The organism is Pseudomonas sp. PDM31, assembly GCF_019218965.1.
Classification (GTDB): Bacteria; Pseudomonadota; Gammaproteobacteria; order Pseudomonadales; family Pseudomonadaceae; genus Aquipseudomonas.
Window position 1 is genome coordinate 288,358 of the sequence record NZ_JAHUWS010000004.1, and the last position, 115,343, is coordinate 403,700.

At 60.0% G+C, this 115,343-nt stretch carries 92 protein-coding genes and 3 pseudogenes (2 of these 95 only partly in view); 43 read left to right on the top strand and 52 right to left on the bottom strand.

What is annotated here, in order from left to right; all coding sequences use genetic code 11:
* The 6 genes from KW839_RS10125 to ubiE form a co-directional block, all read right to left on the bottom strand.
* A protein-coding gene (locus KW839_RS10125; protein ID WP_056852243.1) for a twin-arginine translocase TatA/TatE family subunit crosses the window boundary here: on the bottom strand, positions 1 to 12 show its start. Its footprint begins 261 nt before the window's first position; only the first 12 of its 273 coding nucleotides appear in the window; the start codon lies at positions 10 to 12; the stop codon falls past the left edge of the window.
* 25 nt (positions 13 to 37) lie between these two features.
* Positions 38 to 370, bottom strand: a complete 333-nt coding sequence (locus KW839_RS10130; protein WP_046816939.1) for a phosphoribosyl-ATP diphosphatase — start codon at positions 368 to 370, stop codon at positions 38 to 40.
* Positions 363 to 764: a phosphoribosyl-AMP cyclohydrolase gene (gene hisI / locus KW839_RS10135; RefSeq protein ID WP_033045332.1), complete on the bottom strand. Its 402-nt coding sequence runs from the start codon at positions 762 to 764 to the stop codon at positions 363 to 365. The genes KW839_RS10130 and hisI overlap by 8 nt, the downstream gene beginning before the upstream one ends.
* Positions 765 to 844: 80 nt before the next feature.
* Positions 845 to 2,449, bottom strand: a complete 1,605-nt coding sequence (gene ubiB, locus KW839_RS10140) for a ubiquinone biosynthesis regulatory protein kinase UbiB (protein WP_060542603.1) — start codon at positions 2,447 to 2,449, stop codon at positions 845 to 847.
* Positions 2,446 to 3,069 (bottom strand): SCP2 domain-containing protein, encoded by a 624-nt coding sequence (locus KW839_RS10145; RefSeq protein WP_218424232.1) that lies wholly within the window; start codon positions 3,067 to 3,069, stop codon positions 2,446 to 2,448. Before KW839_RS10145 ends, ubiB begins: the two co-directional genes overlap by 4 nt.
* Positions 3,069 to 3,839 carry a bifunctional demethylmenaquinone methyltransferase/2-methoxy-6-polyprenyl-1,4-benzoquinol methylase UbiE gene (ubiE, locus tag KW839_RS10150; RefSeq protein ID WP_060542605.1) on the bottom strand — a complete coding sequence of 257 codons (771 nt, stop codon included), beginning with the start codon at positions 3,837 to 3,839 and terminating at the stop codon, positions 3,069 to 3,071. Before ubiE ends, KW839_RS10145 begins: the two co-directional genes overlap by 1 nt.
* A 154-nt stretch (positions 3,840 to 3,993) precedes the next feature.
* Between ubiE and KW839_RS10155 the strand changes: the two genes are divergently transcribed.
* From KW839_RS10155 to KW839_RS10165, 3 genes are all read left to right on the top strand, one after another.
* Positions 3,994 to 4,269: a polyhydroxyalkanoic acid system family protein gene (locus KW839_RS10155; RefSeq protein WP_060542606.1), complete on the top strand. Its 276-nt coding sequence runs from the start codon at positions 3,994 to 3,996 to the stop codon at positions 4,267 to 4,269.
* Positions 4,270 to 4,512: 243 nt separating this feature from the next.
* Entirely contained in the window at positions 4,513 to 4,935 is a 423-nt protein-coding gene (locus KW839_RS10160; RefSeq protein ID WP_060542607.1) for a phasin family protein, read from the top strand.
* A gap of 10 nt (positions 4,936 to 4,945) precedes the next feature.
* The gene (locus tag KW839_RS10165; protein ID WP_060542608.1) at positions 4,946 to 5,734 is read left to right on the top strand and encodes a phasin family protein; all 789 of its coding nucleotides are present in this window, start codon (positions 4,946 to 4,948) and stop codon (positions 5,732 to 5,734) included.
* Positions 5,735 to 5,920: 186 nt separating this feature from the next.
* On the opposite strand, the gene KW839_RS10170 is transcribed toward KW839_RS10165, so the two are convergent.
* From KW839_RS10170 to KW839_RS10215, 10 genes are all read right to left on the bottom strand, one after another.
* A complete protein-coding gene (locus KW839_RS10170) occupies positions 5,921 to 6,541 on the bottom strand; it encodes a TetR/AcrR family transcriptional regulator (RefSeq protein WP_060542609.1) in 621 nt (206 codons plus the stop codon).
* A 27-nt stretch (positions 6,542 to 6,568) separates the two neighbouring features.
* Positions 6,569 to 8,251 carry a class II poly(R)-hydroxyalkanoic acid synthase gene (gene phaC / locus KW839_RS10175; protein ID WP_218424233.1) on the bottom strand — a complete coding sequence of 561 codons (1,683 nt, stop codon included), beginning with the start codon at positions 8,249 to 8,251 and terminating at the stop codon, positions 6,569 to 6,571.
* A gap of 127 nt (positions 8,252 to 8,378) precedes the next feature.
* Positions 8,379 to 9,233 carry a poly(3-hydroxyalkanoate) depolymerase gene (gene phaZ / locus KW839_RS10180; RefSeq protein ID WP_060542611.1) on the bottom strand — a complete coding sequence of 285 codons (855 nt, stop codon included), beginning with the start codon at positions 9,231 to 9,233 and terminating at the stop codon, positions 8,379 to 8,381.
* Positions 9,234 to 9,389: 156 nt separating this feature from the next.
* Complete coding sequence (phaC, locus tag KW839_RS10185; RefSeq protein ID WP_060542612.1) at positions 9,390 to 11,069, bottom strand: class II poly(R)-hydroxyalkanoic acid synthase; 1,680 nt, start codon at positions 11,067 to 11,069, stop codon at positions 9,390 to 9,392.
* A 257-nt stretch (positions 11,070 to 11,326) separates the two neighbouring features.
* Positions 11,327 to 11,704: a gamma-butyrobetaine hydroxylase-like domain-containing protein gene (locus KW839_RS10190; protein WP_060542613.1), complete on the bottom strand. Its 378-nt coding sequence runs from the start codon at positions 11,702 to 11,704 to the stop codon at positions 11,327 to 11,329.
* Between the two features lie 114 nt (positions 11,705 to 11,818).
* A complete protein-coding gene (hslU, locus tag KW839_RS10195) occupies positions 11,819 to 13,156 on the bottom strand; it encodes an HslU--HslV peptidase ATPase subunit (RefSeq protein ID WP_060542614.1) in 1,338 nt (445 codons plus the stop codon).
* A 55-nt stretch (positions 13,157 to 13,211) separates the two neighbouring features.
* The gene (hslV, locus tag KW839_RS10200) at positions 13,212 to 13,742 is read right to left on the bottom strand and encodes an ATP-dependent protease subunit HslV (RefSeq protein ID WP_007975582.1); all 531 of its coding nucleotides are present in this window, start codon (positions 13,740 to 13,742) and stop codon (positions 13,212 to 13,214) included.
* A gap of 382 nt (positions 13,743 to 14,124) precedes the next feature.
* Positions 14,125 to 14,829, bottom strand: a complete 705-nt coding sequence (locus KW839_RS10205) for an SPOR domain-containing protein (protein ID WP_060542615.1) — start codon at positions 14,827 to 14,829, stop codon at positions 14,125 to 14,127.
* 1 nt (position 14,830) lies between these two features.
* Positions 14,831 to 16,567: an arginine--tRNA ligase gene (gene argS, locus KW839_RS10210; RefSeq protein ID WP_218424234.1), complete on the bottom strand. Its 1,737-nt coding sequence runs from the start codon at positions 16,565 to 16,567 to the stop codon at positions 14,831 to 14,833.
* 235 nt (positions 16,568 to 16,802) lie between these two features.
* Entirely contained in the window at positions 16,803 to 19,022 is a 2,220-nt protein-coding gene (locus tag KW839_RS10215) for a primosomal protein N' (protein ID WP_218424235.1), read from the bottom strand.
* A gap of 281 nt (positions 19,023 to 19,303) precedes the next feature.
* On the opposite strand from KW839_RS10215, the gene rpmE reads away from it, so the two are divergent.
* The 3 genes from rpmE (at position 19,304) to KW839_RS10230 (ending at position 21,798) form a co-directional block, all read left to right on the top strand.
* On the top strand, positions 19,304 to 19,522 hold the full coding sequence (rpmE, locus tag KW839_RS10220; protein WP_008047849.1) for a 50S ribosomal protein L31: 219 nt from the start codon (positions 19,304 to 19,306) through the stop codon (positions 19,520 to 19,522).
* 35 nt (positions 19,523 to 19,557) lie between these two features.
* Entirely contained in the window at positions 19,558 to 20,349 is a 792-nt protein-coding gene (locus KW839_RS10225) for a thermonuclease family protein (RefSeq protein WP_218424317.1), read from the top strand.
* 180 nt (positions 20,350 to 20,529) lie between these two features.
* Positions 20,530 to 21,798 carry a malic enzyme-like NAD(P)-binding protein gene (locus KW839_RS10230; protein WP_060542618.1) on the top strand — a complete coding sequence of 423 codons (1,269 nt, stop codon included), beginning with the start codon at positions 20,530 to 20,532 and terminating at the stop codon, positions 21,796 to 21,798.
* A gap of 240 nt (positions 21,799 to 22,038) precedes the next feature.
* Here KW839_RS10230 and KW839_RS10235 read toward each other — a convergent pair whose 3' ends face one another.
* Positions 22,039 to 24,477, bottom strand: coding sequence for a penicillin-binding protein 1A (locus tag KW839_RS10235; protein ID WP_371318067.1), 2,439 nt, complete (start codon positions 24,475 to 24,477; stop codon positions 22,039 to 22,041).
* Positions 24,478 to 24,696: 219 nt separating this feature from the next.
* Between KW839_RS10235 and KW839_RS10240 the strand changes: the two genes are divergently transcribed.
* From KW839_RS10240 to gspM, 23 genes are all read left to right on the top strand, one after another.
* Positions 24,697 to 25,761 (top strand): pilus assembly protein PilM, encoded by a 1,065-nt coding sequence (locus KW839_RS10240; protein WP_218424237.1) that lies wholly within the window; start codon positions 24,697 to 24,699, stop codon positions 25,759 to 25,761.
* Positions 25,762 to 26,328 (top strand): PilN domain-containing protein, encoded by a 567-nt coding sequence (locus tag KW839_RS10245; RefSeq protein WP_218424238.1) that lies wholly within the window; start codon positions 25,762 to 25,764, stop codon positions 26,326 to 26,328.
* Complete coding sequence (locus KW839_RS10250; protein WP_218424239.1) at positions 26,325 to 26,948, top strand: type 4a pilus biogenesis protein PilO; 624 nt, start codon at positions 26,325 to 26,327, stop codon at positions 26,946 to 26,948. Before KW839_RS10245 ends, KW839_RS10250 begins: the two co-directional genes overlap by 4 nt.
* The gene (locus KW839_RS10255; RefSeq protein ID WP_060542623.1) at positions 26,945 to 27,472 is read left to right on the top strand and encodes a pilus assembly protein PilP; all 528 of its coding nucleotides are present in this window, start codon (positions 26,945 to 26,947) and stop codon (positions 27,470 to 27,472) included. Before KW839_RS10250 ends, KW839_RS10255 begins: the two co-directional genes overlap by 4 nt.
* Before the next feature lie 13 nt (positions 27,473 to 27,485).
* Positions 27,486 to 29,558, top strand: a complete 2,073-nt coding sequence (gene pilQ, locus KW839_RS10260; protein WP_218424240.1) for a type IV pilus secretin PilQ — start codon at positions 27,486 to 27,488, stop codon at positions 29,556 to 29,558.
* Positions 29,559 to 29,562: 4 nt separating this feature from the next.
* Positions 29,563 to 30,081 carry a shikimate kinase AroK gene (aroK, locus tag KW839_RS10265; RefSeq protein WP_060542625.1) on the top strand — a complete coding sequence of 173 codons (519 nt, stop codon included), beginning with the start codon at positions 29,563 to 29,565 and terminating at the stop codon, positions 30,079 to 30,081.
* Between the two features lie 150 nt (positions 30,082 to 30,231).
* Entirely contained in the window at positions 30,232 to 31,332 is a 1,101-nt protein-coding gene (gene aroB / locus KW839_RS10270; RefSeq protein ID WP_060542626.1) for a 3-dehydroquinate synthase, read from the top strand.
* A 10-nt stretch (positions 31,333 to 31,342) separates the two neighbouring features.
* Positions 31,343 to 32,935 (top strand): AAA family ATPase, encoded by a 1,593-nt coding sequence (locus KW839_RS10275; protein WP_218424241.1) that lies wholly within the window; start codon positions 31,343 to 31,345, stop codon positions 32,933 to 32,935.
* Between the two features lie 349 nt (positions 32,936 to 33,284).
* Entirely contained in the window at positions 33,285 to 37,730 is a 4,446-nt protein-coding gene (gltB, locus tag KW839_RS10280) for a glutamate synthase large subunit (protein WP_218424242.1), read from the top strand.
* Positions 37,731 to 37,762: 32 nt separating this feature from the next.
* Positions 37,763 to 39,181 (top strand): FAD-dependent oxidoreductase, encoded by a 1,419-nt coding sequence (locus KW839_RS10285; RefSeq protein ID WP_007975602.1) that lies wholly within the window; start codon positions 37,763 to 37,765, stop codon positions 39,179 to 39,181.
* A 255-nt stretch (positions 39,182 to 39,436) separates the two neighbouring features.
* Positions 39,437 to 40,504, top strand: coding sequence for a uroporphyrinogen decarboxylase (gene hemE, locus KW839_RS10290; protein WP_218424243.1), 1,068 nt, complete (start codon positions 39,437 to 39,439; stop codon positions 40,502 to 40,504).
* Positions 40,505 to 40,783: 279 nt separating this feature from the next.
* Entirely contained in the window at positions 40,784 to 42,250 is a 1,467-nt protein-coding gene (gene gbpA, locus KW839_RS10295; RefSeq protein ID WP_218424244.1) for an N-acetylglucosamine-binding protein GbpA, read from the top strand.
* 75 nt (positions 42,251 to 42,325) lie between these two features.
* Positions 42,326 to 42,865: a type II secretion system protein N gene (locus KW839_RS10300; RefSeq protein ID WP_218424245.1), complete on the top strand. Its 540-nt coding sequence runs from the start codon at positions 42,326 to 42,328 to the stop codon at positions 42,863 to 42,865.
* Positions 42,866 to 42,873: 8 nt separating this feature from the next.
* Positions 42,874 to 44,793: a type II secretion system secretin GspD gene (gene gspD, locus KW839_RS10305; RefSeq protein ID WP_060542632.1), complete on the top strand. Its 1,920-nt coding sequence runs from the start codon at positions 42,874 to 42,876 to the stop codon at positions 44,791 to 44,793.
* A gap of 4 nt (positions 44,794 to 44,797) precedes the next feature.
* Positions 44,798 to 46,270 (top strand): type II secretion system ATPase GspE, encoded by a 1,473-nt coding sequence (gene gspE, locus KW839_RS10310; protein ID WP_218424246.1) that lies wholly within the window; start codon positions 44,798 to 44,800, stop codon positions 46,268 to 46,270.
* A 3-nt stretch (positions 46,271 to 46,273) separates the two neighbouring features.
* A complete protein-coding gene (gene gspF, locus KW839_RS10315) occupies positions 46,274 to 47,482 on the top strand; it encodes a type II secretion system inner membrane protein GspF (protein WP_060542634.1) in 1,209 nt (402 codons plus the stop codon).
* A gap of 3 nt (positions 47,483 to 47,485) precedes the next feature.
* Positions 47,486 to 47,944 (top strand): type II secretion system major pseudopilin GspG, encoded by a 459-nt coding sequence (gspG, locus tag KW839_RS10320; RefSeq protein ID WP_060542635.1) that lies wholly within the window; start codon positions 47,486 to 47,488, stop codon positions 47,942 to 47,944.
* Between the two features lie 3 nt (positions 47,945 to 47,947).
* On the top strand, positions 47,948 to 48,415 hold the full coding sequence (gene gspH, locus KW839_RS10325; RefSeq protein WP_218424247.1) for a type II secretion system minor pseudopilin GspH: 468 nt from the start codon (positions 47,948 to 47,950) through the stop codon (positions 48,413 to 48,415).
* A complete protein-coding gene (gspI, locus tag KW839_RS10330; protein WP_218424248.1) occupies positions 48,408 to 48,791 on the top strand; it encodes a type II secretion system minor pseudopilin GspI in 384 nt (127 codons plus the stop codon). Before gspH ends, gspI begins: the two co-directional genes overlap by 8 nt.
* The gene (locus KW839_RS10335; RefSeq protein WP_218424249.1) at positions 48,784 to 49,326 is read left to right on the top strand and encodes a type II secretion system protein GspJ; all 543 of its coding nucleotides are present in this window, start codon (positions 48,784 to 48,786) and stop codon (positions 49,324 to 49,326) included. The genes gspI and KW839_RS10335 overlap by 8 nt, the downstream gene beginning before the upstream one ends.
* A complete protein-coding gene (locus KW839_RS10340) occupies positions 49,323 to 50,174 on the top strand; it encodes a type II secretion system protein GspK (RefSeq protein WP_218424250.1) in 852 nt (283 codons plus the stop codon). The genes KW839_RS10335 and KW839_RS10340 overlap by 4 nt, the downstream gene beginning before the upstream one ends.
* Entirely contained in the window at positions 50,171 to 51,277 is a 1,107-nt protein-coding gene (gspL, locus tag KW839_RS10345) for a type II secretion system protein GspL (protein WP_218424251.1), read from the top strand. Before KW839_RS10340 ends, gspL begins: the two co-directional genes overlap by 4 nt.
* Positions 51,274 to 51,705, top strand: coding sequence for a type II secretion system protein GspM (gspM, locus tag KW839_RS10350; protein ID WP_218424252.1), 432 nt, complete (start codon positions 51,274 to 51,276; stop codon positions 51,703 to 51,705). Before gspL ends, gspM begins: the two co-directional genes overlap by 4 nt.
* On the opposite strand, the gene KW839_RS10355 is transcribed toward gspM, so the two are convergent.
* Complete coding sequence (locus tag KW839_RS10355; RefSeq protein ID WP_256352617.1) at positions 51,698 to 52,921, bottom strand: MFS transporter; 1,224 nt, start codon at positions 52,919 to 52,921, stop codon at positions 51,698 to 51,700. The two genes, gspM and KW839_RS10355, sit on opposite strands and share 8 nt — an antisense overlap.
* Before the next feature lie 164 nt (positions 52,922 to 53,085).
* Between KW839_RS10355 and KW839_RS10360 the strand changes: the two genes are divergently transcribed.
* Together KW839_RS10360 and KW839_RS10365 are read left to right on the top strand one after the other, a co-directional pair.
* Positions 53,086 to 53,988 carry a LysR family transcriptional regulator gene (locus tag KW839_RS10360; RefSeq protein WP_218424253.1) on the top strand — a complete coding sequence of 301 codons (903 nt, stop codon included), beginning with the start codon at positions 53,086 to 53,088 and terminating at the stop codon, positions 53,986 to 53,988.
* Positions 53,989 to 54,498: 510 nt separating this feature from the next.
* A complete protein-coding gene (locus KW839_RS10365) occupies positions 54,499 to 54,762 on the top strand; it encodes a DUF6124 family protein (protein WP_060542644.1) in 264 nt (87 codons plus the stop codon).
* A 310-nt stretch (positions 54,763 to 55,072) separates the two neighbouring features.
* On the opposite strand, the pseudogene KW839_RS10370 reads toward KW839_RS10365, so the two are convergent.
* Both KW839_RS10370 and KW839_RS10375 read right to left on the bottom strand, forming a co-directional pair.
* A pseudogene (locus tag KW839_RS10370) lies at positions 55,073 to 55,198 on the bottom strand (beta-ketoacyl-ACP synthase); the annotation flags it as partial.
* Between the two features lie 86 nt (positions 55,199 to 55,284).
* Complete coding sequence (locus tag KW839_RS10375) at positions 55,285 to 56,181, bottom strand: DMT family transporter (protein WP_218424254.1); 897 nt, start codon at positions 56,179 to 56,181, stop codon at positions 55,285 to 55,287.
* A 175-nt stretch (positions 56,182 to 56,356) separates the two neighbouring features.
* Between KW839_RS10375 and KW839_RS10380 the strand changes: the two genes are divergently transcribed.
* Positions 56,357 to 57,271, top strand: a complete 915-nt coding sequence (locus tag KW839_RS10380) for a LysR family transcriptional regulator (RefSeq protein ID WP_218424255.1) — start codon at positions 56,357 to 56,359, stop codon at positions 57,269 to 57,271.
* 245 nt (positions 57,272 to 57,516) lie between these two features.
* Here the strand turns inward: KW839_RS10380 and KW839_RS10385 are convergent, their stop codons facing one another.
* From KW839_RS10385 to KW839_RS10475, 19 genes are all read right to left on the bottom strand, one after another.
* Complete coding sequence (locus KW839_RS10385; protein WP_218424256.1) at positions 57,517 to 58,743, bottom strand: beta-ketoacyl-ACP synthase; 1,227 nt, start codon at positions 58,741 to 58,743, stop codon at positions 57,517 to 57,519.
* Positions 58,743 to 59,471 (bottom strand): 3-oxoacyl-ACP reductase FabG, encoded by a 729-nt coding sequence (fabG, locus tag KW839_RS10390; protein WP_218424257.1) that lies wholly within the window; start codon positions 59,469 to 59,471, stop codon positions 58,743 to 58,745. The genes KW839_RS10385 and fabG overlap by 1 nt, the downstream gene beginning before the upstream one ends.
* The gene (locus KW839_RS10395; protein ID WP_060542650.1) at positions 59,468 to 59,929 is read right to left on the bottom strand and encodes a hotdog family protein; all 462 of its coding nucleotides are present in this window, start codon (positions 59,927 to 59,929) and stop codon (positions 59,468 to 59,470) included. Before KW839_RS10395 ends, fabG begins: the two co-directional genes overlap by 4 nt.
* Entirely contained in the window at positions 59,926 to 61,122 is a 1,197-nt protein-coding gene (locus KW839_RS10400) for a beta-ketoacyl-[acyl-carrier-protein] synthase family protein (RefSeq protein WP_218424258.1), read from the bottom strand. The genes KW839_RS10395 and KW839_RS10400 overlap by 4 nt, the downstream gene beginning before the upstream one ends.
* Positions 61,119 to 61,655 carry a hypothetical protein gene (locus KW839_RS10405; protein ID WP_218424259.1) on the bottom strand — a complete coding sequence of 179 codons (537 nt, stop codon included), beginning with the start codon at positions 61,653 to 61,655 and terminating at the stop codon, positions 61,119 to 61,121. Before KW839_RS10405 ends, KW839_RS10400 begins: the two co-directional genes overlap by 4 nt.
* On the bottom strand, positions 61,652 to 62,899 hold the full coding sequence (locus KW839_RS10410) for an NAD(P)/FAD-dependent oxidoreductase (RefSeq protein ID WP_060542653.1): 1,248 nt from the start codon (positions 62,897 to 62,899) through the stop codon (positions 61,652 to 61,654). Before KW839_RS10410 ends, KW839_RS10405 begins: the two co-directional genes overlap by 4 nt.
* Positions 62,886 to 64,046: a sodium:proton antiporter gene (locus KW839_RS10415; RefSeq protein WP_218424260.1), complete on the bottom strand. Its 1,161-nt coding sequence runs from the start codon at positions 64,044 to 64,046 to the stop codon at positions 62,886 to 62,888. The genes KW839_RS10410 and KW839_RS10415 overlap by 14 nt, the downstream gene beginning before the upstream one ends.
* Positions 64,043 to 66,382 (bottom strand): MMPL family transporter, encoded by a 2,340-nt coding sequence (locus KW839_RS10420; RefSeq protein ID WP_218424261.1) that lies wholly within the window; start codon positions 66,380 to 66,382, stop codon positions 64,043 to 64,045. The genes KW839_RS10415 and KW839_RS10420 overlap by 4 nt, the downstream gene beginning before the upstream one ends.
* A complete protein-coding gene (locus tag KW839_RS10425) occupies positions 66,366 to 67,070 on the bottom strand; it encodes an outer membrane lipoprotein carrier protein LolA (RefSeq protein WP_218424262.1) in 705 nt (234 codons plus the stop codon). Before KW839_RS10425 ends, KW839_RS10420 begins: the two co-directional genes overlap by 17 nt.
* Entirely contained in the window at positions 67,067 to 67,492 is a 426-nt protein-coding gene (locus KW839_RS10430) for a thioesterase family protein (protein WP_218424263.1), read from the bottom strand. Before KW839_RS10430 ends, KW839_RS10425 begins: the two co-directional genes overlap by 4 nt.
* Positions 67,485 to 69,029: a histidine ammonia-lyase gene (hutH, locus tag KW839_RS10435; protein WP_218424264.1), complete on the bottom strand. Its 1,545-nt coding sequence runs from the start codon at positions 69,027 to 69,029 to the stop codon at positions 67,485 to 67,487. Before hutH ends, KW839_RS10430 begins: the two co-directional genes overlap by 8 nt.
* Positions 69,010 to 69,957 (bottom strand): glycosyl transferase, encoded by a 948-nt coding sequence (locus tag KW839_RS10440; protein WP_218424265.1) that lies wholly within the window; start codon positions 69,955 to 69,957, stop codon positions 69,010 to 69,012. Before KW839_RS10440 ends, hutH begins: the two co-directional genes overlap by 20 nt.
* Entirely contained in the window at positions 69,954 to 70,688 is a 735-nt protein-coding gene (locus tag KW839_RS10445; protein ID WP_218424266.1) for a glycosyltransferase family 2 protein, read from the bottom strand. Before KW839_RS10445 ends, KW839_RS10440 begins: the two co-directional genes overlap by 4 nt.
* Before the next feature lie 149 nt (positions 70,689 to 70,837).
* On the bottom strand, positions 70,838 to 72,520 hold the full coding sequence (locus KW839_RS10450) for an acyl-CoA synthetase family protein (RefSeq protein ID WP_218424267.1): 1,683 nt from the start codon (positions 72,518 to 72,520) through the stop codon (positions 70,838 to 70,840).
* Positions 72,517 to 73,062, bottom strand: a complete 546-nt coding sequence (locus KW839_RS10455; protein WP_218424268.1) for a hypothetical protein — start codon at positions 73,060 to 73,062, stop codon at positions 72,517 to 72,519. Before KW839_RS10455 ends, KW839_RS10450 begins: the two co-directional genes overlap by 4 nt.
* Positions 73,059 to 73,313 carry an acyl carrier protein gene (locus tag KW839_RS10460; RefSeq protein ID WP_060542663.1) on the bottom strand — a complete coding sequence of 85 codons (255 nt, stop codon included), beginning with the start codon at positions 73,311 to 73,313 and terminating at the stop codon, positions 73,059 to 73,061. Before KW839_RS10460 ends, KW839_RS10455 begins: the two co-directional genes overlap by 4 nt.
* Positions 73,314 to 73,322: 9 nt before the next feature.
* Positions 73,323 to 73,598: a phosphopantetheine-binding protein gene (locus tag KW839_RS10465; RefSeq protein ID WP_060542664.1), complete on the bottom strand. Its 276-nt coding sequence runs from the start codon at positions 73,596 to 73,598 to the stop codon at positions 73,323 to 73,325.
* Positions 73,576 to 74,388 carry a 1-acyl-sn-glycerol-3-phosphate acyltransferase gene (locus tag KW839_RS10470; RefSeq protein WP_060542665.1) on the bottom strand — a complete coding sequence of 271 codons (813 nt, stop codon included), beginning with the start codon at positions 74,386 to 74,388 and terminating at the stop codon, positions 73,576 to 73,578. Before KW839_RS10470 ends, KW839_RS10465 begins: the two co-directional genes overlap by 23 nt.
* A complete protein-coding gene (locus tag KW839_RS10475; RefSeq protein WP_060542666.1) occupies positions 74,364 to 75,089 on the bottom strand; it encodes a beta-ketoacyl synthase chain length factor in 726 nt (241 codons plus the stop codon). The genes KW839_RS10470 and KW839_RS10475 overlap by 25 nt, the downstream gene beginning before the upstream one ends.
* A gap of 357 nt (positions 75,090 to 75,446) precedes the next feature.
* On the opposite strand from KW839_RS10475, the gene KW839_RS10480 reads away from it, so the two are divergent.
* Complete coding sequence (locus KW839_RS10480; protein ID WP_060542667.1) at positions 75,447 to 76,217, top strand: ParA family protein; 771 nt, start codon at positions 75,447 to 75,449, stop codon at positions 76,215 to 76,217.
* A gap of 124 nt (positions 76,218 to 76,341) precedes the next feature.
* Here the strand turns inward: KW839_RS10480 and trxC are convergent, their stop codons facing one another.
* From trxC to KW839_RS10500, 4 genes are all read right to left on the bottom strand, one after another.
* Complete coding sequence (gene trxC / locus KW839_RS10485; protein WP_060542668.1) at positions 76,342 to 76,776, bottom strand: thioredoxin TrxC; 435 nt, start codon at positions 76,774 to 76,776, stop codon at positions 76,342 to 76,344.
* Positions 76,777 to 76,849: 73 nt separating this feature from the next.
* On the bottom strand, positions 76,850 to 78,313 hold the full coding sequence (gene selO / locus KW839_RS10490) for a protein adenylyltransferase SelO (RefSeq protein WP_060542669.1): 1,464 nt from the start codon (positions 78,311 to 78,313) through the stop codon (positions 76,850 to 76,852).
* 48 nt (positions 78,314 to 78,361) lie between these two features.
* On the bottom strand, positions 78,362 to 81,730 hold the full coding sequence (gene mscK / locus KW839_RS10495; protein WP_218424269.1) for a mechanosensitive channel MscK: 3,369 nt from the start codon (positions 81,728 to 81,730) through the stop codon (positions 78,362 to 78,364).
* 34 nt (positions 81,731 to 81,764) lie between these two features.
* The gene (locus KW839_RS10500) at positions 81,765 to 83,507 is read right to left on the bottom strand and encodes a potassium/proton antiporter (protein WP_060542671.1); all 1,743 of its coding nucleotides are present in this window, start codon (positions 83,505 to 83,507) and stop codon (positions 81,765 to 81,767) included.
* Between the two features lie 506 nt (positions 83,508 to 84,013).
* Between KW839_RS10500 and KW839_RS10505 the strand changes: the two genes are divergently transcribed.
* From KW839_RS10505 to KW839_RS28115, 4 genes and pseudogenes are all read left to right on the top strand, one after another.
* The gene (locus tag KW839_RS10505; protein WP_053153499.1) at positions 84,014 to 84,244 is read left to right on the top strand and encodes a hypothetical protein; all 231 of its coding nucleotides are present in this window, start codon (positions 84,014 to 84,016) and stop codon (positions 84,242 to 84,244) included.
* Positions 84,241 to 84,543, top strand: a complete 303-nt coding sequence (locus KW839_RS10510) for a cell division protein ZapA (protein ID WP_060542672.1) — start codon at positions 84,241 to 84,243, stop codon at positions 84,541 to 84,543. The genes KW839_RS10505 and KW839_RS10510 overlap by 4 nt, the downstream gene beginning before the upstream one ends.
* Positions 84,544 to 84,688: 145 nt before the next feature.
* A pseudogene (locus tag KW839_RS28110) lies at positions 84,689 to 85,714 on the top strand (cache domain-containing protein); the annotation flags it as partial.
* A 135-nt stretch (positions 85,715 to 85,849) separates the two neighbouring features.
* Positions 85,850 to 86,581, top strand: coding sequence for a methyl-accepting chemotaxis protein (locus tag KW839_RS28115; RefSeq protein WP_371318068.1), 732 nt, complete (start codon positions 85,850 to 85,852; stop codon positions 86,579 to 86,581).
* Positions 86,582 to 86,696: 115 nt separating this feature from the next.
* Here the strand turns inward: KW839_RS28115 and KW839_RS10520 are convergent, their stop codons facing one another.
* Positions 86,697 to 88,499, bottom strand: a complete 1,803-nt coding sequence (locus KW839_RS10520) for an acyl-CoA dehydrogenase (RefSeq protein ID WP_218424270.1) — start codon at positions 88,497 to 88,499, stop codon at positions 86,697 to 86,699.
* Positions 88,500 to 88,752: 253 nt separating this feature from the next.
* Positions 88,753 to 92,703, bottom strand: a complete 3,951-nt coding sequence (gene putA, locus KW839_RS10525) for a trifunctional transcriptional regulator/proline dehydrogenase/L-glutamate gamma-semialdehyde dehydrogenase (RefSeq protein WP_218424271.1) — start codon at positions 92,701 to 92,703, stop codon at positions 88,753 to 88,755.
* 462 nt (positions 92,704 to 93,165) lie between these two features.
* Between putA and putP the strand changes: the two genes are divergently transcribed.
* A complete protein-coding gene (gene putP, locus KW839_RS10530; RefSeq protein ID WP_060542676.1) occupies positions 93,166 to 94,650 on the top strand; it encodes a sodium/proline symporter PutP in 1,485 nt (494 codons plus the stop codon).
* 145 nt (positions 94,651 to 94,795) lie between these two features.
* On the opposite strand, the pseudogene KW839_RS10535 reads toward putP, so the two are convergent.
* Positions 94,796 to 95,117 (bottom strand): annotated as a pseudogene (locus tag KW839_RS10535) (DUF6124 family protein).
* 720 nt (positions 95,118 to 95,837) lie between these two features.
* On the opposite strand from KW839_RS10535, the gene KW839_RS10540 reads away from it, so the two are divergent.
* From KW839_RS10540 to KW839_RS10555, 4 genes are all read left to right on the top strand, one after another.
* Positions 95,838 to 98,441 (top strand): hypothetical protein, encoded by a 2,604-nt coding sequence (locus KW839_RS10540; protein ID WP_218424272.1) that lies wholly within the window; start codon positions 95,838 to 95,840, stop codon positions 98,439 to 98,441.
* Entirely contained in the window at positions 98,438 to 98,959 is a 522-nt protein-coding gene (locus KW839_RS10545; RefSeq protein ID WP_218424273.1) for a hypothetical protein, read from the top strand. Before KW839_RS10540 ends, KW839_RS10545 begins: the two co-directional genes overlap by 4 nt.
* Before the next feature lie 34 nt (positions 98,960 to 98,993).
* Complete coding sequence (locus KW839_RS10550) at positions 98,994 to 100,277, top strand: hypothetical protein (RefSeq protein ID WP_256352599.1); 1,284 nt, start codon at positions 98,994 to 98,996, stop codon at positions 100,275 to 100,277.
* 228 nt (positions 100,278 to 100,505) lie between these two features.
* On the top strand, positions 100,506 to 101,342 hold the full coding sequence (locus KW839_RS10555) for a 23S rRNA (adenine(2030)-N(6))-methyltransferase RlmJ (RefSeq protein ID WP_060542682.1): 837 nt from the start codon (positions 100,506 to 100,508) through the stop codon (positions 101,340 to 101,342).
* 104 nt (positions 101,343 to 101,446) lie between these two features.
* On the opposite strand, the gene msrA is transcribed toward KW839_RS10555, so the two are convergent.
* From msrA to aceE, 6 genes are all read right to left on the bottom strand, one after another.
* Positions 101,447 to 102,094, bottom strand: a complete 648-nt coding sequence (gene msrA / locus KW839_RS10560) for a peptide-methionine (S)-S-oxide reductase MsrA (RefSeq protein ID WP_060542683.1) — start codon at positions 102,092 to 102,094, stop codon at positions 101,447 to 101,449.
* A 182-nt stretch (positions 102,095 to 102,276) separates the two neighbouring features.
* Positions 102,277 to 104,973, bottom strand: a complete 2,697-nt coding sequence (locus KW839_RS10565; protein ID WP_060542684.1) for a bifunctional diguanylate cyclase/phosphodiesterase — start codon at positions 104,971 to 104,973, stop codon at positions 102,277 to 102,279.
* 255 nt (positions 104,974 to 105,228) lie between these two features.
* Positions 105,229 to 106,614 carry an alkaline phosphatase D family protein gene (locus tag KW839_RS10570; protein WP_218424274.1) on the bottom strand — a complete coding sequence of 462 codons (1,386 nt, stop codon included), beginning with the start codon at positions 106,612 to 106,614 and terminating at the stop codon, positions 105,229 to 105,231.
* A gap of 288 nt (positions 106,615 to 106,902) precedes the next feature.
* Positions 106,903 to 108,180 carry a hypothetical protein gene (locus KW839_RS10575; RefSeq protein ID WP_218424275.1) on the bottom strand — a complete coding sequence of 426 codons (1,278 nt, stop codon included), beginning with the start codon at positions 108,178 to 108,180 and terminating at the stop codon, positions 106,903 to 106,905.
* Positions 108,181 to 108,399: 219 nt separating this feature from the next.
* Positions 108,400 to 110,343 (bottom strand): dihydrolipoyllysine-residue acetyltransferase, encoded by a 1,944-nt coding sequence (gene aceF, locus KW839_RS10580; protein WP_218424276.1) that lies wholly within the window; start codon positions 110,341 to 110,343, stop codon positions 108,400 to 108,402.
* Positions 110,344 to 110,354: 11 nt separating this feature from the next.
* A complete protein-coding gene (gene aceE / locus KW839_RS10585) occupies positions 110,355 to 113,000 on the bottom strand; it encodes a pyruvate dehydrogenase (acetyl-transferring), homodimeric type (RefSeq protein WP_060542688.1) in 2,646 nt (881 codons plus the stop codon).
* A 383-nt stretch (positions 113,001 to 113,383) separates the two neighbouring features.
* On the opposite strand from aceE, the gene glnE reads away from it, so the two are divergent.
* A protein-coding gene (gene glnE / locus KW839_RS10590) for a bifunctional [glutamate--ammonia ligase]-adenylyl-L-tyrosine phosphorylase/[glutamate--ammonia-ligase] adenylyltransferase (protein WP_218424277.1) crosses the window boundary here: on the top strand, positions 113,384 to 115,343 show its 5' portion. It continues 980 nt past the right edge of the window; the window shows 1,960 of its 2,940 coding nt (coding positions 1-1,960); the start codon lies at positions 113,384 to 113,386; its stop codon lies off the right edge, out of view.

Below are 115,343 nucleotides of genomic sequence, written 5' to 3' on the forward strand. Positions count from 1 at the left end.
AAAAATGCCCATGCTGCTGCTCCTCTCTAATCGTTATTCAGGCGGACGGGCGCGAGGCTTTCTCGGCGTGTCCGGACAGACCGAAACGACGGTCCAGTTCATCGAGTACAGCCTGTGGATGCTGCCCCAGTTGGGCGAGCATGACCATGCTGTGGAACCATAAGTCGGCAGTCTCGTAGATTACATCGCTGCAGTCACCGCTGACGGCGGCATCCTTGGCTGCAATGATGGTTTCGACCGACTCTTCGCCGACTTTTTCCAGAATCTTGTTCAAGCCCTTGTGGTACAGGCTGGCGACATATGAGCTGTCGGCGGCGGCGCCTTTGCGCTCTTCCAGCACTTGGGCCAGACGGGTCAGCGTGTCACTCATGTTTGTGTCCTGCGCAATAGATGGCGTGCGGATCTTTCAGGACCGGGTCGACAGTCGTCCAGTCGCCGTTTTCGAAAACGCGATAGAAGCAGCTCTGGCGACCGGTATGACAGGCAATGTCACCGATCTGCTCGACCATCAGGATAATCACGTCGGCATCACAGTCCAGGCGCATCTCGTGCAGGGTCTGCACGTGGCCGGACTCTTCACCCTTGCGCCACAGTTTGCCACGCGAGCGTGACCAGTAAATGGCACGGTTCTCGGCTGCGGTCAGTTCCAGTGCTTCACGGTTCATCCAGGCCATCATCAGGACGCGCCCGGTCTTGTGATCCTGGGCAATCGCCGGCACCAGGCCATCTGCGTCCCACTTGATCTCGTCCAGCCAGTTTTTCATTTTCGACTCCGACAGCGAACCCGACATTTCATGAGTCAGGCTCAACGTTGAAACAGTGTGCCAGTGCGCAGCACAACTGGCTATCGGCGTACGACCAGATACAAACCGACAGCCATCATGATGCCCGCCGGCCAGTAGGCCAGATCGTTCAACGGCCCGCCTGCGGCGAGGACCGCGCCACCGGCCAGATGGGCCGTGCCGAGCAGGCGCAGGAACCAGTCGTCGTGGCGACGGTGCCACGGTGGTGGCGGGTCGTAGGCGTGGGGCTGGGACATTCGTTCGAGCAGGTCGCGGGCCATGTTGGCCAAGTGCGGGATCTGTTCGAACTGGCTCTGCACATTGCCCAGTAGAGCTTTGGGGCTGACCCGTTCGCGCATCCAGCGTTCGAGGAACGGTTGCGCGGTGTTCCACAGATCGAGGTCCGGGTACAGCTGGCGGCCCAGGCCTTCGATGTTCAACAGGGTTTTCTGCAAGAGCACCAGCTGCGGTTGCACTTCCATGTTGAAGCGCCGCGCGGTCTGGAACAGGCGCATCAGCACTTGGCCGAAGGAAATATCTTTTAACGGTTTTTCGAAGATCGGTTCGCACACCGTACGGATCGCGGCTTCGAACTCGTTGAGTTTGGTTTCCGCTGGCACCCAGCCCGAATCGATGTGCAGCTGTGCCACGCGGCGATAATCGCGCTTGAAGAAAGCGAACAGGTTACGCGCCAGATAATCCTGGTCCTCCGGCGTGAGGCTGCCAACGATGCCGCAGTCGATCGCAATGTATTGCGGGCTCCACGGGTTCACGGTGCTGACGAAGATGTTGCCGGGATGCATGTCGGCGTGGAAGAAACTGTCGCGAAACACCTGGGTGAAGAAAATCTCCACGCCGCGCTCTGCGAGCATTTTCATGTCGGTGCGCTGGTCGGCCAGGGTGGCCAGATCGGTGACCTGGATGCCGTAGATACGCTCCATCACCAGTACTTTCGGCCGGCACCAGTCCCAATAGACTTGTGGTACGTACAGCAGCGGCGAGCCTTCGAAGTTGCGCTTCAACTGGCTGGCGTTGGCCGCCTCGCGCAGCAGGTCGAGTTCGTCGTAGATGGTTTTTTCGTAGTCCTGAACCACGTCGACCGGATGCAGCAGGCGCGCATCGGCGGAAAGTTTCTCAGCGGCGCGAGCGAGAATGAACAGCCACGCCAGGTCCTGGGCGATCACCGGTTTGAGGCCCGGGCGGATCACCTTGACCACCACTTCTTCGCCGGTTTTCAACTGCGCGGCGTGCACTTGTGCCACCGAGGCCGAGGCCAGCGGTTCGACGTCGAAACGGCTGAACACTTCACTGATTTTCTTGCCGAGCTGTTCTTCGATCAGCTTGACCGACACCTGCGAGTCGAACGGCGGCACGCGGTCCTGCAGCTTCATCAGCTCATCGGCAATATCCTCGGGCAGCAGGTCGCGGCGAGTGGACAGAATCTGCCCGAACTTGATGAAAATCGGCCCCAGGTCCTGCAGTGCCAGGCGCAGGCGCGCGCCACGGCTCAGGTCCAGGGTCTTGCGCGGGAACCAGCGCCACGGCAGCGCATACCGCAACGCCCGTAAAAACCAGGGCAGCGGCAGGGCGAACAGCAGGTCATCGAGACGGTAGCGGATCACAACGCGCTGGATGCGCAACAAACGGCGGACGGCAAGCAGCTTCATGCGTTATCGCTTGGGTCGAGGGATCGGGAAAGGCGCTCGAAGCGCGCCTCAAGTCGTTCCAGATCGAGTTTGATCCGGTCCAGTTCACTGAAGCGGGCCTCGGCTTCGCGCTGACCGACGAGGGTGCGCGATTCTTCGGCCAGGTAATCACCCAGGTTCTGGTTCAGGCTGGCGAACCCTTGCTGATACCAGCGGGCGCGGCTGCGCAGGTGGCCGCCGACCAGTTGCGTGGCGACCGGCCCCAGCCAGCGCGAGAGTTCGTACTCCCAGTCCAGCTCAAGGTCCTGAAGGATCGCCGCCAGTTCCAGCAGCACGCCGCTGTCACCGTCCAGTTCGACTTCCGGGGCGTGCAGCACCGCAGTCTTGTCCTTGCTTATCGCCAGTTTCAACAGGCTTGAGGCCGGTGCACGCAAGGTGCAATCGGCGCCGGTTTCCCACTGGGAGGCGAGCATCAGGCCTTCATCACTGGGCAGGATGAATAGTTGCAGCGCCGGGCTGCGGCAGTCGACGGCTATTACCTTGCCGCTCAAATGCGCCAACCGCGGCAGCGCCGTGCTGTCGAGGCGCAGCACCCGGTTCAGGCCGAGTTCAACGCTGGCGAGCAGGCCGGCGAGCAGCATCAGGGCTTGATGCCGCGGTGCAGGGCAACGATGCCTGCGGTCATGTTGTGATAGGTCACGCGGTCGAAACCGGCCTCGACCATCATCGACTTCAGGGTTTCCTGGTTCGGGTGCATGCGGATCGATTCGGCCAGGTAGCGATAGCTTTCCGAGTCGTTGGTGATCAGCTTGCCCATCAGCGGCATGAAGGCGAACGAGTAAGCGTCGTAGGCCTTGGACATCAGCGCGTTGGTCGGCTTGGAGAACTCCAGAACCAGCAGGCGGCCGCCTGGCTTGAGCACGCGCAGCATCGAGCGCAGGGCGTCTTCCTTGTGGGTCACGTTGCGCAGGCCGAAGGCGATGGTCACGCAGTCGAAATGGTTGTCCGGGAACGGCAGTTTTTCCGCGTCGGCCTGGACGAACTCGACGTTGCCGGCCACACCCAGATCCAGCAGGCGGTCACGACCGACCTTGAGCATGGATTCGTTGATGTCGGCCAGTACGACCTGGCCAGTCGGGCCTACCAGATGCGAGAACTTTTTGGTCAGGTCACCGGTGCCGCCGGCGATGTCGAGCACGCGGTTACCGCTGCGCACGCCGGACAGTTCGATTGCAAAACGCTTCCACAGACGGTGCATGCCGCCCGACAGAAGGTCGTTCATCAAGTCGTACTTGGCGGCTACCGAGTGGAAAACCTCGGCGACTTTTTCCGCTTTCTGGCTTTCCGGAACGTTTTTGAAGCCGAAGTGAGTGGTGGGTTCGGCATCGCTGCCTTTGCGCTGATCAGTCATATCGCTGTCACCAGAAGAGAATGCGCGCCATTCTAATCCCCAAGGCATGCTTTGTCTTGGAATGGCTAAAGGTAAGATAGGCAATCGCCGGGACGATTTGACGCAGCGCGGGTCAAATGTCCTGACCAAGCATTCATAAAGCAGGAGTCATTCAATGGCCCGAATTAGTGTTGAACGTGCCCACGGCCTGGGTAAGGAAGCGGCGCGCGAGAAGGCCGACCAACTGGCACAGAAACTCTCCGATCAGTATGGCCTGGAGCCGCAGTGGTCAGGCGATACCCTGAACCTCAAGCGCTCCGGGGTCAAAGGCGCGGTGCATGTCAGTGAAGATTCGATCAAGGTCGATGTCGAGCTGGGCCTGATGATGTCGGCCATGAGTGGCATGATCAAATCGGAAATCGAAAAGGCGCTGGATAAAGCCCTGGTCTGATTTGCGGCTGTAATGAGATCCCTTGTGGGAGCGGGCTTGCTCGCGAAGGCGGTGTGTCAGTGAGATTTTTATCAACTGACCCACCGCCTTCGCGAGCAAGCCCGCTCCCACATTTGTTTTGGGGTGCCGCCAGAGATTTATGTCGGTTGTTAGGGTGCCGTTTCTAATTTTTCTCCCTACTTTGTGCCAGAGCCCGACACCTATCCGGGCAGTTCCTCAAACCTTTTGCGCGTGAGGTGCACCATGGCCAAAGTTATTCTGAAGAAAAAAATCGACGCATCGACCAGCGCTCTGGGCGACGTCAAATCCTACGCCCGCAAGATCTGGCTGGCAGGGCTGGGTGCCTACGCCAAGGTCGGCCAAGAGGGCGGCGAATACTTTCAAGAGCTGGTCAAGTCCGGTCAAGCTGTTGAAAAGAAAGGCAAAAAAGTAGTCGCTGAGAAAATCGAAGCGGCCAATAGCGAGATCGACGAAGCCAAGAGCGAAGTCAGCACTTTCAAAGGCAAGGTTGAAGTTCAGCTCGACCGCGTCGAGAAGGCCTTTGACACGCGTGTCGCAAGTACCTTGAATCGTATCGGTATTGCGTCTAAACATGACGTTGAGACACTCTCTGCCAAGCTCGATGAGCTGACGGCATTGCTCGAACGCGTCGCGCGTAAATCTTAAGGAGAACGGGATGGCTGTTAAAAAGAACACCGAGAAAGAAGGCAGCTCGTGGATCGGGAAAGTCGAAGACTACTCCCGTAAGATCTGGCTGGCTGGCTTGGGTGTGTACTCGAAGATCGACACTGACGGCAGCAAACTCTTCGATGCATTGGTAAAAGACGGCGAGAAAGCCGAGAAGCTCACCAAAAACGCTGTTGGCAAAAAAGTCGACGCCGCCAAGGATTCCGCTTCTTCCGCCAAGTCGCGTATCAGCGACGTGAAAGATCGTGCCCTGGGCAAATGGGATGAGCTGGAAGGTGCTTTCGACAAGCGTCTGAACAGCGCCATTTCGCGTCTGGGCGTGCCAAGCCGCAATGAAGTCAAGGCTCTGCACAGCAAGGTTGATACCCTGACCAAGCAAATCGAAAAACTGACCGGTGCCAAGGTTGCGCCTGTTGCGGCCAAAACCGCGGCAGCCAAGCCAGCAGCTAAAACCGCTGCCAAGCCACTGACCAAGGCGGCTGCCAAGCCTGCGGCGAAAACTGCCGCTGCCAAACCTGCTGCAGCCAAAGCAGCGGCCAAGCCGGCCGCCGCCAAGCCAGCGGCTAAAACTGCAGCAGCCAAACCTGCAGCCAAACCGGCCGCAAAAAAACCTGCAGTGAAGAAGCCGGCAGCTCCGAAGGCCGCCGCAGCAAAACCAGCAGTGCCTGCCGCCAAGCCGGCAGCACCAGTCAGCGCATCGAACTCCGCTACCGCGCCGACCCCTGCTGTGACCCCGACTGTCGCGCCAGCTCCATCGACGCCAACCAGTCAGTCCTGATTCTTCAGGGCTCAAGAAAACGCCCGGCCTGCGAAGGTCGGGCGTTTTTTTATGCGTCGCATATCCCCTGTAGGAGCGAGCATGCTCGCGATGGTCGTCAACGATAACGCGGGCTTCCTGAATGCCTGCGGCGCCCTCAGGTTTTTCGCGAGCAGGCTCGCTCCTACAGGGACTGCATTGTCAGAGTTATCCGTGCTCGTCGAGATACTGCATCGCCATCTGCTCAGTCGCAGCCTTGAGCGACGGCAAAAGGTGTGGTGCCACCAGCATCATCACTTGATAAACCACCAGTCGCACTTCACCTTCGCGATCGAGAATTCGCTGATAGTCCAGGGAAAACAGCAGCGTCATGGTGGTCTGCTCCACCAGCTGTCCCAGCGCCTGGGTATCGCTGACCACCAGCCCCCGAGCCTGCAATCGCGCGAGCAACGACGCCATGGTGCGCTTGAGTGCATTGAGCAGATTACGAATGCCCTTGGCCAGTTTCGGCAGGCGTCCGGCGAGGTTGGACAGGTCCTGAAACAGAAACCGGTAGTGCGCCAGGCGTTCTACGATCAGGTGCAGGAACAGCCAGTAATCCTCTGGCGCCAGCTCGACATCGGCCGGTGGATCGAGCAGCGGTGAAAGCTCGCTCTGAAAGCGTTCGAACAACGCAAGAATCAGCGGTTCCTTGCCGTGGAAGTGGTAGTACAGGTTGCCCGGGCTGATGCCCATTTCGTTGGCAACTTCCATGGTCGAGACGTTCGGTTCACCCTTCTGGTTGAACAACTGCAAGGCACATTCGAGAATCCGGTCGCGGGTTTTCATCCAGTCTTCTTAATGGTTCGTTTAGCGTCAGCGTACGCGCACGTAAGTACCGGGCGCGGCCTCCATCGGTGGATAATTCTGATTGCCGAGAGCCATGTGGGTTTCTTTCTTCGCGCCGGAGCGCTCCTGAATCCAGAGCAGCCATTGAGTCCACCAGCTGCCATCGACATGCTTGGCGTCGTAGTACCAGGCCCGTGGATCGCTGCTCAGTTTGCCGTTTTCGACGTAGTTGGCCTTCGGGTTGCCCGGCGGATTGAGAATGCTCTGCACATGACCGCTGTTGGACAGGACAAAGCGCCGCTCCCCACCCAGCAGCAGGGCGGAGCGGTACACCGCGTCCCACGGCGTGATGTGATCGTTGATGCCGGCCACGCTGAAGCTGTCGACATTTACCTTTTGCAAGTCGATTGGTGTACCGCAGACTTCCAGCCCGCCGGGGTGAGTCAGCGGGTTGTGCTTGAAGAAGTCCAGCAGGTCGCCATGCAGGGCGGCCGGCAGGCGCGTGTTGTCGTTGTTCCAGTAGAGGATGTCGAACGCTGGCGGCTCCTTGCCCAACAGGTAGTTGTTGACGAAGTAGCTCCAGATCAGATCGTTGGGGCGCATCCAGGCGAAAATCCTGGCCATGTCGCGCCCGTCCAGCACGCCCTTCTGATACGAGCGGCGCTTGGCGGCTTCAAGGGTCTGTTCATCGGCAAAGAGCGCCGCCGGACTGTCCATCTGGCTGTCCAGCAGGCTCACCAGATAGGTTGCGCTGGACACCCGCCGAAGCTGGCGCTTGGCCTGCAGGTGGCCCTGCAACGCGGCAATGGTCAGCCCGCCGGCACAGGCGCCCATCAAGTTGACCTCGCGCGCACCGGTGATCGCCCGGCAGACATTCATGGCTTCTTCCACGGCTGCAACGTAGGTCGACAGCCCCCACTCGCGGTGACGAACATCCGGGTTGCGCCAACTGATCATGAAGGTTTGCAAACCGTTTTTCAGTGCGTACTGGACGAAGCTGTTATGGGGGCTCAGATCGAATATGTAGTATTTGTTGATCTGCGGCGGCACCACCAGCAGCGGTTTGGAATACTGCTTTTCGCTCATCGGCTTGTACTGGATCAACTCCAGCAATTCGTTGCGAAACACCACGGCACCCGTGGTGGTGGCGACGGTCCTGCCGACCTCGAATGCCTGCTTGGTGACTTGCCTGGGCAGGCCGTCGTTGTGCAGAAGATCGTCGATCAGATGGCTGATGCCGCGGACCAGGCTGTTGCCGCCGGAGTTGAAGATCTCCTTGATCGCCAGCGGATTGAGCAGGCTGTTGGACGGCGACACCGCGTCGTTGAGCAAGGTAAAAACGAAGTGAGCCCGGGCGCGATCATCCGTGCTCATGTTGCTCTCGTCGATCCAGGTTTTGGTCTGTTTCTGCCAGCTGAGGTAGGCCTGCAGACTGCGACGGTAAAACGGGTTGAGGCTCCATGCCGGGTCGGCGAAACGAGCGTCATGCGGATTGGTCGGGTGCAGGGTATCCCCCAGCAGCACGCGGCCAAGCTGACCACCGAGTTTCAAGGCATGTCGGGCGCTGTGCAGCGGATTGCGTACGCCGTAGGCGGCAACGCTGCGCAGGGTCGATAACAGATCCCGCCCACTCAGGCCGCTAATCGCACTTTGTGCATTGATAAACACGGCGGGAGTGGGTAGGGAATCCCTCGCTGGTTTCTCGCGCATGAATCAACACTCCTTCGTCTTCAGGCCAAACAAAACACCGAACCAGAACAAACATAGACACTGTAATGGGTTGTTGCGCGGCGCGGCGTCCTGCCAATGCCTTTGCGCAAGCAAAAGCCAGGCCGGTTTAGCCGCCCAATGGCGCCGGATGCGGATGCATTACCGCACGCTGGCGCTCCTCCTCAAGGAATTTCATGATGATCGGCGCCACTGCTTCGGCCCGGGTAATCAGAAACAGGTGTCCGTCGTCGATGATGTGCAACTGGGCGTTGGGAATTCGCCAGGCCAGCAGGCGCATGTTGATCAGCGGAATCAGTGGATCGTCATCCCCTGCCAGCACCAGGGTCGGCTGGTTGATTTTGTGCAGCCAGTGAACGCTGGTCCAGCCGAAGCCGGCAAACAGCTGCCAGTAGTAGCCGAGCTTGCCCGCCGAACGGACCTTTGCCGCGTGATTGGCGGCCAGGGTCGGATCGCGACGGAACGAGCCGCCATAGATCAGCGGTGCAATGCGGATAACGTGGGAGGGCTGGATGTAGCGTCGAGGGCTGGCCATCATCCACAGCACTTTCGGCTTGCCCGGCACCATCACTGCGCCCGCCGCTGTCGCAGCCAGTACCAGTTTCTTGCAGCGCTCGGGATAGTCATAGGCGAACTGCTGGGCGAGAGCGCCGCCCCAGGAAACGCCGATTACATTGACTTGTCCGTAGTCGAGATAATCGAGCATGCGCGCCGTGAGCTTGGCCAGTCCGGGAAAGCGATATGGCCGACTCGGCGTCGATGAACCGCCGACACCGGGGACATCGAAGGCGATGACTTCCAGGTCCGGGTCCAGGGCCGCGATGAACGGAAATACCAGCTCCAGGTTGGCGCCGATGCCGTTGAAAATCAGCAGGGGCGTCAAATGAGGCTTGCCGGGGCGTACCGCGGTGCGGAGCGTCTGGCCATCCAGATCGACGGTACGGAATATAAAGGGTTGCGGCATGCTTCAGGCCTTGTGAGTCGCAGTTTCGAATTCTGCCTCGATCCCCTGTAGGAGCGGGCTTGCCCGCGAAGGCGTCAGGTCAGTCGACATTGATGTTGATGATCCATAGCTTTCGCGAGCAAGCCCGCTCCCACAAAGGGGGGCGGGGTGTGTCTGTTACCGCTCGTGTACGTAAGTGCCCGGTGCAGCTTCGCCTGCCGAATAAGCCTTGTTGCCCAGTTTCAGTGGAGCCTTTTTCAGGTTGCCCGAGCGCTCGCCCAGCCATGCGTGCCAGTGCAGCCACCAGGAGTCGGTGTGTTTGGTCGACTCTTCCTGCCAGTCATCGGCATTGACGGGCATTTCGGTGCTGGTCATGTAGCGCGACTTCGGATTGCCTGGCGGGTTGAGGATGCTCTGGATGTGGCCGCTGCTGGACAGTACGAATTCAACCTTGCCGCCGAACAGTTGTGCCGACTTGTAGCACGAGCGCCACGGGGTGATGTGGTCGCTGGTACCGGCCAGGGAAAACACATCGACCGTGACCTGCTTGAGATCGATCGGCGTGCCGCACACTTCCAGTGCATTAGGTCGAATCAGCGGGTTGTTTTTGAACATTTCGATCAGGTCGCCGTGGAACGCGGCCGGCAAGCGGGTGGTGTCGTTGTTCCAGAACAGGATGTCGAATACCGGAGGCTCGTTACCCAACAGGTAGTTGTTGACCCAGTAGTTCCAGATCAGGTCGTTGGGGCGCATCCAGGCGAAAACTTTCGCCATGTCACGGCCTTCAAGAACGCCGGCCTGGTAGGACTGGCGCTTGGCGGATTCGAGGGTTTGCTCGTCGACAAACAGGGCCACGTCGCTGTCCAGGGTGGTGTCGAGCACACTGACCAGCAGAGTCAGGGAGTTGACCTTCTTTTCACCGAGCGCCGCGTAATGACCCAGCAGCGCGGTACAGGTGATGCCGCCGGAGCAGGCGCCGAGCATGTTGATGTCTTTACTGCCGGTGATTGCGCTAATCACGTCGACCGCTTCCTTGAGCGCCTCGATGTAGGTCGAGAGGCCCCACTCGCGTTGCGCCTTGGTCGGGTTGCGCCAGCTGACGATAAAGGTCTGTACGTTGCTGCGCAGGCAGAAGCGCGCCAGGCTTTTTTCCGGACTCAGGTCGAAAACATAGAACTTGTTGATCTGCGGTGGTACCACCAGCAACGGCCGTTCATGGACCTGCTCGGTGGTCGGTTTGTACTGGATCAACTCCAGTACGTCATTGCGGAACACCACCGCACCTTCGGTCACAGCCAGGGTCTTGCCTACCTCGAATGCGCCCATGTTGACCTGGCTCGGCATGCCGCCGTTGTGTACCAGATCCTTGGCCAGATGCGAAAGGCCGTCGAGCAGGCTTTTGCCGCCGGTTTCGAAGAAGCGTTTGACCGCAGCCGGGTTGGCGGCGGTGTTGGTCGGAGCCATGGCCTCGGTCATGAGGTTGATCACGAAGTGCCCACGACTGACGTCACCGGCAGGCAGGTTGCTTTCATCGATCCACTGGTGGAGCTCCTTGCGCCACGCCAGGTATGTCTGCAGATAACGTTTGTAGAGCGGGTTCTGGCTCCAGGCCGGATCGTTGAAGCGACGGTCATCGCTCGACGGGTTCAGCTGGGATTTGCCCAACAATACGTTCTTGAGCTCCAGGCCGAAATGGGCAACATGCCGGGCGCTGTGAATCGGTTGTTTGATGGCCTGCCTGAGCACCATGCGAGCAGAAGCCAGTAGATCTTTTCCACGTAATCCAACGACTGGATTCAAACCCAGGGTGTTTTCCGAGGCTTGGTATTTCAAGTCATCGTTATTCTTGTCACTCATCTACGACGCTCCATTGTCCTGAGACCAGTACCGGGTCCTGCTGTGTACTCCCACAGCTAATGCCAGGTACTCCCGCCCAGGTGACCGTTAATACTGCATCGCTGCTTTTCAGTTCAGAGATCACTGCAGGGAACTTGCCAGTTCCATTGGTTACCCGAGTTTTATTTTTTTCGCAAGCAGGCCGATCTGTGGCGCTGGAGCCGAGCATTCAAACAGATGAAATTAGAAAATGCCTTCTAAAGAACGACAGGCTCGGATTAGAGCATCAGCTTGACCACGGACTGGTCCGGATCGCGGGTTTTTCCGGCCGCTTTGAGCTCGCCAAGATAATCGTCCCAGAGTGCGTCATAACGTCGCGCCAATTCGTACAGGTATTCCCAGGTGAACAAGCCGCTGTCGTGACCATCGTCGAATGTCAGTTTCAGTGCGTACTGACCGGCCGGTTCTATCTTGGTGAGAGCGACGTTGATTTTGCCGAATTGCAGGATGGGGTTGCCGTGGCCCTGGACCTCGGCGGAAGGCGAGTGCACGCGCAGGAATTCGGCAGGCAGGGTGTACTCCTCGCCGGACGCGTATTTCAGCGACAGGGTTTTCGAGGCTTTGTGCAGTTTGATGTCGGTGGGGAGTTGGGTCATGACCAAATGTCCGTTTGTATGCGTGGCCTGACCTTGTAGGAGCCGGCTTGCTGGCGATGGCGATCTGAGGTGCGCCATCGCCAGCAAGCCGGCTCCTACAAGGAATCACATGACCTACAGGATATAACGGGACAGGTCTTCGTTCTGCGCCAATTCGCCCAGGTGGCTGTTGACGTAGTCGGCGTCGATCTGGATGACCTTGCCGTCATGGCTGCTGGCCAGATCGCCGGCACTGAACGACACCTCTTCGAGCAGGCGCTCGAGCAGGGTGTGCAGGCGGCGGGCACCGATGTTTTCGGTCTTTTCGTTGACCTGCCAGGCGATCTCGGCGATACGCTTGATCCCGCTCGGCTGGAACTCGATGCCCAGGCCTTCGGTTTTCAGCAGAGCGCAATATTGCTCGGTGAGCGATGCGTGCGGCTCGCTGAGGATGCGTTCGAAGTCTTCCGGCGACAGCGCCTTGAGCTCCACGCGAATCGGCAGACGACCTTGCAGTTCGGGCACCAGGTCGCTCGGTTTGCTCAGGTGGAACGCACCGGAAGCGATGAACAGGATGTGGTCGGTCTTGACCATGCCCAGCTTGGTGTTGACGGTGCAGCCTTCGATCAACGGCAGCAGGTCGCGCTGCACACCTTCGCGGGACACGTCGACGCCACCGGAATTGCCGCGTTTGGCGACCTTGTCGATTTCGTCGATGAACACGATGCCGTGCTGCTCGACCGCTTCCAGAGCCTTGGCCTTCAACTCTTCATCGTTGACCAGACGGCTGGCTTCTTCGTCGCGCACCAGTTTCAACGCTTCTTTGACCTTGAGCTTGCGAGCTTTCTTTTTGCCCTTGCCCATATTGGCGAACAGGCTTTGCAGCTGGTTGGTCATTTCTTCCATGCCCGGAGGCGCGGAGATATCGACGCCGGCCATTTCGGCGACTTCGATTTCAATCTCCTTGTCATCCAGCTGACCTTCACGCAGGCGCTTGCGGAACAGCTGGCGGGTGTTGGAGTCGGCAGTCGGGGTGTCGTCGTTGCTGAAACCCATGCGCGGTGGAGGAAGCAGTGCATCGAGGATGCGTTCTTCGGCGGCGTCTTCGGCGCGGTGGCGGACCTTGACGATTTCCTGTTCGCGCAGGAGTTTGATGGCGGCATCGGCGAGGTCACGGATGATCGATTCGACATCGCGGCCAACATAGCCGACTTCGGTGAACTTGGTCGCTTCAACCTTGATGAACGGCGCATTGGCCAGCTTGGCCAGGCGACGGGCGATTTCGGTTTTGCCGACGCCGGTCGGGCCGATCATCAGGATGTTCTTGGGAGTCACTTCAACGCGCAGCTCTTCGGGCAGCTGCATCCGGCGCCAGCGATTGCGCAGGGCAATGGCGACGGCGCGCTTGGCATCGTCCTGGCCGATGATATGGCGATTGAGTTCGTGGACGATTTCGCGGGGAGTCATGGACATAATATTTGGCGGACCTCAAGCAAGAATGAGCCGTGGCGCGATGGCCTGCACGGGCTTACTCGGCGCAGTCCTGCTCCTCAATGGTCTGGGTGTGGTTGGTGAATACACAGATGTCGCCGGCGATGCCGAGGGCGGTTTCGACGATTTCCCGGGCAGACAGGTCGGTTTTTTTCAACAGCGCGCTGGCAGCGGCTTGAGCGTAGGCGCCACCGGAACCCATGGCGATCAGGCCGTCTTCGGGCTCAACCACATCGCCGTTACCGGTGATGATCAGGGACGCATCTTTGTTTGCAACCGCGAGCATGGCTTCCAGGCGGCTCAGGGAGCGGTCGGTGCGCCATTCTTTGGCGAGTTCGACAGCGGCGCGAACCAGATGGCCCTGGTGTTTTTCCAGCTGGCCTTCAAAGCGCTCGAAGAGGGTAAAGGCGTCAGCTGTAGCACCGGCAAAACCGGCGATGACCTGACCGTGATACAGGCGACGAACTTTTTTCGCGTTGCCTTTCATCACGGTGTTGCCAAGGGAAACCTGGCCGTCGCCGCCCATGACGACTTTGCCGTGGCGGCGAACTGAAACGATGGTGGTCAAGGGAAGAGTCTCCACGCAGCGGGGCGAAAATGCCTTATGCCCATTCATATGGGGGTGGTGGAGTGGATTTCAACTGAGAGAAGCGATGGGGGACGAATGGCGTGCACTAATTGTGGCGAGGGGGCTTGCTGTGGTGAGGGGGCTTGCCTGTGGTGAGGGGGCTTGCCTGTGGTGAGGGGGCTTGCCCCCGTTCGGTCGCGCAGCGGCCGCAAAATCAGTATCGCGGGTTTGCCTGAGGCAACGCGGTGTAGGGGTTTTGGGGGCGCTTCGCACCCCAGCGGGGGCAAGCCCCCTCGCCACAGAGGTTTTGGGATGCTTAAGCCCCTCACCACAGGGGGGGGGCTTAAGCCCCATCACCACAGGGTTTGGGGGCGAGCTCTATTCAGCGGTTCTGGCGTTGTTGTAACAACAGATTGCTGAACCCGGCGCCGGCCAGTTGCTTCTGGGCTGTGGTCAGTTGTTCGCGGTTGCTGAACGGACCGACCAGAACGCGATACCAGGTTTCGTCTTTCACGGTGCCGGACTCGACCGCCACAGCCTGGCCGAGCAGGATGATCTGCGCACGAACCTTGTCTGCGTCAGCCTCTTTGCGGAACGAGCCCGCCTGCAGGAAGAACCTGGTCACCGGCGCAGCCTTGACCGGCGGCGCTGGCGGCGGCGTGATACCGGCCAAGGCTGCCTGCGCGCGGGCGGTATCGATCTTCGCCGCTTCCGCCGGGGTGACCGGTGTCGTCGGAATCGCCGGCACTTGTGGCGTCGGCAGGGTTTTTTCCGGCACGGCGTCCGGCGGCACGATGACTTCCGATTCCGGCAGCAAGGTGTAGAAGTCGTACTTCGGCTTCACCGGTTGCGTCGGGCTCGGCGGCGTCTTGTTGGCCTCGGCGATCTTGGCTTTCTGCTGTTGCTCGACCTTTTCGCGTTTGACCGTGTCACTGCCTTTGCCGGGCTCCAGCTTCATCAGGAACACGATGAACGCGCCGACCGTCAGGCCGATGGCCATCCACAGCCAGCCCGGGATCGGCTGCTTTGCTGGAGCTTGGTAACGGCTGGCGCCACGCTTGGGTGCAGGTTTTTTCTTGGCAGCCAACTTACATACGCTCCAGAGTTTCCAGGCCCAAGAGTTCCAGGCCTTGCTTGAGAGTGCGGCCGGTCAACGCGGCGAGGCGCAGGCGGCTCTGCATTTGTGCCGGGGTGTCGGCGGCGAGGATCGGGCAGTTCTCGTAGAAACTGGAGAACAGGCCGGCGACATCGTACAGGTAGGTGCAGAGGGTGTGCGGCGTGCCTTTTTCCGACACATTGTTCAGCACTTCGCCAAACTGCGCGAGTTTCGCTGCCAGTTCATGCTCGTGCGGCGCCTCCAGAACGATCTGGCCTTCGACTTCGCTGAATTCCTTGCCGAGTTTGCGGAATACGCCAGCCACGCGGGTGTAGGCATACAGCAGATACGGCGCGGTATTGCCTTCGAAGTTCAGCATCAGATCGAAGTTGAAGCTGTAGTCGCTGGTGCGGTGCTTGGACAGGTCGGCGTATTTCACCGCACCGATGCCCACGACCTTGGCGATGTTGCGCAGGTCGGCCTCGGCCAGCTCCGGGTTCTTGTCCTTCACCAGGGTGTAGGCGCGCTCCTGGGCTTCGGTCAGCAGGTCGATCAGCTTCACGGTGCCGCCGTCACGGGTCTTGAACGGACGGCCATCGGCGCCGTTCATCGTGCCGAAGCCCATGTGTTCCATTTCCATCGGATGGGTCACGAAGCCGGCCTTGCGCGCCACGGCGAACACTTGCTGGAAGTGCAGGGCCTGACGCTGGTCGACGAAATACAGCGCGCGATCAGCCTTGAGCTTGCCGCTGCGGTAGCGCACGGCGGCCAGGTCGGTGGTGGCGTACAGGTAGCCGCCATCGGCCTTGACGATGATGACAGGCAGCGGGTCGCCATCGGCATTTTTGAATTCGTCGAGGAACACGCATTGGGCGCCGTTACTCTCGACCAGCATGCCGGCGGCCTTGAGGTCATTGACCACGTTGATCAGGTCGTCGTTGTAGGCGCTTTCGCCCATCACGTCGGCCATGGTCAGTTTGACGTTGAGCAGTTCGTAGATCTTCTGGCAGTGGGACAGCGAGATGTCCTTGAACTTGGTCCACAGGGCCAGGCAGTCGGCATCGCCGGCCTGCAGCTTGACCACCAGGCCACGGGCGCGGTCGGCGAACTCTTCGGATTCGTCGAAGCGTTGCTTGGCGGCACGGTAGAAGTTTTCCAGGTCCGACAGTTCGTCGCTGGTGATCGGGTTTTCCTGCAGGTAGGCCATCAGCATGCCGAACTGGGTGCCCCAGTCGCCGACGTGGTTCTGACGGATCACTTCGTCGCCGAGGAATTCCAGGACACGTGCCACGCCGTCGCCGATGATGGTTGAGCGCAAGTGGCCGACGTGCATCTCTTTGGCCAGGTTCGGTGCCGACAGGTCAACCACCGTACGCTGTACCGGAGCGGCCTTGCGCACACCAATGCGCTCGTCGGCCAGGGCCGCGTCCAGGCGCGAAGCCAGGGCCTGGGTGTTCTGGAAGAAGTTCAGGAAGCCAGGACCTGCGATTTCGGTCTTGCTGACGTTTTCGTCTGCCGGCAGCGCGGCGATGATTTTCTCGGCCAGGTCGCGTGGCTTCATGCCCGCAGGCTTGGCCAGCATCATCGCGATGTTGCTGGCGAAGTCGCCGTTCTTCTTGTCACGAGAGTTTTCCACCTGGATCGCCGGCGACAGGCCTTCAGGCAACACACCTTCGTTGACGAGTTGGGTGATGGCTTGTTGGATCAGCTGGCGAATGGTGTCTTTCATGGTCTTCTCTTTCGACCGCTGGCGCGGCGGCGCATCGTGCGCTGGTGGAAAAACTGGGCATTATCCGTTGCGAAGACGGGCTTGCCAACCTTAGCAGGCTGCTTATGGATGTGTGGTGACAAATAGACCGCTTTTGCGAGCAAGCCCGCTCCCACAAGGGTGGTGATATGACGCAGAACATGTGAACGCCGCGGGTCCTGTGGGAGCGGGCTTGCTCGCGAAAGCGATCCGCCAATCAATACAGATCCACGGGATCGACATCCAGAGACCAACGCACCGCCCGTCCGCTCGGCATCTGCTCCAGCACCAGCAACCAACTGGCCAGCAACCGATGCAACGGCGCCCGAGCCGTGGCCTGCAACAATAGTTGCGCCCGATATCGCCCGGCCCGACGTTCCATCGGCGCCGGCACCGGCCCCAGCAGTTCAATTCCGGTCAGGTTCTGTTCGGCCAGCAAGCGTTCGGCTTCGCTGCACGCCTCATCAAGAAATCCTTCCGCCTGCCCCGGTTTATGCGCTTCGGCCCGCAGCAGCGCCAGGTGCGCAAACGGTGGCAAACCCGCCGCACGACGTTCGCTCAAGGCCTGTTCGGCAAAGGCGAAATAGCCTTGCTCGGTCAATTGCACCAGCAACGGATGATCAGCCAGGTGGGTCTGGATGATCACCTTGCCGGGCTCTTCGGCGCGGCCAGCGCGGCCGGCGACCTGGACGATCAACTGCGCCATGCGCTCGCTGGCGCGGAAATCACCGGAGAACAAACCGCCATCAGCGTCGAGGATCGAGACCAGCGTTACCCGTGGAAAGTGGTGTCCTTTGGCAAGCATTTGCGTGCCGATCAGAATGCACGGCTGGCCTTTCTGAATGGTCGCGAACAACTGGTTCATTGCGTCCTTGCGCGACGTGCTGTCGCGGTCTACCCGCAGCACCGGATAGTCCGGGAACAGAATCGCCAGGCGCTCTTCGGCCCGTTCAGTGCCGGCACCTACCGGGCGCAAGTCGACCTTGTTGCATTTAGGGCACTGACGCGGCACGCGTTCGACGTAGCCGCAATGGTGACAACGCAGTTCCCCGTAACGTTGATGCACGGTCATGCGCGCGTCGCAGCGCTGGCATTCGGACATCCAGCCGCAGTCATGACACAGCAGGGTTGGCGCAAAGCCCCGGCGGTTGAGGAAAACCAGTACTTGCTGACCGGCTGCAAGGGTCTGGCCGATGGCCTGTTGCATCGGCCCGGAAATGCCGCTGTCCAGCGGGCGACTTTTTACGTCCAGGCGCAGGAATCGCGGCTGCTTGGCGCCACCGGCACGTTCGTTCAGCCGTAACAGCCCATAGCGACCGGTGTAGGCGTTGTGCAGGCTTTCCAGCGAGGGTGTGGCGGACCCGAGGACAATCGGGATGTTTTCCTGCCGCGCTCTGACCAGTGCAAGGTCACGGGCGTGATAACGCAGGCCTTCCTGCTGCTTATAAGAGCCATCGTGCTCTTCGTCGATGATGATCAGTCCGGGGTTCTTCATTGGCGTGAACAGCGCCGAGCGGGTGCCGATGATGATGTCGGCCTCGCCGTCCCGGGCGGCAAGCCAGGCCTCGAGGCGCTCACGATCATTGACCGCCGAGTGGATCAGGGCGATGCGTGCATTGAAGCGTTGTTCGAAGCGCGCCAGGGTCTGCGGCCCTAGGTTGATTTCCGGGATCAGCACCAAGGCCTGCTTGCCGGCTTCCAGGGTTTCGCGGATCAGTTGCAAATACACTTCGGTCTTGCCGCTGCCGGTGACGCCGGCCAGCAGGAAGGCGTGATAGCTGTCGAAGCCGGCGCGAATCGCTTCATACGCGGCCTGCTGTTCGGGGTTGAGCGGCAGCTCGGGTTGCGCCAGCCAGTGTTCGTGGCGAGCACCAGGGGCGTGCCGGCGAATTTCGACCTGCACCAGATCCTTGGCCAGCAGCAGATCGAGGCTGTCCTTGCTCAGCATCAATTTGCTCAGTAACTGATGGGCGACGCCGTGGGGATGCTGCGCGAGTGTCGCCAGGGCTTCGCGCTGGCGCGGGGCGCGGGCGATGCGCGGGTCATCGAGGCTGGCGCCGGGCGCGGCGGACCAGAAGCGTTCCTGGCGTGCTTCGGCCAGTTCGCCCTGACGCAGTAGCACCGGCAACGCCCAGCTCAGGGTGTCGCCAAGGCTGTGCTGATAATACTGCGAGGTCCACAGGCACAGTTTGAACAGCGCCGGCGGCAGTGGCGGCGTGGCGTCGAGCAGGGCCAGGGCCGGCTTGAGTTTTTCTGCGGGTACTTCACTGGTGTCGGTGACTTCCACCAGGATTCCGATCATTTCCCGTCGACCGAACGGCACTCGCAGGCGCATGCCGGGGTGCAACTGGGCGCGCAGCACCCCGGCCGGCGCGCGATAGTCGAACAGGCGGCGCAGAGGCGATGGCAGGGCGAGGCGCAAAATGGCGTCGGGCACGCGGGGATCTCGATAGGCGGAACAAACAGCAGGGCTATGACCTGTGGGAGCGGGCTTGCTCGCGAAGACGGAGTGTCAGTCAGCATTCAAGTCGTCTGACACACCGCTTTCGCGAGCAAGCCCGCTCCCACAGGGGCGGCGATTTGGTCGGGAGCCTAGCAGACGACCGGTTTGAGGGACAGCTTGCGTGATTGGCATTGTCTGGTAGAATCCGCGGCCTAATTACGTGCGGTATTCAACAATAGTGTTGGGTGGCGGCACGCTAGCCCGAGGAAGACACCATGAAAGCTGATATCCATCCAGAATACCCAGCAGTTGCTGTTACCTGCAGCTGCGGCAACAAGTTCGAAACCCGTTCGACCTTCGGCAAAGCCCTGGCGATCGACGTTTGCAACGAATGCCACCCGTTCTACACCGGTAAGCAGAAGACTCTGGACACTGGCGGCCGCGTTCAGCGCTTCGCCGACCGTTTCGGTGCATTCGGTGCGAAAAAGGCCTAAGGCCGATCAACTTGGGAAGCCGTTACGGTTTTTCCTTGCTGATGAAAAAGGCGTCCCTGGTGGGCGCCTTTTTTATGTCCGCGATTTGGCTATCAACGGCCCAGGCCTTCTGTCCGGCGCCCATCGGCCTGACCTCGGTCGCCGTAGAGCGCGTGATAGACGGCGACACCTTGCGCCTGATCGATGGCCGCAGCGTGCGCTTGATCGGCTTGAATACCCCGGAGCTGGGCAAAAAGGGGCGTAGCGACGAACCCTTCGCCGTGGCCGCGCGCAAACGCCTCGAAGCGCTGGTGGCGGCGAGCGATAGACGGGTCCAATTGTTGCCCGGTAAAGAAAGCAAAGATCACTACGGCCGTACCCTGGCCCATGTCTACGGTGCCGATGGAGCCAACTTCGAAGCGCAAATGCTCGCCGAGGGCCTGGGTTTTCAAGTCGCGGTCGCACCGAATGTCGATCTGGTCGTCTGTCAGCAAGAGGCGGAACGCAGCGCCCGTCAGGCCGGGCTCGGCGTGTGGCGCCAGTCACCTGTGCTGAAAGCGGATCAGATCAACGCTCCCGGCTTTGCCGTGCTCAGCGGTCGTGTGAGCAAGGTTCAACGCAATCGCGGCGGGTTTTGGATCGAGTTGCAGGATTCAGTTGTATTGCACGTTGCCCCCAATTGGCTGGCGCGGTTCGATGAAAAATCTCTGGAAGGGTTGAAAGGCAGGCAAGTCGAGGCTCGCGGCTGGGTGCTGGACCGTTCGCGACGTGGAGGGCGAAAGGAAGGGCAGGCGCGCTGGATGTTGCAATTGACCGACCCGGCGATGCTTCAGGCAACGCAATTATAAAAAATTGTAGACATTTTTTCTTTCGATTGTGAACACTGTATCCCTTGTGTTCCGTGGGTCTTGGGCCAAAGTCGTAGAGCAGGGCGCTTGACAGGGGTGACCGGTCAGTCTTGTGGGGACTTTGCGAGGCGCGTATCCTCGCTGACCAGTCTGTCCCACAGTAAAAAGCGGAATGCCAAAATGTCTGATCTGAAAACTGCCGCTCTCGAATATCATGCCAATCCTCGTCCAGGGAAGCTGAGTGTCGAGCTCACCAAGGCCACTGCTACCGCCCGCGACCTGTCGCTGGCCTACAGCCCGGGCGTAGCCGAACCAGTGCGCGAGATCGCCCGCGATCCTGAACTGGCCTACAAGTACACCGGCAAAGGCAACCTGGTCGCAGTTATTTCCGATGGCACCGCGATTCTCGGCCTGGGTAACCTCGGCCCATTAGCCTCCAAGCCAGTAATGGAAGGCAAAGGCGTACTGTTCAAGCGCTTCGCCGGCATTGATGTTTTCGACATCGAAGTCGACTCCGAAAGCCCTCAAGCCTTCATCGACACCGTCAAGCGCATCTCCATCACCTTCGGCGGCATCAACCTGGAAGACATCAAGGCGCCTGAGTGCTTTGAGATCGAGCGCACCCTGATCGAACAGTGCGACATTCCGGTATTCCACGATGACCAGCACGGCACCGCTATCGTAACCGCCGCAGGCATGATCAACGCCCTGGAAATCGCCGGCAAAACCCTGGCGCAAGCCAAGATCGTTTGCCTGGGCGCCGGCGCCGCCGCTATCTCCTGCATGAAATTGCTGGTGAGCATGGGCGCCAACATCGAAAACATCTACATGGTTGACCGTACCGGCGTGATCCATTCCGGCCGTGACGACCTGAACCAGTACAAGGCCGTGTTCGCTCACGCGACTGACAAGCGCACCCTGGCTGACGCACTGCAAGGCGCGGACGTATTCGTCGGCCTGTCCGGCCCGAATCTGCTGAGCCCTGAGGGCCTGCTGTCGATGGCGGCCAACCCGATCGTGTTCGCGTGCTCCAACCCGGATCCGGAAATCTCCCCGGAACTGGCCCACGCCACGCGTAACGACGTGATCATGGCTACCGGCCGTTCGGACTACCCGAACCAGGTCAACAACGTACTGGGCTTCCCGTTCATCTTCCGTGGTGCCCTGGACGTTCGCGCCAAGCGCATCAACGAAGAAATGAAAGTGGCTGCTGCCAATGCCCTGCGCGAACTGGCCAAGCTGCCAGTGCCTCAGGAAGTGTGCGACGCCTACGGCGGCATCAAGCTGGAATTCGGTCGTGAGTACATCATTCCAAAACCAATGGATGCCCGTCTGATCACCCTGATCTCCGACGCTGTGGCCAAGGCGGCGATCGAAACCGGCGTGGCGACCCTGCCGTATCCGAAGAACTACCCGCTCAAAAGCGTGGATGATGTGTTCAACGGCTAAGTCGTTGTAGCGCTTCAACAAAAAGCCCCGGCTCGTGAGAGTCGGGGCTTTTTTGTGCCTGAAGGTTTTGTGTCGATAGTGACGGCCGCATCGCCAGCAGGCTAGCTCCCACCTTGAAATGCGATCCTCTGTGGGAGCTAGCCTGCTAGCGATAGGGCCAGTCCAGTCAGCACATAACCTCATTGACAATAAAAAGCCCCGACTCTCACGAGCCGGGGCTTTTTGCATTGCGCTACATGATCAGAACAAGTCGATCGGCGCCGCTTCGTCAGCCGGCAGCGGGCTGCCAGGAAGATTGCCGTTGCCCAGTTCGTCGGCTGACGGCGGGGTGTCTTCGGCCTTGAACAGCTCGAAGTAAGCACCTGGCGTGCCTGGAGTGGCCGCACGACCGCTGATCGGGTCTACGCGCAAGCTTAGAATGCCCTCCGGTTCCGGCTGGGTATGTGGCGGCTTGTCTTTGAGGGCTGCACCCATGTAGCTCATCCAGATCGGCAGTGCGACTGTACCGCCGAATTCCTTGCGGCCCAGGCTCTCGGGCTGATCAAAGCCGGTCCACACGGTGGTGACGTAATCGGCGTTATACCCGGAGAACCAGGCGTCCTTGGATTCGTTGGTGGTACCTGTCTTGCCGGCGAGGTCGCTGCGACCCAAGGCCAATGCCCGTCGACCGGTGCCGCGCTTGATCACGTCCTCGAGCATGCTGTTGAGGATGTACGTGGTGCGCCCATCGACGATACGTTCGGCCACCGCCGGTGTTTGTGGCGCTGGCGTAGTGCCCGGGGTTTCGGCCGGGGTCGCATTGACGGTAAAGGCTTCAGCGGCCGGTACGGCGATGCCGTCGCTGATGGTGCCGCCCTGAGGCACGCTTGGCGGGTTGGCGACGAACAGCGTGTCGCCATTGCGGCTTTCGATCTTGTCGATGATGTACGGGGTGATCTTGTAGCCGCCGTTGGCGAAGGTGCTCCAGCCGGTGGCGATTTCCATGGGCGTCAGGGTAGCGGTGCCCAGCGCCAGGGACAGGTTGGGCGGCAGGTCCTGCTTGTTGAAGCCAAAGCGAGTGATGTAGTCGATGGTTTTGCCAACGCCCATCGCCTGCAACAGGCGGATCGATACCAGGTTGCGCGACTTGTACAACGCTTCGCGCAGACGGATCGGGCCGAGGAAGGTGTTGGTGTCGTTCTTCGGACGCCAGACCTTGTCCAGGTACTCGTCGACAAATACGATCGGGGCATCGTTCACCAGGCTGGAGGCGGTATAGCCACTATCCAGCGCAGCGCTGTACACAAACGGCTTGAAGCTCGAACCCGGTTGGCGCTTGGCCTGCATTGCGCGGTTGTAATTGCTCTGCTCGAAGGCGAAGCCGCCGACCAGTGAGCGTATGGCGCCGTTCTGCGGGTCCAGGGAAACCAGCGCGCCCTGGGCTTGCGGGATCTGGCTGAATTTCAGCGAGTTGTCCGCCTGGCGCTGCACGCGAATCAGGTCGCCGACCTGAGCCACATCCGCAGGCTGCTTCGGATTGGGGCCCATGCTGTTGGTGTTAAGGAACGGGCGGGCCCATTTCATGGTGTCCCAGCTGACATGTCCCTCACCGCCACGGGTCAGTACTTGCAGGCCGTTCTTGTCGACCTGAGTGACGATGGCCGGTTCCAGGCTGCTGATGGTGCGTTGCTTGGTCAGTTCGGTGGCCCAGGCTTCACGGGTCTTGCCCGGCAGGCGTGACTCGGGGCCGCGATAGCCGTGGCGCTGGTCATAGGTCATCAAGCCTTCATGGACCGCGGTGTTGGCCAGCTCCTGCAGATCACTCGGTACCGTGGTGGTGACGCGAAAACCTTCGGTATATGCGTCGCTGCCGTACCGGCCGACCATTTCGGCCCGCGCCATTTCGGCGATGTAAGGTGCGTTCACTTCCGGTGTCGGCACGTGATAACTGGCGTTCAATGGTTCGTTGATCGCGGTGGTGTAGTCGGCTTCGCTGATTTTTCCGAGCTTGTACATGCGCCCCAGGATCCAGTCGCGACGCTCCTTGCTGCGCGCCGGATTGGCCAGCGGGTTGAAGCGCGACGGCGCCTTGGGCAGGCCGGCAATCATCGCCATCTGCGCCAGGCTGACGTCGCGGATCGACTTGCCGTAATAGACCTGCGCCGCTGCCTCGATACCGTAGGCACGGTTGCCCAGATAGATCTTGTTGACGTACAGCTCAAGGATTTCGTCCTTGGTCAGCTGTCGTTCGATCTGCAGGGCCAGAAGGATTTCAGTGGTTTTGCGCGAGAAGCTGCGTTCGCTGGTCAGGAAGAAGTTCTTCGCCACCTGCATGGTGATGGTGCTGCCGCCGGACTGGATGTGTCCGCTTTTTACCAGTTGGGTGGCGGCACGCATCAGGCTGCTGGGGTCTACGCCGTAGTGGTTGGCGAAATTGTCGTCTTCAGCACTTAGTAACGCATTAATGAAATTGGGGGGAATGTCGGCGAAACGGATCGGGGTTCGGCGCATTTCGCCAAACTCTGCAATCAACTTGTTATCGCTGCTGTACACCCGCAAAGGGATCTGCAACTGGATGCTTCGCAGCGCCTCCACCGATGGCAAACCGGGGCTAAGGTAGAGAAACGCCCCGCTCAGACCCAAGAGGAGTCCGCAGAAAACCGCGACGATGGACCAACCGAAAAACTTCAGCAGACGAATCAAGGCTTTTGGATATCCAGGGCAAAGAATGAATTGGGCAGCAGGGTTCGGGCAAACAAGGAGAACGTCCCGCGCTCGAGCAAAAAGCGGAAAAAAACGCTGGGCATTATAAGCATTTTTCCGTCGAGAGCGTCATTTGCACTGGTGTCAAGACGGGCGGTTTGAACGCAATGGATATTGCACAGTCCGTAACTCACGGAAAGTCATAGGGAATTTGTAGTGCCAGGACTCTTCAACAAAAAGACCAATACGCTTTTGGGAATCGACATCAGCTCCACCTCGGTCAAGCTTCTGGAGCTCAGCCGCCAGGGGGGGCATTACCGGGTCGAAGCCTACGCGGTGGAGTCACTGCCTGTCGGTGCCGTGATCGAGAAAAACATTGTTGAGGTCGATGCGGTGGCGCAGGCCCTTACGCGTGCGCTGCTCAAGGCCAGAACCAGCCTCAAGAAGGCGGCAGTGGCGGTGGCGGGCTCGGCGGTCATCACCAAAACCATCGAGATGGATGCCGGCCTTGGTGACGACGAGATGGACCGCCAACTGAAGGTCGAGGCAGATCAGTACATTCCCTATCCGCTGGATGAAGTGGCGATCGACTTTGAGGTCCAGGGGCTCTCGGCCCGTAATCCCGGGCGCGTCGACGTACTGCTCGCCGCCTGCCGCAAGGAAAACGTCGAAGTCCGTGAAGCCGCGCTGGCGCTTGCCGGTCTGACCGCCCGTGTGGTCGACGTGGAAGCTTATGCGCTGGAGCGTTCATATGAGTTGCTTTCCCGCCGGCTGGAGGCTGCCCGGGAGCTCGTGACGGTAGCGGTGATGGACATTGGAGCGACGATGACCACCCTGAGCGTGTTGCGCGGCGGGCGGACTATCTACACACGCGAGCAGTTGTTCGGTGGCCGCCAGCTGACGGAAGACATCCAGCGCCGTTATGGCCTGACAATGGAGCAGGCGGGGCTGGCAAAGAAGAATGGCGGGTTGCCGAACGATTACGTCAGCGAGGTGTTGCAGCCGTTCTGTGAGCTGCTGGTACAGCAAGTGTCGCGTTCGCTGCAGCAGTTCTTCGCTTGCGGTCAGTACAACTCGGTCGACCACATTCTGTTGGCGGGTGGGACGGCGTCGGTCCCGGGGCTGGATCAATTGATAGAACAGCGATTGGGCACTGCGACGCAGGTGGCAAACCCGTTTCTGGGCATGTCCCTGTCCGGCAAGGTCAGCAAGGCGGCAATGGTGAGTGACATGCCGGCACTTCTGATTGCCTGCGGGCTGGCCATGCGGAGTTTCGACTGAATGGCGCGGATCAATCTTTTACCCTGGCGCGACGAGCAGCGGGAAGTCCGGCGTAAACAGTTTCTGCTGATTCTTCTGGCCGTGCTGGTGGGTTCGGCAGGGGCGGTTTTGATCGCTAACCAGGTCGTCAGCGCCGACATTGACCGACAAGTCGCGCGCAATGATTACATCGGTGGGCAGATTACCGTGGTCGAGGAACGCATCAAACAGGTCGATGACCTCAGGGATCGCCGCCAGCAACTGCTCGAGCGCATGCGCATCATCCAGGACCTGCAAGTTAACCGACAGATCAGCGGGCGGATATTCGACCAGTTGGCGCGCACCTTGCCCGATGGCGTGTATTTCACTGAAGTGGAAATGACTGGCCGCAACCTGTCCATCACTGGCGTGGCGCAATCGAACAATCGTGTGTCGGACCTGATGCGCAATCTGGAGGCTTCGGACTGGTTCGGCGCGCCGAGCCTTACCGAAGTCAAAACGACCACCGCCGGTCAGATGGGGCAGGCTAACGTTTTTCAACTGAGCGTTCGCCAGACTCAGCCTGCGGCAGCGGAGGACGGGCAATGAGTCCGTCCGAATGGGTCGAAGGACTGCGCAGGATCGACATCAACGACCTGGATACCAGCAACATGGGTTCCTGGCCACCAGTCATCAAGTTCCTGGTGGCCGTCCTGGCCATGATTGTGGTGGTAGCGGCGGGCTACAATTTTTCTACCCGTGAACTTGAGAGCCAACTCAATCTCAAGCATGAGGAGGAGTTCCTGCTAATGGAGCGATTCGCCGCCAAAACCCAAGTGGCAGCGAGTATGGAGCTCTACACGCAGCAACTGAAAGAAATGCAGAGTTCTTTCAATGTGCTGCTGGGGCAACTACCCAGTGACACTGAAGTGCCTGGCCTGCTGGAGGACATCACGCGTACCGGTCTGGGCAGCGGCCTGGAGTTTGAAGAGATCAAACTGCTGCCGGAGATTTCCCAGCCGTTCTACATCGAACTGCCAATCCAGATCACCGTCACCGGCGCCTATCACGACCTGGCCAGGTTCATCAGTGGCGTGAGTGGTTTGCCGCGGATCGTGACCCTGCATGACTTCGACCTGGTGCCGGTCAATCCGGATGCTGGTCCGAAGTTGCGCATGAATATCCTGGCCAGGACTTACCGCTACAACGACCAGGGGCTGCATCAATGAGCCCTGCACGTTGTTTATCGGTCGCGGTGTTGTCGGCTGTGCTCGCCGCTTGTGACGCCGGTAATGACTTCAGTGACGTTGACGCGTACATGAGCGAAATGCGCCAGCGAGCCCCCGGCAAAATTGAACCAACGCCGACATTCCGGTCTTACCCGACATTCACCTACAGCGCGGCGAATCTGCGCAGTCCGTTTTCGCAGCAGGTCAGACTCGATTCGGCAGCTGGTAACCACGGCTCGCGCGCCGTCAGTCCCGACCCCTATCGGGACAAGCAATACCTCGAAGGTTTCAATATCGAGCAGTTTGAAATGGTCGGCACAATCTCCAATGCAACCGGATCTTTTGCGCTGTTGCGCGGGGCTGGTGGCGTGCATCGGCTGAAAGTCGGCGATTACCTGGGGCGTAATGACGGGCGAATAGTCGCGATCAGCGGCTCGCAAGTCGATGTGGTGGAAATTATCCCCGACGGTGAAGGTGCCTGGCTGGAACGCCCCCGGATTCTCCCTTTGAAACAGCACTCATAGTGGAACTCGAAAAATGAACAGGATTTTCACCGCCATCGGCCGTTCGCTATGGATAGCGTTGTTGTCGCCGATGGTCTGCGCATCCAGCCTCACGGCGCTGGACGTCGCCGCACTGCCGGGAGATCGCGTCGAGCTGAAATTGTCGTTCGACCAGCCGCCTCCCACGCCTCGGGGTTACACCACAGACTCGCCGGCACGTATTGCCCTGGACTTGCCCGGTGTCGTCAACCGGCTGACCAGCAAGACCCGCGACCTGGGTAACGGCAATGCCCGCAGCGCTACGGTGGTGGAGGCTGCCGACCGCACGCGGCTGATCATCAATCTGACCCGGCGCGCAGCGTACAGCGCGCGGGTAGAGGGCAACGATCTCTTCGTGGTGGTCGGACCGGCTGCGCAGGGGGCGCAGGCAGGGCAGGTGGCCACTGTAACGCCGGCCCCGCCCCGGGCCAGTCTGTCGGCAGGCAAGGCTATTGGTGGTGTTGATTTCCAGCGTGGCCCCCAAGGTGAGGGCAATGTGCTCATCGACCTGTCGGATCCGTCGATCGTGCCGGAGGTCCAGGAGCGCGGGGGCAAGATCATCCTCAGCTTCGCCAGGACTGGATTGCCCGAGCGATTGCGCGTACGCCTGGACGTGAAAGACTTCGCTACACCGGTGCAGTTCGTCAGCGCCAGCGCGACCGGCGATCGGGCCACCATCAGTATTGAGCCTGGTGGACCGTTCGAGTACTCGACCTATCAGACCGATAACAAACTCACGGTTAGCGTCCGTCCGAAGACCGCCGACGACCTGCGCAAGCGTAATGCCGACCGCAATGCCTACAGCGGGGAAAAGCTCTCGCTGAACTTCCAGGACATCGATGTGCGTTCAGTACTGCAACTGATCGCAGATTTCACCAACCTGAATCTGGTGGCCAGCGATACCGTCCAGGGCGGTATAACCTTGCGCTTGCACAATGTGCCCTGGGATCAGGCGCTGGATCTGGTACTGAAAACCAAAGGTCTGGATAAACGCCAGGTCGGTAATGTCCTGCTGGTTGCACCAGCCGATGAAATCGCCGCCCGCGAGCGGCAAGAACTGGAATCGCAGAGGCAGATCGAAGATCTCGCGCCGCTGCGCCGCGAGTTGTTGCAGGTCAATTACGCCAAGGCAGCCGATATCGCCAAGCTGTTCCAGTCGGTGACCAGCGCCGAAGTGAAAGCCGATGAGCGGGGTTCGATCACCGTTGATGAGCGGACCAACAATATCATTGCCTACCAGACCCAGGATCGGCTCGAGGAGTTGCGCCAGATCGTGGCACAACTGGATATTCCGGTGCGCCAGGTCATGATCGAGGCGCGGATCGTCGAGGCTAATGTCGACTACGACAAAAGCCTGGGCGTGCGCTGGGGTGGCTCGATCCGCAACAGGGGTAACTGGAACGCGTCGGGAATAAAAAATGGCGGCGACGATGCCTCATCGATCCTCGGAACACCAGGCAGCACCAGCACCAATTCACCGTTCGTCGATATGGGGGTTGTAAACAATACATCGGGAATCGGCATTGCCTTCATCACCGACAATGTCTTGCTGGATCTGGAGTTGTCGGCCATGGAGAAGACCGGCAACGGGGAAATCGTCTCACAGCCCAAGGTGGTCACGTCCGACAAGGAGACCGCCAAAATCCTCAAGGGCACCGAAATTCCCTATCAGGAAGCCAGTTCCAGTGGCGCTACCTCGGTGTCGTTCAAGGAGGCATCGCTGTCTCTGGAAGTGACCCCGCAGATCACTCCTGACAATCGGATCATCATGGAGGTCAAAGTCACCAAGGACGAGCCGGACTACCTGAACAAGGTGCAGGATGTACCGCCGATCAAGAAAAACGAAGTGAACGCCAAGGTGCTGGTCACGGATGGCGAGACCATCGTAATTGGCGGCGTTTTCTCAAATACTCAAAGCAAGGTCGTAGATAAGGTGCCATTTCTTGGCGATGTGCCGTATCTTGGCCGCCTTTTCCGGCGTGATGTGGTTTCGGAGAAAAAATCCGAGCTGTTGGTATTCCTCACTCCGCGTATCATGAATAATCAGGCGATTGCTGTGAGTCATTGATTCTGTGCGAAATTTGATTCTTGTTGGACCGATGGGCGCTGGCAAAAGCACCATCGGCCGGTTGCTGGCCAAAGAGCTGCGCCTGCCGTTCAAAGATTCCGATAAGGAAATTGAATTGCGCACGGGCGCCAATATCCCATGGATCTTCGATAAAGAAGGCGAACCGGGCTTTCGGGACCGCGAGCAGGCAATGATTGCCGAGCTGTGCGATTACGATGGCGTGGTGCTGGCGACGGGCGGTGGCGCGGTGATGCGCGAAGCCAATCGCCGGGCGCTGCATGCCGGTGGGCGAGTGGTTTATCTGCACGCGTCTGTTGAGCAGCAGGTCGGTCGCACCTCTCGCGATCGCAACCGGCCCCTGTTACGTACCGCCGACCCGGCCAAGACCCTTCGGGATCTGTTGGCGATCCGCGATCCGCTCTATCGGGAAATTGCCGACCTGGTGGTCGAAACCGATGAGCGACCGCCGCGAATGGTCGTGCTCGACATCCTTGAACGCTTGCAGCATCTGCCGCCCCGTTAAAGCGCCGGACGAAATGCGCTATCCTCGGCGTCCTGCCATGGTCGCTCAAGACTGTGGCGCAAGGCTCCGGAACGGCGTCAGACCAGCAGAGGCCGTGGATATTCGTTAACTCAAGGCAGGACGCCTGATTCATCTTCACTGTGGGGACACATGCAGACACTCAAGGTCGATCTAGGCGAGCGCAGCTACCCGATTCATATTGGCGAAGGTTTGTTGGATCAGCCTGAGCTGCTGGCCCCGCACATTCGCGGACGGCAAGTAGCCATCATCTCCAACGAGACTGTCGCGCCGCTCTATCTCGAGCGTCTGACTCGCAGCCTGGCGCAGTTCTCGGTGATTTCCGTGGTGTTGCCCGACGGCGAGGCCTTCAAGACCTGGGAAACCCTGCAACTGATTTTCGACGGTCTGTTGACCGCCCGGCATGACCGCCGCACCACGGTGATCGCCCTGGGTGGCGGTGTGATCGGCGATATGGCCGGTTTTGCGGCCGCCTGCTATCAGCGCGGTGTCGATTTCATCCAGGTGCCGACCACCCTGCTGTCGCAGGTCGACTCTTCGGTGGGCGGCAAGACCGGGATCAACCATCCGCTGGGCAAGAACATGGTCGGCGCCTTCTATCAGCCGAACGTGGTGCTGATCGATACCGCCAGCCTCAATACCCTTCCGGCCCGCGAACTGTCCGCCGGGCTAGCCGAAGTCATCAAGTATGGGCTGATCTGTGATGAGCCGTTCCTGACCTGGCTTGAAGAAAACGTCGATCGGCTGCGCAATCTGGATCAACAGGCGCTGACCTACGCCATCGAGCGTTCCTGTGCGGCCAAGGCTGCCGTGGTCGGCGCCGACGAGAAAGAGACCGGTGTTCGTGCCACGTTGAACCTGGGGCATACCTTCGGCCACGCGATTGAAACCCACATGGGGTATGGTGTGTGGCTCCATGGGGAAGCGGTGGCTACCGGCACTGTAATGGCGCTGGAAATGTCCGCGCGCCTCGGCTGGATCTCCGAACAGGAGCGCGATCGCGGTATTCGCCTGTTCCAGCGAGCCGGCCTGCCGGTCGTTCCGCCAGAAGAGATGACTGAAGCCGATTTTCTCGAACACATGGCAATAGATAAAAAAGTGATCGACGGTCGTTTGCGCCTGGTGCTGCTGCGCCACATGGGCGAAGCGGTGGTGACCGACGATTATCCGAAAGAGGTTCTACAGGCCACGCTGGGGGCGGATTACCGCGCTCTGGCTCAGCTGAAAGGTTAATAAGAACACAATGACTAGTTTGCATGCCGACGAGGCTTTCCTCGGCCATTACCAGTTGAGTCATGACCCTTTTGCTCCACGGGTGCCTGGCTTCAAATTTTTCCCGGCCCAGCGCAAGCCGGTGTTGGGACAGTTACATCACCTCGCGCGCTATAGCCAGCTGCTGCTGGTGGTCACCGGCCCCCAAGGTAGCGGCAAGACCTTGTTGCGTCAGGCTCTGGTGGCCAGCACCAACAAACAGTCGGTGCAAAGCGTGGTGGTATCCGCCCGGGGTGCCGGCGATGCGGCGGGTGTACTGCGTCAGGTGGCCCAGGCGCTGGACGTCGCTCAGGCCGATGTGGGCGCGATTCTGGCCCAAGTGGTGCAACTCGCCCTCACCGGGCAGGAAGTCTATCTGCTGGTGGACGATGCTGAGCAACTCGACGAGTCCGCGCTTGAGGCTTTGATGGCCCTGGCTGCCGGTGCACCGGAAGGTCGCCCGCACGTATTCCTGTTCGGTGAATCATCGCTGATCGCTCAGCTTGATGCTTTGCACCTTGAGGAAGAGCGCTTCCACGTCATCGAATTGCAACCTTACAGCGAAGAAGAAACACGCGAATACCTGGACCAGCGGCTTGAAGGCGCCGGCCGGGGTATCGAACTTTTTACCGCGGATCAGATCTCTGATATTCACGAAAGCTCCGAAGGCTGGCCTGGCAACATCAATCAGGTCGCCCGTGATGCAATGATCGAAGCCATGATTGCCAGCCGCTCAGCGGTCAAGCGTCCAAGAATGGGGTTCAATATGCCGAAGAAACACGTATTGGCGATTTCCGCCGTCGTCGTGGTCGCGGTAGCTGCCGCCTGGTTGATTCCAGGTCGCAACAAGGCACCGACCACGGGGGCTCCGGCCAACGAGCAAGCGCAACTGCCGTTGGGGGAGGGGCAATCGCAGGCCAATGGTGGTGCTCCCGCCGTTGAATTCGCCGGCAACACCCAGCCAATGCCATTGCCATTGGTCGGCAACTCGCAACCGGTCATGCGCGGTCCATTGGCCGAAGCGGCCGGTGGCATCACCGAGGGCGACGACGGCGTGCCGCTCGAAGGCTCCAGCGAAACACCGCCGACTGTAACCACCACTGCGCCGCCTTCGGGCGTGCCGGCTGGCCCGGCGCCAACACCGGCTGCCAAGCCGACGCCTGCACCTGTTCAGGTGGCTACCGCCAAACCGGCGCCGGTTCCTGCCGCCAAGCCAGCTCCAGCCCCGGCCAAGCCAGCCGTCGCCGCAGCAGCTGCCAAGCCTGCCGAGAAACCGGCTCCTGCGGCCAAGGCTGCGGGTGGCACCTGGTACGCCGGTCAGGCTCCGGGCAATTACGTGGTGCAGATCCTCGGTACCAGCTCCGAATCGGCCGCCCAGAGCTTCGTCAAGGAGCAGGGCGGCGAGTACCGTTATTTCAAGAAAGTCCTCAATGGCAAGCCGCTCTACGTGATCACCTATGGCAGTTTTGCCAATCGTGATGCGGCCGTTTCCGCCATCAAGGCCTTGCCAGCGAAGGTTCAGGCTGGTAAACCTTGGCCTCGCACTGTCGCCAGCGTCCAACAGGAACTGGCAACAACTCGCTGAAGATTCGGCGGCCTTACCCAGGCCGCCTCTCCAAGCACCTCAAAATTTCTACAAGTGCGCGCAACCATTCAGGCTGCGTGCCTTGTGGTGTCTGCGTCACAGTAGTCTTTGAGTCGTAGCGGTCAAAATTAAAAAAGTTTTGACTAGCACAGCGGATCGCTTTAAACCTTTCACAAATGCGACATGAATTTGCGACATTTCGTCGCCAAATTTGTGAGGCCAAGTGTCGGTGTGTACAATGACCTCCCTTTTGCCCCCGCAAAGCTGGCGTACGTTCGGCGCGGATGGTAAGTGGTTGAATTGAAAAGAAATTTGCCTCGAAAAGAGGCAGCCTGGTGAGAAAGTGTCTATGAAAGCAGGTCTGTACCAACCAGATGAATTCAAGGATAACTGCGGTTTCGGCCTGATAGCCCATATGCAGGGCGAGCCCAGTCATACCCTTTTGCAAACGGCCATCGAGGCCCTGACCTGCATGACCCACCGCGGTGGGATTAATGCCGACGGCAAGACCGGTGACGGTTGCGGTCTGCTGATTCAAAAGCCGGACGTGTTCCTGCGAGCGATCGCCCAGGAAACCTTCGGCGTCGAACTGCCCAAGCAATATGCCGTGGGCATGGTCTTCTTCAACCAGGACCCGGTCAAAGCCCAGGCTGCTCGCGAGAACATGAACCGCGAGATCCTGGCCGCCGGCCTGCAGCTCGTCGGTTGGCGCAAAGTGCCGATCGACACCAGCGTCCTCGGCCGCCTGGCCCTTGAGCGCCTGCCGCAGATCGAGCAGGTGTTCATCGGCGGTGAAGGCCTGAGCGATCAGGACATGGCCGTCAAGCTGTTCACTTCCCGTCGTCGCTCGTCCGTGGCCAACGCCGCCGATAGCGACCACTACGTCTGCAGCTTTTCGCACAAGACCATCATTTACAAAGGCCTGATGATGCCGGCGGATTTGACCGCCTTCTATCCAGACCTGAGCGATGAGCGCCTGCAAACTTCGATTTGCGTGTTCCACCAGCGCTTCTCCACCAACACCCTGCCGAAATGGCCGCTGGCTCAACCGTTCCGCTTCCTTGCGCACAACGGCGAGATCAACACCATCACCGGTAACCGCAACTGGGCCGTGGCCCGTCGCACCAAGTTCACCAACGATCTGATGGACCTGGAAGAGCTCGGCCCGCTGGTCAACCGCGTAGGTTCCGACTCTTCGAGCATGGACAACATGCTCGAGCTGATGGTCACCGGTGGAATCGACCTGTTCCGTGGCGTGCGGATGATCATTCCGCCTGCGTGGCAGAACGTCGAAACCATGGACCCGGATCTGCGTGCGTTCTACGAATACAACTCGATGCACATGGAACCGTGGGACGGCCCGGCCGGCGTGGTAATGACCGACGGTCGCTACGCGGTGTGCCTGCTCGACCGTAACGGCCTGCGTCCGGCGCGTTGGGTCACCACCAAGAACGGCTTCATTACCCTGGCCTCGGAAATCGGTGTCTGGAACTACCAGCCTGAAGACGTGATTGCCAAGGGGCGTGTCGGCCCGGGCCAGATCTTTGCCGTGGACACCGAAACCGGTCAGATCCTCGACACCGATGCGATCGACAACCGCTTGAAGTCTCGTCATCCGTACAAGCAATGGCTGCGCAAGAATGCCCTGCGCATCCAGGCAACCATGGAAGACAACGACCACGGTTCGGCGTTCTACGACGTCGATCAGCTCAAGCAATACATGAAGATGTACCAGGTCACGTTCGAAGAGCGCGACCAGGTGCTGCGTCCACTCGGCGAGCAGGGCTACGAAGCCGTGGGCTCGATGGGCGACGATACGCCGATGGCCGTGCTGTCCCAGCGCGTGCGCACGCCGTACGACTATTTCCGCCAGCAATTCGCGCAGGTTACCAACCCGCCGATCGACCCGCTGCGTGAAGCCATCGTCATGTCGCTGGAGATCTGCCTCGGTGCCGAGCGCAACATCTTCCAGGAGTCGCCGGAACACGCTTCGCGCGTGATCCTCAGCTCGCCGGTCATTTCCCCGGCCAAGTGGCGCTCGCTGATGAACCTCGATCGTCCGGGCTTCGAGCGCGCGATCATCGATCTGAACTACGACGAAAGCGTCGGCCTCGAAGCGGCAATCCGCAACGTTGCTGATCAGGCTGAAGAAGCCGTGCGCGCCGGTCGTACCCAGGTCGTGCTGAGTGACCGTCACATTGCCCCGGGCAAGTTGCCGATCCACGCATCCTTGGCTACCGGTGCGGTGCACCACCGCCTGACCGAAAAAGGCCTGCGTTGCGACTCCAACATCCTGGTGGAAACCGCGACCGCTCGCGATCCGCATCACTTCGCCGTGTTGATCGGTTTCGGCGCCTCTGCCGTTTATCCGTTCCTGGCCTACGAAGTGCTGGGCGACCTGATCCGGACCGGTGAAGTACTGGGCGACCTCTACGAGGTGTTCAAGAACTATCGCAAAGGCATCACCAAAGGCTTGCTCAAGATCCTGTCGAAGATGGGCATCTCGACCATCACCTCCTATCGCGGAGCACAACTGTTCGAAGCGATCGGCCTGTCCGAGGAAGTCTGCAATCTGAGCTTCCGTGGTGTGCCAAGCCGTATCAAGGGCGCGCGTTTCGTCGACATCGAAGCCGAGCAGAAAGCCCTGGCCACCGAAGCCTGGAGCCCACGCAAGCCGATCCAGCAAGGCGGCCTGCTGAAATTCGTCCACGGCGGCGAATATCACGCCTACAACCCGGACGTGGTCAACACCCTGCAAGCCGCTGTGCAGCAGGGCGACTACAGCAAGTTCAAGGAATACACGTCGCTGGTGGACAACCGCCCGGTGTCGATGATCCGCGACCTGCTGAAAGTCAAAACCCTCGACACTCCATTGGACATCAGCGAGATCGAACCGCTGGAGTCGGTGCTCAAGCGCTTCGACTCCGCCGGTATCTCCCTGGGCGCCCTGTCGCCGGAAGCTCACGAAGCCCTGGCCGAAGCCATGAACCGCCTCGGTGCGCGTTCCAACTCCGGCGAAGGCGGCGAAGACCCGGCGCGTTACGGCACCATCAAGAGCTCGAAAATCAAACAAGTCGCGACTGGCCGTTTCGGTGTGACTCCGGAATATCTGGTCAACGCTGAAGTGCTGCAGATCAAGGTCGCCCAGGGCGCCAAGCCGGGCGAGGGCGGTCAACTGCCAGGCGGCAAGGTCAACGGTCTGATCGCCAAGCTGCGTTACGCAGTGCCGGGCGTGACCCTGATTTCACCACCGCCGCACCACGACATCTACTCGATCGAAGACTTGTCGCAGCTGATTTTCGACCTCAAACAAGTCAACCCGAAGGCGCTGGTCTCGGTGAAGCTGGTAGCAGAAGCAGGCGTCGGCACCATCGCCGCCGGTGTGGCCAAGGCCTATGCGGACTTGATCACCATCTCCGGCTACGACGGCGGCACCGGCGCATCGCCGCTGACCTCGATCAAATACGCGGGCGCGCCGTGGGAACTCGGCCTGGCCGAAACCCACCAGACCCTGCGCGGTAACGACCTGCGCGGCAAAGTCCGGGTACAGACCGACGGCGGCTTGAAAACCGGCCTCGACGTGATCAAGGCAGCCATCCTCGGCGCTGAAAGCTTCGGCTTCGGCACCGCGCCAATGATCGCCCTGGGCTGCAAATACCTGCGCATCTGCCACCTGAACAACTGCGCCACCGGCGTCGCGACTCAGAACGAGAAGCTGCGCAAGGATCACTACATCGGCACCGTCGACATGGTGGTGAACTTCTTCACCTACGTCGCCGAAGAAACCCGTGAGTGGCTGGCCAAGCTGGGCGTTCGTTCCCTCGAAGAGCTGATCGGCCGTACCGATCTGCTGGAAGTCCTCGAAGGCCAGACCGCCAAGCAACATCACCTGGACCTGACCCCGTTGCTGGGCAGCGATCACGTGCCGGCGGACAAGCCACAGTTCTGCGGCGTGGAACGCAACCCGCCGTTCGACAAAGGCCTGCTGGCCGAGAAAATGGTCGACATGGCCACCTCGGCGATCAACGACAAGAGCGGCGCCGAATTCGCCCTGGATATCTGCAACTGCGACCGTTCCATCGGCGCGCGGATCTCCGGTGATATCGCCCGCAAGCACGGCAACCAAGGGATGGCCAGCGCGCCAATCACCTTCCGCTTCAAGGGCACTGCCGGGCAGAGCTTCGGTGTGTGGAACGCCGGCGGCCTGAACATGTACCTGGAAGGCGATGCCAACGACTACGTCGGCAAGGGCATGACTGGCGGCAAGCTGGTCATCGTTCCGCCGAAAGGCAGCATCTACAAGACCCAGGACAGTGCCATCATCGGCAACACCTGCCTGTACGGCGCTACCGGTGGCAAGCTGTTCGCCGCCGGCACCGCAGGCGAGCGTTTCGCCGTGCGTAACTCCGGTGCCCATACCGTCGTGGAAGGCACTGGCGATCACTGCTGCGAGTACATGACCGGTGGTTTCGTCTGCGTCCTGGGTAAGACCGGTTACAACTTCGGCTCTGGCATGACCGGCGGTTTCGCCTACGTGCTCGACCAGGACAACACCTTCGTTGACCGGGTAAACCACGAACTGGTGGAAATCCAGCGGATCAGCGGCGAGGCTATGGAAGCCTATCGCAGCCACCTGCAAAACGTGCTGAACGAGTACGTCACGGAAACCGACAGCGAGTGGGGTCGTGAACTCGCCGAAAACCTCGATGACTACTTGCGCCGTTTCTGGCTGGTCAAGCCTAAGGCTGCCAACCTGAAATCGTTGCTTTCCAGCACCCGTGCCAACCCGCAGTGATATGCGCCTGAAGAGTTTGATGAGGTTTTAAAATGGCTGAACGTCTGAATAATGACTTCCAGTTCATCGAGGTCGGGCGCAAGGATCCGAAGAAGAAACTGTTGCGTCAACGCAAGAAAGAGTTCGTGGAAATCTACGAACCCTTCAAACCCCAGCAGTCGGCCGACCAGGCCCACCGCTGCCTGGGTTGCGGTAACCCGTATTGCGAATGGAAGTGCCCGGTGCACAACTTCATTCCCAACTGGCTGAAACTGGTGGCCGAGGGCAACATCCTCCAGGCCGCGGAGCTGTCGCACCAGACCAACACCCTGCCGGAAGTGTGTGGCCGGGTGTGCCCGCAGGACCGCCTGTGCGAGGGTGCCTGCACCCTCAACGACGGCTTCGGCGCGGTAACCATCGGTTCGGTGGAGAAGTACATCACCGACACCGCGTTCGCCATGGGCTGGCGCCCGGACATGTCCAAGGTCAAGCCGACCGGCAAGCGTGTCGCGATTATCGGCGCGGGCCCGGCGGGCCTGGGCTGTGCCGACGTGCTGGTGCGCGGTGGCGTAACTCCGGTGGTGTTCGACAAGAACCCGGAAATCGGCGGTCTGCTGACCTTCGGTATCCCCGAGTTCAAGCTGGAAAAGACCGTGCTGAGCAATCGCCGCGAAGTCTTCACCGGCATGGGCATCGAGTTCCGTCTCAATACCGAAGTCGGCAAAGACGTGACCATGGAGCAACTGCTCGAAGAATACGATGCCGTGTTCATGGGCATGGGCACCTACACCTACATGAAGGGCGGTTTTGCCGGTGAGGATCTACCGGGCGTGTACGACGCGCTGGACTTCCTGATCGCCAACGTCAACCGCAACCTGGGCTTCGAAAAGTCGCCGGAAGATTTCGTCGACATGAAAGGCAAGAAGGTCGTGGTCCTGGGCGGCGGCGACACGGCGATGGACTGCAACCGTACTTCGATCCGCCAGGGCGCCAAGTCGGTGACCTGTGCTTATCGTCGTGACGAAGCGAACATGCCCGGCTCGCGCAAAGAGGTGAAGAACGCCAAGGAAGAAGGCGTGAAATTCCTCTACAACCGCCAGCCAATCGCCATCGTTGGTGAAGACAAGGTCGAAGGCGTGAAAGTGGTCGAGACCCGTCTCGGCGAACCGGACGCCCGTGGCCGCCGCAGCCCTGAGCCGATCCCGGGCTCCGAAGAGATCATCCCGGCCGACGCCGTGGTCATCGCTTTCGGTTTCCGTCCAAGTCCGGCGCCGTGGTTTGAGCAGTTCGAAATCCAGACCGACAGCCAGGGCCGCGTTGTGGCTCCGGAACAAGGTCAGTACAAGCACCAGACCAGCAATCCGAAAATCTTCGCCGGTGGCGACATGGTGCGCGGTTCTGACCTGGTGGTGACGGCGATCTTCGAAGGCCGCAATGCCGCCGAAGGGATCCTGGATTACCTGGGCGTCTGATCCCCCGATCCTGACCTGAAATGGTATCAAAATGTGGGAGCGGGCTTGCTCGCGAAGACGGAGTGTCAGTCAGCAGTGATGTTGCCTGACACTCCGCTTTCGCGAGCAAGCCCGCTCCCACATTGGTTTCAGGGTGTTGCCAAACATCGCATTCCCCCGCGACAAATTGACCCGATAGACAAAAGGCTGACCTGCAACCGTGCCTTTTGCGCCCGGCTCTGAGAAAATGCCCGCACTTTTTTTCCGGATGCCGACATGACTGCCCTGAAGAACGACCGTTTCCTGCGCGCCCTGCTCAAGCAACCCGTAGACGTCACTCCTGTGTGGATGATGCGTCAGGCCGGTCGCTACCTGCCTGAATACCGCGCCAGCCGTGCCAAGGCCGGCGACTTCATGAGCCTGTGCATGAACCCGGAGTTCGCTTGCGAAGTCACCATGCAGCCGCTCGACCGCTATCCACAACTGGACGCGGCGATCCTCTTCTCCGACATCCTCACCATCCCCGATGCCATGGGCCAAGGCCTGTACTTCGAAACCGGTGAAGGTCCGCGCTTCAAGAAAGTCGTCAGCACAATGGCCGACATCGAAGCCCTGCCGATCCCTGATCCGCACAAAGACCTCGGCTACGTCATGGACGCGGTCAGCACCATCCGCCGCGAACTGAACGGTCGCGTGCCGCTGATCGGCTTTGCCGGCAGCCCATGGACCCTGGCCACCTACATGGTCGAAGGCGGCTCGTCGAAAGACTACCGCAAGACCAAAACCATGCTCTACGACAACCCGCAAGCCTTGCACCTGTTGCTGGACAAACTCGCGCAGACGGTCACCAGCTACCTCAACGGCCAGATCATGGCCGGCGCGCAAGCGGTGCAGATCTTCGACAGCTGGGGCGGCGCCCTCTCGGCGGCGGCGTACCAGGAATTCTCCCTGGCCTACATGCGCAAGATCGTCAGCGGCCTGATCCGCGAGCATGAAGGTCGCAAGGTGCCGGTGATCCTGTTCACCAAGAGCGGCGGCCTGTGGCTGGAAAGCATCGCTGACTCTGGCGCTGATGCATTGGGCCTGGACTGGACCTGCGACATCGGCAGCGCCCGTGACCGCGTCGGTAGCAAGGTAGCCCTGCAAGGCAACATGGACCCGACCGTGCTCTATGCCAAGCCGGAAGCAATTCGCACTGAGGTTGGCCGCATTCTTGCCAGCTATGGCAAAGGCAGCGGTCATGTGTTCAACCTCGGTCACGGCATTACCCCGGAAGTCGATCCGGAGCACGCAGGTGCCTTCCTGCGCGCTGTGCATGATTTGTCGGCGCAATATCACCAGTAACTAACACGCGACAAAATCTAAAACCTGTCCGGACTAGCGCCGGACAGGTTTTTTTGTGCTGTTTAATTACCGATTAAACAAACTTTCTGAGTTTGCAGGAAATTGATGTCAGACAATTCCATCTGTGGAGTTTTCCAGCTGCTATTGAAGATTAATCCTACATAGAGGTTACCTTAAGCTCCGTAATATTCCCGATGGATTGCTCTAGGCGAAAGCAAAGGGCGATATCGCAAGCACTGGCGCAATTTATGCGCCTTAATTTCGATAAGTTGGGAATTTATGAGCGTTACTTTTGTTAAGAGAGCTACGTTAACTGCGGGCACATCGTCGGTACTGTTGTTGTCGGCAATGTTGGCGTCGCAAAGTGCTTCCGCCCACGGATATCTTGAAGTGCCGCCTTCGCGTGCACTGCTTTGCCAGCAAGGCAAAAACGTTAACTGTGGCGGAGCCCAATACGAGCCGCAAAGTGTCGGTGAAACCTTCAAAGGCTTTCCGGCAGGTATCGGCGGTGCTCCGATGCAGGGGCCAGTCGATGGCAAAATAGCGAGTGGCGGTCACTCGCTGTTCTCCGCCGTGGACGCTCAGTCTGCGAACCGCTGGCACCTCACGGAAATCAAGGATCGCAACATTGATTTCCAATGGCAGTATCCGGCTCCTCACCCGGCCACAAAGCACGAGTACTTCATCAGCCGCAATGGCTGGAACCCGAATGAACCGCTCACGCGGGCCACTTTCGAACCTGCGGCATTCTGCACAGTCGATGGCGGTCATAAGCTTCCGGTAGCCGGCGCTAAACAAAACTGCCAAATCCCGGCTGACAAATCCGGTCAGCACGTGATTCTGGGGATCTGGACCGTGGGTGATACCGACGCGGCGTTTTATAACGTGGCGGACGTGAACATCCTTGCAGAACCTGAGTTGCCGGGTGGCTGGTCGGGGGTAGGCAGCATTGCTTCCTCGGATACGTTGCTGGTCGGGGACAAGGTCAAGGCTCGCGCATTCACCGCCAACGGTGAGAGCCCGCAGTACAGCGTCGAAATCAGTATCGACAACCCTGAGGACGGTTCACCGAACGAATGGTCGTTCAAGCTGGCTGAAAAAATCAACCAGACTCACAAGCTCATCCGCGCCGGCGTTCGTGACGAAAACGGCAATATCGAGCCGATCAAAGGCAATAACAGCCTGTACGCCCAAAAAGAAAGCGGTGTGACCAGTTACATCGTGAAGGCTGACATCCTGCCAGACCCTGGCGCCAGGTTGGCAATCGGGTCGAAGCCAGAAAAATATCAGCTTGAAAAAGGCCAGACCAAAGTCGATTTCGGCGTTGTCTCCACGCGCAAAATGAACATCGAAGTCAACCTGTACGACGAAAACCAGAAATCGGTGGGTTCCCTCAAACAAGAGATTGGCGCGCAGAACTATATTCTTTCGATGGATGTTCGCAGCAATCCCGGCGCACACACCCTGGTATTGACCGGCACCACTCTGGATGGTCGTACGACCCTTCAGGACAGCCAACCCGCAGAACTCGTCGGTGAAGGCGCAGGCGTCGAATACGACTTCGTATTCCCTGAGGGTATCAGCGGCTACACCGCCGGCACCAAAGTGCTGCAGCCGAAGACCAATGAAGTCTTTGAGTGCAAGCCATTCCCTGAGTCGGGCTACTGCAAACAGTACAGCCCCACCGCGAACGGGTACGAACCAGGTGTCGGTGCTCACTGGCACATGGCGTGGAACAAGCTGTAACTCACAGCGCAGGACTTCAGGCGACCTGAACAGGGTCGTCTGAAGACGGTGTTGCTGTGGAGCATCGAGTTAAACATGGCACTTTCGAATTTCATCAGCCAACGCATTCGCGTTCGCCTGGGCCGCCTTTTTTTGTACCTATTGCCAGTGACCTGCGCAGTATTCCTGGTATGGCAAGAGCGCAACTTTCGCGAGCAACTGGCTAAACCACCGCCTGCCATTGCTGCTCCGTCGGCACTGCCGGCACGACAGCCATTGGACGCGACGGCGGTATCCAGCGTATTCGGTCTGTCGACCGGTACCACGCTGCAGCCCAGTGCCGAGCCGCTGACTTTGCAGGGCAGTTTTGTCGTCAGCAATGGTTTGTCCAAGGCATTGCTAAGCAATGCGCAAGGCTCGCGCCTTTATCAAGTGGGTGAGCGCTTGCCCGGTGGCAGTGTTCTTCGCCGCGTGGAGTTCAATCAAGTCGTGTTGTGGAACAAGGGGCGCGAAGAGCTTTTAACGCTTGCACCTTCTACCGCGCGCTTTTTGCAGCGACTCGACCCTTCTGTCGCTGCGCAACCAGTGACCACTGCCGCGCGTTTCCTACGCCCGAGTTCCGGGCAGACAGAGTGATCTAACCCATGAATAGCTACACCGGCGCGCATTCCCTGCGCACCACGCTGCTTTTCCTCGTTTTGGCGACGGCAGTCTTGCCGGGCGTACTTTGCGCCGAGGAAAAACAATGGCAGTTGGCGATGAACAATGCCGAGTTGCGGGACATCGTCGAAGAAATGTCCGGCATTCTCGGTACCACCGTAGTGCTGGACCCCAGAGTCTCCGGACGCATCACGGTCATGTCCCCCAAAGCCCTGGATCGAGAAGGCGTGCGTCGCCTGTTCTATTCGGTTCTCGATGCGCACAATTTCACCGTGATCGACGAAGGTGACCGCGTCCTGATTACCCCTGTCGCTGAAGCCAAGACCAGGGCCGGCAGCGGCACTGCAAAAAATGCCACGGCTTCGCAATATGTCACGCAGGTCATCGAGTTGAGTACCAGCAGCGCATCCGACATTGCCGGGCTGGTGAGACCACTGATATCGGCCAACGGCTATGTGGGTCCATCGGTATCAGCCAACGCTGTGGTCGTCACTGATACGGCCGCCAATGTGAAGCGTGTCGCCAGGGTTGTCGCTCAATTGGATGCCGGCCAGAACAATCTGCATGCGGTCGTTCAACTGCGTCACGCTCAGGCGACAGACATTGCTCCCGTGATGGAGGCCTCGCTGGGCAAGCGCAATACCGAAGCAGTCATACAGGTCCTGGCCGACGGCCGAACCAACCGTTTGATCCTCATCGGTCCGCCAGCCGTTCGCCAACGCCTGACCGATCTGGCCCGCAGGCTTGATACACCTGCCAGCGAGACCCTCGACAATGCGCGGGTGATTCGCCTGCGTCATAGCGATGCAAAGCAGTTGGCCGAGATCCTCGAGTCGATGACCCAAGGCAGAAAGCAGGCAACCACCCTAGGCAATGCCAAGGACACATCGACTGTTTCAAATTTCATGATCAAGGCTGATGAAAGCCAGAACGCGCTGGTGTTGATTGCAGAACCAGCGCAGGTGCGGACCATAGAAAACATCGTCCGACAGCTGGACCAGCCCCGGGCCCAGGTTTTGATCCACGCCGCCATCGTGGAAATCTCCGGAGATATCGCCGAAGCCGTCGGCGTCCAGTGGAACCTCAATACCGGCGATGCGTCAGGCTTTATCAACTTTCCCGGAACCGACATCCCGATTGTCGGTGGGCTGAAATTCGACGAGAAAAAATCGGCACCGGAAGGGGCGATGCTGCGACTGGGCAGCGACCGCTTTGGCGCCTTGATCTCGGCCCTGGCCAGCAATACCCACAGCAACCTGCTGTCGACGCCGAGCCTGCTGACCCTGGACAACCAGGAGGCGGAAATCATCGTCGGCCAGAACGTGCCGTTCAAGACCGGTTCCTACGCCACCAATAGCAACGGCGCGGATAACCCGTTCACCACGGTCGAGCGCAAAGACGTCGGCATCAGCCTGAAGATCAAGCCTTACATCAACGAGGGCTCGACCCTGCGCCTGGAGGTCGAGCAGGAAGTGTCGGATATTGCGCCGTCGGTTTCGGGCATTGATTCCTCTGACTTGATCACCAACAAGCGCGCGCTCAAAAGCACCATTCTCGCCGACGATGGCGAAATCATCGTGATTGGCGGCCTGATCCGCGACAGCGTGCGCACTCAAAAAAGCGGCGTGCCGCTGCTGCGTGACATTCCTTATCTGGGCGCGATGTTCCGCTGGAACCGCGACACCCAGACCAAAAGCAACCTGATGGTGTTCCTGCGCCCCACCATCGTGCGCAGCAAGGAAGACCTTTCCCAGGTCAGTCAGCAGCGCTACAACGCGCTGCGTGACTTGAGCAAGTCGGGGGCGGGGGAAAACAATTCACTGCTGCTGCCGGCAGAAGCGCGGGGGTTGTTCGACCCGGATCCCGACGCACCGACGTTCGACTTGCGCAGCAAGACGCGGTGAAGTCATGAGTGCAATCTGCGAGCAATTGCCCTTTGGGTTCGCCCGACGTTTTGGCGTGCTGCTGGAGCGTGATGGTGATGACCTGCGCCTGGTTCTGCGTAGCGATGCGCCGCTGACGGCGTTGGCCGAAGCGCGCCGGCTGTGTGGCCGTGAGCTGCCGATGCAGATTGTCGCAGCCGATGAATATGCAGCGCGGCTGGCGTCGGCCTATCGCGAGGGGCATAGCGCGGTCGAGCAGGTCGCCCAAGGGCTGGACGACGAGCTGGACCTGCTCAGTCTGGTCGATCAGGTCCCGCAAACCGCTGACCTGCTGGAGCAACAGGGCGACGCGCCGATCATCCGGCTGATCAACGCGCTGCTCGGTGAAGCGGTGCGCGAGCACGCCTCGGACGTGCACCTGGAAACGTTCGAGCAGTATCTCTCGGTACGCATGCGGGTTGATGGGCAGCTGCGCGAAATGCTCAGGCCCCGGCGCGAACTGGCGACACTGTTGGTGTCGCGAATCAAGGTCATGGCGCGCCTGGACATTGCAGAAAAACGCGTGCCCCAGGATGGGCGAATGGCGTTGCGCCTGGCCGGACATGAAGTCGATGTGCGAGTCTCGACGCTGCCCTCGGCCCACGGCGAGCGGGTGGTGCTGCGCCTGCTCGACAAGCAGGCCGGCCGCCTTGATCTGCATCGGTTGGGCATGCCTGACGATACCCTTGCAGTGTTGCGTCAACTGCTGGGAAAACCCCACGGAATCCTCTTGGTGACGGGGCCTACCGGCTCCGGCAAGACCACCAGCCTGTACGCTGCGCTGAGCAGCCTGAATGACCAGACCCGCAACATTCTGACGGTCGAGGACCCTATCGAGTATCACCTGCCGGGTGTTGGTCAGATGCCGGTCAATCCGAAGGTGGACATGACGTTTGCCCGAGGCCTGCGGGCAATTCTGCGCCAGGACCCGGACGTGGTGATGGTCGGCGAAATCCGCGATCGCGAGACGGCCGAGATCGCTGTGCAGGCGTCCCTGACCGGGCACCTGGTGCTCTCGACCCTGCACACCAACAGCGCGGTTGGTGCCGTTACGCGTCTGGTGGACATGGGCGTCGATGCCTACCTGCTGGCCTCGTCACTGGTGGGCATTCTGGCCCAGCGTCTGCTGCGCACATTGTGTTCCCACTGCAAGGTTTCGTACCCGGCGGACGCGGCGGCCTGTCAGCGCCTTGGACTCGATCCGGCCGCGCCGGCGCAGCTGTTCAGGGCGGCGGGATGCGAGCAGTGCCAGCACGGTTATCGCGGGCGTATCGGCATCTACGAATTGATCAGCGTGACACCTGCCGTTGCCGCATTGATTCACCAGGGCGCGAGTGAGCAGGCGCTGGTCGATGCGACGCGTCAGGTCTCGCGCAGTTTGTTTCAGGATGGTCGCCAGCGGGTGCTGGATGGCATGACCAGCCTCGACGAACTGCTGCGCGTGACCCAGGAGAACTAGCCGGTGCCGACGTTCGACTATCGCGCTCACGATGCACAGGGCAAAGGCTGCAAAGGGCGGCTGGAAGCCGACGGGCCGCGCCATGCGCGACAACTGTTGCGTGAACGCGGTTTGTGGCCTCGCACGTTGACCGAGGTCAGAGTCGACGCCAGTACGGGAAGGCAGGCCCGTGGCGGGCGTCTGAGCGCTGCTGACCTGGCGTTGCTGACCTTGCAGTTGTCAACGCTGGTCCAGGCCGGCCTGCCCCTGGAAGAAGCCCTCGATGCAGTGGCGAAGCAGAGTGCCAAGCGCAAGGTCGCGGGCCTGTTGTCAGCCGTCAGGAGCCGGGTGATGGAGGGCCATGCGCTGGCATCGGCACTGGGGCAGTTTCCCAAGGCGTTTCCCGAATTGTTTCGTGCCACCGTCGCCGCCGGTGAGCGGTCGGGGCATCTCGGTCATGTCCTGGAACAGTTGGCGGCTTATACCCAGGCGCGTCAGGCCTCGCGACAGAAGATCCAGATGGCCCTGGTGTACCCGCTGATCCTGATGCTGGCCAGCGTGGCGATCATCGGTTTTCTGCTCGGTTATGTAGTACCGGATGTGGTGAAGATCTTTGTCGACAGTGGCCAGCCGTTGCCTTGGCTGACCCAGGCTTTGATTGGGCTGAGCAACGGGCTGCGCGACCATTTCCTGCTGGTGATGGGGGTGCTGACAACGCTGTTCAGCCTGTGGCGCTGGAGCCTGCGTCAGCCGCCGTGGCGCCTGCGCTGGCATCGATGGGTGCTGAACACGCCTGTCATCGGCGAGGTGTTGCGCGCCATGGAAGCCGCACGTTTTGCCAGCACCCTGGCGATCCTTGGCAAAAGTGCGGTGCCACTGGTGGATGCACTGGAAATTTCCGCCGCTGTCATCGGCAACCTGACCATTCGCGCGCGGATGGTCGATGTTGCCCGTTCGGTTCGAGAAGGTGGAACCCTGACCCGCGGCCTGGAACTGAGCGGCGACATCCCGCCGATGATGCTGCACATGATCGCCAGTGGCGAACGGGCCGGCGAGCTCGATCGCATGCTGGCCCGTGCCGCCGAACAACAGGAAAGCAGTCTTGCCGCGCGCATTGCATTGGTGGTGAGCCTGTTCGAGCCGGCCATGCTGGTGTTGATGGGCGGCGTCGTGCTGCTGATCGTCATGGCCATTCTGCTTCCAATACTCAGCCTCAACCAATTGGTGAATTGACCCATGCAACGTTTCCGCAAACACAACATAGCCCGCGCGCAGCGAGGTTTTACCCTGATTGAAATCATGGTGGTGGTCGTCATCATCGGTGTACTGGGGGCCATCGTGGTGCCGCAGTTCATGAGCCGTCCCGATCAGGCCAAAGTCACTGCCGCCAAAATCGACATCCAGGCCATTTCTACGGCCCTGGAAATGTATCGCCTGGATAACGCTCATTACCCTTCGACACAGCAAGGTCTGGAAGCCTTGGTCAAGCGTCCGTCCGGGGTACCGGTGCCGCGCAACTGGAATCCTCAGGGTTATCTCAAGAGCATGCCGGTCGACCCGTGGAATACGCCCTATCAATACCTCAACCCGGGTGTTCAGTCAGTCGACGGCAGTTACGACCTGTATTCCCTAGGCGCTGATGGCATCACCGGTGGTGAAGGGCATGCGGCCGATATCGGTCTGCGGAGCGACTGATCCATGGTTTACCGCTGCCGGGGATTCACCTTATTGGAGCTGATGATCGTGATCGTCGTTATTGGCGTTTTGCTGGGAATGGTGAGCCTGGCGACGAGTGTGAATCCGGCGCGTCAGGCCCTGCAGGAGGCGAATGCGATGGTGCACGTCATCGGGCAGCTGCGTGAACGCGCAGTGCTTGAGGGCCGGGAGTACGGCTTGCGGTTGAGCGCTGATGGCTACCGGGTGATGCGTCAGGGCGATCGCGGCTGGGAGCCCATGGCGATGTTGTATCGCTGGCCCGAAAACGTGCGACCGCGTTTGTTGCAAGACGGTTATGCATTGAGCCTGGGGGCTGACGAAGGGGCGCCGCAGTTGTTGATCTACAGCAGCGATGAAACCAGCGCCTTCACGCTGACACTCGGTTCCGGAAACCGGACCTGGCTGAGCCTGTCCAGTGACGGCATTGGCGAGGTGGTGATCGATGGCTAGTCGGCGATCCATATCGCGTATGGACGGCTTCACCTTGCTGGAGATCATGGTCGCCCTGGCGATTTTTGCGACGCTGGCGGCCGCTGTGTTGTCGGCCAGCCAATACGTTTTGAAGCAGACCGGCGCCGTTGAACAGCGACTCTTTGCCGCTTGGCTTGCGGACAACCAGTTGAACGAATTACGTGTGCAACCCGGGCTGGCGGTCGGTCAACAACAGATGGTCGTGCTCATGGACCGCAGGGAATGGCTGATCCACCAGTCCATCAGCGCCTCGAACGATCCGCGCCTGCTGAAGATCGACATTCACGTCAGCCATCCGGGCAGCGAGCACCCGCTGCACCGCGCCACTGGCTGGATACCCGCTCGCCATGAATAAGCAGCGCGGGTTCACCTTGCTCGAACTGGTGATCGCCATGGCCATTTTTGCCGTGCTGGGATTGGCCAGTTGGGGATTGTTCGACAGCGTGGTACGGGTGCAACAGGGCACCGCGGCCCACGAGCGAGAGTTCAGAAACCTGCAGCGCGCCTTGGCAGTGATCGAGCGGGACCTGCTGCACGTTACCGAGCAGCCCATGGTGCTCACACCGACATTTTTGCAGTTGCAGCGCAGCAATTGGCGCAACCCCATGGATCAGCCCCGCAGTGAGCGACAAACCCTGATCTATCGCCTCGATGACGGCGCGTTATGGCGTGAAAGCCTGGTGGACGGCACGCCAGTGATGTCGCGGCAAAAACTCCTCGGGGATGTCAGTGGATTGCGCTGGCGTCTGTTCGACAGGCAGTCCGGCTGGGTCAGTGCCTGGCCGGTCGGCCCCGCTGGCAAGGCCCCCCTGGCCGTAGAAATGGAAGTGTCGACCGGACGTTTCGAGGCGATTCGCAGGGTGTTCCTGATGCCGGGGGCACTACCGTGAGTGGGCGCCAACGGGGAATCGCGCTGATCAGCGTATTGCTGATCATGACTCTGGCGTTGCTGATCACCAGCGGCTTGTTGCGCAGTCATCGACTGTCATTGCAAAGCAGCGGGCAACAACTGCAACAGATGCATTTGCATCAACTCGCCACTGGCGTGGAAACCCAAGCGCTGTTGCTGTTGCAGGGCGCGCTGCAGACGCCTGCAAAAACCGTCGACCGCACTCAGGCGTGGGCCCGAATGACTCCCGAGCTGGATCTCGAAGACGAGCAGGTGCGGGTGAGCATCGAAGATCTGGCCGGGCGCTTCAACCTCAACTCGTTATTGCGCTCGGGACAGATTGACCAGGTCACCCTCAATCGTTGGGCGCGTTTGCTTGATCTGCTGGGTTTACCGTCCTTGCAGTTGGACCAGGTCGGGCCATTGCGCGAACTCAGTCAATTGCGCCTGTTGCCGGGAATTGACGCGCAGATGTTGCGGCAGCTGGAACCCTGGGTGTCGATGCTGCCCAACGACGCTGTGTTGAATATCAATACCGCGCCAGCGCTGGTGTTACGCACGCTCGGCGAGGTTGATGCCTCGACCGCGGATGCATTGGTCGAGCAGGGTTCGACGACACCATGGACAAGTGTTCAGGCCTTCACCCTGGACCCGCTGCTATCCACAGCGGACTTGAGCGGCCACGGACTGGGCATCCAGAGCCGCTGGTATCGGATCACCGTGCAAGTGAACCGGGACGGGCGCGGCATGCGCCTGGCCACTGATGTCGAATTCGACCCGGATACCGCTCAACTGAATGTGCTGCAACGACGTTTTCTACCTTCGAGTACCTATGAGATGGCGCAATGACTACCTGGCTTTACCTGACTGCCGAAGGCCTGGACTCGCATTCGAGCGATTGGCCCTGCTGCCTGTGGTCGGAGGCCGGGCAACGTCAGCACCTGCCGTTGACGCAAGCGGCCCCGATGCTCAAGGGGCAACGGGTCGACGTACTGTTGCCCATGGAAATGTGCAGCTGGTTGCGCAGCGATCCTTGGCCGACAAGACGCAGGCCCGAGGCTCAGGCCATTGCTTATGCCGTGGAAGATCAACTGAGCCAAGCGCTGGAAGAGGTGCATTTGAGTATTGGCGCGCGCGATCATGAGGGCTGCTTCCCGGTGATGGTGATCGGCCGGGAGCGGTTGACCGCCGTGCTAGCGTTGCTGGCTGAGGTGGGCATAGAGGTGCGCGCGGTCTTCGTCGATGCCGATCTGCTGCCCGCTGGACAGGCGCTTGGCGTCTGGTGGTTCGGTCGCTGGATGTTGGGCGCAGGGTTGTCGGCACGCATGGCGTTGTCCCAAGAGAGTCTGACGATGCTCACACCGTCACTGCCCGAGGACACCCAGTGGCTGGATGATCGTGAGGACCCGACGAGAACCGATCAATGGCTGAGCGCCCGCCCAGCGCATGCCATCAATTTGCTGCAAGGCAGGTTCGCCTTGCAGCACAGACGTCTGCCCTGGCGTAGCGGTGCGCTGGTGTTGCTGACGCTAATCCTGCTTGCATGGGTGGCCGGTGAAGCGCGCATCGATTTTCTCGCGGGTGAAACCAGCCGTCTGGCGGTTCAGAATGAGCAGCGGTTCAAGACGCTCTATCCGCAGCAGAGCCGCATCGTCGACATGACGGCACAACTCAAGGCGCTGCAAAGCCAGCCGGCAGACCGGCAGAACACGCGAGTCGCAGGGCTGGTCAAGCTGATCGAACAGGTGATTGGTGCTAGCCATGTAGAAGTCCAGCGCATCGAATTTCGTGCAGGCGATGGCTGGAAAATCCAGCTGACCGCCAACAGTTTTGCCGAGCTGGAACAGTTGCGCGAGCGGGGGCGCCAACAGGGCCTTCCCGTCAGTGTCGACAGTGCAAGCAAGGCGCTCGATCGCGTGCGCGCCACCCTCACCGTGGAGGACGGAGCATGAAGCAGGCATGGCAACGCATATCTGCCCGCGAACAACGTTTGCTGCAGGTACTTGGCGGGTTTTTACTCATGGTGTTGGCGTTCACTCTGATCTTTCAGCCGACACGCCAACGTCTGGAAACCGTCGAGCGGCAATATCTGCAACAGATGGGGCTGGCCGCGCAGCTGCAAAGGGCGCAACCGCGCAGCCCAACAGCTGTCGCCACTGATCAGCCGCTCTCGCTGCGCATCAGCGAAAGCGTCACGTTGGCGGGCCTGGAAATACGGCAGATGGAGAGCGAAGGCGAGCTGTTGCGCCTCACGCTTGATGGTGATGCGCAAACCTTGATGAAGTGGATCGATGACGTCGAGCGCGACGCCGTCGCGCTGCAATCGCTGACGCTGGAAAACCGTGAAGGGGTTCTGCAGGCGCAGATGGTGCTCAGGTAGCCGAGCCGTTCTGAGGCAGTAGCGGCAATTTCGCCAGCTTCAACGCGACCAGCAGCGCAATCAGCAGCAGCGTGCCAATGAACAGGCCGATTCCGTTCCAGCCGCCCAGGTGCCAGAACACTCCGCCGGCCGTGCCTGCAATGCTTGACCCGGCGTAGTAGCTGAACAGGTACAGCGATGAAGCCTGCCCCTTGGCCTTCAGGGCCCGGCGGCCGATCCAGCTGCTGGCAACCGAATGGGCGCCGAAGAAGCCGAAGGTGAAGATGAGCATGCCGATGATCACCAGCACCAGCGGCGTGAACATTGTCAGGGCAAGGCCGGCGATCATCAGCACGATGGTGCTCCACAGCACCTTGCGCCGGCCGAGCTTGTCGGCCAAGGCACCGATTTTTGCCGAACTGTAGATGCCCGACAGGTACACGATCGAGAGCAGACCGACAAACACCTGATCCATATGGTACGGCTCGGCCAGCAGGCGATAACCGATGTAGTTGAACAGCGTGACGAACGCGCCCATCAACACAAAGGCTTCGAGAAACAGCAGCGGCAGCCCGGCATCGCGAAAGTGCATGGTGAAGCCGTCGAGCAGGCTGCGCGGGTGCAAGGAGCGCGAGCGGAAGTTGCGCGACTCGGGAAGGATTTTCCAGAACACCGCCGCCGCGATCAACGCCAGGCCACCGATCACCAGCATCGCCGTGTGCCAGCTGACGAAGTCGATCAGTACCCCGGTAATCAGGCGTCCGCTCATCCCGCCAATTGCGTTTCCGGCGATGTACAGACCCATCGCCAGGCCGATGTGGTGCGGGTGAATCTCTTCGCTCAGGTAGGTCATGGCAACCGCCGCCAGGCCGCTCAAGGACAGGCCGATCAGCGCACGCATCAAGAGCACGCCATGCCAGCTCGGCATCATGGCGCTGGCCATGGTGCAGAGTGCGGCGGCGAACAGCGCGGTAACCATCACCGGCTTGCGCCCGACACGGTCGGAGATGGGGCCGGTGATCAGCAAGCCGAAAGCCAGCATGCCGGTGGCTACCGAGAGGATCAGGCTGCTCTGTGCCGCGTTGATGGAATATTCGTGAGACAGCAGCGGCATCATTGGCTGCACGCAATACAGCAGGGCGAAGGTCGCAAAGCCGCCACAGAACAGTGCCAGCACCGTGCGCATGAACGCAGGGGTGCCTTTTTCGATGTAGATTTCCTGCAACTGGGCAGGCATATCGGGCGCTACTTCATGGGTGAGTGGGGCGATAGCGGTTTTCACGTTGGACCTCGGGATGGCGCAGCCGGTCAGGCAATGAAAAAAGCATATAGCTGGCTATTGATTCAATCCAATATATTGTTCGACCTGTTTGAGAGCTTTTACGACCTAATGAGGTTTCCATGGAACTGCGTCACCTGCGCTACTTCATTGCGGTCGCCGAAGAACTGCACTTTGGCCGCGCCGCACAAGTGCTGGGCATTTCCCAGCCGCCGCTAAGCCAGCAGATCCAGGCGCTGGAACAGGAAGTGGGCGCGCGCCTGTTCGAGCGTACCAATCGTCGGGTCGAGCTGAGTGAGGCCGGCCGACTGTTCCTGGAAGAGGCGCGCCTGGCATTGGCGCAGGTCGACAAAGCGGCGGATGTTGCACGGCGGGCGCAACTGGGTGAACTGGGCGAGCTGAAGATCGGCTTCACCTCTTCGGCTCCGTTCAACTCGACCATCCCCCAGGCGATTTTTTCCTTTCGCCAGCGTTTCCCGGCGGTGCACCTGAACCTGCGGGAAATGAGCAGCACCCAGGTGGCCGATGCGTTGGTGGATGAGTCGATCGAGGTCGGGATCATGCGTCCGCTTGGGCTGCCGGATAGCCTCAGTGTGGTCGAGTTGATGCGCGAGCCCTTGGTGGCTGTACTCAGTTCCAAGCATCCGCTGGTGAGTGGCAGTGAAGAGGGTCTATTCCTCTCGGCCCTGGCCCTCGAACCCTTCGTATTTTTCCCCCGCAGCTATGGCAGTGGCCTGTACGCGCAACTGCTCAGCCTGGCTCGCGATGCCGGCTTCAGTCCGCACTTTGCCCAGGAGGCGGGCGAGGCGATGACCATCATCGGCCTGGTCGCCGCAGGCCTCGGCGTATCGGTGTTGCCGGCGTCTTATCAACGCATGCGCATTGATGGTGTGGTCTATCGGCCGTTGCTTGATCCAGCGGCGGTTTCGGCGGTGTGGCTGGTGCAGCGCAAGGATCAGAAGTCGCCGATGGCGCGGGCGTTTGTGGAGTTGTTGACCAGGAAAGTCGAGCCGCTGCAGCCATGACGGCTTCGCCATCAATCGCGGGCAAGCCCGCTCCCACAGTGTTCGGCGAGCGAGCACAATTTTCGCCACACCACAAAACCTGTGGGAGCGGGCTTGCCCGCGAAGGCGTCCGTAAGGATAAAAAAACAGCGAGCGAGGATGCAACAACCCTGTCGGAAGCCTTTACCAACCGCTGTGGGACATTTCCGAAATCCATCGACAAGGCTACGACACCTTGCGGTCTTGCCTACAACAGATCCAGAATCCGCCGGCTTGTGCGCTTTAGGGGCTGTCGGTAGCTTGATCCGCGTCACTGATGGTCAGTGATCGGGTTTAGCAGCCCGTAGTTTCGTGAAGCGTATTAGCGCTCCTGAAAGGCAGGTATTTCCATACCTGCTCTTGACGGCCGCTGTGCGCAGGGCGCCTTCGGGTGCGCCGGTTCACGTAACCCGGTCTGCTAACCTGCGTACAGCTGCCACCCTTTTGATCACAAGCGATTGGGTGTGGCCGCCTTTTTCAGGATGCTGAATCATGAGCGATACGCCAAACCCTGCGCATTCCGATCCGGACGCGCCACACCAGCCCAGCCCCCTTTTCCTCGTCGCCCCCGATATCGATAACCACACACTGTTGGAATACGCCTGTGTGTCACTGGCATCGGCTAATGTCATGGCCAGTGATTTCGCGAGGAGTCTCAACGGGGTGCAGGGCAACACGCTGCTGGGAATTCAGCAGTCGATCATGCTGGGGGAAATGGCGGTGAATCGAGTGCTGGATAATCTAGATCCACACTGATCGGCCCAAAAGATCGTGCCCATTCGCCGAGCGTGGGAACGATCAATAGTTTCCCGTGCGAGGCGTTTGATTTATCTAGAAAGAAGGACTCGCTGTTTTTCACTGATGATCGGTGTGCGAGGTCGTGAGTATTGACCCTTCCGTGTAGCCTGAATTCTGGCTGTGGGACGTTTCCGAAATGAGGTACTCCGGGTTCCGAGTGTGTCTTTTCTTTGCGGGAGGAATTGAAAGGTCGCCGTCCGGATAACACGGGGTATCAGGCAGCCCGCGTTATCGTTGACGTCCATCGCGAGCAGCTCGCTCCTACATGTTACGACCAACGCCGAAAAATCAGTGAAGTATTCACTCCACCAAACGCGAAGTTGTTGTTCATCACGTACTGATTACTCATCTGCCGGAATTCGCCGCGCAGGTAGTCGATCTTGCCGCACATCGGGGCGCAGGTTGGTGCAAATGAACACGTGATGTTCGAAGGCCAGTGAATGATGTGCTGTGTCGTTCGTTAGTGATCAGGACCTCTGTTCAAATTTTGTTGGCAGGGACCGTGGCTTTGGATGGTTCCAGATGAAGAGCGAGTACGCTCGTCAGCACAATGGCCGCTCCTGCGATAACCATGGCAGAAGGGCGTTCGCTTAGAACCAACGAGGCCATCAACAACGCTGTGGGGGGTATCAGGTAGAGTGAAATGGACGCACGGCTCACGTTGCTCTGTGCCAATACGTATGCCCAGGCGAGGTACGCAAGGGCGCTGGGGAAGATGCCCAGAATCAGCACCGCAAGATTGACCGAGGCTGAGGCATTTTGTGCTTCGTTCCACAACCCCGGAGCATAAACAAGCAGCAGTGCCGTACCCGACCAAATGGTGTAACACACCATCGTCAGCCCGTCATACCGATGGGCATGGTGTTTCTGCAAGGCGAAATACAGACTCCAGGACAGTGCCGCCAGCAGAATCAACAGCCCATGCGCGTCCAGTTCACCAAAGCCACGGTCCCCGGTGACTACTACTGCGGCGCCGAGTAGCCCGCATAGCACACAAATCCATTGCCAGCCGTTGACACGATCTTTGAACACGAAATGTGCCAGTAACGTACTGAACAGGGGCGTGGTTTGTGCCAGCACACTGGAGGCCCCGGCGCTAACGCCTTGTTGGCCGTTGTTTAGGGCGATGTGGTGCAGGCTGACGGCAAAGAACCCCAGCACCGCCAGCAGAGGCAGGTCTTTCAGACGAGGCAGGGAAATACGCATCACCCCTGCGACGCCAGCCATGAATGTTGATGCGATGAGAAATCGCATCAGCGCGAGATGACCGGGCTCATAGGCCTCTAGTCCCATGTGGATTCCAATCGGGGAATAGGCCCAGCAAAGGATTACAAAACTCGCCGCCAAAGCGATTTTTATACCCGGTCTTGTTTTCATTAAACCGTAATCCTGGGTGCAATTTTACGCTCAACTAATCCCATAAAAATTCCTGCTTATTGAGAATATGAAAGGGCGACAGCATCACTGCATCGTGTGCCGGCTGAAGTATCAAAAACACCAAGCCGCACTTCAAGTGACTTAAACTGACCCATGCATTCACTCTGGGTGAGCTATGGAATTTTCCCAACTGCGCATGTTCAAGACGGTTCACGACTTCGGGAGCATTGCGCGCGCCGCCGAGTTGCTGCACTGCGTGCCCTCCAATATCACGGCCCGGCTCAAGTCCTTGGAGCGAGAGCTCGGCACACCGCTGTTTTTTCGCGAAGGCCGTGGGCTACGGATCACTCCAGCCGGGGAGGTATTTCTTGATTACGTGACGAAAATTCTGGGTCTGGCTGAGGAAGCCAAGCGCGCGGTAGCGCCTGACAATACGCCTTGCGGTCCTTTGCGCATTGGCGCCATTGAGTCCAGTGCAACCGGACGGCTGCCCCGGTTATTGGCCAAGTACCATGCGCTGTACCCGCAGGTATCGCTGGAGTTGAGCACTGGCACTTGGGCGCAACTGCTGGACGACACTGAGCACCATCGACTTGATGGGGTGATCGTGGCAGTGAACATTGAGCGCCCCGGTCTCAAGCGTGCAGTGGTTTACCGGGAAGATTTAATGCTCATCGCGTCCGAGTCCCATGGGCCATTACGCACAGCAGCGGATCTACAAGGTAAGGAAATTTTCATGTGGCCCCCAGGCTGTCCTTACCGGTTGGCGCTGGAGCAGTGGCTGGTGCGTCATGATCAGGTATTGCCGATCGTGAGCATTGCAAGCTACGGCACCATAGTGGGATGTGTCAGCGCTGGTGTCGGTGTTGCGCTGGTACCTCGCGGTATCTATGAGCAATACCGCCACAGTGCGGGGTGGCTAGGATATGAGTTTCCGGATCTGACGAGTATCGACAACCTTTTCTATTGGCATGAAAACGCAGGAAGACACCCGGCTCGGGAGGCGTTTTTGACGCTACTGCAGACAGAGTTCGAGGAACCAGCGGTGTTGGAAGGAGGCGCTTGTGCATCTCAGGTAGAACCTGATTGATTAGCGCACCTTCACTTGCCCCCTTCAACCCAACCAGGACATAAACGTCCCAGCGTGGCACTCATGGATTTCGTAGCTCAGCGCTGCTGAGCTGACTTGCAGGCGATGGCAGCCCTGAATATTGCGTTGTCCATCGGAGCGCCATCGTCAACAAGCCGGCTCCTACAGATTTGGGTGATGCAACCGATCAGCATGCACCCGCATTCCTGTAGAAACTGCCGCAGGCTGCGATGTTTTGAGTTTGCTTACGACCAACGCCGAAAAATCAGCGAAGTATTCACCCCGCCAAAGGCAAAGTTGTTGTTCATCACATACCGGTTGCACATCTGCCGGAACTCACCGCGCAGGTAGTCGAGCTTGCCGCAGTGCGGGTCGATCTCGTCGAGGTTGAAGGTGTGCACATACAGGTCGCGGTTGAGCATTTCGATGCTGAACCACGACTCCAGCGCGCCGCAGGCGCCGAGGGTGTGGCCGAGGAAGCTCTTCTGCGAGCTGATCGGCATGTGTTCGCCGAACAGGCTGCTGGTGGCCTGGGTCTCGGCGATGTCACCCTGTTCGGTCGCGGTGCCGTGGCCGTTGACGTAGCCGATGTCGGAGGGTGCAAGTCCCGCATCCTCCAGCGCTAGCTCCATGGCCCGACGCATGGTGACCTGCTCCGGCCGGGTGGTGTGCTGGCCGTCGGCGTTGCTGCCGAAGCCGACGATCTCGGCATGGATGCGCGCGCCACGGGCCAGGGCATGTTCCAGTTCTTCGAGCACCAGCATGCCGCCGCCTTCCCCGATTACCAGGCCATCGCGCCCAGTGTCGTAAGGGCGCGGGGTGCGTTGCGGGGTGTCGTTTTTCAGGCTGGTGGCGTAGAGCGCGTCGAAGACCATGGCCTCGGTCGGGCACAGCTCTTCGGCGCCGCCGGCGAGCATCAGCGGCAGGCGGCCGAACTTGATGGCCTCGTAGGCATAGCCGATGCCCTGGCTGCCGCTGGTGCAGGCGCTGGAAGTCGGGATCAGGCGGCCGGTGAGGCCAAAGAAGATGCTGATGTTCGCCGCGGTGGTGTGCGGCATCATCCGTACATATGAGTTGGCGTTCAGACCTTCGGCCACCGAATTGAGCAGCATGTTGCCGAACGCCTTGATCTCGTCGGTGCTGCCGGTCGATGAACCGCAGGCGACACCCATGCGTCCGTCCTTGATCGAGTCGTCGCCGAGCAATCCGGCATCAGCCAGGGCCAGTTCCGCCGCGCCTACCGCCAGCCGCGAAACCCGGCCCATGCTGCGCAGTTGCTTGCGGGTCCAGTGGCTCGGTACCTTGAAATCGTCGATGGGGCCGGCCAGGCGCGTGTTGAGTTCGGTGAAGCGATCCCATTCGTCCATGCGCCGGATGCCGCTGCGGTTGGCCGCGAAGTTGCCGGCGATGGTCTGCCAGTCGCTGCCCAGTGAGGTGATGCCGGCCATGCCGGTGACGACGACGCGCTTCATCAGCACAGGCCTCCATTGACGGCCAGAACCTGCCGGGTGATGTACGACGCTTCCGCCGACATCAGGAAATTCACTGCGCCGGCCACTTCTTCTGGCGTACCCATGCGTTGTGCGGGGATCATTTTCATCAGTTCTTCCACCGGCACGTTGTCGTCGAGCATGGCCGTGTCGATCAAGCCGGGTGCGACACAGTTGACCGTGATTTTGCGCTTGCCCAGTTCAATCGCCAATGCCTTTGCCGCGCCAATCAGGCCGGCCTTCGAGGCGCTGTAGTTGACCTGCCCACGGTTGCCGATCAATCCGGACACCGAGGTAATGCAGACAATCCGCCCGGCGGCACGACGCCGGATCATCGGCATCATCACCGGGTGCAGCACGTTGTAGAAGCCGTCGAGGTTGGTGCGCATCACCACGTCCCAATCATCCTCGCTCAGCGCGGGAAAAGCACCGTCGCGGGTCAGGCCGGCGTTGAGCACCACGCCGTAATAGGCGCCGTGGGTCTCGACGTCGGCTTCGAGAACGGCTTTGCAGCTGGCGCGGTCGGATACATCAAATTGCAGGATACGCGCCCTGCGTCCCAGGGCTTCGATTTCAGACTGTACCGCCACGACGTCCGCCAGGCCGCTGCGGCAATGCAGCACGATGTCATGGCCAGCCTGGGCCAGGCGCAAGGCGATAGCGCGACCAATGCCCCGGCTGGAACCGGTGACCAGTACGGATGGCGTCATGACTGGACTCCTTCGGGTTCATGAAGATATTGAGCCACTTGTGGCGGGCGATAAACATTCAACCGGGCGGTGGCGTGGATGCCCGGCGCGTTGATATGGCATTCGAACACGCCCATGCCGTTGTCGTCTTCCAGTGAGCGCAGGCTATGGAGGGTCAGTTCGGTGCCGGCAGGAAAGCTTTCGACGTTGCATTCGAACTTGCGGCTACCGAGCAGGAAGCCCAGTTCCACGGCATCGCCGCGCTTGCGCGCACGGCAACCGGCGAAGGCGGCCACACTCTGTGCCATCAGCTCGATGCCGACCCAGGCCGGCAGGCTACCGTCGGGTTGGCTGAACAGGCCGCCGGGCCTGACGGTCAGGCGGGTGTGAATCTGCTCATCATCGAATGCGAGGATCTGCTCGATGAGGATCATGTCGCCGGCGTGGGGCAGCAGTTCGGCGAGCGGCCAGTCAATCATGGGGCGTCTCCGATAATCAGGCTGACGTTGTTGCCACCGAAGGCGAAGGAGTTGCTCATCAGGTAGCGCGGTGCAATGGACGCCAGACGCGTGCCCGGGGTCACCCATTGCAGGGGTGGCAGCGCTGGATCGGGCTGGCCGTCCCAGATGTGCGGTGGCAGCGCTTGCTCGCTGTTGCCGTCGCTCAAGCTCAGCCAGCAGAATGCCGCTTCCAGCGCGCCGGCGGCCCCCAGCGTGTGACCGGTCATGGGTTTGCTCGACGAGCAGGGCACACCGGCAGGGAACAGGGTCGCCACTGCCTGGCTTTCCATGGCGTCGTTATGGGCAGTGGCAGTGCCATGGAGGTTCAGATAGGCGATCTGCCCGGGTTGCAGGTTGGCGCGGCCCAGGGCCTTGCGCATCGCTTGAAGGGCGCCACGGCCAGAGGGTTCCGGGGCAGAAATATGGTACGCGTCGGAGCTGGCGCCGCTGCCCAGCAGGGCAATCGAGTGCCCTTCTGCCGGCTGTTTGCTCATCACGAACAGCACCGCCGCCTCGCCAATGTTGATGCCGTTACGGTTGACCGAGAACGGATTGCAGCGCTGTGCGCTAACTGCGTCCAGCGCCGAGAAGCCGTTGAGCGTCAGTTTGCACAGGCTGTCGACGCCGCCGCACAACACCGCGTCGCAGATGCCCAGGTCCAGCAGGCGTTGGGCGCTGATCAAGGCGCGGGCGCTGGAGGTGCAGGCCGTGGAAATCACGTAGGTCGGCCCGCTCAATTGCAGCCAGTCGGCGAGAAAGTTTGCCGGCGCCGCCAGTTCCTGCTGCTGATAATCGTAGGCGGCCGGGAACTGCTGTTCGCGCAGGTATTGGGCCAGCCCCTGGCTGGCTTCCTCGATTCCAGAAGTACTGGTGCCCAGCACGATACCGATGCGGTCGCGGCCGTAGGTCTGGATCGCGCTGTCGATGTCCGGGCGGATTTGCAGCGCCGCTTCCAGCAATAGTTGATTGTTGCGAGTGTGTTGCCAGGGCGGCCCCGGTGGAATCGCCGCCAACTCGCCACGGACCGCAGCGACCGGCAACGAACGCTCCGGCACCCAGCCGGCTTCGTCACGCATGCCGGAGCAATCGCCGGCAAACAGGTTGCGGGCGACTTCGCGTTTGCCCCGGCCAAGGGCGCAGATCACCCCCAGGGCATTCAGGTAGGCGGTCATGGCGTATCACCGCTCAGGGGTGTGATTTCAAATACTGGACCTTTCTGCAACTGCAATTCAAAGCTCGTCGAATGTGAGTAGCGCACGTCCCAGCGATCGGGCAGGGACCGTTGGGCGCCGTGTTGCCAGGCGCCGGGATAATTGATCGCCAACTGATCTCTTGGTGTCAGTGCGAACAGCAGCGCCGCGAACAGCTCTCGGGCCTCTGAATTGGGTGGCAGCAGGCCGTCGGCCTTCCAGGTTTTATCAGTGAGTATCTGGCGTGCCTGGGGAATGCCGAGCAAGTCCATCATCGACCAGCGAATGCCGGCCCCTTCGCTCTGAATCACCAGTACCCAATGCTGACGCTGATCGTCCTGCATGCGCTCGATGTGTAATTGCAGCGGCAATGCCAGGCTCGGTGTTTGCTCGGGCAGCGGCGCCCGGCCGGCGCAGGCGCTCAGCAGTACGAGACACCCGAGCAGCAGATAACGCAGGAGCGACCAGCAACCGATATGGCTTCGCTCGACGCAGTTGTGGCTCAAAAAACTCATGTCCCGTCCCGTGCACAGAGTTCGGAAATGACCTTCAGCCGGCGCCTGGCTTCGCTGACGAACGGGTTGCGTACATCCCAGGCATATCCGGCCAGAATGGAGCTGATCATCCGGCGGATCTCCGGTGAACTGCCTTCATGATAAATCACATCCTGGAAGGTCCCGGCGTACCAACCTTCGACATAGCAACGGAATGTGTCGACGCCGCGCTTGAGCGGTTCGGCAAACTCGCTCTGCCAGTCAACGGACTCGCCTTGCAGCTGGCGGTGCAGCACCGCGGCGGCCATGCTCGCCGAACGCATGGCGATGGTCACCCCGGAGGAAAACACCGGGTCCAGAAATTCTGCTGCGTTGCCCAGCAGAGCGAAGCCTGGGCCATGGAGGGTCTTGACGTTGGCTGAGTAACCGCCGATGGCACGAGCCTCGGTATCCCACTGGGCATTCTTCAGCACGCCGGCCAGGCTCGGCGTTTCGGCGATGAAGCCGCGCAGGCACTCGTCCAGATTGTCGCTGCGGCCGGCGAAGTGCTCTGCTGCGGCGACCACGCCGACCGAGCAGCGCCCGTTGCTGAACGGGATGGTCCAGAACCAAACATCCCGTTGGGTCGGATGGGTGGTAATAAGGATTTTGTTGCGGTCGAAGCCCGGGCTGTCGATACGATCTTCGACATGGGTGAACACGGCCTGGCGTACCGGGAAATTCGACGGTGCCTCGAGGTCGAGCAAGCGCGGCAAAACCCGGCCATAACCGCTGGCATCGAGCATGAAAGCGGCCTGGATGCGGTACTCGCTGCCGTCTTCGCGGCGCACGCCGAGCTGGGGTCCGCACGAGCCCGTATCGACACTGACGATGGTCTCGCCGTAGCGCAACTCCACGCCTTGCAGCGCGGCCTGATCAGCCAGCAACTTGTCGAAGTCTGCGCGCTGCACCTGAAAGGTCGTCGGCTTGCCTTCGCTGAACGTGTCACCGAAATCAAAGGTGCTGTACTGCTCGCCCCAGGCAAACGCGGCGCCGTTTTTCACCTGGAAACCGGCGGCATTGACGGCGTCGAGCATGCCCGCTTCCTCGACGAAATCCAGGCAGTGGGACAACAGGCTTTCGCCGATGGAAAACCGGGGAAAATGCTGACGCTCGATCACCAGTACGTCGTGCCCCTTGCGCTTGAGCAGCGCGGCGGCGATGGCACCGGATGGACCGGCTCCGATGACTACGACCTGGCGATGTTCCATCTCAATGGTTGGCATGGGAGCTCCTTGCGGGAACGGCGGCTTTCGAGGGAAGACGGTGCATGCCGGCCAGGGCGGGCAGCAGCGTCGCGACCAGACCCATCAGCATCAGCGCAAAGTACAGCGCCGGGCTGATGAGTTGCTGTTGTAGCAACAGGTTGAGGAAGACGATCTCGCTCAAACCACGAATGTTCAGCAGGATACTTTCGCGCCAGCGGCTGGCGCCTTTGAACGGCGAGGCGGCCCAGCCGAGGCCGAGCCAGTTGCCCAGCAGTTTGCTGGCAATCGGCAACAGCAGCAGGGCGCTCAGTTGCACCCAGCCGAGGCTGTCCATGGCGCTGTGCACGTTGATCTGCACAATGCCGAAAGTGAGAATCAACGGGATGGCGATGTACGTCTGCAAGCGGCTCATCCACAGGGCTGGCAACGGTAATACCAGCGGTGCTTTCAGCGCGGCCATGATCAGCAGGTAGCCGATGCCGAAGATCAGTGCATTGAGCTTGTAGTGTTCGGCGACCACCAGCAGCGCGAAAAAGCACAGGCTGTAGAGCCACGTCTGGCGCAGACCGAGCAGGCGCAACAGCAGCGGCAGGCACGCACCGGCCAAGGGCAGCAACAGGCTGCTCAGGTTCAGGCTGCCCTGGGCGATGCCAAACAGTGTCCAGCAGGTGAGGTCGATGAGGATTGCGGTTTGCACCAGTCTGCGCGTGGCCGCGGGTGGGTAATCGATGTGGCGCAGGTACAGGTACAACACCGGAATCGCGGTAATGGCGAACAGCAAACCGACGGCCAGCGAGCTGATCCACGGTTGCGCCGGCAACAACCAGATCGCCGTGGCGAGACCGCAGGCGAATGGAATGCAGAAGCTCGGCAGGGCGATTTTCAGGCTCTGGCGATCCAGTTGCAGGTCGATCACATCGCTGAGGATGTAGCCCAGCAGCAGGGCGAAACTCAAGCTGTAGAGGTTTTTCAGCCACACCGGTGCTACCAGCGCGGCGCCGCTCAGTTGCCACTGAGGTTCAACCCAGAAGTACATCAGCAGCGGCAAGCCGATGGTCGCCAGGAGTAACTGGCTGACAATCGGAATCAGGCCAAAGCGACGTCCGACACGGGTGGCCAGGGCAAACAACACCAGGGCCATCGCCCAGAACAACACGACCATCATGCTGCTGGCTCCGTGACTGCAGCGGTATGTACCTGTTGACCGGCCCAGGGTGCGAGCAGGAAGCTGAAGATCAGGCCCAGGCTGACCGATAAGCCGAAGTTGCTCACCGCCGGCGTGCTCGACACTGCCAGCAGACCGAACGACAGCCAGGTGGTCAACGCCGCCAGTAAAGTACCCAGCAGGCTCACGGCAGCGCCGCCGACTTGCTCGCGCATCAGGATCGCGTAGTCGACGCTGATCGCCGTCACCAGCAGCAGGCCGAACAGGCTGAACAGGGTCAATGGTTGCCCCAGCCAGCCGAGGCTGGCGAGGCTGCACAGCGCTGCCAGCAGCGGCAGGAAAACGATGCGCAGCGCCCCGCCGAAGCCGAATGGCAGGATCAAAACCAGCACGATCAGTACACAGGAGGCGAGTTTCAACTCTGCGGCGCTGACTTGGGTAGCGGCGAAGACGAGGTTCAACTCACCCAGCCGATCTACCAGTTCCACGCCAGCTAAATCGTGGGTCTGGGCCCGCAGCAAGTTCGGGTTATTCACACCTTGCAGGCTGACCATCGCCGCCACACCGTCATCGCTGGGGCCCAGCCATAGCGCTCTATAGGGCTCTGCCAGGGGGCCCGCCAGTGCCGCATCGATGTCTTCGCCAGGCAATGCCTGCAATGTTGCCAATTCGGCGCGCAACGCCTCGACCGGTACGCCGATGTCGAGCAGCGGTTGCCAGAACTGCGGCAGCTTGCTCAAGGCTTCGCGCACTTGCTGCTGTTGGTTCTGCGGGCTGACCAACTGGTTGAGGGACAGGTAGCCCTGGAGCTTTTCCAGGTTGCGCAACTGATCCAGGCGTTCGCTCAGGGCGGTCTGGCGTTCGAGCAGTTGCTGCTGATTGGCGGCGCGTACCAGGAAGAACTGGCTGGTGGGTTGATAACCGGTGATCTGCGCGATGGTCCGGGCTTCATCGGTCAATTGCTGCGGCGCGGCGATCCATTGGCGAATGTCGTTTTTGCTTTCGAGTTGCAGCAGGCCAGCGACACAGAAAGCGATCAGCAGCGCCAGCAACACTGGCGTGCTCACCCGTTTGAGCAGCGCTTCGCGACGGCCTAGCAGGTATTCGCTCACCCGCAGCGGCCATTGCGCCGGGCGCAGGTCGGCACCCTTGAGCAGGGCCGGCAGCAGGCACACGGCAGACAAATAGGCGCCGAGCAGGCCGGCGGCAGAGAACACGGCAATCTGGGTGAGTGCCGGGAAGGGCGTCCAGGCCAGGGCCAGATAACCGATGGCGCTGGTAATCAGGCTCAGCGTGAGTCCTGGCAGGGTCAGGCGCAGCGCCGGCCAGCTGTGCCAGGGTTTCAGGCTCCAGCTCTTGGACAGGTAATGCAGCGGGTAATCGACCGCGACGCCGATCAGGCTCGAACCCAGCACCAGCGTCATCACATGCATGTGGCCAAACAGCGCCACGCAGGCCACCGCGCCGAACAGCATGCCCACCAGCACCGGGACGAAGGCCAGCAGTACGCGCCAGCGGCGGAAGGCCAGCAGCAACAGCAAGAGAATTCCCAGCGTGGCGCCGCCACCCACCCAGGTCATTTCCCGGGCGGCCTGGCGTTGGCCGTCGGCCGCATACAGCAAGCCGCTGGCGGCCAGCAGTTGAACGTCGCTTTGCGCCGCTACTTCGCGGCCATGCTCGAGCAGGTCGGCCACTTGCAGTGGCAGGTTCATGTCGAAGGCGTTGCCGATGGTGCGTGCGCGCAGCAGCACCCAGCTTTTACCGTTCGCGTCGGCGATCAAGGCGCCGCTGCCAATGTCCAGTTGCACTGCGCCGTGTTTCGGCTGGCTGTTCTGGATACGCCCGGTCAACCCTAGCCAGTCATCCTGGCTCGATACCAGGCTGAAGCCGTTGAACGGGTCGAACAGCGCCTGCACTCGTTCCTGGATCAATGCGTCGGGATGTTCGGTCAATAGCGCGCGGTCTTCGGCGGACAGCATCGCCAATCGGCCTCGCAGCAACTGGGTGCGCAGTGCTGGCAAGTCGGCTTGCAGGGTCCACTGGACCTTTTCGAACAGGCCGCTGGCCTGCCATTGTTCGCCCAGTTGCTGCGCCATGGCGATGGCTTGTTGGCGATCAGAGTGGCCCACCAGCACCAGCATTTCGCGGTTCAGCGGTTCTTGTATGCGCTGTTCGGCGCGCTGCTCAAGGGCGTCAGGTGCTGTACCGGGCACCAGATCCATCAGATTGGCCGACAGCGGTGCGCCGTCACGCCATTGCCAACCGGCGAGCGCCAGTACTGCCAGCAGCAGGGTCAGGAATAGCCACGGCAGCCTGCGCTCACTCGGCAAAGTCATGTTGCTCCGCTTCGCTCAACGGTTGGGCGCCGGTGCTGTCCTGCATGCGCAACAAGGTGCTGTCGCCCTGGGTTTCGAGTAGTTCGATGCTCTGTACCAGCTCGGCACCGGTGATATTGATCCGGTTGAACACTTGCTTGAGCAGCATCGAGCGCGGCACCAGTGTGAGCTGCCAGGCTCGGGCGTCGCCACTGAGCGAGAGCTCGAAATCGCGCTGCAAGCCAGTGCTGTCCCCTTGCAGCACCGAGAGGAACAGGCGGTTCTGTTCGGCGCCAGCAGCCTTGCCCGGGACCATTTGCCAGCCTGCGGCGTCACGACGGGCAATGCCTTTTTCGTTGATTCGATAATCCTGCTGCAACGGGGTTTTCAGCAGCCACAACAATCCGTGGTTTTTCGCGAGCACGAAAGTGCCGGTGCTGGTCAGCGGCTTGGGCAGGGCGCGCAGGTGTTTTTCCTGGATGAAGTTGCCGTGAATGACCTCGGGTTTGGCCAGTTGAGTACTCAGTTGCTGCAGGTCGAATGCATGGGCCAGCCCTGGAATGCCCAGTAGTACGCAGAGCCCTGTAGGAGCGAGCATGCTCGCGAAAAACCTTAGGGTTGCGCGCAGTGTCAGGTGTCCAGCGTTATCGTTGACGACCATCGCGAGCGTGCTCGCTCCTACAGGGGGGCGGGGGCGCCAGAAAATCATGGCAGGGCCCTCTCTACGGCGTCGGTGAACACCTTGGGCGAAGCCAGTTGCATTTCGCGGCTGGCGATGTCGACGGCCACTTGCACGGAGACGGCGCGGGTCAGGCGTTCGCCGGTGTGCAGGTCGCTGATCAGGTAATTGATCTTCAACCGGTTCTCCCATTCCACCAGATTGGCTCGTACGTTCAGCTTCTGGCCGAACACTGCACCGCGCACGTACCGCAGTTGCAGGTCGATCACCGGCCAGGCGTAACCCGACTCGGACATGGCGTTGTAGTTGTGGCCGATCCTGTCCAGCAGCGCGCAACGGGCGACTTCCAGGTATTTGACGTAATGGCCGTGCCAGACCACGTACATGCTGTCGACGTCGAAGAACGGCACGACAATTTCAGAATCAGTGTGCAGAAATCCCTTGCTACGCATGCAGCCTCCAGTGTTGAGCGGCGATGCGTTGCAGGCACAGGCGCAATTCGCCCTCCAGGGCACGATCTTCAATGACCGGCGCAAAGTCCTTTGCCAGTGCTTCGTGCATTTCTGCCAGCGCCGGTGGCAATGGACGGGCGTCCTCGGCCAAGCCGCGCAGCCAGACACCCTGGTTGGCTGCGAGCAATGTGGCGGCGGCCACTTGTTCGGTCAGTTCCAGCACGCGGATCGCATCGCGAGCGGCGATGGTGCCCATGCTGACCTTGTCCTGGTTGTGGCACTCGGTGGAGCGCGAAAAGACGCTCGCCGGCATGGTGTTTTTCAGCGCTTCGGCGGTCCAGGCGCTGGTGCCGATCTGCACGGCCTTGAAGCCATGGTTGAGCATGGCCCGGTCGGCGCTGGCACCGGAAAGGTTGCTCGGCAGGCCGTGGTTGTAGCGCTCATCCACCAGCAATGCCAGTTGGCGATCGAGCAGGTCGGCGACGTTGGCCACCAGGTTCTTCAGGCTGTCCATGGCGAACGCGATGTGACCGCCGTAGAAGTGCCCGCCGTGCAGCACTCGCTCGGCTTCGGCGTCGATGATCGGGTTGTCGTTGGCGCTGTTGAGTTCGATCTCGATGAACGAGCGCAGCCAGTTCAGGCTGTCGGCCAGCACGCCGAGCACATGGGGTGCGCAACGCAGGGAGTAACGGTCTTGCAGGCGATGCAACGGCGCGGTCGGTGCGTCGATTGCCAGATCTTTGCGCAACCAGGCGGCGACCTGCATTTGCCCGGGGTGCGGCTTGGCGGCGAACAGACGCTCGTCGAAATGTTCCGGGTTGCCTTGCAGGGCCACCACGTTCAGCGCGGTGATCCGGGTCGCCAGTTGCAGCAGGTAGTCGGCGCGGGCATAGGCCAGGCAGGCGAGCCCGGTCATGACGGCAGTGCCATTCATCAATGCCAACGCTTCTTTCGGGCGCAACACCAGCGGTTGCCAGCCGAGTTCGCGATGGACGTCGGCGGCTTGTCGGCGCTCGCCACGGAACAACACTTCGCGTTCGCCGGATAACGTGGCGGCGACGTAGGACAGCGGCGTCAGGTCTCCGCTGGCGCCTACTGAGCCTTCTTCGGGAATCAGCGGCAGGATGTCGTGCTCGAGGAAGGCTTGCAGGCGCTCCAGCAGTTCCACGCGTACCCCGGAAACGCCCTGGCACAGCGACTGCAAACGTGCCGCCAACACCGCGCGGGTGGCTTGGGCGTCGAGCAGTTTGCCCAGTCCGCAGCCGTGGAAGGTGTAAAGATGACGCGGCAGGGCTTCGACATGATGCAGCGGTACCGCGACCACACAGGAGTCGCCGTAGCCGGTGGTCACACCATAGATGACGCCTTCCTTGTCCAGCAGGGAGTCGAGGAACTGCGCGCCCTTGGCGATGCGCTGGCGGAACCCGGGGTCGTCCTGCAACTGCGTTGGTGCCTGGCCGTTGGCCAGGGCCAGCACGTCTTCGATACGCAAAGGTAGTTCGCCGAAGGTTACCGGCTCAAGCGTTGGCGTCGTCATCGGTCTTCCAGAAAGGGTAAAAGTTGAACCATTGGCGTGGCGCTTCGAGGCAATAGTGACCCAGACGCTCGGCATAACGGCAAGCCCACTGATGTATGACCTGCTCGCGGTCGCTACGTTTCCAGGTGATCGCGTCGGCGAAGGGTTCCAGCGTCAGGCGGTAGTCGCCGTCGGGCTTTTTCAGGCACAGCAGCAGGTTGACCGGGCATTTCAGCAGGCCGGCCAGCAGCCACGGGCCCTGGGGGAATCTTGCCGGGTAACCGAGGAAGTCCACCGTCACGCTGCGCCCGCCATGCAATGGCACGCGGTCGCCGGCAATCGCCAGCCACTCGCCGCGCTCCAGGCGTTCGTGGAGCTGCAGCATGATGGCGGGATCAAGTTCGCTGACCTGAATCAAGCGCAGATTGCTCGCCCCGGCCTCGCCCAACAAACGATTGAACTGCTCGGCGTGCTTGGTGTGCACCAGCACGTTCATGGTGACTTTCTCGCCGAGTTCCGCCAGCGCGCGGCAGACTTCCAGGTTGCCCAGGTGCGCGCCCACGAGCATCTGCCCGCGAGTACCACGCAACTGAGTGCGCAGCAGCGCCGGGTCGATGATTTCGATTTGCTCGATGCTCAGCTTGCCGTTCCACACGTCGAGCTTGTCGAGCATGGAATCGGCAAAGGCCATGAACTGTCCGAAGACGCGCCAGTGGGTCGGACGCAATTCGTTGCGGCCGCTCCATTGGGCAAGGCGTTGCTGGTACTGCCAGGCGCTTTGCCGGGCGCTGCGGCCGAACAGGAAAAAATAAAACACGATGCCATACAGCAGCGGGCTCAGCAGGCGACGGCCCAGTACTTTGGCGCCGAATGCGGTGAGCTTCATCAACCAGAAACTGCCGCGCTCTTCACGGTCGGCCCAGTGCGACTTGTCGGCGCTGTTGGTCATGCTCGCCACCTTCGCCAGAGGATCGCCGGCGCGCGCAGCAACATGCCGAAGAACAACCGGGTGTGCATGCTGGAAATCAGCACGTTGTCGTGGAACAGGCGGAAATGCGATACACCATCCAGCGGGTAACGAACCCGGGTTTGCAGCCACAGCATCGGCTGATTGCGCCAGGCCAGGCGCACCAGGATGTCCGAGTCGAAGTCCATGCGCTTGCCGATCCTCGCCGACTCGATCACTGCCAGAACCGGTGGCAACGGATAGACCCGGAAGCCGCACATGGAATCGCGAATCTGCAGGGACAGGGTGTTGATCCAGACCATGACGTGGGTCAGGTATCGGGCATACAACCGGCCCTTTGGCACACTGGCGTCGAATTGCGGGTAGCCACAGATCACCGCCTGCGGATGAGCCCTGGATTGCTGGATAAACCGTTCGACGTCCTGCAGGTCGTGCTGTCCATCGGCATCCACCTGCAGGGCATGGCTGAAACCCAGGCGCGAGGCTTCGCGCAAGCCGGTCATGACCGCGCCACCCTTGCCCTGGTTGGCGGCGAGACGGATCAGGTACACCATGTCCCGCCGCGCCAGTTGGTCGAGAACCCTGGCACAGGCCGGACTGCTGGCATCGTCCACCAGGATGCACGGCAGGTTACGGGCAATCAGCGCATCGACTACCGTGGTGATCGCGGCTTCGTGGTTGTACACCGGAATAATGGCGCAGGGGCTATGCATGGTGGCATACACCTGAAAGAACGGGGTGCCTGCTTCGCGAGCAAGCCCGCTCCCACACTGGATTGCCGCAGGCCCCATGATTCACTTGCCACACCGAACCCCTGTATGAGCGAACATGCTCGCGATTGAGTGTGCAGCACTCACCAAGGCTATGCCTCACTTGAAGCCTCCAGCAAAATCCGCCCACTGGAACAGGTAGCAGTCTCATCGCGATAGGTGAAATACAGTTTGCTGCGAGCCGAATCAAAGCGCAGGTGCAACTGGATTTCATCGCCCGGTCGTATCAGTTGCTGGAATTTCAACACTTCCATCCCGGCGAACTTTCCCCGCAGGGTCATCAATTGCTGGCCGAGACTCAGCGCCCAGTCCACCTGTACCACGCCAGGCAACACCGGCGCGGTGGGGAAGTGGCCGCTGAAGTAGGCAAGGTCCGGCGGCACGGCCAGCTGCAGGCTCCATTCGCCATCGGTTTCGACCTGCGCCAGTACCTGTGGTGCCTTGGGGCGCGGAGCCAGCAGCAAAGACTCGACATCGGCCTGAGCCAGCTTGCCCTGGGCATTCAATGGCATTTGTCGCAGCAGACGCCAGCGTCGTGGCAAGGCCACTGTTTCGCAGTGCTGGCCCAGATGTTGGCGCAGTTGCTCGGTCAATGTGCGTCGACCCTGGTTGCGCAAGGCGTGCAAGCCGGATTCACTCAGCACCAGCAATGCGCCTAGCGAAGCGCGGTTTTCCTGGATGACGCCCAGGCGCGCCTCGGCCACCCACTCATGTTGCATCAGCGCCTGTTCGAGCATGGGCAGCGAGATGCGTTTTTCTTCCAGCTTGACGATCCGGTCCAGCCGCCCGAGCAACTCGAAACGGCCATCAGCGGCAATGCGCACGGCATCGGCGGTGTGTTCGATATGGCCGCTGGGCAGGTACGGTGAGGCGATCAGCAACGCGCCGTCACTGTCCTGGCTGAGCACGACATCCGCGAAAGGCTGCCAGGCGTCATGGCCCTGGCGCCAGGCGATGCCACCGGTTTCCGAACTGCCGAAAATCTCCAACGGCCATTGTCCAAGGCGTTCATGCAGCCGCTGCGCGGCCTCGGTCGGCAGCGCGCCACCGGAAGAAAACACTTGGCGCACGGCGCTCAACGCCGGCCAGTCAAGGTTGTCGCCCATACGCTTGAGCAGTGCCGGGCTGGCGACCCAGGCGAATGCCGGGTGCTCGCGACTGGCGCGCTGCAAGTCTTCCGGGAAAGCCAGTTGCCGACGCAGGAATGGGCGCCCGGCGCACAGCGGCCACAACAGCCGAAACAACAGACCATAGATGTGCTGGGTGGCGACGCTGCCGATGATGCACGCCGGGCCCAGTCCGGTCCCCCACAACTGCTCCAGAGCTTCAATTTCATTGGTCAGTTGGCGCAGGGTTTTCTCAATGCGTTTGGGCTCGCCACTGGAACCGGAGGTGCACAGGCTTAGCCGGCATTGATCCGGATCCAGTGCTGCCGGGGCGAGTGGCGACTGACAGAAGTCGTTCAGATGTGCATCGTCGGGCTGATCGGTCAGCCACAGATCGACATCATTCGACCAGCGCTGGCGCGTTTGCGGTTGCAGATCGGCTGGCAGCAACACATTGACCCCGGCACGCCAGGCACCCAACAGCGCGATCGCCAGGTCGGCGGCGTCTTCCAGGTGCACGGCTATGCGCTGCACGCCTTGGGCCTGCAAGCCAGCGGCCAGTTGCAGCGCCTGTTCGCACAAGCGGGTGTGATCCAGCTCCGGTTCGGTCGTTACGACGCGCGCCGACTGAGTCTTGAACAGCAGCTGCTCAAGTTTTATCCAGGTCATGGGCGGCCTCGTACCCGTTGTCGAATGAGCCATTCAATGGCAAACATCAGGCCTATCAATCCGTAGGAAATCAGGCCGGTGTACAGCATCCACCAGCTCAGCGGCGCCCAAAGCGTCAGGGCGGCAGCGCACAAACCGTTGCAGAGAAAAAACAGGCACCAGGCGATGGTCACCTGACGGGTATAGCGAATGGCCCTGGCCGGCAGCCGAGGTTCACGCAGACGGGCCAGGCGCTCGATCATCGGTGGGCCGTATTTCAGGCTCAACCCGAACAGCCCCAACATGAAGGCGCTGATCAGTACCGGATACCATCGCAGCAGTGCCGGGCTATCGAACAGCGCCAGCAGCAAACAGAACACGATTGCTGCGGTAGCCATCCACGAACTGCCAGGTCGTCTCCTGCCCGCCAGTGCCCGGGCCAGCCACAGGCTGCCCAGCAACAGGCCGAACTGCCATGGAGCAAAGTGCTCCATGCCGAAATACACGGCGAAAGGGTATAGCAGGCCCGCCAGCAACAGGCCAAGGCCGATCAATCGGCTCATGCGGCCGGTTGAACCAGACGGTAGACCGCCTCGACCACGTCGCTGACGGTACGCACCGATTTGAATTCTTCGGCGGCGATTTTCTTGCCGGTCTGGCGCTTGATGTGATCAATCAGGTCGACGGCGTCGATGCTGTCGATTTCCAGATCCTGGTACAGGTTGGATTCGAGGCTCACACGCTCGGGCTCGAGTTCGAACAGCTCGACCAGGGCATCGCGCAAGGTGTTGAAAATGTCTTCACGAGTTTGCATGGTCCGGTCTCAAGCTGCCTGTTTTGCGGTAACGAAAGCTGCAAGGCTAGCCACGTTACTGAAGTGACTACGGGTGTCTTTGGCATCGGCGTCGATTTTGATGCCGTATTTTTTCTGGATCGCCAGGCCCAATTCCAGGGCGTCCACCGAGTCCAGGCCCAGGCCTTCGCCGAACAAGGTCTGGTCGTTGCCAATGTCGTCGGCACTGATGTCTTCGAGGCCCAGGGCGTCAATGATCAACTGTTTGATTTCCTGCAGCAGGCTATGGCTGTTCAGTTCGCTCATCTTCGGCGAGCTCCTTGATAAAGTAAGAGTGCAAATATTCGTTGAGCTTGCGCGAGGCCTGCGGGGGCGGCCCCAGCGCTGCGAAGGTTTGTGGGTCTATATCGGCACCTACCCGGAAACTGAAGTGCACGCGCCGTTTGGGGATGCGATACCAGGGTTCGGCCTTGGTCAATGTGCTCGGGCTGACCTTGATGATAACCGGGGTGAGGATTTTCGCACCGCGCAAGGCGATTGCCGCTCCCCCCCGATGAAAGGCGGGTGCCTGGCCTGGCTGGGTGCGAGTACCTTCCGGAAAGATGATCAGGGTCTGGCCACTTTTCAGGGCGTCGGCGGCGGTGTCGAGCATGTCCATGCTGCCGTCGTTGCTGATGTATTCGGTGCTGCGCAGGGGCCCACCGGTGAAAGGGTTTTCAAAGAGGCTTTGCTTGACGACGCAATTGGCATGACGCACCAGGCCGATCAGAAACACCACGTCGATCAATGACGGATGATTGGCGATGATCATTTGCCCCGGCCGCCCCAGTTTTTCCGCACCTTGAATGTCGTAGGTCAGCACACCGCTGCGGCTCATGAACTGCACGAACAACCAGAAACAGCGGCTGACCATTTGCCGCGCCCGCCGCCGATGGGTCTGGGCATCGCCCGGCAGGCAGTTGAGCAGCGGAAAAATCACCAGGCGCAGGCACAGGCCGCCCAACCCGAACAGGGCAAAGCTTGCGGCGGTGGCCAGCAGGCGCCAGTAGTAGGCGTTGCGGTTTTTTTCGGTTACAGGTTGCGTTGCCAGGTCCATACACGATTTTTCCAGGCATGTTGGCAGGTGGTTTGCTGGCCCAGCAGTGTCGGCAGCAGATTCAGGGCGTGAGGCCAGCAGGTTTTTGACAACGCTTCAGAGGGGCTGTTCAGGGACAGCTGCCAGTCGGTTCCTGCGGTGATCAACAGGCCCAGGGCATAAGGGAAGGGTACGTCGTCGATCCAGGTCGAATAGGCTTCGGGCGGTTGCTCTTCGGTAATGACCAGTAGCACCGCTGGTGCCCCTTCGGCCAGCAGTGCCGCAGCCTCCAGCATGCCGTGCTCCAGGCCGTCGCCAGCTGCGGCGAGGGCCGTCATTTCGCTGGTTTCGCCACGCATGATCGACCACAGTCCGATGATGGCGTTGTGTACCGACAGGCTGAACTGGGTCGGCGAAAGCGGCTGGTCGCTCGCCAGGTCGCTGAGAATGTCGAAGGTGCGCGGGGTTTCCCCGTGACGGGAAATGTAGACCAATGGCAGGTCTTGCCGACCATCGGCTAATGGCCAGGCGACACTGAATGCCATCCGCGCCAGTCGGCCGAGTCGCCGACGCTGCATCGCCGGTAGAAACGAGACGTCGGGAGCGGCATCGCTACCTTGCAGCACAACTGGATGTCGGCTCCAGGCTTGCCAATCGTCCACGCTTTCGAGCCCAGGGGCCCACGCGCGCCATTGGGCGATGTTGAAGTTGATCAAAGACATTCATCCCGCCCCTGCGGGCTTTCTTGACGCGTTGAATGACCCGTCATCTACGGCTCACCCTTACGTGGCGCACGGCGCCGAGTGGCCCGCATTATCCCGGTGCGGCTGACGTGTAGCAAATGTTGGTTACATTTTGCTCAGCTAAATGTGTCGAACGGCCCACAGAAGCCAATTGTGGGGCAATTATCCATATTCTCATCAACTTGATCTGTCAGCGTTGACTGTGGATGACGCATGGGTTTACCGCTTTTTCAGCAAGAGAACTCGCGTGACTGTGTAGTCCCTTTCCGTTTAGGTAGCGGAGCCATGCCGTGGACCACTACACTCGGTCATTCTTTGATACACGGGGGTTTTGACATGCGGCGCGTGGTGTTCAATCAGAAAGGTGGCGTGGGCAAATCCAGCATTGCCTGCAATCTGGCGGCTGTCAGCGCGAGCGAGGGCTTTCGCACCTTGCTGGTGGATCTTGACGCCCAGGCCAACTCCACTCAGTACCTGACGGGCCTCACCGGCAGCGACATTCCCATGGGTATTGCCGATTTCTTCAAGCAGACGCTGTCCTCCGGGCCGTTCTCCAAGAAGAATCAGGTCGATATCTACGAAACCCCGTTTGAAAACCTGCACGTTGTGACGGCCACCGCCGAGCTGGCGGATTTGCAGCCAAAGCTTGAGGCCAAGCACAAGATCAACAAGCTGCGTAAATTGCTTGAAGAGCTGAGTGAAGACTACGACCGGATTTACCTCGATACACCGCCGGCGTTGAATTTTTACGCAGTTTCGGCGCTGATTGCCGCTGATCGCGTGCTCATACCTTTCGATTGCGACAGTTTCTCTCGCCAGGCGCTGTATGGCCTGATGGCGGAAATCGAAGAGTTGAAGGAGGACCATAACGAAGGGCTGGAAGTTGAGGGCATTGTCGTCAACCAGTTCCAGGCCCGCGCCAGTCTGCCCCAGCAGATGCTCGACGAGCTGATCGCCGAAGGCCTGCCGGTGCTGCCGGTGTACTTGACCAGCTCGGTGCGCATGCGCGAATCCCACCAGGCCAACACGCCACTGATCCATCTTGATCCACGGCACAAGCTGACCCAGCAGTTTGTCGAGTTGCACAACCTGCTGGAAAAGGCCTGAATCTCGTGGCTGACACCAAAACACTGTGGGAGCGAGCTTGCTCGCGATGACGGCCTCAAATCCAGCCTATCCGTTGACCGAGCGATCCCATCGTGAGCTGGCTCGTACATTGAGTCGAGGTGCGTCAGATCCCCTGGCTACGCAACCAGCTCATCAATTGCGGTAACGGGAAGGCTCCGCTCTGGCGTGCAACCTCCCGGCCGTTCCTGAACAGAATCAGGCTCGGAATCGAGCGAATGCCCAATTGCGCCGACAACTGCTGGTTCGCTTCGCTGTCCAGCTTGGCCAGCCGACACTTGCCCGCCAGTTGCCCGGCTGCCTGTTCGAACACCGGCGCAAACGACTTGCACGGCCCACACCAGTCCGCCCATACGTCCACCAGTAAAGGCAAATCGCCCTTGATCTGGCTGGCGTAGTCCCCTTGCTTCAATTCGAACGGTTTGCTCAGCAAGACGCCGGCTTTGCAGCGGCCGCACTTCGGTTGGTCACCGATGCGCTCGGCAGGGATGCGGTTGAGGCCGTTGCAGTGTGGGCAGGGGATGAGGAGTGAGTCAGTCATCGAGGATGGTCCAGTTGGAAGCGGGTCCTCCTTAATTGGAGGCGCCCGCCAGGATTTTCAATTGCGGCCAGCCTCACGACGAACAACTGATCTCCAGATGCTTGCCCCACTCCGGCGGCCGCTCTGCATAACTCTCCATCCCGGGTTGCTCCTCGAACGGATTGCTCAGCACCGCGTGCAGCCGGCGCACTTCCGAGTAGTCGCCGTCCTGCGCCGCATCGATGGCTTTCTGCGCCAGGTAGTTGCGCAGGATGTACAGCGGGTTTACCGCATTCATTCTTTTGCGGCGTTGTTCCTGGTCAGCCTCGCCTTCACGCGCGACCCGCGCGATATACAGCGCGCCCCAGGCATCGAAACCCTTGATGTCGACAAAGTCATCACGCAATCGGGCAGTGGCCTGTTCCGGTGCCTGCTCGCCCAAGCGGCGGAAGAACAGGCTGTAGTCGACGCAGCTGTTCTGCATCAGCTGCAACAGATGCTCCAGCAATTTCTGGTCATCATCTTCGGCAGTGGTCAGGCCGAGGCGGCGGCGCATCAGGTCAAGGTAGTGAGCCTGGAACAGCGGCAGATACAGGCCAAGGGTTTCGCGCAGGGCCTCGACGCTGATGAATGGCGTCAGGGCCTGCGCCAGGGCGCTAAGGTTCCACTGGCCGATCGGCACCTGATTGCTGAATGAATAGCGACCCTGGTCATCGGAGTGGTTGCAGATGAAATTGGCGTCGAAGTCATCGAGGAAGGCGAACGGGCCGAAGTCGAAAGTGATGCCGAGGATCGACATGTTGTCAGTGTTCATCACCCCGTGGCAGAAGCCGTAGGCTTGCCACTTGGCGATCAGTTCGGCATTGCGCTCGACCACTTCGCGGAACATCGCCAGATACGGCTCCGGTTGTTCCAGGCAATGGGGGAAGTGCATGGCCAGCACGTGATCGCCCAGTTCTTTCTGCTGTTCGGGGCGTTTGGTGTAGTAGAAGTACTCGAAGTGCCCGAAGCGCACGTGGCTCGGCGCCAGGCGCAAGACCATGGCGGCGCGCTCCTGTTTCTCGCGCCACACCGGGGTGTCGGAGCCGATCACGCACAGGGCACGGGTGCTCGGGATGTTCAGGGCGTGCAGGGCTTCGGAGGCGAGAAACTCGCGGATCGATGAGCGCAATACCGCCCGCCCGTCACCCATGCGCGAAAATGGCGTCTGGCCGGCACCCTTGAGGTGCAAGTCCCAATGCTCGCCGGCCTGGTTATACACCTCGCCCAACAGCAGGCCGCGGCCGTCGCCCAGTTGCGGGTTGTAGGAACCGAACTGGTGACCGGAATAGACCATCGCCCTTGGAATGGCATCGGCCCAGAGCTTGTGGCCGCTGAACAGTTCGGCGAACTCCGGGGTTTCGGCCACGGCCGGGTCGAGGTCCAGCAGCGCCATGGCGGCGGGGCTGGCCACGACCAGGCGCGGATTGTCGATGGGCTCGGGCAGCACATGAGCGGAAAACGCATCGCCCAAGCGGTCGAAGCGATTATCGAAAGTCAGTTCGTCGAGGGCTTTCAAGGGCCGGCTCCAGCAGAATGTCCGAGCATTCTGCTGGGGATTGGCCGGTTAGTCGAGTTTGGCGGCGGGCGGTTCTTGCGCGGGCTTGCGGTCGACGATCGGCACGATGGTTTTCGCTTCCGGCTCGATCGGCACCATCTTGTATTCCTGGCCGTGCAGGTTCTTCAGGTAAACCTCCATCTGGCGGAACGAGATGTTGATGTGCTGCTTCTTGAACTCGCGGTTGATGAAGCGGTTGACCTCGTCGAGCACCGGGTTGCGGTCACCGAGGTCGCGCACGTGCATGCGCAATTCGTGGTCCAGGGTGCTTTCACCGAAGTTCAGGAAGTACACGTGGGGTTCCGGATCTTTCAATACTCGCGGATTATCGCGGGCGGCCTTGAGCAGCAATTCTTTCACCAGATCGAGGTCCGAGCCATAGTCCACGCCGAGCTTGAGGGTTACCCGGGTGATGGTGTCGGTCAGCGACCAGTTGATCAGTTGTCCGGTAATGAACGTCTTGTTCGGGACGATGATGTCCTTGCGGTCGAAATCGGTGATGGTGGTGGCGCGGATGCGGATCTTGCTCACGGTGCCCGACAGGTTACCGATGGTGATGGTGTCGCCGATGCGCACCGGACGCTCGAACAGGATCATGATGCCGGAGATGAAGTTGGCGAAGATCTCCTGCATACCGAAGCCGAGGCCGACCGACAGCGCTGCCACCAGCCACTGCAACTTGTCCCAGCTCACGCCGAGTGTCGACAGGGTCGAGACGAAACCAACGCCGGCGATCACGTAGGACAGCAGGGTGGTGGTGGCGTAGGCACTGCCCTGGGCCAGGTTGAGTTTCGACAGCACGAACACTTCCAGCAGGCCCGGCAGGTTTCGCGCCAGGGCGAAGGTAATGCCGATGATGATCAGTGCGCCGAGCATGTCGCCGATGCTGATCGGCACCATGCTCATGTTGGCGCCGGTGCCGCTGGTGTATTCGTACAGGGTGATGTTGTCCAGGTACGAGAACACCGAGATCAGGTCGGACCAGACCCAGTACAGCGCCGCGATGAAGCCGCTGAGCAGCGCCAGGCGGATCAGGCGCAGGGACTGTTCGTTGACCTTCTCGATGTCCAGCGTGGGTTCCTCGATCACCGCTTCGCCGTCCCCGGCCTCTTTCGCCGCCTGGCGTTTGGCCAGGGCGCGCTGGTAGGCCAGGCGGCGAGCCGCCACGCTGAGGCCGCGCACGAAGGTGGCTTCGATCACCAGCCAGAACATCAGCAGGTACAGGGTGTTGATCAGGCGATCACTAAGTTTCAGCGCGGTGTAGTAGTAGCCGAAGCACACTGCCACGAACAGCGCGACGGGCAGGGCGGTGAACATGATTCCCAGGGTCTTGCGGAACAGCGAGGCGTTTTCGTGGGTCGGGCTGCTGATCAGCAAGCGGCTGAGCAATAGCGTCATCAAGGCATAGCAGGTGAGTACCACCGGCATGCCGAGTACGTCATCGGCCAATGCCGCCGGTTGCAGTTCGGCAACCGCCACCACTGTCACCAGGGCCATCACCACCATGCCCAAGCGGCGGACCCAGCCACGGAGGAATTCGACCTGGGGTTTTTCCCAGCGGAAATGCAACTCCGCCACGCCACCGGGCGACAAAATCCGGTAGGCGGTATAGAAGACCAGCCAGGCCTGGGCCATTTGCATCAACGCTGCGCCGACACTGGCGTTTTGCTCCCGTGCATCGATTTGCAGGGCCAGGCCGCACAAGCCCAAGGCCAGTGCCACCGGCATCGCCAGCAGGATATTGATCAGGATCGCCTGGGGCGTGTGCCACTGGCTGTCGCGTTTGAAGTGGCCGATGTCCTGGTGCACCTTGTTCAGTCGCGCATACAGCTGCTTGCGCCGCCACAGCAGGGCGCCGATCAGCAGGGCCAATGGCAGGAAGAGCAGGGGGCGCTGGGTCAGGCCGTCGACCAGCTCGCTGAAGCTTGAGGTCAATGGCAGCGAGTCGACCTGGCGCTCCAGGCGATCCGGCACGCTGTACAGCCATTCCAGGTCCAGCGGTTTGTTACTGGGAATCCAGAACATCTGCTCATCTAGCGTCGCTCGCAGGCTTTGTGCGGTGCTGAGCAATTGCTTCTGGTTCAACTGCAGGGTGATGGACTCGTTGAGCACCGCGCTAAGTTCGCGATTGAGCCGCTCCAGCAGGTCGGCACGGGTGGTGGCCAGTTCCAGCAGGCTTTTGCGCAGCTGTGGGGTGACCTGCTCAGGCGGCTGGGTCGACAGCAGGTTGTCGACGTAGGTCGCCGGATTGCTGAGCATCTCCCGTTGCTGGCTGACTTCGAACTGATACAGGCGGATGTCGGCAATTTGGTCGGCAAGGTTGCGGTCGACCCGCAGGCGCGGCAAGGCCTGCTTCTGTTTGTACAGAATCTTGGACAGCAGCAGGCTGCCCTTGAGCACGTTGATCTGTTCATCCAGGGCCGAATCGCTCTGGGTCACGCTGTCCAGTTGCTGCTTGGTCATCAGGTTTTGCTGGGTGACTTCGTTGAGACGGTCGGTGCTTTTGAGCAGGTAGTCCGACAGTTTCAGGTTGGCCGAACTCTCGGTGGCCAGAAGACTGCTGCCACCGGACTTTTGTGCTTCGATGGATTGCTGGGTGACGGTTTCCTGGGATTGCGCCAGGCGCTTCTGGTTGATCAGGTTTTGCAGGTCCTGGATTTCCTGATCCAGGCGCTCGGAGCGCTCCGATAGCAAGTCATGCTGGCTCTTGCCCAGGTCTTGCAGCTGGGTATTGCCGGCCAGTTCCTGGCGACGCAGTGGAATCAGGGCGTTCAGTGCCGCGAGTTCGGCATTGAGCTGGTCGCGCTGCTCGGCGCTCAGGGTTTTGCCGGCGTCTTTGCCTGTCTTGAGGATGTTGTTGATCTGCTGGATGCGCGTCTGGCTGGCGGAAATCTCCGCCTGGGCCCGCTCCGGCCGGGTCTGGGCGGTGATGATCAGGCTGTTGGCTTCGGCCAGGGCTTTTTGCAGATCGCTCTGCTGCGTCGAGCGTTCGGTGAGCACCTGCTCCAGTTGCTGAATCGGCTCTTTGGCGAAGCGTTGCGCGACCGGCGATACGGTGGTGGCTTTGAGCCGGGTCAGTTCGCGCTGGTTCTCTATGGTCTGCCGGGGTGCGCTGCTCAACTGCTGCTTGAGATCGGCCAGCTTCTGCTCGTAATCGCGTTTGCTGTCGAGCTGCGTGAGGGTGTTCTGCAGGACGGTTTGCAGGGCCTTTTGATCGGCTTCCGGCAGCTTGCGATCAGCGATCTTGTTCAGGCTCGCTTGCACGGCTTCGCTGCTAGGCGGTTCGGCCGCTTGTGCCGCTTGCGGTAAACCAAGGGAACCGACAGAAAGAGTCAAGCCCAGCAGGGCAATGGCGAAAATGGAGCGCAGGTTAGGCATAAAGACCGGTCAAGCAAGTGATAGTGGGAGCAGTTTAGAGGAAGAGCCCGGGGCCCGGGCGACTTCCTTCGGGGAATCTGACGCCCACTTTGCCGATCTTGTTCCCGTCCATGACCGCAACTGTCCAGATGGTGTTGTTCCACTCCACCTGGTCGCCGACCACTGGTGCGCCACCGACTTTCTGGGCAATGAAGCGGGCCAGGGACATGTCCGGATCGATGCCTTCGACCTTCAACCCGTAGAGTGCAGCAACCGCGGCCAGCTGGGCGTCTCCTTCGAGGACGAAGTCGCCGAAGAAGCGCAGATCGAGGCCCCGTTGCGGGGCCTGGCTGAAGAGTTTTCCCAGGGCCGGCAGGTTGTGCTCATGGCCGATTACGCACAGCAAATCATCGACTTCGAGCACCGTACTACCCGACGGATGGAGCAATTGTTGGCCGCGAAACAGGGCCGCGATGCGGGTACCCTCGGGCATTTTCAGTTCCCGCAGGGGGGAGCCGATGCACCATTTCTCTGCGCCAAGGCGATAAACGAACAACTCCCATTCGCTGGTGACGTGCACCTCCAGAGCGGAGCGGGAGATTGGTGCAGGGTCCGGGGGTACGGTCACTTTCAGCAGTTTGGCGACCCAGGGCAGACTCGTGCCCTGCACCAGCAGCGATACCAGCACGATGAAGAATGCGAGATTGAAATAAAGCTGGGCGTTAGGCAGGCCGGCCATCAGCGGGAACACTGCCAGAATGATCGGAACCGCGCCACGCAAGCCTACCCAGGAAATGAACGCCTTCTCGCGTCCATGGAAAGCCTTGAACGGCAGCAGGCCGACCACGACCGACAACGGCCGCGCAAACAGAATCATCCATAGCGCCAGAGCCAGCGCCGGCAGGGCGATCGGCAGCAGGTCGTGAGGCGTCACCAGCAAACCCAGCACCAGGAACATGCCGATCTGCGCCAGCCAGGCCATGCCGTCGAGCATGTGCAGGATGCCGTGGCGGCTGCGCACCGGGCGGTTGCCGATCACCAGGCCGCACAGGTACACCGCGAGGAAACCGCTGCCGTGCAGGGCGTTGGTCAAAGCAAACACCACCAGGCCACCGGCAATGACCAGGATCGGATAAAGGCCGGTGGCCAGGTTGATGCGGTTGACCAGTTGCAGCATGAGCCATCCGCCGCCGAGGCCGATGACGCCACCAATGCCGAACTCGCGCAACAGGTGGGTCAGCAGGCTCCAGTGCAGCCCGGTCTCGCCGCTGGCGAGCATGTCGATCAAGGTGACGGTGAGGAATACCGCCATCGGGTCGTTGCTGCCGGATTCGATCTCGAGGCTGGCGGTCACCCGTTCGTTCAAGCCTTTGCCACCCAGCAACGAGAACACTGCCGCTGCGTCGGTGGAGCCGACGATGGCGCCGATCAGCAGGCCTTGAATCAGGTTCAGGTTGAACAGCCACGCGGCGGCCATGCCGGTCAGCCCTGTGGTAATCAACACCCCGACCGTGGCCAGCGACAACGCCGGCCATAACGCGACGCGGAAACTCGAGACCCGGGTGCGCAAGCCACCGTCGAGCAGGATCACCGCCAGTGCCAGGTTGCCGACCAGGTACGCCGTGGGGTAGTTGTCGAAAATAATGCCGCCACCGTCAACGCCGGCCGCCATGCCGACGGCCAGGATGATCACCAGAATCGGGATGCCGAGGCGCGATGAAAGCGAACTCACCAGAATGCTTGCACCTACCAGCAACGCGCCGATCAAGAACAGGCTGTTGATGGTCGTCGCATTCAAAGGCAGTACTCCAGAAAGCTGAAAGGCGGGCACAAACTGACCATGCAGTCTGCGTGCCAGCGATTCTAACCTGTTGAAATGCGATGCTGTCAAAAAGCTTTTTGACGGAGCTAACTGCGATCTCAAATTGAGTGCAGTCACTGTGGCGAGGGGGCTTGCCCCCGTTGGGTCGCGAAGCGACCCCAAGTCGGCCGGTGCAATATTTCCTGGAATATCCCGTCTGCAGGTTTTACGGTTGCTGCGCAACCGAACGGGGGCAAGCCCCCTCGCCACAGCAAGCCCCTCAAGCCCCTCAAGCCACAAAAGGCTATACCGCCCAAGCATTCGACCCAGCTGGCGAGATCGGGCGACGAAGTGCAGGAACCAGATCGCCGTAGTACAGTCTTTAAAACTCGCGGGAAAGGTCACCCGCCAGGAAAATCAAGGCATTGCGCCCGTATAACCCTGGCATCCATGATGACTTTTCTTTATCGTACGCGCCCTTTGAAAAAGTCCGGAAAATCAAAATGTTGGAAGCATCCCTAAGCCAATTGGAACAACTGGTCAGCGACCTGGTACAACAGAACCAGGCCCTGCTCGGCACCAACCAGACCCTGACCGCAGAATTGGCCCAGGCCAAGGATGAGAACGAAAGCCTGCAATTGAGCCTGATGGAGCAGGAAGAGAAGCAAGGCGCCACTGCGGCTCGCATCCAGGCTCTGGTCGAGCGCGTCAGCGCAGGTCCCGTCAGCGCATGAGTTACAACGCCGCAGGGGTAAAGGTCGTCTCGATCCTGGGAGAGGACTATTCGATCAGGGCGCCGGCCGGGGAAGAGCAGACCCTGCTGGACGCCGCATTGATGTTGAAGGCTGCCTTGGCCGATACCAAAAGGAAGTACCCGACGCTGATCGGTGACCGACTGCTGGTGCTGGCCGCGATGAATCTGTGTTCCCAGCAGATTGAAATGCAAAAGCAGCACAAGCTCGAACTCGACCGTTACCAAGAGCAAGTCAGCGCCACGGTCGAAGTGATTTCCAAGACGATCAACCAGGCCTGATCGGTTTTGCGCACAACCAAAGAATAAATTGTCGATGTAAATGTATACATTCGGCATGGCTGTTGCAGTGTTTCAGCCTCTTATTCTTTGGGGGTGCTCCATGCAGTTCTGGCGACGCAGTATCCAGTGGCAATTGATCCTCAGCATGGGCAGTGCCCTGCTGGTCAGTATTCTGATTGTGGTTGGCCTATATACCCTGGTAGTTAATCGCCTCGCCCAGAGCTACCTGGTCGAGCAGGCACTGCCGTCGAGTATCGAAGCGATGCGCAACGACATCGAGCGCATCCTCGTCCAACCCCTCACCGCGGCGAGGGATATCGCCAGCAACAGCATGGTGCGTGACTGGTTGGCCGGGGGCGAAGACAGTGACCAGGCCGGCACTTTTACTACCTATCTGGAAGGTATCCGCGCCGAGCACAAGGCCTTTACCGCGATTATTATCGGCAGCGCGTCCAACCATTATTTCACCGAAAAAGGTCTGGACCGGACGCTCAGTCGTTCCAACCCCACAGACGCCTGGTTCTACTCTTTCCTCGACAGCAACCAGCCACGCACTCTCAATATCGACAATGACACCGCCACCGGAGAATTGGCGCTTTTCATCGACTTCAAAGTCGAGCAGGCCGGGAAAGTCGTGGGTGTTGCCGGGCTTGGCCTGAGCATGAAAGAGCTGTCTGAGCTGATCCACAACTTCAACTTTGGCGAGCGCGGCAAGGTCTATCTCGTGCGTTCTGACGGTTTGATCCAGGTCCACCCGGAGGCGCAATTCAGCGGTAAGCGCACCCTGGTCGAACAAATCGGCGGCTCGGCGGCCCAGGCGGTGATGGGTCAAAAAACTGCCACCAGCAGCAGCTTCCAGCGCGACGGTGAAGACTTCCTCGCATTAAGTCTGCCCCTGCGCGATCTCGGCTGGACCCTGGTGGCCGAAGTGCCGCAATCGCAGATCTACGCCGAATCCCGTCGCGCGATGTGGATGAGCAGTGGCATCGGTCTGGCGGTGGCGCTGGTGTGCCTGTTGCTGGTGGTATTGCTGGCCCGTGGTCTGGTCAGGCCGATTCGGCAGGTAACAGCCGCATTGGTTGCCATTGGTAGCGGCGGTGGAGATTTAACGCACCGGCTCGATGCCAGTCGCGCTGATGAACTGGGGGACCTGGCACGCGGATTCAATCGCTTCCTCGACAGCCAGCACGGCATGATCGGCGAAGTGCTGACCACCAGCGAACGCTTGCGCACCGCCGTCAGCCAAGTGGCGCGAGTGGTGGATAACACCGCTGAACGCTCCGGCCGCCAGCAGGAAATGACCGATATGGTTGCCACCGCTGTCCACGAAATGGGCCTGACCGTGCAGGAGATCGCCCAGAATGCGGGCAACGCGGCAGTCGCCTCGCAATCGGCCCGGGATGAAGCGCTGCTGGCGCGGGATGTGGTCGGCGGATCGATTCGGCATATCGAAAGCATGTCCGACGAAATCGGCGTGGCGGCCACGGCCGTGGGGGAGTTGGCCCATCAGGTGGCCTCGATCGATCAGGTACTGGCGGTGATTCGCGGGATTTCCGAGCAGACCAACCTGCTGGCGTTGAACGCGGCCATCGAAGCCGCTCGGGCCGGAGACATGGGGCGCGGATTCGCGGTGGTTGCCGATGAGGTGCGAACCCTGGCGCGGCGTACCCAGTCGTCCACTGATGAAATTCAGCAGATGATTGGCAGCCTCAAGCTGGGTGCGGAAAACGCGGTGTCCTCGATGCATGCCGGGCAGGCGGCGACGGGTACCGGCGTCGAGTCGAGCCAGCGCACCGGCGCGTCGCTGACGGCGATTACCGGGCAGGTAGAACGCATTAGCGACATGAACCACCAGGTGGCGACCGCGACTGAAGAGCAGTCGGCCGTGACCGAAGAAATCAATCGCAATGTGCAGGGGATTTCGGATTTGGCGCGGGCGACGGCGGGGGAGGTCAGGGCTTGCCGCGAAGACTGTCAGACGTTGCAGCGATTGGCGGATGACCTGGCGCGGCAGATGGGTGGGTTTCGCTTGAGCTGATGGGTTGTCGGTGCGGGCCTCTTCGCGAGCAAGCCCGCTCCCACAGTGGATCGCATTTCAACTGTGGGAGCGGGCTTGCTCGCGAATGGATTTCAGCTGCACCTCAAGACTTGGATCAGAACCACTCATCCTGCATGTTCAGGCAAACATCATCCCGCGCCTCAAGAATCGTCAGTTCATGGTGACAACCCGGTACTTCCCACGTCAGGAAGTAGCGCGCCGCTTGCAGCTTGCCTTTATAGAAGCTCGCATCCGCCGTATTGCCTTTGGCCAGGCCTTCCTCGGCACGAATCGCCTGCTCCAGCCAACGCCAGCCAATCACTGCGTGACCAAATACCTTCAAGTACAGCGCCGAGTTCGCCAGGCTGCTGTTGACCTTGCCTTGTGCCAGGTCCATCAGCAGGCCGATGGTCACGCCCTGCAGGCGCGCCACCAGTTTTTCCAGCGGCTCGCGCAACGCAGTCAACGATTCATGGGCCTGTGCTCGCTCAGCGGTATCGGCGATCAGGCGGATCAGTTGCTTAAGCCCTGCACCGCCATTCTGCGCCAGCTTGCGGCCCAGCAGGTCGAGCGACTGAATGCCGTGGGTGCCTTCGTGGATCGGGTTCAGGCGATTGTCGCGGTAGTACTGCTCCACCGGATACTCACGGGTATAACCGTGCCCACCAAGGATCTGGATCGCCAGTTCGTTGGCCTTGAGGCAAAACTCCGACGGCCAGGATTTGACGATCGGCGTCAGCAGATCCAGCAGTTCCTGGGCCTGCTTGCGTTCCGCCTCGGTCTCAAGGGTGGTGGTGTCATCGAACAGTCGCGCCGCGTACAACCCGAGGTCAAATGAACCTTCGACGTAAGCCTTTTGCGTCAGCAGCATGCGTTTGACGTCGGCGTGCTGGATGATTGCCACCGGCGCGGTGTTTGGGTCCTTGCTGTCCGGCACGCGACCCTGCGGGCGCTCGCGGGCGTATTCCAGCGAGTACAGATAACCGGCGTAGCCGAGCATTACCGCGCCCATGCCGACGCCGATCCGCGCTTCGTTCATCATCTGGAACATGTAGCTCAAGCCATGATGCGCCTTGCCCACCAGATAACCGACGCACTCACCGTTATCGCCGAAATTCAGCGCGGTAGACGTGGTGCCGCGCCAGCCCATCTTGTGGAACAGGCCAGCCAGCAGCACATCGTTGCGCTTGCCCAGGCTGCCGTCATCGTTCACCAGGAACTTGGGCACGATGAACAGGGAAATGCCTTTCACTCCGGCCGGCGCATCCGGCAACTTGGCGAGCACCATGTGCACGATGTTTTCGGAAAGCGGGTGATCGCCGCCGGAGATGAAAATCTTGTTGCCCTTGAGGCGATAGGTGCCGTCGGACGCAGGCTCGGCACGGGTACGAATATCCGACAGCGATGAGCCGGCGTGAGGTTCAGTGAGGGCCATGGTGCCGAAGAAGCGTCCATCGATCATCGGTTGCAGGAAGCGGCGCTTCTGTTCCTCGGTGCCAAAGCTCTCGATCAGGTTGGCCGCGCCCATGGTCAGGAACGGATAAGAGGTCGATGCCGCGTTGGCCGATTGGAAGTGCGCAAAACAGGCTTGGGACAAAAGCGTGGGGAGCTGCATGCCGCCAGCGTCGAAACTGCGCGCGGCGTTGAGAAAGCCGGCTTCGAGGAAGGCATCCACCGCCGGTTTCACTTCCGGAATCAGGATTGCCTGGCCGTTTTCATAGCGCGGCTCGTTCTCGTCGCCCTTGCGATTGTGCGGGGCGAAGAACTTCTCGGCGATGCTGCGGGCGGTGCCGATGGCTGCATCGAAGGTTTCGCGGTTGTGCTCGGCGAAACGCTCACGCTGGGTCAGGCCCTCGGCATCGAGGACTTCATACAGCTCGAAAGCCAGATTACGGGAACTGAGCAACGTCTCGGACATGGCGGCCTACCTTTTATTGGGATGGGCCGAGTCTAGTCATGTGAATTTATGCTGAATAGCATGATTGATGAGCGTGATAATTGGGCCGGGCGGCGACTTTGCAGGCGCCACAAAGCAAATGTGGGAGCGGGCTTGCTCGCGAAGAGGCTCCATTCAACATTTAAGTTGACTGACAGTCCGCTTTCGCGAGCAAGCCCGCTCCCACAGGGTTTTGGTTGCCAGGCAGCATTCGCGGCTGCCCGGTTTATCGGATTTAACCGATGGTCATCAGGCTGGCGTTACCGCCCGCCGCAGCGGTGTTAACGCTCAACGCCCGCTCGATCACCAGGCGCTCCAGCGCAATGTTGCTCTCGCCCTGGGCCAGGCCCTGAACCCCGACGATCGCACCGGCACGCTTGGCCACTTGCTGGCAAACCGAACGCAACTGATCGGAATGGCCGTGATGCAGGACTGCATCAAATACCACTTCGTCCTTGTTCCAGTCGGAAACCAGCTTGATGCGCACCTGAATGTCCTTCGGCAGACGTGCGAACAAGGCCTTGGTCAAGTCCGATTCCGGCCATACCGCCGAACCACCTACAGCCAGTACGGCTGCCAGTTGCGTCAGCAGATCGCCTTCGACTTCCGTCAGGCACAGCACGTGTTCGCGTGGCAGGATCGCATAGCTGTTGCGCTCGCCGGTCGGGCCGGCGAGTACACGGGTGATCCCGCTTTGCGATTGCGCGGCGAACTGCACGCACAGGGTGCTCAGGTCGGCGAACTTGTTGCTGTCGGCCCAGGCTTTCAGCGCGGTCAGCGGCTTGCTCATGGCATCGCGTAGACGAACGTCCGGCGCTGCGATGGCGTCACCGCGAGCGAAGGATTGTTCGATCGCATCGGTAGGACGGGTCGACAGCAGGCGGTACAGGTACAGCGGGCCGCCGGCTTTCGGACCGGTACCCGACAGGCCTTCGCCGCCGAATGGCTGCACGCCGACCACGGCACCGACGATGTTGCGGTTGACGTAGACGTTACCGGCATTGACGGTGTCGATCACCTTGGCGATGGTCTCGTCGATGCGGGTGTGTACACCCAGGGTCAGGCCGTAGCCGGAAGCATTGATCTGGGCGATCAGTTGATCGATGTCTTTGCGCTTGTAGCGAACCACGTGCAGTACCGGGCCAAAGATCTCCCGTTGCAGTTCGTCGAAGCTTTCCAGTTCGATCAGCGTTGGCATCACGAAGGTGCCACGTTTGACTTCTTCGGCGTCGGCGATAGCCACCTGGTACACGCTGCGACCTTTGTCGCGCATGGCCTGGATGTGCTTCTCGATGCCAGCCTTGGCTTCGGCGTCGATCACCGGGCCGATGTCCACGGACAGGCGCTCAGGGTTGCCGAGACGGCTTTCAGCCATGGCGCCCTTGAGCATTTCGATGACGCGGTCGGCGGAATCTTCCTGCAGGCACAGCACGCGCAGGGCGGAGCAGCGCTGACCGGCGCTGTCGAAGGCCGACGAAACCACGTCGATCACCACTTGTTCGGTCAGGGCCGAGGAGTCGACGATCATCGCGTTCTGGCCACCGGTTTCGGCGATCAGCGGGATTGGACGACCCTGGCTGTCCAGGCGACCGGCAATGTTGCGTTGCAGCAGACGAGCCACTTCAGTGGAGCCGGTGAACATCACGCCTTTGACGCGATCATCACCCACCAAGCCTGCGCCGACGGTTTCGCCACGGCCCGGCAGCAGTTGCAGTACGCCCTCCGGGATGCCGGCTTCGAGCAGCAGGCGCACGGCCTGAGCGGCCACCAGCGGCGTTTGCTCCGCAGGTTTGGCCAGTACCGGGTTACCGGCAGCCAGTGCCGCAGCCACTTGACCACTGAAGATCGCCAGCGGGAAGTTCCATGGGCTGATGCACACCACTGGACCCAGCGGACGGTGAGCGTCGTTGGTGAAATCGTTGCGTGCCTGCACCGCGTAATAACGCAGGAAGTCTACGGCTTCGCGCACTTCGGCGATGGCGTTGGCGAAGGTCTTGCCGGCTTCGCGGGCCAACAGGCCCATCAGCGGCTGGATTTCGGCTTCCATCAAGTCGGCGGCACGCTCCAGAATCGCGGCGCGCTCGGCTGGTGGTGTGGCCTGCCAGATCGGTGCGGCGTTGAGAGCGCACTGGATGGCGTTGTCGACGTCTTCTACCGTGGCTTCCTGCACATGACCGACCACGTCGCGCAGATCGGACGGGTTCAACACCGGTGCCGGAGTTTCAGTGCTGGAGGCGCAACCGAGCATCGGCGCGGCTTTCCAGTGGTTGTGAGCGGTTGCCAGCAGGGCGCAGGACAGCGAAGCCAGACGATGTTCGTTGGCCATGTCGATGCCGCTGGAGTTGGCGCGTTCGGCACCATACAGGTCGCGCGGCATAGGGATGCGCGGGTGTGGCAGGCCGAAACCGCCTTCCAGCGTTGCCATCTGCTCGATGCTTGCCACTGGATCGGCAACCAGTTCCTGGATGGAAATCGACTGGTCGGCGATGCGGTTGACGAACGAGGTGTTCGCGCCGTTTTCCAGCAGGCGACGAACCAGGTACGCCAGCAGCGTTTCATGGGTGCCGACAGGAGCGTAGACGCGGCACGGGCGGTTCAGCTTGCCTTCGGATACCTTGCCTACAACCTGTTCGTACAGAGGCTCGCCCATGCCGTGCAGGCATTGGAACTCGTACTGGCCAGGGTAGTAGTTCTGACCGGCAATGTGATAAATCGCTGACAGGGTGTGGGCGTTGTGCGTGGCGAACTGCGGGTAGATGACTTCCGGTACCGACAGCAGTTTGCGTGCGCAAGCGATGTAGGAAACGTCGGTGTACACCTTGCGGGTGTACACCGGGTAGCCTTCCAGGCCTTCGACCTGGGCGCGCTTGATCTCGCTGTCCCAGTACGCGCCTTTTACCAGGCGGATCATCAGGCGATGACGGCTGCGACGAGCCAGGTCGATCACGTAATCGATCACGTACGGGCAACGCTTCTGGTAAGCCTGGATCACGAAACCGATGCCGTTCCAGCCGGTCAGTTGCGGCTCGAAGCACAGGCGCTCGAGCAGATCCAGCGACAGCTCGAGGCGGTCGGCTTCTTCAGCGTCGATGTTCAGGCCGATGTCGTATTGCTTGGCCAGCAGGGTCAACGACAGCAGGCGCGGATACAGCTCGTCCATCACGCGCTCGTATTGCGCACGGCTGTAACGCGGGTGCAAGGCAGACAACTTGATGGAAATGCCCGGGCCTTCATAAATCCCGCGACCGTGGGAAGCTTTGCCGATCGAGTGGATGGCTTGTTCGTACGAGGCCAGGTATTTCTGCGCGTCGTGTTCGGTCAGCGCAGCTTCACCGAGCATGTCGTAGGAGTAGCGGAAGCCCTTGGCTTCGAACTTGCTGGCGTTGGCCAGGGCTTCGGCGATGGTTTCGCCGGTGACGAACTGCTCGCCCATCAGGCGCATGGCCATGTCGACGCCCTTGCGGATCATCGGCTCGCCACTCTTGCCGATGATGCGGCTCAGGGACGAAGTCAGGCCGGCTTCGTTGTGCGTGGACACCAGCTTGCCGGTCAGCAGCAGACCCCAGGTAGCGGCGTTGACGAACAGCGACGGGCTGTTGCCCAGGTGCGGATGCCAATTGCCGGTGCTGATCTTGTCGCGGATCAGCGCATCGCGAGTGCCTTTGTCCGGGATGCGCAGCAGCGCTTCGGCCAGGCACATCAGCGCCACGCCTTCCTGGGACGACAGGGAGAATTCCTGCAACAGGCCCTGAACGATGCCGGCACGGCCGCCAGCGCTCTTCTGGTTGCGCAGTTTTTCCGCAATGGATGCGGCAAGTTTGTTGGTGGCTTCGGCCATCGGTGCCGGCAGACGCGCCTGCTCGATCAGCATTGGCACCACTTCCGGCTCAGGGCGACGGTAGGCGGCGGTGATCGAAGCGCGCAGCACCGATTGCGGCAGGATGCTTTCGGCGAATTCCAGGAAGCACTGGTGGGCATGATCCACAGGCGCATCGACGGTGTCGTCGGAATCCTTGGTCAAACCGCTCAGCTCAGTCAGGGTTGCACCACCCTCGAGTTTTTCCAGGTAATTGAAGATTGCCTGCTTGATCAGCCAGTGCGGCGTGCGATCAATCGAGGTCGCGGCGGCCTTGAGGCGTTCGCGGGTCGGGTCGTCAAGTTTGACCCCAAGGGTGGTGGTAGCCATGTTTTTATCCTCATGTTTGCCACGACTGCGTGGCATCAGCTGGCGGCAAGATTAGCCGTGCGCCTGTTGAGGTGCAACCGGGTGCAACCCTTTTTTTATCGGAATATTACGCAGCTCGTCAGGAAATAAATTCTGGTACGTCAGCGTTGTCTCTGCTTGGTGCTTTTTGGATAGGTTGGCGGTGGTTCTTGCTCCGAAAAGGAGCAAAAAAGCGGGTTTGAAGTTTATTTCAGACTCGGTGCAACTTATTCGCACGAAACAGGTTGCACCTTATTTGCTTTGTTGAATAGCATTCGCGCCCAAGGTGCAACCCGGTCGAAATCCGGGTGCTCCGGCCGATGGCTTTCCTGGGGAAACATCGGTCATAAATGCGCGGGATCCCGAATCGTCTGTCAAACGTCACCGTTTGCGCGCGGTTCACCAGCCGCCGCTACATAAAAACAAAGCCAGGGCGTCACTTAAATGAGCGTAAGCAATCCAACCCTGATCACGTTCGTGATCTACATCGCAGCAATGGTGCTGATCGGCTTGATGGCCTATCGCTCCACCAACAACCTTTCCGACTACATTCTGGGCGGCCGTAGCCTGGGCAGCGTCGTGACCGCGTTGTCCGCCGGTGCTTCCGACATGAGCGGCTGGTTGTTGATGGGCCTGCCGGGCGCCATCTACATGTCCGGTCTGTCCGAAAGCTGGATCGCTATCGGCCTGATCGTCGGTGCCTACCTGAACTGGCTGTTCGTCGCCGGCCGTCTGCGCGTGCAGACCGAGCACAACGGCGATGCGCTGACCCTGCCGGACTACTTCTCCAGCCGTTTCGAAGACAAAAGCGGCCTGCTGCGGATCATCTCCGCCGTCGTGATCCTGGTGTTCTTCACCATCTACTGCGCTTCCGGCATCGTAGCCGGCGCCCGTCTGTTCGAAAGCACCTTCGGCATGTCCTACGAGACAGCGCTGTGGGCCGGTGCTGCGGCGACTATTGCCTACACCTTTATCGGCGGATTCCTGGCTGTAAGCTGGACCGATACCGTACAAGCCACCCTGATGATCTTCGCGTTGATCCTGACGCCGGTTATCGTGCTGTTGGCCACCGGCGGCGTCGACACCACTTTCCTGGCCATCGAAGCGCAAGACCCAAGCAACTTCGACATGCTCAAGGGCACCACTTTCATCGGCATCATCTCGCTGATGGGCTGGGGTCTGGGCTACTTCGGCCAGCCGCACATCCTGGCGCGTTTCATGGCGGCCGACTCGGTGAAATCGATCGCCAAGGCCCGTCGCATCTCCATGGCCTGGATGATCCTGTGCCTGGGCGGCACCGTGGCCGTAGGCTTCTTTGGTATCGCTTACTTCTCGGCGCACCCTGAAGTGGCCGGTCCCGTGACCGAAAACCACGAGCGTGTGTTCATCGAACTGGCCAAGATCCTGTTCAACCCATGGATCGCCGGGGTACTGCTGTCGGCCATTCTGGCGGCGGTAATGAGCACCCTGAGCTGCCAGTTGCTGGTGTGCTCGAGCGCCCTGACCGAAGACTTCTACAAGACCTTCCTGCGCAAGTCCGCTTCCCAGGTTGAACTGGTCTGGGTCGGCCGCGCCATGGTGCTGCTGGTTGCCCTGATCGCCATCGCGATGGCGGCCAACCCGGAAAACCGCGTGCTGGGCCTGGTGAGCTACGCCTGGGCTGGTTTCGGTGCCGCGTTCGGTCCAGTCGTACTGATCTCCGTGATCTGGAAAGACATGACCCGCAACGGCGCACTGGCCGGTATCCTGGTTGGCGCGATCACCGTGATCGTGTGGAAACACTTCGAACTGCTGGGCCTGTACGAAATCATCCCTGGTTTCATCTTCGCCAGCCTGGCGATCTACATCGTCAGCAAGCTGGGCGCGCCGACTGCCGGCATGCTGCAGCGCTTTGCTGCTGCCGAGGCAGATTTCCGTCTGAACAAGTGATGGGGATGAGCTGAGGCTCTGATCTTTCGCTGCACATGAAACGGCCCGCTTCCTTTGGATGCGGGCCGTTTTCGTTCATAGCATCAGACGATTGTTAAAAGCATTCTGCGTAGCTGCTGCAATGGTGTTAGCTATGCCAAGACAGTCACTGCGGATCAAGTTGATCCAGTGCTCGATTTACCGCCAGCTCACCCAGCATGATCACCTGCGCAATCCCCAGCAGCGCGTTGCGCGGGGTCCCTTGCAAGATGGTCCGCCAGATCCGTGGACATCACGCTAGCCGATGCCAGTGACTCACATGCATATACCAGCAAAGTTGCTGTATCGAGTTCCGGATTGACTGTGAAGAAGGGGCTGGGGTTGTGCGGCGCGGCCATTATGCTGGCAGCCAACTGCGGTCTTAAGGGGTCAGAAGTGTTGTGTGGTGATGGCGAATCTGTCGGAGGATCGGGAGTTACCTTGACCATGATTTAGCTCTCGGATGGAGGCTGCTTTTCCGGTCCGCGACTAAACGAATGGAGGCAGCTGTGCACAGGTTAGTCGACCGACGAGCTAAGAAATCGGCGCACTCGAAAGTGCCCTGCGCACAGCCACCATAACAACAGGTACGGCATACATGATTGAATGGCGCTTACACAACTTAGCTACTACAGGCGACTAAACCCGATCACTGATGGGCAGTGACGCAAGCCAAGTTACCGAGCGGCTCCGAGGCGCACAAGCGGGCGGATTCTGGCGTAGCTGTAGGCAGTGACGCAAGATTTTGTAGCTTTCAAGGAGTGTTCGAGAGAGTTCTTAAACAAACGCGATTTATGCACCAACCCCTTCCTGCTACACGGCTCTCCCATTGTAGGAGCGAACCTGCTCGCAAAGGGCTCTGCCAGCGATTGCAGCGGTCCGAGGGAAGCCCACTTCGCTAGGTCGACACGATCAAAGAAGTGGCCGTGCATGGACATCTTCTCAGCAAGAGATTTTCCTTACGGATTAAGCGCACTCAAGATTCGGAATCCTCCTACGAGCTCCGTGAAAACGTCCTATTTAAAACCAAGTCCGCTTAGCCAAAGCTCCTGTCCTCTGGCACCAGCATGCATTACGGCCCTACCTGACCGTCTCCGCACGGTCCAGGAAGGAGCAGCCATGCGTGCTGACTACCCCGTGAGAGCTGCCACACAAGGAGTGAACACAGCATGCGCGACTTGCTCATCTGGTTTTTTGGCACCGAGTCTTCATTTGGTCGCAAGGCAGGTTTAAATAGATCGGCCATGCAGAGCTCCCCGGCCCTGACCGCTGCGCAGCCCTTACCGGAAAAATCTCTGCCACAAGAGTCCTTGCAACCGCTGAAGAACTGGTGCCATCCGTTCAAGGACAGCCGTAACCCACTGGAGCAACTGACCCACCTGGCCAATGCTAATGCCGGTTACTACCCCCTCGGGCGCGGCGGACTGTGGCACGGCGGTGTGCATTTCGACAGCGGCACCGCCGGCACCCTGAAACAATCCAGCGTGCACTGCCTCGCCGACGGCGAAGTGGTGGCTTACCGCATTGACACCCATTCTCCGAAAACAACTTACACCGCCAACCAGCAAGCATCTGAGAACTCCTACTCACGCAACTTCGTGTTGGTGCGCCATCGTTTGCAACTTCCCAGAATCCAGGGCAAATCGGATGCGCCGCCGAGCCTGACTTTCTACAGCCTGTACATGCACCTGCAGGACTGGGCGGTGTATCGGGATTCCACACTCACCCGCCCGGGTTTCTGGCCCGAACGACCAACTCATCGCGTGAAGCAAGCCGTAAAGGATTTCCACCCGAGTACACCTGAGCAGTCAGGCCTGCAAGTAAGTCACAAGTGGCATGGCCAGATGATTGATCTCCTGCCGCGAGGCGCTGAGGTGAACATCAGTGGCACTGGGGAATTCCGCAAGTTGGAAAACACCTTGGGGCCGGCCGAACTGCTCAATGCCGACGGTTCTATCAAGGGGTACATCGCTGCCAGAGTGCTCAGCGACCAAGACCGCAAAGAGACTCGTGTCCAGTCATCGCAACCAAAGGTTTACGTCCGCTCTTCGCCGGTGATTGCTAAAGACAACGTAATCTTCCAGCTGCCGACAGGATCAGATATCACGGTCAGTGGCACAGGCGAATTTCGCAAACTAGAACGCGTAAACCAATATGTGAAATTCGACGCGCTGGAAAACGCTATTGAGCCTGTAGCGGTTGATCAAGTGGTAGTGCTCGGTACCCCCGTCGCTGTCAAGGCGGGCGATCTGATCGGTCATCTTGGCCTGTATCACGACAACGGTACTGGCTTGCTGGAGGAAAGGCTGCACTTGGAAACCTTCAGCGGCGATGACGTTGAATTATTTATTGAAGCCAGTCGGGCCTGGGCCAAGCGCCTGCCGGAAAAAGACAAAACCTGGCTCAAACTCGCCGTGGGGACGCCCGTCGTTTCGCCGGAGGGCAATCTCACCGCTGGCCAATTGGAAGCATCGAGGGCCTCCAGTCCGCTCAGTGCTGCCGACTTGCTCGTCCCCAAGACTCTGTTGGACAAATTACCGGCCAGTCACAAGCGACACATGCCCGCGAGTCCGCCCCGCAAGGCGTGCAACTGGTATTACCTGGAAGAACTGTTGCATGACACCAATAACACTCCGCTGAAGGGCTGGGTGCGCGAAGAAATCGGCGTCACGCCTTGGGTGAGCCCGTGGGCGTGGGAAGGCTACGATTTTATCTACGAATACGACGTTCCTCAGGAATTCCTGGCCTCTTTCCTTCGTACCATGAAAAAACTGAGCGAGTCGCAACTTGAACGCTTTGGGCCAATTGCGGATGAGGGTGACACGGGGCCGTTGAAGCAGCGGCTGTACGACATTATCGACCGCAACCGGGATGGCCGGATGACAGCTAAAGAGCTGCGAGCAGCAATCAGCATGCCGGCCCACGCACAGGCGATTTCGCAGTTGATCGTTTGTTGTGACAGCGAGTGGTATTACAAGGAAGGCAAATGGGATCGACTTGATGAATTGCTCGGCCATAGTGGCTCGACGCCGAACTTGAATTGGTTTCAGGAGAAGCGGCGAATCAGGCAGTTGAGTTGGTGGAGTGAGGTGGCGGAGCGGGTTGGGCTGCCGGAGCATGGAGAGGTGTTTCACTTTCATCCAATAGGGTTGATTAGTCTTTTCGGCATCCTTCGAAGTCAAAACGACTTAATCGTCGAGCGAGGCCAAGTGACGTTCGATGCGGAAGGGAATGATATTCCCAGCAGTCCTTTTTTCAGTAGGCAATTGCATTGGCCAGGAGGTGCTTCGGGAGTGACGTTGGGGCGCGGTTATGACATGCGCCATCGAACACCACAGTCGGTTGCTTCTGATCTGATTGCCGCGGGAGTAGATACTATTTCCGTTGAAAAATTCTCCCGTGGTGCCGGTCTCTCCGGTCAAGCTGCTCGAGATTTTGTGAATCTGAATAGAGACGAATTCGGGTCTATTTCGCAGACAGCGCAACGAATTTTATTTGAAGATGTAGTGTATCCGCGATACGAAGTTGCTGCGCAAATACAATACAGCTCTACTATTAGCTCTGTTATGCCTGAGTGGAGAAGCCTTGATGCGCGGATTAGAGATATAGCTGTTGACTTTACATATCAACAAGGAAGCATTTGGAGTAGGCAGATGCCGTATATTTCCGAAAATAACCGCGAGTCGCTAGCAAACTACATCCAAGAAACTCAAGAGTTAATCCAATACGAACCAGGCCGAAACAGAGCAAGGTACTTGAGGGCGAGAGAGTGAAATCGTTTTTTTCTTTAGGGTTCTTACTAAATGCGCTGGCTTTCTTTTATTCTTTCGCTGAAGCGACAGATTTTTCCAGTCTGACAACATCAAGCGCGATTGCTGGAGTGGAAAAACAGACGTCTGTAAATGATTGGACCGGACTTTATCTCGAAAAAAGCGAGCTGTGCACGTACTTGGATGGCAGCGCCGAATGCTCCGCGAAATTCAACGATTGTCTTAGCATAAAGCCAGTTGCTTTGGGTTTTCAGGTGGAACTCACTAGTACTCAAGCCTATCAGCATGTTTGCGCGTTTTCATTGGTTATGGTCGCGACCGGTTCAGGGCTCGTATATAAGTCTGAAGTTGGTCAAGTTTTGCTTAAGCAGAGTGGAGGTTTTCTGGAGATTTTTTCGGAAGGAGTAGATCCGACCGCTCTTGGTTTGGGTGTATGTGGAGGGCATGCAGATATTGATGGGCTGCGATTCTCTATTGCAAACAAGGTGAGCAGCAGCTTGCAATGTAGTTCTCCAAAATGACCATCGAAATTGAGATGCCTAGGATACTGCATCTATGCCCGACAGAGGATTTGAAAATTTTGTTTTTCGAAAGTCGCTGCAATGCCCAAGGTGCTTGAAAATAATGCCAATCAGAATTGATAAGATCCCAAGTCCGGCGCCACGCCCTGACCCACCACGAGCCTGGTTATGGTTCAGTCTATTGATAGCGTCCTTATTGCTGGGTATTGGATGGATAGTATTGTTTGGCGGCCATACGACTACTCAACAGCCTATCGAGTTATGGCTCCCGGCCATCGGAATTCCTTTCCTGGGCTGGTGCGTGCTGGGCTTCGGTCGTTTGTTGCTTCACGTTGGTCAACATTCTGTTGCCGATGGCTGGGATGAGGCTCGTCAAAAGGACATGAGCCGTAAGTATCGTCAGGGGCGACGCTACCAGCAAGTATTAGAAGCGAGTCTGTATACCACGCTTCGAGTACCTGGGGAGCCTGCGACTCAGCAGTTTGATAAGTTACTGGGTGGCGTAACACCTTTGAGGGCGCAGCCAGCGAGGCAGGGCGGAGAGATATCGCGGCACACCCGCCTCTCCAGCGGTATCGATGGGGACCCCAGGCGAACGCTGTTGCGGATATTGAAGTCAGTGCTTGCCGATTTGGCGCCTGCTTTAGTGAAGCTTCCCGACAATCAGCCTTTGGCCCTTTTGCTGGAAGTTGATACCGGTTTGCCGGAGGAGCAATGGCGTCGAGTGTGGCGTCGCGCCTGGCGCGAATCGGGTATTCGTCAATCTTCCACCCCCCTCGAGGTCGGTGGTCTGACCGCAGTGGAACATTGGCTCGATCATCGTATCCAAGATCAGGCGTTGTTGTTGGTTGTCGCCTTGCAATTTGCTCCGAAGCTTCCCGCAGGCACAGCAGAAGTTGCTGCCGGACTGTTATTTGGAAATCAACTGACGCAAACCACTTTAGTACCTATCGCCCGCCTCCACCGTCCGGAACAAGAGCGTAAACCCACCGCTGATGATTTGGTTTACGCAACGCGCCAATCCCTCGATTGGGTACCGGTGGACACGAATTCCATCGAGCAAGTCTGGCGGGTGGGTATCGATTCGCAACGACATGGCGCGATTGCAAGTGCCCTGGCTGGCGTTCCCATGGGCAAAGCAGGCGTGTGCAATCTTGATGAGTCGCTTGGCTTTCCAGGGTGCGCCTCACCTTGGTTGGCGATTGCTGCTGCGGCGAAAACAATACAGCGTGGCATAGGGCCGCAGTTCATTTTCAGTGGCAGCGTTGCTGATAATGGTCTTTGGGGAACAGTTTTGACACCTATAGTGGTCAACTAACTCCAAACGCCTGGGTCGCAGGCTTGGATGTGCTGAAAGTGGTGGTTGGTGGTTGGCGGTTGCTCGCGCAGTCTTCGGCGGGTGAAGGCATCGTCACAAGATCAAGATCAAAAGATCGCAGCCTTCGGCAGCTCTACAGGGGGAGGAGGGCAGGTTGGCCGCTCGGCTGCGAGGTCCTGACTTGCCGGCCGGTAAAAGGTAAACTTGCCGCCCTGCGCAGGAGCAACCATGAATTATCGTCACGCCTTCCATGCCGGCAATCACGCCGATGTGTTCAAACACCTGACCTTGACCCGCCTCATCGCCTTGATGTCGCGCAAGGAGCAGCCGTTCGCCTATCTCGATACCCATGCCGGGATCGGGCTGTATGACTTGCAGGGCGATCAGGCCAATCGTACCGGTGAGTACCTGGAAGGCATCGCGCGTTTGTGGGATCAGCCGGATCTGCCGTTGCTGACGGCGGATTACATGCAGGTGCTGCATGAGATGAACCCCGATGGCCAGTTGCGCTATTACCCGGGCTCGCCGGAGCTGGCGCGCCGTCTGACTCGCCCGCAGGATCGGGTCATGCTCAATGAGAAGCATCCGGAAGATGGCCTGCTGCTCAAGGACAACATGGCCGGTGATCGCCGGGTCAAGGTGCATTTGGGCGAGGGCTGGCATGTTCCACGTGCGATGTTGCCGGTGCAGGAGAAGCGTGCGGTGATGCTGATCGATCCGCCGTTTGAAAAGCTCGACGAGATGCAGCGCTGCGCCGCATCGTTGAAAGAGGCGATTGGCCGGATGCGTCAGACCGTGGCGGCAATCTGGTACCCGGTGAAGGATCAGCGTGCGTTGCGCCGTTTCTATCAGGATCTGGCCGGCACCGGTGCGCCGAAGTTGCTGCGGGTAGAGTTGCTGGTGCATCCGCTGGATACGCCGGACTGTCTGAATGGTTCCGGGTTGGCGATTGCCAATCCGCCGTGGGGGCTGGAGGAGGAGTTGCGCGAGTTGCTGCCGTGGTTGTCGGAGAAGCTTGGGCAGACCCAGGGTGGGTGGCGGATGGATTGGTTGATTGCCGAGTAATGCTCGGCCCGTAGGAGCCGGCTTGCCGGCGATGGCGCCCTAAAGGTCACCGCTGGACCCACTGCCGCCATCGCCGGCAAGCCGGCTCCTACAAGTGCTTTGCGTCAGATCGGGCAAGTCACGCCCGTACCGCCGATCCCGCAATAGCCTTCCGGGTTCTTGGCGAGGTACTGCTGGTGGTAGGCCTCGGCGAAGTAGACTGTTGGGGCTTCTTCGATTTCGGTGGTGATCTGGCCTTTGCCAGCCTTGGTCAGTTCGACCTGGAACACTTCTTTGCTGCGTTCGGCGGCGGCCAGTTGCGTCGGGTTGGTCGCGTAGATCACCGAGCGGTATTGGGTGCCGATATCGTTGCCCTGGCGCATGCCCTGGGTCGGGTTGTGCAGTTCCCAGAACATCTTCAGCAATTCTTCGTAGCTGACTTTTGCCGGCTCATAGACCACGAGCACCACTTCGCTATGGCCGGTCAGGCCTGAGCAGACTTCTTCATACGTAGGGTTTGGCGTGAAGCCGCCGGCGTAACCCACCACGGTGCTGACCACACCTTCACGCTGCCAGAAGCGACGTTCTGCGCCCCAGAAGCAGCCGAGGCCGAAGATCGCAAAGTCGACATCGGTGGCGAACGGGCCCAGTAGCGGGGCGTCGTGGACGAAATGTCTTTCCGGTAGGTTCATCGGTGTTTCGCGGCCGGGCAGAGCTTGATCTTTAGTAGGAAGCACGTTTTTGTTCACCAGAATTTCCGAGCGCAGAACCATGATCAGTCCTCTCAGTCAGGTTGGGTTGTAAATAGTCAGAGCGTCAGTGTGCCCAATACCTGGCAGATGCGCACTACCCTTGTGGGAGCGGGCTTGCTCGCGAAGGCGGTTTATCAGGCACATTGATGTCGACTGACTTACCGCATTCGCGAGCAAGTCCGCTCCCACAGGGGATCTGTGTCTTACAGTGATATCGGGCCACGCGGGTAGCGCTTTAGCTTCTCAATCAGATCGGCGCCCGGGATCGGGCGGTCGAACAGGTAGCCCTGGCCGACGTCGCAGCGGTGACGGCGCAGGAACGACAACTGCTCGGCGGTTTCGATGCCTTCGGCCACGACCTTGAGTTTCAGGTTGTGGGCCATGGCGATCACCGCGGAGGTGATTTCCATGTCGTCCTGATTGTCCGGGATTTCGTGAATGAAGCTTCGATCAATCTTGATGATGTCGATGGGGAATTTTTTCAAGTAGCTGAGCGACGAGTAACCGGTGCCAAAGTCGTCCATGGCCAGGGTCAGGCCCAGGCGTTTGAGCTGGTCGAGTTGCAGGTGGGTGTCTTCGGTGGCTTCCAGTAACAGGCCTTCGGTCAGTTCCAGCTCCAACAGGTGCGCCGGCAGGGCTTCCTCCTTGAGGATGTTGGCAATGGAGGCAACCAGTTCCGGATCGGAGAACTGCTTGGGCGACAGGTTGATCGCCACCTGCAGGTTGCCCAGGCCGGCGGCGCTCAGCGCTTTGCTCATGCGGCAGGCCTGGCGGGCGATCCACTTGCCGATGGGAATGATCAGGCCGGTTTCTTCGGCGACGCTGATGAACTGATCCGGGCGGATCATGCCCTTTTCCGGATGATCCCAGCGCAGCAGTGCTTCCATACCCAGCAGGCGACCGCTGCGCAGACACAGTTTGGGTTGGTAGAACACGTCGAGTTCGTTCTGGGTCAGTGCGCGGCGCAGGTTGTTTTCGACGAACAGCTTGTAGCTGGCCTCGGCATTCAGTGCTTCAGTGAACACCTGCACCTGATGTTTGCCGTTGGCCTTGGCTTTGTGCAGTGCCAGGCCGGCGTTACGCATCAGGGTCTGCGGGTCACGTCCGTGCAGCGGCGCGCAGGCCAGGCCTACGGAGCCAGTGACACTGATTAACTGGTTGTCGACGAACATCGGCTTATCGAGGGTGGCCAGTAACTGATTGGCGACCTGCTGGCCTGACGAGGGATCGCTGTCGTCCAGCAGCACGGCGAATTCATTACTGGCGAAGCGCGCCAGGCTGCCGCTCGAGACCAGGCTGTTGCGCAAGCGTCGGGCCAGGCTGATCAGCAGTTTGTCGCCGGTCTGGTGGCCGAGGCTGTCGTTGATCCGCTTGAAGTTGTCGATGTCCACCAGCAACAGGCTGATTGGCGCATCGCTGTCCCGGGCGAAGCGTTCATCGAGGTTGCGGATGAAGGCAGGGCGGTTACCCAGGTTAGTCAGGTTGTCGGTGTAGGCCAGGCGCTCGATGCGTTGCTGGGCGAGTTTGGTCTGGGTGATGTCTTCGTAGATGCCGATGTAGTGGGTCAGTTCGCGGTTGTCGCCATAGACCTTGGAAATCGACAACTGGCCCCAGTAGGGTTCGAGGTTCTTGCGCCGGCTCTTGAATTCGCCCTGCCAGCTGTTGCTTTTGGCCAGCGCCGAAGGCGCGTCGAACAGCAGTTCGCTGAGGTTCTCCAGGGCGGGCAGTTCCGACAGGCGCTGGCCGTGGACTTCATCGGTGGTGTACTGGGTGATCGCGGTGAAACTTGGGTTGACGTACTCCACCACGCCGTCGCAGTTGACCAGTAGAAAGGCGTTGGCGCTTTGCTCGACTGCCCGCTGGAACAGGTACAGGGCGCTGGTGGCGGTGCGGCGGTTGTGGTTGCTGATGACCTGGGCGAACTGATCGGCCAGTTCGCCAGCAAAGGCGATTTCGTCAGATTGCCAGGCGCGGGTGGCGCCGTTTTGTTCGAGGCAAAGCACGCCGACCACCTGACCATCGACGCGGACACTGGCGTCGAGCATGGCGTTGACATCGCGCGGGCGCAGGCTTTCGGCTATTTCCCGGGTGCGCGGGTCGCGCATGGCGTTGTGGGCGTCGATGGCGCGGCCGGTGTGCAAGGCATCGAGATAGTCGGGGAAGTCGCTGACGTCGATCGGTTCCGGTAACTGGTACTCGTGGGTTGCACGGTGATAGGCCGAGATTGGCATCAGCCTTGAGCCTTCGAGATTCCACAGGCTGGCACAGTCGATCTGGTAAATGTCGCAAGCACTGCGCGTGATCAGTTCGGCGGCTTCTCGCAAGGAGTTGTTGCTGCTGTAGCGTTGACGGGTCAGCAGCAGGATCAGGTCTTGCTGAGCGCGCACCCGGTCAAGATGCTGCAACTGCTCCTGCTGGGTACGCTGGTTGAGCTCAAGGGCGATCTGCAGGCGCGAGTTCTGGGTTTCCAGGTCCAGGGCGGTCTGCAGCGGGTTATCCTCGAACAGGCCGCCGATCACCATCAGATAGCCACGCAACAGGTGTCGATTGTGTTGTTTGTAGGCTTCGCCCATCTCCAGGAGGTTCAGGGAGCCTGAGGGCGTGTGCAGGTTATAGTGGATCAGGTAGTGCGTGCTTTCGCTCAACTGTTGCTGGATTGCGTCGTGCAGTTGATAACGAACTTGCGGCTCCATCAGGCTGGCGTAGGGCGAGTCTACCAAGGCACAGAGGTCCACCGCCGGCAGGCCGAACTGCCGTTCGCAGTTGGGATCGAGAAACAGCAGCGCCCAGCTAGGTTCATTCAGCCGTTCGAAACGCAGCATGCCGAGCCGCGAGGGCACAGGCAATTGCGTCACTACCTCGGCCACCATACGGCTGGCGGCATCGGGTTGGCTTTTCATGGAGGGAACTCGCTTCGAATGTGCTGATAGCGCCGGGCTCACGCCCTCTCGATTATTGCGTGCGGCAAGGTTGCATCATTGCGACACCGACTTACAAGAGACATGAAGGCCAAGTGCTATAAGAATATGTCGGCAGGGGCGAAGATTTCTTCAGTAGGGGGCTGAAAGTAAGTGCCGGCCCATGAAAGATCGCAGCCTGCGGCAGCTCCACATGGAGCGCATTCCAGTGTGGGAGCTGCCGCAGGCTGGGATCTTTTATCGCAACGAAATGCTGGTCGATTGCAAAAGTCCGCCATTGCGATCGTGATAATTCACCTGAATGTGCCCGGCCTCTACCACCAGGTGGGCAAAGTTGTCCTGGCTGATCACCGGGCTGGTCAATTCATGCTGATAGTCACCTGTGGCCGTCCGTGCCAGCGGTTGGTCGAGGATAAAAGAGGATTGCGTGGCGTAGGGCAGCAATTTGCTGTTGCACAGGGGCGATGACACGATGGTGTGAACTTCGAAATCCGCATCGGCACTGTGCTTCAGTCGGCTGGTCAGGGAGCCATGAACATCGCCCGAAATGAAGATGACATTCTTTACGTTGTGCTCGCGGATCGTCTCCAGCAGGCGCAGGCGTTGTTGCGCAAAGGCTTTCCAGGCATCGCCATCGAGAATTTTCCGGTCGGGGTAAAACATGACGCTGGTGACCACGAATTTGACCCGGGCCGGGCTGTTGATCAGCCAGGTGCACAGCGCCTGTTCCTGTTCTGCATCAAGAATGCGTCGATCATCGGCACTTAAATTTCGGCGTGTGCGGCTGTCGGTTACAAACCATTCGATATCCCCTTCGAAGATCTGATACCAGTACTTATCCAGCTTTTTGTTTATTTGTCCGTCTGCGCAAAGTTCGTGGGCGGGACCATGGCTGGCCTGATATATCTCATAGGCTTTCAGAGCGTTGAGATATAAAAGTTCATCGCTTTTGCTTTTGTTGGCCGGCCAATTGTCTTCTATCTCGTGATCATCGAGGATCATGTAGGTTGGCAGGCTGGACATTAAATCGGCGATCCTGGGTTGCGAGAAGGCCACGCGATACTTTTGCAGGATGTCCTTGAGCTTGCGGTCTGGCGCGAAGACGTTCAGGTCATCGACGTAGATCTGGTCGCCGGTCATCACCAATGCGCTGACAGGCGGGTCGGCGAGTTCCGCCAGGCGTGACATCGACGCGAAGATCCTGTCTCCCAGATGCGGTGCCGCGGCAATGCCCGCGGTCATGCGCAGGTAACGGCAGGAACCGGTGAGGTAGGCGCGGGGCCGGGTTGGTTGAGTGGAGCGGGTGCGAAAACGATAGATCTGTTGCGGCCAGTGCAGAGGCGACTCCTCCGCGGGAGGTGTCGGGTGCATGGATTTGAACCAGCCCGCCTGATATTCATAGACGGTATCGGCACAAAGCCCATTCAGTGCGATGACTTCGGACATGTCGTGCGCAGGTTCGAGCCTGGAAAAAACACCCGGCGACCAAAGAACTTCGCCGCGGCGCCGATAACGAATCCCGGCATATGCCAGGTTGTTCTTTTGTACTTCGCCGCGCAAGAAAATGCGCGCATGGTTAATAGTCGTATGACCAATGATTGGGCCAACTGTCGGTTTAAGCATGTTTGAGTCCATTCGGTTTATGCTGATTAGGCAAATGATGTTGTTCTCGGCCGTAGTTAATTACCGTTGAATGATCCTAGTTATTTGACCTTGAAAAATGTCGAGCCGAAATGGATTCGATTTGTGGGCGAAGTCAGCCACAAATGTAAGAAAACGGTTTTCTTCAGGGCAAAAAAAGCCCCGCCAAATTGGCGGGGTTGAGAGACAAGCGTGGTGCTGTCGTTCAGCTTGATGAACGGCCGCGGCCCCACGCAGATGCTAAGGAAACGCTCGAAAAGGATTCAAGACTCAGGCGTCCAGTTCGTAGCGTCGTACCGACCCCGCCGAGTTATCAGCCTGCCCGCCGACTGCGAGCAACCGGGTACCGGAGCTCAGGAGAATGTCCCAGAAACTTCCCTCCGGCTCTTCGAACAAACCATGAGTACCAAAGTTTGTATCGGGTTGGCCATTGGCAAGGTAGCGGGCCAGAACGCCATGAAATCGTGGCCCTGGCGAGATGACCTGGCCGGCACACAGGATCAAATTATCGGGGTCCGGTTGTACGCGCTCGAAACGAAAGGTGCGGGTGTCGGCCGGGGTAAGTACAGGCTCGAAGCTCTGGTCGATCCATCCGTCAGCAGTAAACCTGACCGTCCAGCCGGCAGTAGTCTGCTGGTCGGTCAAAAAATAGCCAGAAGCGAGCAATTTTTCATCCGGTGTCGGGGTCAGTGACAGGAAGGCGCGTTTGCCAGGTATGTCCGTGAAGCCCGCTACGCCGAATGACAGGTCGGGTTCACCGTCCAGGGTCAGGGCAGCCAGCAATGCGCCTGCTCTATGCTGACCGGCCAATACGAGGCGTGGTTCGAGGCTGCCCACAACCTGTGCGATGACTCCATTCAATTGGCAGGGGCCGTTTTTGTAAGTGATCTCGGTGTAGCCTTTGCCGTGAAATCCGGTATCAAGTTTGCCGTTCTGGGCCAGGCGGATCAGAACGGTCCTGGCCGGTTCGTCGAACCAATTGTCGACCACGAAAGGAATCAGTATTTGGCCCTTGGGAGTCACGATGGGTGATGAGCTGTGGTTGCCATTGCGAGCCCCACTGCGTGCCATTGAGGTCCGGGCCGCGGTTTTTCCAGAGGAGCCCAGCTCGACGATGGTCACGCCCTCGGTGCCGAAAGTACGGTCACGTTGCCCATTGCTCAGGTACATGGCGAACCCTGGAATGAACTCATGCTCATCGTCGATCATGGCTGTCAGCAGCAGTCGACCGTCAGGCATCAATTGAATATTGATACCGTCGCTGTTGCGTTCATCATCGAAATTTTCAGCGACATGGCCACCGCTACCAAAACTCCGGTCCAGACTGCCGTCCTCATTCAAAGCGATCAGCAGGGCATGGCCGGCGTAGCTGCTGACGAGCACCAATGAGCGATCAGGGCGCATAACCACCCCATAGATGGACGAGGCAGACACCCCATTGCCCAGCAGTGCTGCGTTGCACACAACCGTGCCGAGGGTGCCGAAGGTCGTATCCAGGCGTGGAGTGGAGAGGGGGGTGGTGCTGATGGGTTCAAGTGGGACTTGCATGTCTATCATCCTTGTTAGTGGGGCAAAGTTTTGCCCTGTTAATGGATGAAACGACAAAAAGGCTGAAGCGCTCAACTCTCAGAAATACCAGTTTTGGTCTTTTGGAGTGGCCTTGGAAACAAAAAAAAACCCCGCCAAATTGGCGGGGTTGAGGTACGAGCGTGGCGCTCGGAAACGTGGAACGCGACGGGCCCTCCGGTGAAGGAGGGCCGGCCGGTATTACAGCAGCATGGTGCGGATGTCGCCCAGCAGGTCGCTCAGACGCTTGGTGAAGCGTGCAGCAGCGGCACCGTTGATCACGCGGTGATCGTAGGACAGCGACAGGGGCAGCATCAGTTTCGGCTGGAAGGCTTTGCCGTCCCAGACTGGCTGGATGGTTGCCTTGGAAACACCGAGGATCGCCACTTCCGGCGCGTTGACGATCGGCGTGAAGCCGGTGCCGCCAATGTGGCCGAGGCTGGAAATGGTGAAGCACGCGCCTTGCATCTCATCCGACGAGAGCTTCTTGGTCCGGGCTTTTTCAGCCAGGGAAGCAGCCTCGGCGGCCAGTTGCAGCAGGCTCTTCTGGTCGACGTTCTTGATGACCGGTACCAACAGGCCATCCGGGGTGTCGACGGCGAAACCGATGTTCACGTACTTCTTGCGGATGATCGCCTTGCCGCTTGGTGCCAGCGAACTGTTGAAGTCCGGCAGTTCCTTGAGCAGATGCGCGCAGGTCTTGAGCAGCAGTGGCAGGATGGTCAGCTTGACGCCAGCCTTCTCGGCCACGGCTTTCTGGCCGACGCGGAACGCTTCGAGTTCGGTGATATCCGCCGAGTCGAATTGCGTCACGTGCGGCACGTTCAACCAGCTGCGGTGCAGGTTGGCAGCACCGACCTGCATCAGGCGGGTCATCGGCACTTCTTCGATTTCACCGAAGCGGCTGAAGTCCACGACCGGAATCGGCGGGATGCCCGCGCCACCGGTTGCGCCAGCAGCAGCGGCCGGTGCTTCCTTGGCCTTCTGCATCATGGCTTTGACGTAAACCTGCACGTCTTCTTTCAGGATGCGACCGTGCGGACCGCTGGCGCCAACGGCACTCAGCTCGACGCCGAATTCACGGGCCAGTTGGCGCACTGCCGGGCCGGCGTGAACCTTGGCGCCTGGTTTGGCTGGAGCAGCAACCGGAGCAGCAGGTGCAGCGGCAGCCGGAGCAGCAGCGGCTGGCGCAGGAGCGCTCGCAGCAGCGGCAGGTGCCGGGGCAGCAGCAGGCGCCGCGCCTTTGACTTTCAGCTTGAGAATCAGGTCGCCGGTGCCGACTTCGTCATCGAGCTTGACGGAGACGCTTTCCACCACACCCGCGGCAGGCGATGGGATTTCCATGCTCGCCTTGTCGGATTCCAGGGTGATCAGCGACTGGTCGGCTTCAACGGTGTCGCCGGCCTTGACCAGGACTTCGATGATCTTGGCCTTGCCCGCCGAACCGATGTCCGGAACGTGGATGTCCTGAACGCTATCGGCAGCCGGTGCAGCAGGAGCGGCGGCCGGTGCCGGAGCAGCGGCAGGAGCAGCAGCCTGGGCTGGAGCTGCGGCCGGCGCCGCAGCGCCCGCCACTTCCAGATCCAGAATCAGGTCGCCGGTGCCGACTTCGTCGTTGAGCTTGACGCTGATGGCCTTGACCACGCCAGCGGCAGGCGACGGGATTTCCATGCTGGCCTTGTCGGATTCCAGGGTGATCAAAGATTGATCAGCTGCGACGGTGTCGCCGACCTTGACCTGGATCTCGATGATCTGGGCCTTGCCCGACGAACCGATGTCCGGCACGTGCACTTGCTGAACCGAAGCGGCAACCGGCGCAGCAGCAGGAGCGGCCGGCGCTGGAGCAGCGGCCGGTTTCTCTTCGGCTTTGGCGGCTGGCGCAGCGGCGGCCGCTGGAGCCGCAGCAGCGGCACCTTCGACTTCCAGCTCCAGCAGTTCGTCGCCTTCTTTCAGGCGATCGCCCAGCTTCACTTTCAGGCTCTTGATGATACCGGCCTTCGGCGCAGGCACTTCCATGCTCGCCTTGTCCGATTCCAGCGTCAGGATGCTCTGGTCGGCTTCAATACGGTCGCCGACCTTCACAAACAGTTCAATTACTTCACCTTCACCGCTGCCGATGTCAGGTACGCGAATGAGTTCGCTCACAGAATCTCTCCTCAGCAGTCCAGTGGGTTGAGTTTTTCCGGGTTGATACCGAACTTGGCAATGGCTTCAGCCACAACCTTAGGTTCGATGTCACCACGGTCAGCCAGTGCTTCCAGGGCTGCCAACACCACGAAATGACGGTCAACTTCGAAGAAATGACGCAGTTTCTTGCGGCTGTCGCTGCGGCCGAAACCGTCGGTGCCCAGGACTTTGAATTCCTTGGACGGTACCCACTGACGGATCTGCTCGGCGAACAGCTTCATGTAGTCGGTAGAGGCGATGACCGGACCTTTACGGCCGTTCAGGCACTCTTCGACGTAGCTCAGCTTCGGCTTCTGGCCAGGGTGCAGACGGTTGCTGCGCTCTACGGCCAGGCCATCGCGACGCAGTTCGTTGAAGCTGGTAACGCTCCACACGTCGGCGCCGACGTTGAACTCTTCACGCAGGATCTTCGCTGCTTCACGGACTTCACGCAGAATGGTGCCGGAGCCCATCAGCTGAACGTGGTGCGCCGCTTCGCGGGTGTCTTCTTCGAGCAGGTACATGCCTTTCTTGATGCCTTCTTCGGCACCGGCCGGCATGGCTGGCTGCTGGTACGACTCGTTCATCACGGTGATGTAGTAGAAGACGTCCTGTTGCTCTTCGGTCATCTTCTTCATGCCGTCCTGGATGATCACCGCCAGCTCGTAGCCGTAGGTTGGATCGTAGGTGCGGCAGTTCGGGATGGTCGCGGCCAGCAGGTGGCTGTGACCGTCTTCGTGTTGCAGGCCTTCACCGTTCAGGGTGGTACGGCCGGCGGTGCCGCCGATCAGGAAGCCACGGGTACGGCTGTCGCCAGCGGCCCATGCGAGGTCGCCGATACGCTGGAAGCCGAACATCGAGTAGAAGATGTAGAACGGCAGCATTGGCTGGTTGTGGCTGGAGTACGAAGTACCGGCAGCGATGAAGGAGCTCATGGCGCCCGCTTCGTTGATGCCTTCTTCGAGGATCTGGCCCTTCTTGTCTTCCTTGTAGAACATCACCTGGTCTTTATCGACTGGCTCGTAGAGCTGGCCGACGGACGAGTAGATGCCCAACTGACGGAACATGCCTTCCATGCCGAAGGTACGGGCTTCGTCCGGAATGATAGGAACGATGCGTGGACCGATTTCCTTGTCCTTGACCAATTGCGCCAGGATGCGCACGAAAGCCATGGTGGTGGAAATTTCACGGTCGCCCGAGCCGTCGAGGATGGCCTTGAGGGTATCCAGTGGCGGCGTCGGTACGCTGAAGCTTTGTGCGCGACGCTGTGGCACGAAACCACCCAGAGCAGTGCGGCGCTCGCTCAGGTAGCGGGCTTCGGCGCTGTTTGGTTCTGGCTTGAAGAACGGCAGGTTCTCCAGCTCTTCGTCCTTGACCGGAATGTCGAAGCGGTCGCGGAACAACTTCAGGCTGTCGACATCGACTTTCTTGGTGTTGTGCGCGGTGTTTTTCGCTTCGCCGGCACCGGTGCCATAACCCTTGATGGTCTTGGCCAGGATGACGGTAGGTTGTTCTTTGTGGTTGACCGCTTCGTGGTACGCCGCGTAGACCTTGTACGGGTCGTGGCCACCACGGTTGAGCTTCCAGATCTCGTCGTCGGACAGGTCTGCAACCATCGCCTTGAGTTCTGGCGAGTTGAAGAAGTGTTCACGTACGAACGCGCCGTCTTTGGCTTTGTAGTTCTGGTACTCGCCGTCGATGACTTCGTCCATGCGGCGTTGCAGGATACCGTCGACGTCCTTGGCCAGCAGTGGGTCCCAGAAACGGCCCCAGATGACTTTGGTCACGTTCCACTGAGCACCGCGGAACACGCCTTCGAGTTCCTGGATGATCTTGCCGTTGCCGCGAACCGGGCCGTCGAGGCGCTGCAGGTTGCAGTTGATGACGAAGATCAGGTTGTCCAGCTTCTCGCGGCCAGCCAGGGAGATCGCGCCCAGGGATTCCGGCTCGTCGCACTCGCCGTCGCCCAGGAAACACCAGACTTTTTGCTTGCCGGCAGGAATGAAGCCACGGGCTTCCAGGTACTTCATGAAGCGAGCCTGGTAGATCGCCTGGATCGGACCCAGACCCATGGATACGGTCGGGAACTGCCAGAAGTCAGGCATCAGCCAAGGGTGCGGGTAGGACGACAGGCCCTGACCGTCTACTTCCTGGCGGAAGTTGTTCATCTGGTCTTCGGTGATGCGGCCTTCCATGAATGCACGGGCGTAAACGCCTGGCGAGGTGTGGCCCTGGAAGTAGATCAGGTCGCCGCCGTGTTCGTCGGTCGGGGCCTGGAAGAAGTAGTTGAAGCCGATGTCATACAGGGTCGCACTGGAAGCGAAGCTGGAGATGTGACCACCCAGGTCAGAATCTTTCAGGTTCGTACGCATTACCATGGCCATCGCGTTCCAGCGTACCAGCGAGCGAATGCGGCGTTCCATGAACAGGTCGCCAGGCATGCGTGCTTCGTGGGTAACGGGGATCGTGTTGCGGTAAGGCGTGGTGATGGCGTAAGGCAACTGCGAGCCGCTGCGGGTCGCGAGTTCACCCATACGGGTCATCAAATAGTGAGCGCGGTCTTCGCCTTCTTTGTCGAGAACCGATTCCAGGGCGTCCAGCCATTCCTGGGTTTCGACGGGATCGAGGTCTTGCATGGCTTGCTCCAGGGCGGAAAGGCTTCCAGAATCGGTTGCCTGAGTTTGCGACTGGCCTTGTGGGCAGACGTTATGAATTCTTGGATTGCCGACAGGTTGTTCCGGCGGCGTGTAGTTTTACTACAAATCATCCGGCATTTCAGCTTCGCTAATGTATATACGAGTAGTAAAACTACAGATCAGCGGCTTGTGGCCCTCGGCTGCGTTGTGAGATTAATCATTAAGGTTGGTGTTTTATCAACCAAATCAGGTAAAAGTTTGATGCTGGCTGCCACAATAAAAGAAAATTCAGCTATTTCTAACTTTTGTTCGACACTCCTTCAGGTAGTGGGTTTGCCAGATTCACTACATGCAGCCCGTTGCACGCCGATCAAGGATAGACCATGAGCCTCCCACCGCTTGCCGTACTGCCCGCCATTCTTGTGCCGTTTGTCACCCGCGCCGAGCAGTCGTTTCGTGACGCCGTCGCCGCCCTGGACGATGATCATGGGCTGTCCACGTGGACGCCTGAACGCTGGGCGCAATTTGCGCGGGTAACCGCCGCCAGCGATTTCGTGATTGAACAGAGCGTTCGTGACCCTTTGATGTTGCTGGATCTGGTGCAGTCCGGCGAACTGGACCGGCGCTTCGCCGCCGGTGAGTTGTGCGCGCAGATCGCTGGCGCCGTAAATGCCGCCGAAACAGAAGATCAACTGGGCCGCGCCTTGCGTCGGCAGCGAGCGCGCCAGCAGGTGCGGATCATCTGGCGAGACCTGACCCGCCAGGCTGACCTGGTGCAGACGTGCCGCGACCTCTCGGACATGGCCGATGCGAGTATCGATCAGGCCTATCGGTGGTTGTACACGCAACATTGCCAGCAGTTCGGCGTGCCGACCGGTCGGCGCAGTGGCGAGCCGCAGCAGATGGTCATCCTTGGCATGGGCAAGCTCGGTGCAGTGGAGCTCAACCTGTCGTCGGACATTGACCTGATTTTCGCCTATCCCGAGGGCGGCGAAACAGTCGGTGTCAAACGTGCCCTGGATAATCAGGAGTTCTTCATTCGACTCGGTCAGCGCCTGATCAAGGCCCTGGATCCGATGACTGTCGACGGTTTCGTATTCCGCGTCGATATGCGCTTGCGTCCTTACGGTTCGTCGGGTGCCCTGGTGCTGAGTTTCAACGCACTGGAACAGTATTATCAGGATCAGGGTCGTGACTGGGAACGCTACGCGATGATCAAGTCGCGGGTGGTGGCCGGCGATCAGGTAGCTGGTGCACAGTTGCAAGACATGCTGCGCCCGTTCGTATACCGGCGTTACCTGGACTTCTCGGCCATCGAAGCGCTGCGCACCATGAAGCAGCTGATTCAGCAGGAAGTCCGGCGCAAGGGCATGGCCGACAACATCAAGCTCGGCTCCGGCGGTATTCGCGAGGTGGAGTTTATCGCCCAGGCTTTCCAGCTGATCCACGGAGGTCGGGACCTGAGCCTGCAACAACGTCCACTATTAAAGGTGTTGGGCACGCTCGAAGGCCAGGGGTACCTGCCGCCAGCGGTCATCAGCGAATTGCGCGAAGGTTACGAATTCCTGCGGTACACCGAACACGCGATCCAGGCAATTGCCGACCGGCAGACGCAAATGCTGCCGGACGGTGAGCAGGATCAGGCACGCATTGCCTTCATGTTGGGCTTCGCCGATTGGCCGGCATTTCATCAACAACTGATGTATTGGCGTGGTCGCGTCGCTTGGCATTTCGCCCAGGTGATTGCCGACCCTGATGAAGAGCAAGGCGCCGAAAGCGAAGTCGTGGTGGGCGGAGAATGGTTGCCGTTGTGGGAGCAGTCCCAGGACGAAGAGGCCGCTTGTCGTCAGCTTGAAGAGGGCGGCTTTGCTGATGCCAGCAAGGCGTTGAAAGCCCTGGCCGGCCTGCGTGGCAGTCCACAGTTGCGTGCCATGCAGCGTCTCGGGCGTGAGCGTCTTGATGCCTTTATTCCTCGCTTGTTGGCCCAGGCCGTTGAGCACGCGGATCCCGATCTGGTGCTGGAGCGGGTGTTGCCATTGGTTGAGGCCGTGGCCCGGCGTTCCGCTTATCTGGTATTGCTGACCGAAAACCCCGGGGCACTGCGTCGATTGCTGACCTTGTGCGCCGCCAGCCCTTGGATCGCCGAGCAGATCACCCGGTTCCCGTTGTTGCTGGATGAGCTGCTCAACGAAGGCCGGCTGTTCAAGCCGCCATTGGCGCCGGAACTGGCCGCTGAACTGCGCGAACGCCTGACGCGGATTCCCGAGGACGATCTCGAACAGCAAATGGAAGCCCTGCGCCATTTCAAGCTGGCACACCGCTTGCGCGTCGCCGCTTCGGAAA

Bases quoted from the DNA above. Each gene is read 5' to 3' on its own strand.
- KW839_RS10130 (WP_046816939.1), bottom strand. From the start codon at position 370: ATGAGTGACACGCTGACCCGTCTGGCCCAAGTGCTGGAAGAGCGCAAA.
- hisI (WP_033045332.1), bottom strand. From the start codon at position 764: ATGAAAAACTGGCTGGACGAGATCAAGTGGGACGCAGATGGCCTGGTG.
- ubiB (WP_060542603.1), bottom strand. From the start codon at position 2,449: ATGAAGCTGCTTGCCGTCCGCCGTTTGTTGCGCATCCAGCGCGTTGTG.
- KW839_RS10145 (WP_218424232.1), bottom strand. From the start codon at position 3,069: ATGCTGCTCGCCGGCCTGCTCGCCAGCGTTGAACTCGGCCTGAACCGG.
- ubiE (WP_060542605.1), bottom strand. From the start codon at position 3,839: ATGACTGATCAGCGCAAAGGCAGCGATGCCGAACCCACCACTCACTTC.
- KW839_RS10155 (WP_060542606.1), top strand. From the start codon at position 3,994: ATGGCCCGAATTAGTGTTGAACGTGCCCACGGCCTGGGTAAGGAAGCG.
- KW839_RS10160 (WP_060542607.1), top strand. From the start codon at position 4,513: ATGGCCAAAGTTATTCTGAAGAAAAAAATCGACGCATCGACCAGCGCT.
- KW839_RS10165 (WP_060542608.1), top strand. From the start codon at position 4,946: ATGGCTGTTAAAAAGAACACCGAGAAAGAAGGCAGCTCGTGGATCGGG.
- KW839_RS10170 (WP_060542609.1), bottom strand. From the start codon at position 6,541: ATGAAAACCCGCGACCGGATTCTCGAATGTGCCTTGCAGTTGTTCAAC.
- phaC (WP_218424233.1), bottom strand. From the start codon at position 8,251: ATGCGCGAGAAACCAGCGAGGGATTCCCTACCCACTCCCGCCGTGTTT.
- phaZ (WP_060542611.1), bottom strand. From the start codon at position 9,233: ATGCCGCAACCCTTTATATTCCGTACCGTCGATCTGGATGGCCAGACG.
- phaC (WP_060542612.1), bottom strand. From the start codon at position 11,069: ATGAGTGACAAGAATAACGATGACTTGAAATACCAAGCCTCGGAAAAC.
- KW839_RS10190 (WP_060542613.1), bottom strand. From the start codon at position 11,704: ATGACCCAACTCCCCACCGACATCAAACTGCACAAAGCCTCGAAAACC.
- hslU (WP_060542614.1), bottom strand. From the start codon at position 13,156: ATGTCCATGACTCCCCGCGAAATCGTCCACGAACTCAATCGCCATATC.
- argS (WP_218424234.1), bottom strand. From the start codon at position 16,567: ATGAAAGACACCATTCGCCAGCTGATCCAACAAGCCATCACCCAACTC.
- rpmE (WP_008047849.1), top strand. From the start codon at position 19,304: ATGAAAGCTGATATCCATCCAGAATACCCAGCAGTTGCTGTTACCTGC.
- KW839_RS10230 (WP_060542618.1), top strand. From the start codon at position 20,530: ATGTCTGATCTGAAAACTGCCGCTCTCGAATATCATGCCAATCCTCGT.
- KW839_RS10245 (WP_218424238.1), top strand. From the start codon at position 25,762: ATGGCGCGGATCAATCTTTTACCCTGGCGCGACGAGCAGCGGGAAGTC.
- KW839_RS10250 (WP_218424239.1), top strand. From the start codon at position 26,325: ATGAGTCCGTCCGAATGGGTCGAAGGACTGCGCAGGATCGACATCAAC.
- KW839_RS10255 (WP_060542623.1), top strand. From the start codon at position 26,945: ATGAGCCCTGCACGTTGTTTATCGGTCGCGGTGTTGTCGGCTGTGCTC.
- pilQ (WP_218424240.1), top strand. From the start codon at position 27,486: ATGAACAGGATTTTCACCGCCATCGGCCGTTCGCTATGGATAGCGTTG.
- aroB (WP_060542626.1), top strand. From the start codon at position 30,232: ATGCAGACACTCAAGGTCGATCTAGGCGAGCGCAGCTACCCGATTCAT.
- KW839_RS10275 (WP_218424241.1), top strand. From the start codon at position 31,343: ATGACTAGTTTGCATGCCGACGAGGCTTTCCTCGGCCATTACCAGTTG.
- gltB (WP_218424242.1), top strand. From the start codon at position 33,285: ATGAAAGCAGGTCTGTACCAACCAGATGAATTCAAGGATAACTGCGGT.
- KW839_RS10285 (WP_007975602.1), top strand. From the start codon at position 37,763: ATGGCTGAACGTCTGAATAATGACTTCCAGTTCATCGAGGTCGGGCGC.
- hemE (WP_218424243.1), top strand. From the start codon at position 39,437: ATGACTGCCCTGAAGAACGACCGTTTCCTGCGCGCCCTGCTCAAGCAA.
- gbpA (WP_218424244.1), top strand. From the start codon at position 40,784: ATGAGCGTTACTTTTGTTAAGAGAGCTACGTTAACTGCGGGCACATCG.
- KW839_RS10300 (WP_218424245.1), top strand. From the start codon at position 42,326: ATGGCACTTTCGAATTTCATCAGCCAACGCATTCGCGTTCGCCTGGGC.
- gspD (WP_060542632.1), top strand. From the start codon at position 42,874: ATGAATAGCTACACCGGCGCGCATTCCCTGCGCACCACGCTGCTTTTC.
- gspE (WP_218424246.1), top strand. From the start codon at position 44,798: ATGAGTGCAATCTGCGAGCAATTGCCCTTTGGGTTCGCCCGACGTTTT.
- gspG (WP_060542635.1), top strand. From the start codon at position 47,486: ATGCAACGTTTCCGCAAACACAACATAGCCCGCGCGCAGCGAGGTTTT.
- gspH (WP_218424247.1), top strand. From the start codon at position 47,948: ATGGTTTACCGCTGCCGGGGATTCACCTTATTGGAGCTGATGATCGTG.
- gspI (WP_218424248.1), top strand. From the start codon at position 48,408: ATGGCTAGTCGGCGATCCATATCGCGTATGGACGGCTTCACCTTGCTG.
- KW839_RS10335 (WP_218424249.1), top strand. From the start codon at position 48,784: ATGAATAAGCAGCGCGGGTTCACCTTGCTCGAACTGGTGATCGCCATG.
- gspL (WP_218424251.1), top strand. From the start codon at position 50,171: ATGACTACCTGGCTTTACCTGACTGCCGAAGGCCTGGACTCGCATTCG.
- gspM (WP_218424252.1), top strand. From the start codon at position 51,274: ATGAAGCAGGCATGGCAACGCATATCTGCCCGCGAACAACGTTTGCTG.
- KW839_RS10355 (WP_256352617.1), bottom strand. From the start codon at position 52,921: ATGCCTGCCCAGTTGCAGGAAATCTACATCGAAAAAGGCACCCCTGCG.
- KW839_RS10360 (WP_218424253.1), top strand. From the start codon at position 53,086: ATGGAACTGCGTCACCTGCGCTACTTCATTGCGGTCGCCGAAGAACTG.
- KW839_RS10365 (WP_060542644.1), top strand. From the start codon at position 54,499: ATGAGCGATACGCCAAACCCTGCGCATTCCGATCCGGACGCGCCACAC.
- KW839_RS10375 (WP_218424254.1), bottom strand. From the start codon at position 56,181: ATGAAAACAAGACCGGGTATAAAAATCGCTTTGGCGGCGAGTTTTGTA.
- KW839_RS10380 (WP_218424255.1), top strand. From the start codon at position 56,357: ATGGAATTTTCCCAACTGCGCATGTTCAAGACGGTTCACGACTTCGGG.
- KW839_RS10385 (WP_218424256.1), bottom strand. From the start codon at position 58,743: ATGAAGCGCGTCGTCGTCACCGGCATGGCCGGCATCACCTCACTGGGC.
- fabG (WP_218424257.1), bottom strand. From the start codon at position 59,471: ATGACGCCATCCGTACTGGTCACCGGTTCCAGCCGGGGCATTGGTCGC.
- KW839_RS10395 (WP_060542650.1), bottom strand. From the start codon at position 59,929: ATGATTGACTGGCCGCTCGCCGAACTGCTGCCCCACGCCGGCGACATG.
- KW839_RS10400 (WP_218424258.1), bottom strand. From the start codon at position 61,122: ATGACCGCCTACCTGAATGCCCTGGGGGTGATCTGCGCCCTTGGCCGG.
- KW839_RS10405 (WP_218424259.1), bottom strand. From the start codon at position 61,655: ATGAGTTTTTTGAGCCACAACTGCGTCGAGCGAAGCCATATCGGTTGC.
- KW839_RS10410 (WP_060542653.1), bottom strand. From the start codon at position 62,899: ATGCCAACCATTGAGATGGAACATCGCCAGGTCGTAGTCATCGGAGCC.
- KW839_RS10415 (WP_218424260.1), bottom strand. From the start codon at position 64,046: ATGATGGTCGTGTTGTTCTGGGCGATGGCCCTGGTGTTGTTTGCCCTG.
- KW839_RS10420 (WP_218424261.1), bottom strand. From the start codon at position 66,382: ATGACTTTGCCGAGTGAGCGCAGGCTGCCGTGGCTATTCCTGACCCTG.
- KW839_RS10425 (WP_218424262.1), bottom strand. From the start codon at position 67,070: ATGATTTTCTGGCGCCCCCGCCCCCCTGTAGGAGCGAGCACGCTCGCG.
- KW839_RS10430 (WP_218424263.1), bottom strand. From the start codon at position 67,492: ATGCGTAGCAAGGGATTTCTGCACACTGATTCTGAAATTGTCGTGCCG.
- hutH (WP_218424264.1), bottom strand. From the start codon at position 69,029: ATGACGACGCCAACGCTTGAGCCGGTAACCTTCGGCGAACTACCTTTG.
- KW839_RS10440 (WP_218424265.1), bottom strand. From the start codon at position 69,957: ATGACCAACAGCGCCGACAAGTCGCACTGGGCCGACCGTGAAGAGCGC.
- KW839_RS10445 (WP_218424266.1), bottom strand. From the start codon at position 70,688: ATGCATAGCCCCTGCGCCATTATTCCGGTGTACAACCACGAAGCCGCG.
- KW839_RS10450 (WP_218424267.1), bottom strand. From the start codon at position 72,520: ATGACCTGGATAAAACTTGAGCAGCTGCTGTTCAAGACTCAGTCGGCG.
- KW839_RS10455 (WP_218424268.1), bottom strand. From the start codon at position 73,062: ATGAGCCGATTGATCGGCCTTGGCCTGTTGCTGGCGGGCCTGCTATAC.
- KW839_RS10460 (WP_060542663.1), bottom strand. From the start codon at position 73,313: ATGCAAACTCGTGAAGACATTTTCAACACCTTGCGCGATGCCCTGGTC.
- KW839_RS10465 (WP_060542664.1), bottom strand. From the start codon at position 73,598: ATGAGCGAACTGAACAGCCATAGCCTGCTGCAGGAAATCAAACAGTTG.
- KW839_RS10470 (WP_060542665.1), bottom strand. From the start codon at position 74,388: ATGGACCTGGCAACGCAACCTGTAACCGAAAAAAACCGCAACGCCTAC.
- KW839_RS10475 (WP_060542666.1), bottom strand. From the start codon at position 75,089: ATGTCTTTGATCAACTTCAACATCGCCCAATGGCGCGCGTGGGCCCCT.
- KW839_RS10480 (WP_060542667.1), top strand. From the start codon at position 75,447: ATGCGGCGCGTGGTGTTCAATCAGAAAGGTGGCGTGGGCAAATCCAGC.
- trxC (WP_060542668.1), bottom strand. From the start codon at position 76,776: ATGACTGACTCACTCCTCATCCCCTGCCCACACTGCAACGGCCTCAAC.
- mscK (WP_218424269.1), bottom strand. From the start codon at position 81,730: ATGCCTAACCTGCGCTCCATTTTCGCCATTGCCCTGCTGGGCTTGACT.
- KW839_RS10505 (WP_053153499.1), top strand. From the start codon at position 84,014: ATGTTGGAAGCATCCCTAAGCCAATTGGAACAACTGGTCAGCGACCTG.
- KW839_RS10510 (WP_060542672.1), top strand. From the start codon at position 84,241: ATGAGTTACAACGCCGCAGGGGTAAAGGTCGTCTCGATCCTGGGAGAG.
- KW839_RS28115 (WP_371318068.1), top strand. From the start codon at position 85,850: ATGGTTGCCACCGCTGTCCACGAAATGGGCCTGACCGTGCAGGAGATC.
- KW839_RS10520 (WP_218424270.1), bottom strand. From the start codon at position 88,499: ATGTCCGAGACGTTGCTCAGTTCCCGTAATCTGGCTTTCGAGCTGTAT.
- putA (WP_218424271.1), bottom strand. From the start codon at position 92,703: ATGGCTACCACCACCCTTGGGGTCAAACTTGACGACCCGACCCGCGAA.
- putP (WP_060542676.1), top strand. From the start codon at position 93,166: ATGAGCGTAAGCAATCCAACCCTGATCACGTTCGTGATCTACATCGCA.
- KW839_RS10540 (WP_218424272.1), top strand. From the start codon at position 95,838: ATGCGCGACTTGCTCATCTGGTTTTTTGGCACCGAGTCTTCATTTGGT.
- KW839_RS10550 (WP_256352599.1), top strand. From the start codon at position 98,994: ATGCCCGACAGAGGATTTGAAAATTTTGTTTTTCGAAAGTCGCTGCAA.
- KW839_RS10555 (WP_060542682.1), top strand. From the start codon at position 100,506: ATGAATTATCGTCACGCCTTCCATGCCGGCAATCACGCCGATGTGTTC.
- msrA (WP_060542683.1), bottom strand. From the start codon at position 102,094: ATGGTTCTGCGCTCGGAAATTCTGGTGAACAAAAACGTGCTTCCTACT.
- KW839_RS10565 (WP_060542684.1), bottom strand. From the start codon at position 104,973: ATGAAAAGCCAACCCGATGCCGCCAGCCGTATGGTGGCCGAGGTAGTG.
- KW839_RS10570 (WP_218424274.1), bottom strand. From the start codon at position 106,614: ATGCTTAAACCGACAGTTGGCCCAATCATTGGTCATACGACTATTAAC.
- KW839_RS10575 (WP_218424275.1), bottom strand. From the start codon at position 108,180: ATGCAAGTCCCACTTGAACCCATCAGCACCACCCCCCTCTCCACTCCA.
- aceE (WP_060542688.1), bottom strand. From the start codon at position 113,000: ATGCAAGACCTCGATCCCGTCGAAACCCAGGAATGGCTGGACGCCCTG.